At 69.7% G+C, this 111,470-nt stretch carries 111 protein-coding genes and 3 pseudogenes (2 of these 114 cut by a window edge); 60 read left to right on the top strand and 54 right to left on the bottom strand.

Translation table 11 applies throughout. The features are described from left to right. Both AB0J78_RS06935 and AB0J78_RS06930 read left to right on the top strand, forming a co-directional pair. On the top strand, window positions 1-1,076 hold the 3' portion of the coding sequence (locus AB0J78_RS06935) for an NADH:flavin oxidoreductase/NADH oxidase family protein (RefSeq protein ID WP_363787716.1). The gene continues 175 nt to the left of window position 1, outside the view; the window shows 1,076 of its 1,251 coding nt (coding positions 176-1,251); its start codon lies beyond the left edge, outside the window; its stop codon occupies window positions 1,074-1,076. 48 nt (window positions 1,077-1,124) lie between these two features. After that, a complete protein-coding gene (locus AB0J78_RS06930; protein WP_363787714.1) occupies window positions 1,125-1,985 on the top strand; it encodes an alpha/beta hydrolase in 861 nt (286 codons plus the stop codon). 10 nt (window positions 1,986-1,995) lie between these two features. On the opposite strand, the gene AB0J78_RS06925 is transcribed toward AB0J78_RS06930, so the two are convergent. Genes AB0J78_RS06925 through AB0J78_RS06915 form a run of 3 tightly spaced genes read right to left on the bottom strand, consistent with a single transcriptional unit; the run spans window position 1,996 to window position 3,588 of the window. Beyond that, window positions 1,996-2,847 carry a helix-turn-helix transcriptional regulator gene (locus AB0J78_RS06925; RefSeq protein ID WP_363787713.1) on the bottom strand — a complete coding sequence of 284 codons (852 nt, stop codon included), beginning with the start codon at window positions 2,845-2,847 and terminating at the stop codon, window positions 1,996-1,998. Window positions 2,848-2,863: 16 nt separating this feature from the next. Further along, window positions 2,864-3,382 (bottom strand): DUF6879 family protein, encoded by a 519-nt coding sequence (locus AB0J78_RS06920; RefSeq protein ID WP_363787712.1) that lies wholly within the window; start codon window positions 3,380-3,382, stop codon window positions 2,864-2,866. Beyond that, complete coding sequence (locus AB0J78_RS06915; protein ID WP_363787711.1) at window positions 3,382-3,588, bottom strand: hypothetical protein; 207 nt, start codon at window positions 3,586-3,588, stop codon at window positions 3,382-3,384. Before AB0J78_RS06915 ends, AB0J78_RS06920 begins: the two co-directional genes overlap by 1 nt. 9 nt (window positions 3,589-3,597) lie before the next feature. On the opposite strand from AB0J78_RS06915, the gene AB0J78_RS06910 reads away from it, so the two are divergent. Continuing rightward, on the top strand, window positions 3,598-4,029 hold the full coding sequence (locus AB0J78_RS06910) for a zinc finger protein (protein WP_363787710.1): 432 nt from the start codon (window positions 3,598-3,600) through the stop codon (window positions 4,027-4,029). Then, a complete protein-coding gene (locus AB0J78_RS06905) occupies window positions 4,026-4,301 on the top strand; it encodes a hypothetical protein (RefSeq protein ID WP_363787709.1) in 276 nt (91 codons plus the stop codon). Before AB0J78_RS06910 ends, AB0J78_RS06905 begins: the two co-directional genes overlap by 4 nt. An 82-nt stretch (window positions 4,302-4,383) precedes the next feature. Here the strand turns inward: AB0J78_RS06905 and AB0J78_RS06900 are convergent, their stop codons facing one another. The 5 genes from AB0J78_RS06900 to AB0J78_RS06880 form a co-directional block, all read right to left on the bottom strand. Beyond that, window positions 4,384-5,175: an acetoin reductase gene (locus AB0J78_RS06900; RefSeq protein WP_363787708.1), complete on the bottom strand. Its 792-nt coding sequence runs from the start codon at window positions 5,173-5,175 to the stop codon at window positions 4,384-4,386. A gap of 512 nt (window positions 5,176-5,687) precedes the next feature. Continuing rightward, a complete protein-coding gene (locus AB0J78_RS06895; protein ID WP_363787707.1) occupies window positions 5,688-6,152 on the bottom strand; it encodes a VOC family protein in 465 nt (154 codons plus the stop codon). Window positions 6,153-6,422: 270 nt separating this feature from the next. Next, window positions 6,423-7,223, bottom strand: coding sequence for an SDR family oxidoreductase (locus AB0J78_RS06890; protein ID WP_363787706.1), 801 nt, complete (start codon window positions 7,221-7,223; stop codon window positions 6,423-6,425). Continuing rightward, window positions 7,223-7,795, bottom strand: coding sequence for a carboxymuconolactone decarboxylase family protein (locus AB0J78_RS06885; RefSeq protein WP_363787705.1), 573 nt, complete (start codon window positions 7,793-7,795; stop codon window positions 7,223-7,225). The genes AB0J78_RS06890 and AB0J78_RS06885 overlap by 1 nt, the downstream gene beginning before the upstream one ends. 127 nt (window positions 7,796-7,922) lie before the next feature. Continuing rightward, a complete protein-coding gene (locus AB0J78_RS06880; protein WP_363787704.1) occupies window positions 7,923-8,624 on the bottom strand; it encodes a GntR family transcriptional regulator in 702 nt (233 codons plus the stop codon). A 165-nt stretch (window positions 8,625-8,789) separates the two neighbouring features. On the opposite strand from AB0J78_RS06880, the gene AB0J78_RS06875 reads away from it, so the two are divergent. The 6 genes and pseudogenes from AB0J78_RS06875 to AB0J78_RS06850 form a co-directional block, all read left to right on the top strand. Continuing rightward, a complete protein-coding gene (locus tag AB0J78_RS06875; RefSeq protein ID WP_363787703.1) occupies window positions 8,790-10,184 on the top strand; it encodes an MmgE/PrpD family protein in 1,395 nt (464 codons plus the stop codon). Between the two features lie 53 nt (window positions 10,185-10,237). Next, on the top strand, window positions 10,238-11,371 hold the full coding sequence (locus tag AB0J78_RS06870) for an ABC transporter ATP-binding protein (RefSeq protein ID WP_363787702.1): 1,134 nt from the start codon (window positions 10,238-10,240) through the stop codon (window positions 11,369-11,371). Beyond that, the gene (locus AB0J78_RS06865; protein ID WP_363787701.1) at window positions 11,368-13,131 is read left to right on the top strand and encodes an iron ABC transporter permease; all 1,764 of its coding nucleotides are present in this window, start codon (window positions 11,368-11,370) and stop codon (window positions 13,129-13,131) included. Before AB0J78_RS06870 ends, AB0J78_RS06865 begins: the two co-directional genes overlap by 4 nt. Further along, window positions 13,124-14,284 (top strand): extracellular solute-binding protein, encoded by a 1,161-nt coding sequence (locus tag AB0J78_RS06860; RefSeq protein ID WP_363787700.1) that lies wholly within the window; start codon window positions 13,124-13,126, stop codon window positions 14,282-14,284. The genes AB0J78_RS06865 and AB0J78_RS06860 overlap by 8 nt, the downstream gene beginning before the upstream one ends. A gap of 32 nt (window positions 14,285-14,316) precedes the next feature. Continuing rightward, window positions 14,317-15,486 carry an acyl-CoA dehydrogenase gene (locus tag AB0J78_RS06855; protein WP_363787699.1) on the top strand — a complete coding sequence of 390 codons (1,170 nt, stop codon included), beginning with the start codon at window positions 14,317-14,319 and terminating at the stop codon, window positions 15,484-15,486. Between the two features lie 3 nt (window positions 15,487-15,489). After that, window positions 15,490-15,693: pseudogene (locus tag AB0J78_RS06850) on the top strand (3-hydroxyacyl-CoA dehydrogenase NAD-binding domain-containing protein); the annotation flags it as partial. A 142-nt stretch (window positions 15,694-15,835) separates the two neighbouring features. On the opposite strand, the gene AB0J78_RS06845 reads toward AB0J78_RS06850, so the two are convergent. After that, window positions 15,836-16,741, bottom strand: coding sequence for an acyl-CoA thioesterase domain-containing protein (locus tag AB0J78_RS06845; protein WP_363787698.1), 906 nt, complete (start codon window positions 16,739-16,741; stop codon window positions 15,836-15,838). Window positions 16,742-16,841: 100 nt separating this feature from the next. On the opposite strand from AB0J78_RS06845, the gene AB0J78_RS06840 reads away from it, so the two are divergent. Both AB0J78_RS06840 and AB0J78_RS06835 read left to right on the top strand, forming a co-directional pair. Beyond that, entirely contained in the window at window positions 16,842-18,938 is a 2,097-nt protein-coding gene (locus tag AB0J78_RS06840; protein WP_363787697.1) for an acetate--CoA ligase family protein, read from the top strand. 39 nt (window positions 18,939-18,977) lie between these two features. After that, entirely contained in the window at window positions 18,978-20,135 is a 1,158-nt protein-coding gene (locus tag AB0J78_RS06835) for an MFS transporter (protein WP_363787696.1), read from the top strand. A gap of 35 nt (window positions 20,136-20,170) precedes the next feature. Here the strand turns inward: AB0J78_RS06835 and ilvD are convergent, their stop codons facing one another. Further along, window positions 20,171-21,844, bottom strand: a complete 1,674-nt coding sequence (ilvD, locus tag AB0J78_RS06830; RefSeq protein ID WP_363787695.1) for a dihydroxy-acid dehydratase — start codon at window positions 21,842-21,844, stop codon at window positions 20,171-20,173. 165 nt (window positions 21,845-22,009) lie between these two features. Further along, window positions 22,010-22,197, bottom strand: a pseudogene (locus tag AB0J78_RS06825) (3-isopropylmalate dehydratase small subunit); the annotation flags it as partial. Window positions 22,198-22,567: 370 nt separating this feature from the next. On the opposite strand from AB0J78_RS06825, the gene AB0J78_RS06820 reads away from it, so the two are divergent. Next, a complete protein-coding gene (locus AB0J78_RS06820) occupies window positions 22,568-23,758 on the top strand; it encodes an acyl-CoA dehydrogenase family protein (protein ID WP_363787694.1) in 1,191 nt (396 codons plus the stop codon). Between the two features lie 97 nt (window positions 23,759-23,855). On the opposite strand, the gene AB0J78_RS06815 is transcribed toward AB0J78_RS06820, so the two are convergent. The 11 genes from AB0J78_RS06815 to AB0J78_RS06765 all read right to left on the bottom strand — a co-directional run bounded on the left by AB0J78_RS06815 (window position 23,856) and on the right by AB0J78_RS06765 (window position 34,115). After that, entirely contained in the window at window positions 23,856-25,193 is a 1,338-nt protein-coding gene (locus AB0J78_RS06815) for an MFS transporter (RefSeq protein ID WP_363787693.1), read from the bottom strand. 222 nt (window positions 25,194-25,415) lie between these two features. Continuing rightward, a complete protein-coding gene (locus tag AB0J78_RS06810) occupies window positions 25,416-25,874 on the bottom strand; it encodes a MaoC family dehydratase (RefSeq protein ID WP_363787692.1) in 459 nt (152 codons plus the stop codon). Further along, window positions 25,874-27,097: an acetyl-CoA C-acetyltransferase gene (locus tag AB0J78_RS06805; RefSeq protein WP_363787691.1), complete on the bottom strand. Its 1,224-nt coding sequence runs from the start codon at window positions 27,095-27,097 to the stop codon at window positions 25,874-25,876. Before AB0J78_RS06805 ends, AB0J78_RS06810 begins: the two co-directional genes overlap by 1 nt. Further along, window positions 27,094-28,011, bottom strand: coding sequence for a MaoC family dehydratase N-terminal domain-containing protein (locus AB0J78_RS06800; protein WP_363787689.1), 918 nt, complete (start codon window positions 28,009-28,011; stop codon window positions 27,094-27,096). Before AB0J78_RS06800 ends, AB0J78_RS06805 begins: the two co-directional genes overlap by 4 nt. Next, the gene (gene fabG, locus AB0J78_RS06795) at window positions 28,008-28,745 is read right to left on the bottom strand and encodes a 3-oxoacyl-ACP reductase FabG (protein ID WP_363787688.1); all 738 of its coding nucleotides are present in this window, start codon (window positions 28,743-28,745) and stop codon (window positions 28,008-28,010) included. Before fabG ends, AB0J78_RS06800 begins: the two co-directional genes overlap by 4 nt. Then, complete coding sequence (locus AB0J78_RS06790) at window positions 28,745-28,876, bottom strand: hypothetical protein (protein WP_363787687.1); 132 nt, start codon at window positions 28,874-28,876, stop codon at window positions 28,745-28,747. Before AB0J78_RS06790 ends, fabG begins: the two co-directional genes overlap by 1 nt. After that, window positions 28,873-29,727: a CoA ester lyase gene (locus AB0J78_RS06785; RefSeq protein ID WP_363787686.1), complete on the bottom strand. Its 855-nt coding sequence runs from the start codon at window positions 29,725-29,727 to the stop codon at window positions 28,873-28,875. The genes AB0J78_RS06790 and AB0J78_RS06785 overlap by 4 nt, the downstream gene beginning before the upstream one ends. Further along, complete coding sequence (locus AB0J78_RS06780; RefSeq protein ID WP_363787685.1) at window positions 29,724-30,998, bottom strand: CoA transferase; 1,275 nt, start codon at window positions 30,996-30,998, stop codon at window positions 29,724-29,726. Before AB0J78_RS06780 ends, AB0J78_RS06785 begins: the two co-directional genes overlap by 4 nt. Next, window positions 30,995-32,380, bottom strand: coding sequence for an MFS transporter (locus tag AB0J78_RS06775; protein WP_363787684.1), 1,386 nt, complete (start codon window positions 32,378-32,380; stop codon window positions 30,995-30,997). The genes AB0J78_RS06780 and AB0J78_RS06775 overlap by 4 nt, the downstream gene beginning before the upstream one ends. Beyond that, window positions 32,377-33,186: a CoA-transferase gene (locus AB0J78_RS06770; RefSeq protein ID WP_363787683.1), complete on the bottom strand. Its 810-nt coding sequence runs from the start codon at window positions 33,184-33,186 to the stop codon at window positions 32,377-32,379. Before AB0J78_RS06770 ends, AB0J78_RS06775 begins: the two co-directional genes overlap by 4 nt. Then, a complete protein-coding gene (locus tag AB0J78_RS06765; RefSeq protein WP_363787682.1) occupies window positions 33,183-34,115 on the bottom strand; it encodes a CoA-transferase in 933 nt (310 codons plus the stop codon). Before AB0J78_RS06765 ends, AB0J78_RS06770 begins: the two co-directional genes overlap by 4 nt. 155 nt (window positions 34,116-34,270) lie before the next feature. Here AB0J78_RS06765 and AB0J78_RS06760 point away from each other — a divergent pair, with 155 nt between their 5' ends. Further along, window positions 34,271-35,173 (top strand): acyl-CoA thioesterase domain-containing protein, encoded by a 903-nt coding sequence (locus AB0J78_RS06760; protein ID WP_363787681.1) that lies wholly within the window; start codon window positions 34,271-34,273, stop codon window positions 35,171-35,173. 134 nt (window positions 35,174-35,307) lie between these two features. Here AB0J78_RS06760 and AB0J78_RS06755 read toward each other — a convergent pair whose 3' ends face one another. Beyond that, window positions 35,308-36,222, bottom strand: a complete 915-nt coding sequence (locus AB0J78_RS06755) for a LysR substrate-binding domain-containing protein (RefSeq protein WP_363787680.1) — start codon at window positions 36,220-36,222, stop codon at window positions 35,308-35,310. A gap of 85 nt (window positions 36,223-36,307) precedes the next feature. Between AB0J78_RS06755 and AB0J78_RS06750 the strand changes: the two genes are divergently transcribed. The 3 genes from AB0J78_RS06750 to AB0J78_RS06740 are packed head-to-tail and all read left to right on the top strand — an operon-like array spanning window position 36,308 to window position 39,479. Continuing rightward, entirely contained in the window at window positions 36,308-37,528 is a 1,221-nt protein-coding gene (locus AB0J78_RS06750; RefSeq protein ID WP_363787679.1) for a CaiB/BaiF CoA-transferase family protein, read from the top strand. 44 nt (window positions 37,529-37,572) lie between these two features. Continuing rightward, window positions 37,573-38,721, top strand: a complete 1,149-nt coding sequence (locus AB0J78_RS06745; RefSeq protein WP_363787678.1) for an acyl-CoA dehydrogenase family protein — start codon at window positions 37,573-37,575, stop codon at window positions 38,719-38,721. Continuing rightward, window positions 38,718-39,479, top strand: coding sequence for an enoyl-CoA hydratase-related protein (locus AB0J78_RS06740; RefSeq protein ID WP_363787677.1), 762 nt, complete (start codon window positions 38,718-38,720; stop codon window positions 39,477-39,479). Before AB0J78_RS06745 ends, AB0J78_RS06740 begins: the two co-directional genes overlap by 4 nt. Before the next feature lie 10 nt (window positions 39,480-39,489). Here the strand turns inward: AB0J78_RS06740 and AB0J78_RS06735 are convergent, their stop codons facing one another. Continuing rightward, window positions 39,490-41,163 carry an AMP-binding protein gene (locus tag AB0J78_RS06735; RefSeq protein ID WP_363787676.1) on the bottom strand — a complete coding sequence of 558 codons (1,674 nt, stop codon included), beginning with the start codon at window positions 41,161-41,163 and terminating at the stop codon, window positions 39,490-39,492. A gap of 220 nt (window positions 41,164-41,383) precedes the next feature. Between AB0J78_RS06735 and AB0J78_RS06730 the strand changes: the two genes are divergently transcribed. Next, entirely contained in the window at window positions 41,384-42,340 is a 957-nt protein-coding gene (locus AB0J78_RS06730) for a LysR family transcriptional regulator (RefSeq protein WP_363787675.1), read from the top strand. On the opposite strand, the gene AB0J78_RS06725 is transcribed toward AB0J78_RS06730, so the two are convergent. After that, complete coding sequence (locus AB0J78_RS06725) at window positions 42,243-43,130, bottom strand: LysR family transcriptional regulator (protein ID WP_363787674.1); 888 nt, start codon at window positions 43,128-43,130, stop codon at window positions 42,243-42,245. The two genes, AB0J78_RS06730 and AB0J78_RS06725, sit on opposite strands and share 98 nt — an antisense overlap. A 209-nt stretch (window positions 43,131-43,339) precedes the next feature. Here AB0J78_RS06725 and AB0J78_RS06720 point away from each other — a divergent pair, with 209 nt between their 5' ends. From AB0J78_RS06720 to AB0J78_RS06705, 4 genes are all read left to right on the top strand, one after another. Next, window positions 43,340-44,665: an MFS transporter gene (locus tag AB0J78_RS06720; protein WP_363787673.1), complete on the top strand. Its 1,326-nt coding sequence runs from the start codon at window positions 43,340-43,342 to the stop codon at window positions 44,663-44,665. Window positions 44,666-44,844: 179 nt separating this feature from the next. Then, a complete protein-coding gene (locus AB0J78_RS06715) occupies window positions 44,845-45,978 on the top strand; it encodes an acetyl-CoA C-acyltransferase (RefSeq protein WP_363787672.1) in 1,134 nt (377 codons plus the stop codon). A gap of 29 nt (window positions 45,979-46,007) precedes the next feature. Further along, entirely contained in the window at window positions 46,008-47,153 is a 1,146-nt protein-coding gene (locus AB0J78_RS06710) for an acyl-CoA dehydrogenase family protein (RefSeq protein ID WP_363787671.1), read from the top strand. A 26-nt stretch (window positions 47,154-47,179) separates the two neighbouring features. After that, window positions 47,180-47,944, top strand: coding sequence for an SDR family NAD(P)-dependent oxidoreductase (locus AB0J78_RS06705; RefSeq protein ID WP_363787670.1), 765 nt, complete (start codon window positions 47,180-47,182; stop codon window positions 47,942-47,944). 132 nt (window positions 47,945-48,076) lie between these two features. Here the strand turns inward: AB0J78_RS06705 and AB0J78_RS06700 are convergent, their stop codons facing one another. After that, entirely contained in the window at window positions 48,077-48,583 is a 507-nt protein-coding gene (locus AB0J78_RS06700) for an Lrp/AsnC family transcriptional regulator (protein ID WP_363787669.1), read from the bottom strand. A 131-nt stretch (window positions 48,584-48,714) separates the two neighbouring features. Between AB0J78_RS06700 and pdhA the strand changes: the two genes are divergently transcribed. The 3 genes from pdhA to AB0J78_RS06685 are packed head-to-tail and all read left to right on the top strand — an operon-like array spanning window position 48,715 to window position 52,090. After that, window positions 48,715-49,806 (top strand): pyruvate dehydrogenase (acetyl-transferring) E1 component subunit alpha, encoded by a 1,092-nt coding sequence (gene pdhA, locus AB0J78_RS06695; RefSeq protein WP_363787668.1) that lies wholly within the window; start codon window positions 48,715-48,717, stop codon window positions 49,804-49,806. Beyond that, entirely contained in the window at window positions 49,806-50,792 is a 987-nt protein-coding gene (locus AB0J78_RS06690; protein ID WP_363787667.1) for an alpha-ketoacid dehydrogenase subunit beta, read from the top strand. The genes pdhA and AB0J78_RS06690 overlap by 1 nt, the downstream gene beginning before the upstream one ends. Next, a complete protein-coding gene (locus AB0J78_RS06685; RefSeq protein WP_363787666.1) occupies window positions 50,789-52,090 on the top strand; it encodes a dihydrolipoamide acetyltransferase family protein in 1,302 nt (433 codons plus the stop codon). The genes AB0J78_RS06690 and AB0J78_RS06685 overlap by 4 nt, the downstream gene beginning before the upstream one ends. A 75-nt stretch (window positions 52,091-52,165) precedes the next feature. Here the strand turns inward: AB0J78_RS06685 and AB0J78_RS06680 are convergent, their stop codons facing one another. From AB0J78_RS06680 to AB0J78_RS06670, 3 genes are all read right to left on the bottom strand, one after another. Continuing rightward, window positions 52,166-52,657, bottom strand: a complete 492-nt coding sequence (locus tag AB0J78_RS06680; protein ID WP_363787665.1) for a helix-turn-helix domain-containing protein — start codon at window positions 52,655-52,657, stop codon at window positions 52,166-52,168. A 74-nt stretch (window positions 52,658-52,731) separates the two neighbouring features. Continuing rightward, window positions 52,732-54,186 (bottom strand): DHA2 family efflux MFS transporter permease subunit, encoded by a 1,455-nt coding sequence (locus tag AB0J78_RS06675; protein ID WP_363787664.1) that lies wholly within the window; start codon window positions 54,184-54,186, stop codon window positions 52,732-52,734. Between the two features lie 281 nt (window positions 54,187-54,467). Then, a complete protein-coding gene (locus AB0J78_RS06670; protein ID WP_363787663.1) occupies window positions 54,468-55,340 on the bottom strand; it encodes a LysR family transcriptional regulator in 873 nt (290 codons plus the stop codon). Between the two features lie 222 nt (window positions 55,341-55,562). On the opposite strand from AB0J78_RS06670, the gene AB0J78_RS06665 reads away from it, so the two are divergent. The 3 genes from AB0J78_RS06665 to AB0J78_RS06655 all read left to right on the top strand — a co-directional run bounded on the left by AB0J78_RS06665 (window position 55,563) and on the right by AB0J78_RS06655 (window position 60,501). After that, complete coding sequence (locus tag AB0J78_RS06665; RefSeq protein WP_363787662.1) at window positions 55,563-56,801, top strand: MFS transporter; 1,239 nt, start codon at window positions 55,563-55,565, stop codon at window positions 56,799-56,801. Window positions 56,802-56,817: 16 nt separating this feature from the next. Further along, window positions 56,818-58,059: an FAD-dependent oxidoreductase gene (locus AB0J78_RS06660; protein ID WP_363787661.1), complete on the top strand. Its 1,242-nt coding sequence runs from the start codon at window positions 56,818-56,820 to the stop codon at window positions 58,057-58,059. A gap of 822 nt (window positions 58,060-58,881) precedes the next feature. Beyond that, on the top strand, window positions 58,882-60,501 hold the full coding sequence (locus tag AB0J78_RS06655) for a BCCT family transporter (RefSeq protein ID WP_363787660.1): 1,620 nt from the start codon (window positions 58,882-58,884) through the stop codon (window positions 60,499-60,501). A gap of 157 nt (window positions 60,502-60,658) precedes the next feature. Here AB0J78_RS06655 and AB0J78_RS06650 read toward each other — a convergent pair whose 3' ends face one another. The 5 genes from AB0J78_RS06650 to AB0J78_RS06630 are packed head-to-tail and all read right to left on the bottom strand — an operon-like array spanning window position 60,659 to window position 65,985. Then, window positions 60,659-61,456, bottom strand: a complete 798-nt coding sequence (locus AB0J78_RS06650) for an SDR family NAD(P)-dependent oxidoreductase (protein ID WP_363787659.1) — start codon at window positions 61,454-61,456, stop codon at window positions 60,659-60,661. Further along, window positions 61,453-62,343: a DUF296 domain-containing protein gene (locus AB0J78_RS06645; protein ID WP_363787658.1), complete on the bottom strand. Its 891-nt coding sequence runs from the start codon at window positions 62,341-62,343 to the stop codon at window positions 61,453-61,455. The genes AB0J78_RS06650 and AB0J78_RS06645 overlap by 4 nt, the downstream gene beginning before the upstream one ends. Next, window positions 62,340-63,905, bottom strand: a complete 1,566-nt coding sequence (locus AB0J78_RS06640) for an acyl-CoA synthetase (protein ID WP_363787657.1) — start codon at window positions 63,903-63,905, stop codon at window positions 62,340-62,342. Before AB0J78_RS06640 ends, AB0J78_RS06645 begins: the two co-directional genes overlap by 4 nt. After that, window positions 63,902-65,074, bottom strand: coding sequence for an acetyl-CoA acetyltransferase (locus tag AB0J78_RS06635; RefSeq protein ID WP_363787656.1), 1,173 nt, complete (start codon window positions 65,072-65,074; stop codon window positions 63,902-63,904). The genes AB0J78_RS06640 and AB0J78_RS06635 overlap by 4 nt, the downstream gene beginning before the upstream one ends. Beyond that, window positions 65,071-65,985 (bottom strand): IclR family transcriptional regulator, encoded by a 915-nt coding sequence (locus AB0J78_RS06630; protein ID WP_363787655.1) that lies wholly within the window; start codon window positions 65,983-65,985, stop codon window positions 65,071-65,073. Before AB0J78_RS06630 ends, AB0J78_RS06635 begins: the two co-directional genes overlap by 4 nt. 141 nt (window positions 65,986-66,126) lie before the next feature. Here AB0J78_RS06630 and AB0J78_RS06625 point away from each other — a divergent pair, with 141 nt between their 5' ends. Genes AB0J78_RS06625 through AB0J78_RS06610 form a run of 4 tightly spaced genes read left to right on the top strand, consistent with a single transcriptional unit; the run spans window position 66,127 to window position 69,798 of the window. Beyond that, the gene (locus AB0J78_RS06625) at window positions 66,127-67,131 is read left to right on the top strand and encodes a DctP family TRAP transporter solute-binding subunit (protein ID WP_363787654.1); all 1,005 of its coding nucleotides are present in this window, start codon (window positions 66,127-66,129) and stop codon (window positions 67,129-67,131) included. Window positions 67,132-67,158: 27 nt separating this feature from the next. Beyond that, complete coding sequence (locus AB0J78_RS06620) at window positions 67,159-67,647, top strand: TRAP transporter small permease subunit (protein ID WP_363787653.1); 489 nt, start codon at window positions 67,159-67,161, stop codon at window positions 67,645-67,647. Then, the gene (locus tag AB0J78_RS06615) at window positions 67,644-69,023 is read left to right on the top strand and encodes a TRAP transporter large permease (protein ID WP_363787652.1); all 1,380 of its coding nucleotides are present in this window, start codon (window positions 67,644-67,646) and stop codon (window positions 69,021-69,023) included. The genes AB0J78_RS06620 and AB0J78_RS06615 overlap by 4 nt, the downstream gene beginning before the upstream one ends. A 13-nt stretch (window positions 69,024-69,036) precedes the next feature. Further along, entirely contained in the window at window positions 69,037-69,798 is a 762-nt protein-coding gene (locus tag AB0J78_RS06610; RefSeq protein ID WP_363787651.1) for an SDR family NAD(P)-dependent oxidoreductase, read from the top strand. 260 nt (window positions 69,799-70,058) lie between these two features. Here the strand turns inward: AB0J78_RS06610 and AB0J78_RS06605 are convergent, their stop codons facing one another. After that, the gene (locus AB0J78_RS06605; protein ID WP_363787650.1) at window positions 70,059-70,772 is read right to left on the bottom strand and encodes a cache domain-containing protein; all 714 of its coding nucleotides are present in this window, start codon (window positions 70,770-70,772) and stop codon (window positions 70,059-70,061) included. Between the two features lie 33 nt (window positions 70,773-70,805). Next, window positions 70,806-71,549 (bottom strand): GntR family transcriptional regulator, encoded by a 744-nt coding sequence (locus tag AB0J78_RS06600; protein WP_363787649.1) that lies wholly within the window; start codon window positions 71,547-71,549, stop codon window positions 70,806-70,808. Window positions 71,550-71,900: 351 nt separating this feature from the next. Between AB0J78_RS06600 and AB0J78_RS06595 the strand changes: the two genes are divergently transcribed. Together AB0J78_RS06595 and eutH are read left to right on the top strand one after the other, a co-directional pair. Further along, the gene (locus AB0J78_RS06595) at window positions 71,901-73,163 is read left to right on the top strand and encodes a D-arabinono-1,4-lactone oxidase (protein WP_363787647.1); all 1,263 of its coding nucleotides are present in this window, start codon (window positions 71,901-71,903) and stop codon (window positions 73,161-73,163) included. 29 nt (window positions 73,164-73,192) lie between these two features. Continuing rightward, window positions 73,193-74,425, top strand: coding sequence for an ethanolamine utilization protein EutH (eutH, locus tag AB0J78_RS06590; protein ID WP_363787646.1), 1,233 nt, complete (start codon window positions 73,193-73,195; stop codon window positions 74,423-74,425). A 118-nt stretch (window positions 74,426-74,543) separates the two neighbouring features. Here the strand turns inward: eutH and AB0J78_RS06585 are convergent, their stop codons facing one another. Further along, window positions 74,544-74,777, bottom strand: a complete 234-nt coding sequence (locus tag AB0J78_RS06585) for a hypothetical protein (RefSeq protein WP_363787645.1) — start codon at window positions 74,775-74,777, stop codon at window positions 74,544-74,546. A gap of 408 nt (window positions 74,778-75,185) precedes the next feature. On the opposite strand from AB0J78_RS06585, the gene AB0J78_RS06580 reads away from it, so the two are divergent. From AB0J78_RS06580 to AB0J78_RS06545, 8 genes are all read left to right on the top strand, one after another. Beyond that, complete coding sequence (locus AB0J78_RS06580) at window positions 75,186-76,139, top strand: NAD-dependent epimerase/dehydratase family protein (protein ID WP_363787644.1); 954 nt, start codon at window positions 75,186-75,188, stop codon at window positions 76,137-76,139. 145 nt (window positions 76,140-76,284) lie between these two features. Then, complete coding sequence (locus AB0J78_RS06575; protein WP_363787643.1) at window positions 76,285-77,919, top strand: carbamoyltransferase C-terminal domain-containing protein; 1,635 nt, start codon at window positions 76,285-76,287, stop codon at window positions 77,917-77,919. Continuing rightward, a complete protein-coding gene (locus tag AB0J78_RS06570; RefSeq protein WP_363787642.1) occupies window positions 77,916-79,457 on the top strand; it encodes an HAD-IIIA family hydrolase in 1,542 nt (513 codons plus the stop codon). Before AB0J78_RS06575 ends, AB0J78_RS06570 begins: the two co-directional genes overlap by 4 nt. Further along, window positions 79,454-80,686 (top strand): glycosyltransferase, encoded by a 1,233-nt coding sequence (locus AB0J78_RS06565; RefSeq protein ID WP_363787641.1) that lies wholly within the window; start codon window positions 79,454-79,456, stop codon window positions 80,684-80,686. The genes AB0J78_RS06570 and AB0J78_RS06565 overlap by 4 nt, the downstream gene beginning before the upstream one ends. After that, on the top strand, window positions 80,683-81,258 hold the full coding sequence (locus tag AB0J78_RS06560) for an SIS domain-containing protein (RefSeq protein WP_363787640.1): 576 nt from the start codon (window positions 80,683-80,685) through the stop codon (window positions 81,256-81,258). Before AB0J78_RS06565 ends, AB0J78_RS06560 begins: the two co-directional genes overlap by 4 nt. Next, the gene (locus tag AB0J78_RS06555; RefSeq protein WP_363787639.1) at window positions 81,255-82,181 is read left to right on the top strand and encodes a glycosyltransferase family 9 protein; all 927 of its coding nucleotides are present in this window, start codon (window positions 81,255-81,257) and stop codon (window positions 82,179-82,181) included. The genes AB0J78_RS06560 and AB0J78_RS06555 overlap by 4 nt, the downstream gene beginning before the upstream one ends. 89 nt (window positions 82,182-82,270) lie before the next feature. Further along, the gene (locus tag AB0J78_RS06550; RefSeq protein ID WP_363787638.1) at window positions 82,271-83,395 is read left to right on the top strand and encodes a hypothetical protein; all 1,125 of its coding nucleotides are present in this window, start codon (window positions 82,271-82,273) and stop codon (window positions 83,393-83,395) included. Window positions 83,396-83,537: 142 nt separating this feature from the next. Then, entirely contained in the window at window positions 83,538-83,927 is a 390-nt protein-coding gene (locus AB0J78_RS06545; protein WP_363787637.1) for a DUF2267 domain-containing protein, read from the top strand. 15 nt (window positions 83,928-83,942) lie between these two features. On the opposite strand, the gene AB0J78_RS06540 is transcribed toward AB0J78_RS06545, so the two are convergent. Together AB0J78_RS06540 and AB0J78_RS06535 are read right to left on the bottom strand one after the other, a co-directional pair. Beyond that, complete coding sequence (locus AB0J78_RS06540; RefSeq protein WP_363787636.1) at window positions 83,943-84,836, bottom strand: polysaccharide pyruvyl transferase family protein; 894 nt, start codon at window positions 84,834-84,836, stop codon at window positions 83,943-83,945. 255 nt (window positions 84,837-85,091) lie between these two features. Next, a complete protein-coding gene (locus AB0J78_RS06535; RefSeq protein ID WP_132673572.1) occupies window positions 85,092-85,322 on the bottom strand; it encodes a hypothetical protein in 231 nt (76 codons plus the stop codon). Between the two features lie 295 nt (window positions 85,323-85,617). Here AB0J78_RS06535 and AB0J78_RS06530 point away from each other — a divergent pair, with 295 nt between their 5' ends. Then, on the top strand, window positions 85,618-87,018 hold the full coding sequence (locus AB0J78_RS06530) for an MFS transporter (protein WP_363787635.1): 1,401 nt from the start codon (window positions 85,618-85,620) through the stop codon (window positions 87,016-87,018). Here AB0J78_RS06530 and AB0J78_RS06525 read toward each other — a convergent pair. The 3 genes from AB0J78_RS06525 to AB0J78_RS06515 are packed head-to-tail and all read right to left on the bottom strand — an operon-like array spanning window position 87,006 to window position 89,169. Next, the gene (locus AB0J78_RS06525) at window positions 87,006-87,896 is read right to left on the bottom strand and encodes a glycosyltransferase (protein WP_363787634.1); all 891 of its coding nucleotides are present in this window, start codon (window positions 87,894-87,896) and stop codon (window positions 87,006-87,008) included. The two genes, AB0J78_RS06530 and AB0J78_RS06525, sit on opposite strands and share 13 nt — an antisense overlap. 2 nt (window positions 87,897-87,898) lie before the next feature. Beyond that, a complete protein-coding gene (locus AB0J78_RS06520; protein ID WP_363787633.1) occupies window positions 87,899-88,315 on the bottom strand; it encodes a GAF domain-containing protein in 417 nt (138 codons plus the stop codon). Further along, window positions 88,312-89,169 (bottom strand): glycosyltransferase family 2 protein, encoded by an 858-nt coding sequence (locus AB0J78_RS06515; RefSeq protein ID WP_363787632.1) that lies wholly within the window; start codon window positions 89,167-89,169, stop codon window positions 88,312-88,314. Before AB0J78_RS06515 ends, AB0J78_RS06520 begins: the two co-directional genes overlap by 4 nt. A gap of 304 nt (window positions 89,170-89,473) precedes the next feature. On the opposite strand from AB0J78_RS06515, the gene AB0J78_RS06510 reads away from it, so the two are divergent. Genes AB0J78_RS06510 through AB0J78_RS06485 form a run of 6 tightly spaced genes read left to right on the top strand, consistent with a single transcriptional unit; the run spans window position 89,474 to window position 95,568 of the window. After that, window positions 89,474-90,481 (top strand): glycosyltransferase family 9 protein, encoded by a 1,008-nt coding sequence (locus AB0J78_RS06510; RefSeq protein ID WP_363787631.1) that lies wholly within the window; start codon window positions 89,474-89,476, stop codon window positions 90,479-90,481. Continuing rightward, window positions 90,478-91,485 (top strand): glycosyltransferase, encoded by a 1,008-nt coding sequence (locus tag AB0J78_RS06505; RefSeq protein ID WP_363787630.1) that lies wholly within the window; start codon window positions 90,478-90,480, stop codon window positions 91,483-91,485. Before AB0J78_RS06510 ends, AB0J78_RS06505 begins: the two co-directional genes overlap by 4 nt. A 15-nt stretch (window positions 91,486-91,500) precedes the next feature. Then, entirely contained in the window at window positions 91,501-92,862 is a 1,362-nt protein-coding gene (locus AB0J78_RS06500) for a PfkB family carbohydrate kinase (protein ID WP_363787629.1), read from the top strand. Next, a complete protein-coding gene (locus AB0J78_RS06495; RefSeq protein WP_363787628.1) occupies window positions 92,846-93,532 on the top strand; it encodes an SDR family oxidoreductase in 687 nt (228 codons plus the stop codon). Before AB0J78_RS06500 ends, AB0J78_RS06495 begins: the two co-directional genes overlap by 17 nt. After that, entirely contained in the window at window positions 93,523-94,251 is a 729-nt protein-coding gene (locus AB0J78_RS06490) for a hypothetical protein (RefSeq protein ID WP_363787627.1), read from the top strand. The genes AB0J78_RS06495 and AB0J78_RS06490 overlap by 10 nt, the downstream gene beginning before the upstream one ends. Window positions 94,252-94,278: 27 nt before the next feature. Next, on the top strand, window positions 94,279-95,568 hold the full coding sequence (locus tag AB0J78_RS06485) for a UDP-glucose/GDP-mannose dehydrogenase family protein (protein WP_363787626.1): 1,290 nt from the start codon (window positions 94,279-94,281) through the stop codon (window positions 95,566-95,568). 25 nt (window positions 95,569-95,593) lie between these two features. On the opposite strand, the gene AB0J78_RS06480 is transcribed toward AB0J78_RS06485, so the two are convergent. From AB0J78_RS06480 to AB0J78_RS06460, 5 genes are all read right to left on the bottom strand, one after another. Beyond that, window positions 95,594-96,055 (bottom strand): ATP-binding protein, encoded by a 462-nt coding sequence (locus tag AB0J78_RS06480; RefSeq protein ID WP_363787625.1) that lies wholly within the window; start codon window positions 96,053-96,055, stop codon window positions 95,594-95,596. Between the two features lie 575 nt (window positions 96,056-96,630). Further along, on the bottom strand, window positions 96,631-97,620 hold the full coding sequence (locus tag AB0J78_RS06475) for a patatin-like phospholipase family protein (protein WP_363787623.1): 990 nt from the start codon (window positions 97,618-97,620) through the stop codon (window positions 96,631-96,633). Window positions 97,621-98,005: 385 nt separating this feature from the next. After that, the gene (locus AB0J78_RS06470) at window positions 98,006-99,484 is read right to left on the bottom strand and encodes an FAD-dependent oxidoreductase (protein WP_363787622.1); all 1,479 of its coding nucleotides are present in this window, start codon (window positions 99,482-99,484) and stop codon (window positions 98,006-98,008) included. Window positions 99,485-99,671: 187 nt separating this feature from the next. Beyond that, window positions 99,672-100,202 carry a hypothetical protein gene (locus AB0J78_RS06465; RefSeq protein ID WP_363787621.1) on the bottom strand — a complete coding sequence of 177 codons (531 nt, stop codon included), beginning with the start codon at window positions 100,200-100,202 and terminating at the stop codon, window positions 99,672-99,674. A 52-nt stretch (window positions 100,203-100,254) separates the two neighbouring features. Next, window positions 100,255-101,076, bottom strand: a complete 822-nt coding sequence (locus tag AB0J78_RS06460; protein ID WP_363787620.1) for an SDR family NAD(P)-dependent oxidoreductase — start codon at window positions 101,074-101,076, stop codon at window positions 100,255-100,257. Between the two features lie 51 nt (window positions 101,077-101,127). Here AB0J78_RS06460 and AB0J78_RS06455 point away from each other — a divergent pair, with 51 nt between their 5' ends. From AB0J78_RS06455 to AB0J78_RS06445, 3 genes are all read left to right on the top strand, one after another. After that, window positions 101,128-101,556, top strand: coding sequence for a hypothetical protein (locus AB0J78_RS06455; RefSeq protein ID WP_363787619.1), 429 nt, complete (start codon window positions 101,128-101,130; stop codon window positions 101,554-101,556). A gap of 112 nt (window positions 101,557-101,668) precedes the next feature. Then, a complete protein-coding gene (locus AB0J78_RS06450) occupies window positions 101,669-102,043 on the top strand; it encodes a hypothetical protein (protein ID WP_363787618.1) in 375 nt (124 codons plus the stop codon). An 82-nt stretch (window positions 102,044-102,125) separates the two neighbouring features. After that, window positions 102,126-102,506, top strand: a complete 381-nt coding sequence (locus AB0J78_RS06445) for a hypothetical protein (protein ID WP_363787617.1) — start codon at window positions 102,126-102,128, stop codon at window positions 102,504-102,506. A gap of 179 nt (window positions 102,507-102,685) precedes the next feature. Here AB0J78_RS06445 and AB0J78_RS06440 read toward each other — a convergent pair whose 3' ends face one another. Both AB0J78_RS06440 and AB0J78_RS06435 read right to left on the bottom strand, forming a co-directional pair. Further along, entirely contained in the window at window positions 102,686-103,498 is an 813-nt protein-coding gene (locus AB0J78_RS06440) for a universal stress protein (RefSeq protein WP_363787616.1), read from the bottom strand. A 124-nt stretch (window positions 103,499-103,622) separates the two neighbouring features. Continuing rightward, on the bottom strand, window positions 103,623-104,498 hold the full coding sequence (locus AB0J78_RS06435) for a universal stress protein (RefSeq protein WP_363787615.1): 876 nt from the start codon (window positions 104,496-104,498) through the stop codon (window positions 103,623-103,625). A gap of 462 nt (window positions 104,499-104,960) precedes the next feature. On the opposite strand from AB0J78_RS06435, the gene AB0J78_RS06430 reads away from it, so the two are divergent. Together AB0J78_RS06430 and AB0J78_RS06425 are read left to right on the top strand one after the other, a co-directional pair. Continuing rightward, complete coding sequence (locus AB0J78_RS06430; protein ID WP_363787614.1) at window positions 104,961-105,230, top strand: DUF3040 domain-containing protein; 270 nt, start codon at window positions 104,961-104,963, stop codon at window positions 105,228-105,230. Between the two features lie 313 nt (window positions 105,231-105,543). Continuing rightward, window positions 105,544-106,017, top strand: a complete 474-nt coding sequence (locus AB0J78_RS06425) for a universal stress protein (RefSeq protein ID WP_363787613.1) — start codon at window positions 105,544-105,546, stop codon at window positions 106,015-106,017. 40 nt (window positions 106,018-106,057) lie between these two features. On the opposite strand, the gene AB0J78_RS06420 is transcribed toward AB0J78_RS06425, so the two are convergent. Next, window positions 106,058-106,252, bottom strand: coding sequence for a universal stress protein (locus AB0J78_RS06420; RefSeq protein ID WP_363787612.1), 195 nt, complete (start codon window positions 106,250-106,252; stop codon window positions 106,058-106,060). A 167-nt stretch (window positions 106,253-106,419) separates the two neighbouring features. On the opposite strand from AB0J78_RS06420, the gene AB0J78_RS06415 reads away from it, so the two are divergent. Next, window positions 106,420-107,400, top strand: coding sequence for a hypothetical protein (locus AB0J78_RS06415; protein ID WP_363787611.1), 981 nt, complete (start codon window positions 106,420-106,422; stop codon window positions 107,398-107,400). A gap of 102 nt (window positions 107,401-107,502) precedes the next feature. On the opposite strand, the gene AB0J78_RS06410 is transcribed toward AB0J78_RS06415, so the two are convergent. Next, window positions 107,503-107,631 (bottom strand): hypothetical protein, encoded by a 129-nt coding sequence (locus AB0J78_RS06410; RefSeq protein ID WP_363787610.1) that lies wholly within the window; start codon window positions 107,629-107,631, stop codon window positions 107,503-107,505. Further along, window positions 107,628-108,017: a DUF4010 domain-containing protein gene (locus tag AB0J78_RS06405; protein WP_363787609.1), complete on the bottom strand. Its 390-nt coding sequence runs from the start codon at window positions 108,015-108,017 to the stop codon at window positions 107,628-107,630. Before AB0J78_RS06405 ends, AB0J78_RS06410 begins: the two co-directional genes overlap by 4 nt. Before the next feature lie 186 nt (window positions 108,018-108,203). Between AB0J78_RS06405 and AB0J78_RS06400 the strand changes: the two genes are divergently transcribed. After that, window positions 108,204-108,512 carry a hypothetical protein gene (locus tag AB0J78_RS06400; RefSeq protein WP_363787608.1) on the top strand — a complete coding sequence of 103 codons (309 nt, stop codon included), beginning with the start codon at window positions 108,204-108,206 and terminating at the stop codon, window positions 108,510-108,512. A 277-nt stretch (window positions 108,513-108,789) separates the two neighbouring features. Here AB0J78_RS06400 and AB0J78_RS06395 read toward each other — a convergent pair whose 3' ends face one another. Together AB0J78_RS06395 and AB0J78_RS06390 are read right to left on the bottom strand one after the other, a co-directional pair. Next, a complete protein-coding gene (locus AB0J78_RS06395) occupies window positions 108,790-108,990 on the bottom strand; it encodes a DUF1918 domain-containing protein (protein WP_363787607.1) in 201 nt (66 codons plus the stop codon). Between the two features lie 194 nt (window positions 108,991-109,184). Then, the gene (locus tag AB0J78_RS06390; RefSeq protein WP_363787606.1) at window positions 109,185-109,538 is read right to left on the bottom strand and encodes an Hsp20/alpha crystallin family protein; all 354 of its coding nucleotides are present in this window, start codon (window positions 109,536-109,538) and stop codon (window positions 109,185-109,187) included. A 343-nt stretch (window positions 109,539-109,881) separates the two neighbouring features. On the opposite strand from AB0J78_RS06390, the pseudogene AB0J78_RS06385 reads away from it, so the two are divergent. The 4 genes and pseudogenes from AB0J78_RS06385 to AB0J78_RS06370 all read left to right on the top strand — a co-directional run. Further along, window positions 109,882-110,058: pseudogene (locus AB0J78_RS06385) on the top strand (universal stress protein); the annotation flags it as partial. Window positions 110,059-110,134: 76 nt separating this feature from the next. Then, a complete protein-coding gene (locus AB0J78_RS06380; protein ID WP_363787605.1) occupies window positions 110,135-110,320 on the top strand; it encodes a universal stress protein in 186 nt (61 codons plus the stop codon). A gap of 28 nt (window positions 110,321-110,348) precedes the next feature. Beyond that, the gene (ppk2, locus tag AB0J78_RS06375) at window positions 110,349-111,164 is read left to right on the top strand and encodes a polyphosphate kinase 2 (RefSeq protein ID WP_363787604.1); all 816 of its coding nucleotides are present in this window, start codon (window positions 110,349-110,351) and stop codon (window positions 111,162-111,164) included. Window positions 111,165-111,314: 150 nt separating this feature from the next. Next, window positions 111,315-111,470 carry the beginning of a Rieske 2Fe-2S domain-containing protein gene (locus AB0J78_RS06370; protein WP_363787603.1) on the top strand. Its footprint extends 720 nt past the window's final position, so the window shows 156 of its 876 coding nt (coding positions 1-156); it begins with the start codon at window positions 111,315-111,317; the stop codon falls past the right edge of the window.

Raw genomic sequence — 111,470 nt, 5'->3', positions numbered from 1 at the left:
ACGTCATGGTCGACCGGACTCAGCTGGGGGAGCCGGGCAACGTCGTGATCGAGGACGAACGCGATCTCGCCGCCCTGACCCGCTGGGCCAAGACCACCCACGATGCGGGTGTTCCGATCTGGGTGCAGCTCAACCACCCGGGTCGGCAGGCGAACCCGCTGGCACTCGGGCACACCCCGGTGGCGCCCAGTGCGATCCCGGTCAGCCTTCCTGGTGCGACCACGCCTCGTGAGCTGACGCCGGGGGAGATCGAGGAGATCATCGAGCGCTTCGCCAATTCCGCGGCGGTGTGCGAGGCGGCGGGGTTCGACGGTGTGCAGGTGCACGCGGCCCACGGTTACCTGGTCGCGCAGTTCCTGTCGCCGTTGTCGAACGAGCGCGACGACGACTGGGGTGGCGATCCGCAGCGGCGGATGCGCTTCGTGCTGGAGGTCGTGCGCCGGATCCGGTCTCGGGTGTCACCGGGTTTCGCGGTGGGGATCAAGCTCAACTCGGCGGACTTCCAGCGCGGTGGGTTCACCGAGGAGGAGTCCCGCGACGTCGTGGCCGCGTTGGCGGGGGAGGGCCTCGACCTGATCGAGATCAGCGGCGGGAGCTACGAGCAACCGGCCATGATGGGCACGGCAGCGGTCAGCACGCGGGCTCGCGAGGCCTACTTCCTGGAGTACGCCCGCACTGTTCGCGGACTCGCCGGTGACATCCCGCTGGCCGTCACCGGCGGTTTCCGGTCCCGGGAGGGAATGCAGACGGCGGTCCACACCGGAGAGTGCGATGTCGTCGGCCTCGGCCGCCCCACGGCGACCACACCTGACGCCGCAGACGTGATCCTCGCGGAACGAGCTGATGCGCTGAGCACGCGCAGCCTGCGCTTCGGCATGCGCGGTGTCCTGGGCAGGGTCGCTGATCTCAAGTCGCTCGACGGAATGCTGGACCTGGGCTGGCACGCCGACCAGCTTCACCGCATGGGCGCCGGTCGTGCGCCCGACCTCGATCGAGGTCGCCTCGCCACGGTGCTCGCCCTGGTCCGCCGCAACGGCCGCGCCTCGTTGCGCCCTCAGCGCAGAGGCGCCCGTTGATCGCGCACGAGAAGTGAGAACGTCCTACAGCGAACGAGGGAAGAACCCATGACCACTTCCGACGACGACTCGGTGATCACCTCCTACGCCGACGCCCCATCACGCACGATCACCACAGGGGATGTCACCTTCGCCTACCGCGAGCTCGGTCCGAAGGGCGGCGTTCCGGTCGTGCTCTTCGTCCACCTGGCCGCGACCCTGGACAATTGGGATCCCCGCGTGGTCGACGCCGTGGCGCGGGGCCACCACGTCATCGCCTTCGACCAGCGCGGCGTGGGAGCCTCCACCGGCACCGCGCCCACCACGGTCGAGGCGATGGCCGACGACGCCTACGCCTTCCTGACCGCCCTGGGCCTGGAGAGGATCGACGTCCTGTCGTTCTCCCTGGGCGGGTTCGTGGCCCAGGTGCTCGTCGAGCGGCATCCCGACCTCATCCGCAGGCTCATCCTGACCGGCACCGGACCGCGGGGCGGCAAGGGCATCGCCAAGGTCCCGGCGGTGACCTTCTACGACACGATCCGCGCCACCCTCACCCGGTCCGATCCCAAGGAGTTCCTGTTCTTCAACCGCAACACCGAAGGCAAGCGCGCCGGTCGGGCGTTCATCGAACGACTCGGGGAGCGCACGGTCGACCGCGATGACCCGATCTCGGTGCGGGCCTTCGTGAACCAGCTCAAGGCGATCACCCGCTGGGGGCTCGCAACACCGACCGACCTGTCGAAGATCACCCAGCCCACGCTGATCGCCAACGGCGACAACGACCGGATGGTCCCCTCGGTGCTGTCCCACGACCTCCAGCACCGGATCCCCGGGTCCGAGCTGATCATCTACCCGGATTCCGGGCACGGCGGGGTGTTCCAGCACCACGACGAATTCGCCCGCGCGGCCGTCGAATTTCTCGACCGGTAGTGCCCAGCGTCTAGTCCTGCTGGGGGAGTTGGGCGATCTCGGTGGAGACGCGGACGAGGAGGCGGCGGGCGTCATCACCTTGGAGCGCGGCGTTCCAGAGGCTGTCGGTGAGGCGGTTGTACAGGGCGACATCCTCGGGGTCGTCGGTGTTGATCTCGGTGTTGACGGTTTCGACCAAGGCGGTGTCGCCCACGATCCAGAATCCGCTCGCGGGTAGGTGGGGGAGTCGTGTGTTGAGCGGGATGATGCCGAAGTGGACGGTGGCCAGCCCGCAGAGGGCGATCAGTCGGTCGATCTGGGCGACCATGGTTTGAGGTGGGCACGGGAAGTAGCGGAGGGCTGATTCGGTGATCAGCAGCTCAACGTGCTTTGCCGAGTCGTAGAGGGCGTGTTGGCGCTCGAGACGGACTTGTACGGCCGCGGCGGTGTCGGTGGGCGTTTGCTGCAGTGCGGCCGCCGTGCTGAGGACGTGATGGGCGTAGTCGGCGGTCTGAACCAGGCCGGGTACGACCATGAGCTCGAAGGCGCGGATGGTGTCGGCGTCCGCTTCGGTGGACAGGCTCTGCTCTTGGCGCTGTCGGTGGCCGGTGCGGAGCTGGCGTTTCCAGTTGGCGGCTTCGAGTCGGATGGTGCGGAGCTCGTCCCGTAGCTCCGTGGCAGCGGGTTCGGGGACCTGTGCGAGCTTGACCCAGGTGAGCACGTCGGCGTCGGTGGCGAGCTGCTTGCCGTTTTCGATCTTGGAGATCTTTGAGGCCTGCCAGCCGGCGGCGGTGGCGAATTCCCGGCCGGAGTAGCCGGCCCGCTCGCGGAGTTCGCGCAGCCGGTCGCCGAATTCGAGCTTGTGCCGTTCGGGTGTGCTCACGTGCTCATCTCGTCGGTCAGGGGGTCGGGACGCCTGTAAAGGGTGCCGCATGGCCCCACGCGATGTCGCGCCACCTGCGGTGCTGGGCGAGCGTGTCGTGGTCGTCGAGCAGTTCGGCCGCGATCATGCCGTCGTCGTCGAAGTGCATGATCGCCACCAACGCATCATCGAAGAGCCAGAAATCGTGACCGGGCAGGTTCAGCCTGTGCCTGTCCTTGGTGGACAGAACGCGGATGTCTTCCCCGGCCTCAGCGTTGGCGGGTGCAGCCCACATCTCGAACCGCAGGTAATCGCTGAGCGGATCGGTGAGGGCGCGCACGCGTGCGAAGCGTCGGCCATCGTCGGTTGCGCGGCGGACGTTTGCCAGCCAGTCGGTGGTGAAGGACATGTCCGGTTCCTCGCCCGCGAGGAATTGCCGGAACGCTTCGGCTTCATGCGGTTCGCGGTATTCGGCCTGGCACTCCCATCGCCAGGCAACCTCGTGGAACGTCTCGAAGAGGCGCCCGAAATCACGGCCGCGGACTAGTTGTGTCATTAGGAGTCTTTCGGCGCGAACGACAGCAGGGCGGCGGGGATCTCCACCGCGGTCTCGGTGTCGGGCATGCCGCGGTCGTGCAGCGCGACCAGCGCCTCAGGATCGGTGATCTTGTAGCCCTGCACGACGTAGGTGCCGCGGTCGGTTGCGTAGAGATTCGGGCACGAGCCGTTGATGCTCGTGGACCCCAGGAAGGTGAGCTTCATCGTTCCTCCATGATCGCCGGCACAGTGAGCATCATGCAAGCAATTCAAGCAATGGTCAACGCGCCATCTGGGGATCCGGCAGGTTATTCGCCCGGATGGGTGCGCCTGGTTCCCTCGACAGGCTGCCGCACGGTCGGAAATTGCTTGAATTGCTTGAGATTGCTCGCCAAGGGCGGGATCGTGAACCGCATGGAAGAGAGTGATGAGTACGCGTACCGTCCGCATCCGTTCAGCTGGATCCCGGCAGAGGGGTATCGGCACGCCACCGCGGGTAAGCGTCCGGCCGGGGGTTGGCGCAACGGTGAGGTGGTCGGCACGTTGTGCGGTGTTGAGGGTCTGGCAGCGTCGCTGGGTACGGCAGCGTGGTTGTGGGAGACCTGCTCGGAGTGCGATGTCCGGGCTCACGAACTCGCGGCGAAGCCCGTGGTGGGGGCAACGTGACCGGCGAGCATGTGCGGCTCGCTGCGCAGATGCAGTTGGCGATCGCGATGTTGGTGACAGCGGTCGACGACGTTGACGCAGGGCACTACACAGTCGGCGAGCTGGGAAATCTTGCCGATGGCCTCGACCATCTCGTAGCAGCGTTGCGCAACGGCAATGCTCGCTCTGCGGCCAATCACGAAAGGCCTGTGGTCCTCGACGGTGAGCGGGTTGACGCCACTTCGAGGGTTGGCGCCGAGATTGATGCCTCAGCTGCGTCCCGACGTGGCTGAGGTGGCAAATCCACGCGGCGCAGGTGTCCCATCGGACCGGGAGGGTTGCCGGTCCGATGGGACGGAGTCCTGCGCGTCTCGGTCAGGAGAACTGGATGCCGCCGTCGATCATCACCGACTGGCCCGTCATGTAGTCCGAATCGCTGGAGGCGAGGTAGGACACGAACGACGCGACGTCCTCGGGGACGGAGACGCGGCCGAGGTGGATCAGTTCCGAGTACTTGTCGATGGCCGCGCCCTTGCGGAGGCCTTCGTGCTCGGCGAGCTTCTCGTCGATGTGGTCCCACATCGCGGTTCCCACGATGCCCGGGCAGTAGGCGTTGACGGTGATGCCGTACTGCGCCCACTCCATCGCGGCGGCCTGGGTCAGCCCGCGCACCGCCCACTTCGAGGCGGAGTAGTGCGCCAGCAGCGGGAACGGGCGGTAACCGACGATCGAGGCCGCACCGATGATCTTGCCGCCGCCGCCCTGCTTGATCATCTGCTTGGCCGCGGCGTTGTAGCAGAGGTAGACACCGCGCAGGTTGATCGACATGAGCTCGTCGAACTCCTCCGGCGTCACCTCCAGCAGCGGCTTGACCTGGGCGACGCCGGCGTTGGCGATCATCACGTCGAGCCGGCCGAGCTCGTCGGCCACGCCGTCCACCATGCGCTGCACGGCCTCAGGGTCGGCCACGTCGGCGATCGCGACGGCCGAGCGCCTGCCCAGACCGGTGATCTCGTCCGCGACGGCCTTGAGCTGGTCGCTGTTGGCCTCGATGTCGTTGACGGCGACGTCGTGGCCGTCGGCGGCGAGCCGCAGCGCGATCCCCTTGCCGATGCCCCGGGCGGCACCGGTGACGAGCACGACGCGCGACTTGTTGTGAGCAGCCATGGAGTTCTCCACTTCCTCGTGGCGGTTCATGCCCGAGCGCCGTCGTGGGGCGGTGTCCGGGCGTGAGACTTGCCGGAACCGATGTCGGGCTCGCGAGCCCGGCGTGTGGTCCCGTTCACATCACCAGCGAGGCTAGGCAGGCAGGCTCGCCCGGGTCAGGCGTCGGTTGTCTCAGTTTGAGACAGCCGAGGCCGAAGCGGATTTCGTCTGTCCACCTCAGGCTTGGGCGGGGTGATGCGCGCGCACCCGCGATTGGGAGGCGCCTGTTCTTGGACGTGTTTTGGATGCTTCTCAGGGCTTCGCGGTCGCCGATCCTGACGACCTCGCTGAGCAATACTGGGGCATGTGCACCGCACGCGACCGGATCGAGCAGCTCCACCCGCAACCCGAGAGCGCGTAGCCGTGCATCGTCGGGTCGCTGGTCGTGGTCTCGCCGTGGATCAGCGGTGAGTCGATCGTCTTCTTGACACCGGGGCCACTTGACCGCGGTGGGTAGCTCAGGGTGGATCGGCTCAGCCGCTCATGGCTTGAGCCATGCGTCGAGACATCTCCTCGTCGGACACGTCCTCGACGTGCGTGGCGATGCTCCAGCAGTGCCCGAAGGGATCTTCGAACTCGCCGCTTCGATCGCCGTAGAACTTGTCCTCCACCGAGTTGAGCACCGTGGAGCCGGACTGGACGGCCTCGTTGAACACCCGGTCGACGTCTTCGACGTACACGTAGAGCATCACGGGCGACCCGCCGATGGATTTCGGACTGCGGGCGCCCATGTCAGGTGCTTCATCGGCGAGCATGATCACCGCGTCGCCGATGGTGATCTCAGCGTGCGCGATCTTGCCGTTCTGCATCGGCATTCGCATGCGCTCGGTCGCGCCGAGCACCCGGCAGTAGAAATCGATCGCGGCTTTGGCGTCGTCGACGCACAGGTACGGTGTGACCCGCGGAAAGTTCTGCGGGATCGACTGAACATCCGTCATGGTTCCCCCTCGTGTGAGCGGCGCGGCCCCGCGCTGGGCGCTTCGGGGGCGCCGAGTGCGAGGCTACGCGGCTCCTGCGAGGTCCGCTTTCCGGCCGCCGTGAGCGGGCGATCGTCGGTTGACGGGCGGAAACCCTGTTGCACCTGGACTTCTCGATCGATGTTGGGCTGACCGCGTGCGGCCGAATCGGTCGCGAACACCTCTTTCCACTCGCCGGCCCGAAATGGTGCGCGCTGGTGCGGCTCTCGTCGGCCGACGACTTTCGGCCGCTCAGTCGCAGCGCGCGGTCATGCCGCCGTCGACGACGATCTCGGTGCCGGTGACGAACCTGGACTCGTCGGAGGCCAGGAACAGCGCGGCGTGCGCGGTGTCGAGGCCGTCGCCCATGAATCCGAGCGGGATCCGGGACAGTCGCTGGGCCAAGAGCTCGTCGACGTTTCCACCGGTGCGTTGCCCGGCCAAACGGGTCTCGACCATCGGGGTGTGCAGCTGGCCCGGAACCACCGTGTTGACGCGAATTCGGTCCGGTGCGTGTTCGACGGCGGTGACCTTGGACAGCTGGATCACCGCTGCCTTGGAGGACGCGTAGGCGACTTGTGGAGACCCCGTGAACCGCAGCCCTGAGGTCGATGCGACGTTCACGATCGCCGCGGAGCCGCGTTCGCGCATCACCGGGATCGCGTGCCGGCAGCCGAGGTAGGCACTGGTCAGGTTCAACTCCAGCTGTGCACGCCAGCCCTCCTCGTCGAGATCGGTCGGGCCTCCGTGCTTCGAGCCGCCGACGTTGTTGACCAGTACGTCGAGTCCTCCGAACGTGTCGACCGCTGCGCGCACCATGCCTGCCACCTGATCGGAATCGGTGACATCGCAGGCGTGTCCCTGCGCGATGCCACCTTCCTCGGCGATGAGTTCCAACGTCGCCCCCAGCGCCTCCGGGTCGCGATCAACCGCGAGCACCTGGGCACCTTCGCGGGCGAAGACGTAGGCGGTCGCACGCCCGTTTCCCCATCCATCACCCACGCTGCCCGCACCGGTGACGATCGCGATCTTGCCGTCCAACCTGCCGCCCATCACGCCCGCTCCTGATCTTCTCCGCCGGTGTTCGGGCTGCTCGGGGGTTCCTCCTGTCCCACTTCGAGCGCCACGAGGACCCGCGACACGAGGTTGTAGGCGCCGACGGTGACGGTGAGCTCCACGACCTCGCGCTCGTTGAAGTGCCGGCGGAGGGAATCGAAAACGTCCTCCGGAACCGAGACTTCAGCCGTCATCGCATCGGTGTAGGCGAGCGCGGCGGCCAGTCGCGGTTCCAGCCGGTCCGAGCGCGGTTCGCCGCGCAGCACTGCGAGGTCGGAATCGGTGAGACCACCGGCCTGGCCGAGCGGCTCGTGGGCGTCCCACTCGTACTGCGCGTCGTTGAGCGCGGCGACCCGCAGGATCGCGAGCTCGCGCACGTCGTCTGCCAGAATCGTGCCGGACCGGACGGCGCCGAGGAAGTCGTTCCAGCCGTCGGCCAGCGGTGGGCTGTGGAGCAGCATCAAGTCCAGGGGCCGCAGCGTGCCACCACGGCGAGTGCGGATCCGATCGATGATGGGCCCGTCCGGGCCTGCCGGGGTGTCGGAACTGGCGTAGTCCAGGCGGGCCATGGGGCTCCTAGTCCTCGTCGTCTTCACGTTCGGTGTTAGAGACAGGGGTGCCGCCGAGAACCGTCATCTCCGAGGCGCTGTGCGCGATGAGCGGCGGAGAACCAGTAGGACGATGTGCGAGCCGCGGTCAGATGTTGGTGACGTCTTCACGATCCTGCCCGCCGGCGGCACGCAGCTCCGGGTTCGCCGCGCGAATGGCGGCGGCGTGCTCGACGTGTTCGGCGGCCAGCCTGGCGGCCGAGGCGGCATCGCCTTCCCGCAAGGCTTTCAGGATCGCGTCGTGGTCGCGTTGCAGCGCCTCGGCGGCGTCCTTGCTTCCCCAGATGGTGGCAGGCGGGGTGAAGCGGACCCACAGCGTCTCGACGTATTGCAGGACCAGCGGCGATGCCTGCTCGTAGATCGTGAAGTGGAACTGCTTGTTGAGGCGTGACAGCTCGGCGGGAGCGGCTCCGTCACGGAGCGCGCGGTCGATCTCGGCGTGCTGTTGCTCGATCTCCTGCAGCTTCTCCGGAGTCATCCGCTCGACCGCCATCTCCGAGGCCACGGATTCCACGGCCGCACGCAGCCGGTAGAGGTCCGCCGCGGTGTCCGGGGTCATCTCGCGGACCGAGGCGCCCTTGTGGGTGGAGTAGACGATCATGCCGTCGGCTTCCAGGATGCGCAGCGCTTCGCGGACCGGTGTGGGGCTGACTCCGTACCGCTTGGCCAGGACCGTCTGCTTGATGAGCTCACCGGGCCGGAGCGTGCCGGCCGCGACGTCCTCGCGGATCCGGTCGGCGACCCAGGCGGTGCGGCTCTGAGGAGGGGAGTCCGCGTTGCCGAAGCTCATGTGTCGCCCTTCCGTTCGTGCACCCGTGACCAAGCGGTCAACAGTCTATTGCCTATCGACTTACCCACGGTAACCGAGTCTAATCCATGGACAACACTCTATAGAGTATGTAGCTTCTTGGCTGCCGCCAACGAGGGCGGCCCGATCACCTAGCGGGAGAAGTCCATGGACGCACAGACGGGACTGACCAGGCACGTCGCGCAGTGGATCGTCGAGCAACAGGCGCAGCCGCTGCCGGCAGACCTGGACCGTCACCTGCGCCGGTTGACCCTCGATGCCGTCGCCGGCATGGTCGCCAGCTCGGTGAGGCCGGTGTCCGTCGCGGTCGCACGCCACGCTGCGGCCCTGTATCCCGGCGACGTGGCGACCTCGATCGGGCACGGGAGCTCATCGGTGCTCGGTGCGGCGCTGGTCAACGGCACCAGTGGCCACGGCATCGAGTCCGATGAGGGGTACACACCGGGCAGCATGCACCCCACCTCGGTGGTGCTGCCCACGGTGTTCGGCCTCGGGCAGAGCATTGGCGCCGATGCGGAGCGCGTGCGGATGGCTGCTGCCATCGGCATGGAGCTGGCGTGCCGGATCGCCGCTGCCGGCCACCCCGCCACCCGCAACCGGCACTTCCACAACACCCCGCTGGCAGGCGTTTTCGGTGCGACCGCTGCGGCATCCGTGCTCCGCGGACTGTCGGAGGACGAGACCGCGAACGCGCTCGGCATCGCCGGTTCGCACGCTGGCGGGTTGTTCGAGTTCCTCAGTGGCTCGGCCGAGGTGAAGCGCTTCCACCCCGGGAAGGCGGCGCGCGATGGCATCGCCGCGGCGGATCTCGCCGCCGCGGGACTGACCGGGCCGACCACTGTCTTGGAAGGGACCGACGGCTACTTCGCGGCCTATGCTGGTGCGGTCGGCGAGGCGTGGTTCCCAGAGCGCATCACCGACGGGCTCGGTCAGGAGTGGGTCCTGCTGAAGACCTACGTCAAGCCCTACCCCTGCTGCCGCCACCTCCACGGTGCCATCGACGGTGCGCTGCAGCTGCGGCGCGAGCACGCGATCGATCCCGCTGACATCACCGCGGTGAAGGTCGAGACGTTCCCGATCGCCGCTCGGCACGCCGGAACTGACATGAGCACCACGCTGCAGGCGCAGCTGAGCCTGCCTTACACGGTCGCCACCGCTCTCCTCCGCGGCGCGGTGACCCTGACTGATTTCGATCCCGCAGCGCGCGCCGACAGCGCTGTGCGGGACCTGATGGAGCGCATCTCGGTGACTGTTGATCCAGATGCCGATGCCGCTTACCCCCGGTCGGGCCGCCCCGCCCGGGCGACCCTCGAGCTCGGCGACGGGCGCACGCACACCACCTGGGTGCAGCACCCGTACGGAGAACCGGCGAACCCGCTGTCCGATGAAGCGCTCGAGGACAAGGTGCGCGGATTGTGCGAACCGGTGGTGGGTCCGGCGGCGACCACCGACCTCATCACCGCTGTCCAGGCCTTCGGCGATCTGGGCTTCCTGGCCGACATCGACCGGGCGATCCGGTCCAGCGCACTCGTCGTCGGCTGACCAGCGCGCCCCCACCACGACCGACCACCGGACCACTTGCGAGGAGCCATCCAATGAAGGTTGGTGTCGAAGCGCTGGAGCTCACCTACGGGGAGCACCGAGCGGTGAAGAACTTGGACCTGACGATCCCCGACGGCAGTTCCGTCGTCCTCTTGGGCCAGTCCGGGTGCGGGAAGACGAGCACCATGCGGTGCATCGCCGGTCTCGAATCCCCATCCGGCGGTCGGATCACCATCGGCGACCGGACCGTGTACGACGGCACGAGAGGCACGTCGATCCCGTCGCACAAGCGCAACGTCGGCATGGTCTTCCAGTCCTACGCCGTGTGGCCGCACATGACGGTCCTCGACAACGTCGCGTTCCCCTTGAAGATGAAGGGTGTTGGCAGAGCCGAAGCCCGCCGCCAAGCGATCCGCGTGCTCGAGGTCGTCGGCCTGGAGCACCTGGGCGAACGCGGAGCGAGCATGTTGTCCGGCGGCCAGATGCAGCGGGTCGCGCTGGCGCGCTCGATGGCCATGGAGCCCGCGGTGCTGCTGCTGGACGAACCGTTGTCCAACCTCGATGCGCGGTTGCGCGACGAGCTGCGGGTCGAACTGCGCAGGATCCAGCTCGAGCGCGGGCTGACCAGCCTCTACGTGACCCACGACCAGCAGGAGGCCCTCGCGTTGGCCGACCGCATCGCCATCATGCAGGGCGGTCGGATCACCCAGCTCGGGACGCCCGAGGAGATCTACGCGGCTCCGTCCAGCGCGTCGATCGCGAGCTTCCTCGGCGTCACCAACGTCTTCGAGGTCGCCAGCCTCAACGGGAACAGCGCGGAACTATCAGGTCAGGGCGGCCGGCTCGTGGTCGACGAGGCCGAGGCCGGTCAGGCGGGCACGCGCTTCGCCTGCATCAGACCCGAGCACGTCCGCGTCACTCCGGCGGCCACGGCCGAGGAGGGCAGTGCACGTCCGTCGAACCGGATGAGCGGGACCGTGGAAGTCGCTGTGTTCCAAGGCTCTTCGATCCGCTGCACCGTGCGCACCGGCTCAGGCCTGGCGATCGAGGCGATCTGCCCTCCGCCGGCCACCGGGACGCTCACCACCGGATCCGCGGTGTCGATCGATGTCGACCCGCGTGCTGTCCGGCTGCTGCCCGAAGACGTGACCGAGGTCCAGCAGGCGCAGGAGGTCGTCGCGGTATGACCACCACACCGACCAGACCCGCGCGCCCTGAAGCCCCGATGGGTCGCAGACGCCGCAGTCCTGTGCCGCTGCGTACCCGAGTCCTCGGGCTGCCGTTGCTGGCCTTCGTGTCCTTCCTGGTCCTCGTTCCGGCCCTGCTGATCGTGGTGGCCGCCTTCGCCACCGACGTGCCGCGGCCGGGAAGTGCCGACCTGTCGTTCACGCTGGCGAACCTGCGGGTCCTCGCAGCTGAAGGGGTGCTCACCGCAGCGCTGAACTCGCTGCTCATCGCGGCCGGCGCGACGGTGCTCGCGCTGCTGATCGGCGGTTCGCTGGCCTTCCTGGCGGCGCGGACCAACGTCCGAGCTCGCGGGTTCCTCTACTTGATCGGCCTGATGCCGCTGTTCCTGCCGTCCTACGTGGGCGCGTTGGCCTGGTCGATCCTGGCCAGCCCGGGGGCCGGCCTGATCAACGTGGCGGTCCGCGACTTAGGTGGGACCGGGCCGGTCGTCAACGTCTACACGATCGTCGGAGTCGTCGTCGTGATGGCGATGTACTACGCGCCCTACGCCTTCCTGATGATCCACAGCTCGATGTCGCTGATGAACCCGGACCTCGAAGACGCCGCCGGCGTGCACGGCAGCGCGCCCTGGCGGACGATCCGTTCGGTCACCGTGCCGCTGTCGCTGCCCGCGATCATGGGCTCCGGGTTGCTGATCTTCGTGCTGGTCTTCGAGAACTTCCCGGTCTCCCAGGTGTTGGCGACGCCAGGTGGGATCGACACGCTGCCGACCTTCATCTACAAGCTGATGAACTCCACTCCGTCGCGGGGCAACGAGGCGGCGGTGATCGCGATCGTGCTCGTCGCGGTGGTGCTGGCGGTGACGTGGATGCAGCGCCGCTACCTGGCCAAGAGGTCCTTCACGACGGTGTCGGGCAAGGGCGTGAAAGCTCGGAAGATCGCGCTCGGCCGGTGGCGCACTCCGGCCCTGGTCGCCGCTGTCGTCTACTTCGTTCTGTCGATCGTGCTGCCGTTGTCGGCTCTGCTGTTGTCGGCGGTTCGAAGTTCCCCGTACATGAGCTCGTTCGTCTCGTTGACCGAGCCGGGTGCTGTCGATGTCAGCTCGTTCTCCGAGGCGGTGTCGTCCGAAGGTTTCCTCGGCGCGGCCACCAACAGCGTCGTGGTCTCGCTCGCCGCCGCCTCCGCCGGCACGGCATTGGCCTTCGTCGTCGGCTACGTGGTCTACCGGACGAAATCGTGGGGTCGCGGTGCGCTGGAGAACGTGTCGATGGTCCCGCTGGCCATTCCCCACGTCGTGCTCGGGATCGGTTTGCTCTGGACCTGGCTGGTCATGCCGTTGCCGGTCTACGGCACGCTCTGGGTGCTGATCATCGGGTTCGTCGCTGTTCAGATGCCCCAGGGATTCCGGGGGATCGCCGCCTCGATCCGCGCCACCGACCGCGACCTCGAGGACAGCGCCGTGATGCTCGGTGCTCACCGCAGCCGGGCGATCGCCGTGATCACCGTGCCGCTGCTTCGGGTGTCCGTGCTGTCGACGTTCCTCCTGCTGCTCATGCTGAGCATGCGCGAGCTGACCGTGCCGTTGTTCCTCTACACCACCGACACCGAAATCCTGTCGATCGCCATCTACGACCAGTTCGAGAACGGCGGTGCGCTCAACGAAGCCTCCGCTACCGCGCTCATCTACTGCGCGATCATGTTCCTGCTCAGCTACCTGCCCCGCCGGTTCGGTGCGGGCTCGGGAGGCCACGGTGCCTGAGACGACCCAGTTTTCCCACGTCTGCTCCGGTCAGCGGCGCGGCACCGCGATGTTGGCCTTGATCACCGCCGCGATCCTGCTCGTCTCGGCTTGCGGGGGCTCGGTGCACAACACACCGACCGCTCGTGCGGCCAAGCTGCTCGCACCGGCGCAGGTGGACACCAGCAACGGTTTGACCATCGATGGTGAGCAGATCGCCGACAAGGCGCTCTACGACGCCGCGAAGGGCAAGAAGGTCGTGCTGTACTCGGCAGCGGGCAAGGAGGCCGAGGACCTCACCGTGGCGCGGTTCACCGCTGAGACCGGCATCCCGGTCGAATTGACCCGCTTGCCGAACAACAAGCTCGCCGAGCGGGCGTTGTCCGAGCACGGGGCAGGTCGTCTCGGAGCCGACGTGATCCGGCTGACCGACCCCCGAACGGCGCGGAACTTCGGTGAGGCGGGGCTCTACGTGCCGTACCGGACGCCCTTCCACGACAAGCTGGCAGCAGCCTGGGCCACGGTCGATGCCAACTGGTTCCCGGGCTACTACTTCGTGAACGCGATGGCCTACAACTCGGCCATCCACACCGAGAACCCGCCGAACGGTTGGGAAGACCTCACCGATCCGAAGTACCAGGGCGAGCTCGGCATCGTGGCGATCACCACGGGTGGCACGTTGAGCGCGCTCACGCGGTTCCAGATCGAGCAGTTCGGGGTCGGATTCCTCGACCGCTTGGCCGCGCAGGATCCTCGGGTGTTCAACTCCACCTCGACGGAGGTGGATGCCCTCGCGCGCGGCGAGATCTCCATCGCGACCGTCAGTTTCAACAACGCGTTCGGGGCGCAGACCAACGGTGCGCCGATCCGGCTGGTCGTCCCGAAGGAAGGCGTGTCGGCCTCGGAAGGTCCGCTGGGCTTGACCCCGAAGGGGGTGGACAACCCGGCCGCCCAGGTCTTCGCCAACTGGTCGTTGTCCAAGTCCGGTCAGCGGTTCGTCGGTTCTCAGGGTTTCGTCCCGGTCCGCACCGACGTGGGCCCGGTTCGCGCCGGGGAGTACGAGCTGCCGACCGCCGACTCACCACGCTTCCACTTGCTCGACGAGGAGGGCTTCGCCCGCCACGCGAAGGCCGACCAGGCGCTGTGGAAGCAGAAGTTCAACTTCATCGGTTGAAGTACCGTTCGAAGAGACAAGGAAACTCCCGCATGACTTCGACCCTCGACCGCTCGGCCGATGACGACCTCGCACGCAACGAACTGCTCGAATCGGTCAACGCGTTCGCCGCACGACACCTGGCTCCAGGCGCGCTGGAACGGGCACACGACCCGAGCTACCCCTGGGACATCGCAGCCCAGCTGGGGGAGCAGGGCCTGTTGGGACTGACGATCTCCGAGCACGACGGCGGGCAGGGAGCCGGGTTGGCCACCGCGGTGGCGGTGATCCAAGCGGTGGCCCAGCACTGCCCGAAGAGCGCGGACATCCTGCAGGCGGGCAACTTCGGCGCCATCCGCACCTTCGCCCAGTTCGGTACCCCGGAGCAGAAGGCGGCGTACCTCCCGGACCTTCTCGCCGGTCGAGGTCTCCTCTCACTCGGCATGAGCGAGCCCGAAGCCGGCTCGGCGGCGACCGAGCTGATCACCAGTGCCGTCGAGGACGGTGACGACCTCATCGTCAACGGCACCAAGATCTGGGGCACCCACAGCGTGGATGCGACGTTGTACCTGGTCTACGTGCGCTTCGGACCCGGCACGCGCAACATCGGTTCGGTGCTGGTGGAACGCGGCGATCCCGGTCTCGAGGTCGGTACGCCGTCGGCTTACATGAGCGGCGAGACCTGGGCCCAGCTCTACTTCGAGGACTGCCGGATCCCGAAGTCGCGGATCCTGCTGGGCCCGGGTGGTTTCAAGAAGCAGATGAGCGGCTTCAACGTCGAGCGAATCGGCAACGCCTCCCGATCGCTGGCGTTGGGCAGGCTCGCGTTCAACCTCGCCCGCGAGCACGTCTCCCAGCGCACCCAGTTCGGCCGCACGCTCAACGAGTTCCAAGGTGTGCAGTGGGCTTTCGCAGAAGCCGCGGTTGCTTTGGACTCGGCCGACGCGCTGCTCGCCCGGGCGGTGGCCAATGCTGAGGACGGGATGCCCTCCGCGTACGAGACCACCGTCGCGAAGTACGCCGCCAACACCGCCGGTTTCAAGGCGGCCGATGCGGCGATGCAGATGATGGGGGCGCTCGGCTACAGCACCGAGTCGCTCGTGGAGTACTGCCAGCGCCGGACCCGCGGTTGGATGATCGCGGGCGGGTCGTTGGAGATGATGAAGAACCGCATCGCGGAGGAGATCTTCGGTCGGCGGTTCCCGCAGCGGGCGACGTCGTGACCGATGAATCGGGACGGGTTGCGCACCGGGTCCGCGGTCGGATCGTTCGCCGACGTGGACCTGGTGGTGGAGGCGGTCTTCGAGTATCCCGACGTCAAGATCGCCGTGCTCGAGGCCGCCGGTGTCGTTCGGCCGGACGTGCCGTTGACGACCAACACCTCCTACCACGACATCGACGAACTGGCCGCGGCCGCACCCGATCCGGAGAGGGTGCTCACGGCGGCGGCGAACGAGGCGGCCCTCGTGCTCGCGGAGGGGATCGCGGCCAGACCCGGGGACATCGATGCCCTGATGACGTTGGGCTACGGCTTCCCGGAAAGCCTCGGAGGACGTGCCAGGTGCCCGGCCGTCAGAGCAGCACCGCGTGCTGGGCGACCGAGGCCACGATTCGGCCGTCTCGATCGAACAGCGATCCCCGGGCCAGCCCGCTGCGCTCGCCGGCGGCCGGGCAGTCCTGCACGTAGAGGATCCAGGCGCCTGGTTCGAGGTCGGCGTGGAACCACATCGCGTGGTCCGCGCTGACCGCGGGCCGGTGCAGGTCGGCCCGTTCACCGCGGGCGCGGGCGATCACCGGCACCAGTGAGCGGTCCGAGGCGAACGCGAGCACCGCGCGCTGCAGGTTGTCGTCGGCGTCCGGCACCGCTTCGGCGCGCAGCCACAAGCAGCGCGGCGCGCTCGCGTCGTCGGAAGGGTCGTTCACCGGGCGCACGTCCAGTGGGCGGGAGGCGGTGCGCCAATCGCCGTGCGGAGGAAGCCGCACGCCGTCCGCGGGCAGACCGGCCGCCCTGCGCTGCGGCAGCGAGGGAAGGGATTCGGGGTCGGGCACCTGCGGCGGCCGGATCGAACCGGTGGGAGGACTCGGTTCGCCAGGACCCATCGAGACGAATCCGGTGACGAGCTCGCGCCCGGCCTGCTCGGCGCTGACTGCGAGCACCGTGCGGCTGCGGCCTGTGCGGATCGTTCGGACCGGATAGGAGATCGGCTCGCGGGGACGTCCCGGGCGGAGGAACTGGACGTGCAGGGATTCGACGTGCCGGTCTGCGGACGCTTGCGCGGCGGCGAGCACGAGTTGGGCGAGCAGATGACCGCCGAAGACGCGTTGGTCGAACCCGGCGGTGGGGAGACCGACGAATCGCGCGCCCTCCGAGCGGAGCTTGATCCGATCGGCGAGCGGGGTCCGGTTGACCACGCCGGGCAGAGAGGTCTCGTCACCGTGGCGGGGCCCGTCGGCGAATTCGGTGTTGATGTGGTCCACGACGCAGACACTACAGGGAATACTCTATAGAGTATCGAGTAGGTCAGAAGTGAAGTTGACCCGTCCGGTTGGAACGTTCCGCATTCAGTCAGGAGAGCCGATGCCTCAGAACCCGAACGTGACGGCGCTGGCCGCACCGCTGCTGCACCCCGAATCGGTCGCGATCGTGGGGGCCTCCGACGACCCGAGGAAGACCACTGGCCGTCCCCAGCGCTTCCTCGCCGCGGCGGGGTTCACGGGAACCGCCTGGTTCATCAACCCCAGCCGGGAGACGGTGCAGGGCGAGAAGGCATACCCGAGCCTGTCCGCGCTGCCCGGCGTGCCCGACCACGTCTACGTGATGACCGGTGCCGAGGCGGCTGTGGACGCCGTGGCCGAGGCATCTCGTCTCGGTGTGCCGGTCGTGACCGTGTTGTCGTCCGGGTTCGCCGAGGAAGGGGAGCAGGGCCAGGCCCGTGAGGATCGTTTGCGCGCTGCCGCGGCGCAGGGCCCGACCCGGGTGGTCGGCCCGTCCAGCCTCGGCGTGGTCAATCCGCGCAGCGGGGTGATGCTCACCGGAAACGCCGCGTTCGGCGAGCCGGACACGCCCACCGGCGGGATCTTCGTCGCCTCGCAGTCCGGCAGCCTGATCGGCGCGCTCGTGTCCCGGGCGCGCGAACGCGGGATCGGATTCGCCGGCCTGGTCTCCACCGGAGGAGAGGCAGACCTGTCCCTGGGGGAGATCTGCTCGGCAACGCTGGACGACCCGGCGATCACCTCCTACGCGCTATTCCTGGAATCCCTGCGGCACGCCGGGGACCTCGCCGAATTCGCGGCCGCAGCGCACCGCGCGGGCAAGCCCGTCGCTGTCTACAAGCTCGGCCGCTCCGACGAGGCGCGCGCCCTCACGGTCTCGCACACCGGAGCTTTGGCAGGTGAGGACAGCGAGGCCGAAGCATTCTTCCGCGCATGCGGTTTCGCCCGGGTCTCGACCTTCGAAGGACTCTGCGAGGCACCCGCCCTGCTCGAACGGGTCCCGGCCGACGGTCCGGCCAGGCCCCGGGTCGGCGTCGTCACGACCACGGGTGGTGGTGCCGCGATCATGGTGGATCAACTCGCGTTGCGCGGTCTGTCCGTGCGCGGTCCCAGCCACGAGCTGGTCGAGCGCATGGCTGATGCCGGAGCACCGATCCCGCACAGCCTGATCGCCGATCTCGGCCTCGCCGGCGCCAGGCACGACGTGGTTTCGGCCGCGCTGCGGGAGTTGCAGGACTCCGGCGAGTTCGACCTCGTGCTGTTCGTGATCGGTTCTTCCGCGCGGCTGAACCCTGAGCTGGCGGTGCAGGCGCTCGCCGAGCGCGGTGGGCACGCGGTCCCGGTTGTCGGGTTCGCCCTGCCCGAGGCCCCGGAGGCCGCCACCATCCTCGCTTCCTCCGGGGTGCCGGCGTTTCGCACCCCGGAATCCTGCGCGGACGCGATCGCAGCCGCGTTCTCGCGGCAGTCGGCGAGGATCGTGCCGGAGTCGGTCAGCGGGCTACCGGGCGGCACGCCCGAGCTGCTCGACGAGCAGGATTCCGCCGAGCTCCTGGCCTCCATCGGCATGCCGACGCTGCCCGCGATGGCGCTGAAAACCGCCTCGCTGGGCGAGGACGTCGCGCTGCCGTTCGCCTACCCGGTCGTGGTCAAGGCTCTGTCCGACCAGCTCGCGCACAAGACCGACGCCGGCGGAGTCGTGCTCGGCGTGACCGACGCCGAGGGGCTGCGCGACGCGGCCCGCACGATCGTCGAGGAAGTCGCGCAGAAGGCCGGCATCAACGTCGACCGCGTGCTGGTGCAGCCGATGGCCGACCCCGGCGTCGGTGAGGTGCTGATCGGGTATCGCCGCAGCGCCGACGTCGGCCCTGTCGTGGTGCTGTCGACCGGCGGAGTCACAGCGGAGATCTACGACGACAGCGCCGTGCGGCTCGCTCCCGTCGATCGCGAGACCGCGCACGCGATGATCGGCGAAGTGACCGGCTTGAAGGTCCTCACCGGGTACCGGGGCGCGAGTCCAGGCGATCTGGACGCGCTCGCCGACGCCATCGTCGCCTTGTCCCGGCTCGCCGTCGAGCAGCCGTCCGTGATCGAGGCCGAGGCCAACCCGGTGCGCGTGCGCACCGACGGCGTCGTCGCCCTCGACGCCCTCGTCCGCTGCGTCAAGGGAACCGACCGTGCGTGAGGCGTTGCGGACGCCCGTGGGCGGGTTCGAGCTCCGCTCGTGACCGCCTGGCCCGTCGCACTCGTCGTGCAGGCGACGTGCGGGCAGGCGTTCTGGCTCGGCATCCGGGTCGTCGTCGGCTACCGCGCGCTGGAGGCCGGTGGCGGCCCGGAGTTCCTGGGCCTGCTCGCGACGGCGTTCGCGGCGCCCGCGTTGGTGGCTTCGATCCCGGCGGGGAAGATGACGGACCGCCTCGGCGGCGCCGGCGTCGCAGCCGTCGGGCTGCTGCTGAGCGGGACCGGAGCGATCGTGGCCCTGCTCGATGACGGGCTGGCGACGCTGCTGGCCGGTGCGGTCGTGATGGGCCTGGGCCAGCAACTACTCATGGTGGGGCAGCAGACGTTCATCGCCCACGTCGGCGCCGGTAGCGACGCCGCGTTCGGAACCTTGACGGCTGCGTCCTCGATCGGGCAGATGATCGGGCCACCGGTGGTGACGGCGGTGCTGACCGTGGAAACCGGTGCGGCCACCGGAACCGGCGGCGGGCTGGTGGCGTGTCTGCTGTTCCTCGTGCTGGCGCTGCCGTTGACGCCGCAGCTCCTGCGCACCGACCGCGCACTGCGGTCGCAGCGTCCCTCTTCGGCGGGCGAGCGACCCGGGACGAGGGGGCTGCTGCTCCTCCCGGGCATGTGGCGGTCGCTCGTGGTGAGCGGCGCGGTGCTGGTCACGCTCGACCTGCTCTACGCGTTCATCCCGGTCTGGGCGGTCGAGCAGGGCGTGGATCCCCGGGCCGTTGGGTTGCTCCTCGCTCTGCGCGCGGCGGTCTCGCTCGTCACCCGGATAGGTCTGTCCCGGCTGGTGGTCCGCTTCGGGCGGCTGCCGCTGATCGCCGCTTCGGTACTCGCCGGCGCCGCCGCACTGGGTGGCCTGCCGCTGGTGGGGGCGTGGGGTGCGGTTCCGGTGATGGTCGGTCTGGGTATCGCGCTGGGCCTGCCGCAACCGCTGACGATGGCGTGGGTGACGTCGCTGACCCCGCCGTCGTCACACGGTGCGGCTCTCGGGCTGCGCCTGACCTTCAACCGGTTGGCGCAGGTGACGCTGCCGTTGCTGGTCGGTGCCGTTCTCGGCCCGGTCGGCGTGGTCGGTGTCTTCTGGGCGAACGCGGCACTCCTGCTCGGAGCGGCGGGCAGCGTCATGGCCCGGCGACCACGCGACTGACGCCACTCCGATGGCATGTCGTTGCGGACTACTGCTCAGGTGCAGATCGCTCCGTTTGCCGCGGAGCCGACCAGCTTCGAGTACTTCGCCAGCACCCCCGTGCGGTGGGGCGGGGTGCGCGGGGTCCAGTCGTTGCGCCGCTTTTCCAGTTCTTCCTGCGGGACGTCGAGGTCGAGGGTCTTGGTGGCCATGTTGAGCACGATCGGGTCGCCGTCCTGCACCAGCGCGATGGTGCCGCCGTCGGCCGCTTCCGGCGCGACGTGGCCGATGCACAAGCCGGTTGTCGCTCCGGAGAAGCGGCCGTCGGTGATCAGCAGCACGTCTTTGCCCAGCCCGGCGCCCTTGATCATCCCGGTCACGGCGAGCATCTCCCGCATTCCGGGTCCACCGCGCGGGCCCTCGTACCGGATCACCACGACGTCGCCGGCGACGATGGTCTCGTTGGTGACGGCGTCGAGGGCCCCTTGCTCGCCATCGAACACCCTGGCGCGGCCGCGGAATTCGGCGGCGTCGAAGCCCGCGGACTTGACCACGGCGCCCTCCGGGGCCAGTGAGCCGCGCAGGATGGTGATGCCGCCGGTCGGGTGGATGGGGTCGTTCATCGCGTGGATCACGGTCCCGTCGAGGTCTGGCGGGTCGATCTCGGCGAGGTTGTCGGCGACGGTGCGGCCGGTGCAGGTGAGGGCGTCGCCGTGCAGGAGGCCTGCGTCGAGCAGGGCCTTCATCACCACGGGCACGCCGCCGACCTGGTCGACGGTGCTCATCACGTGCGCGCCGAAGGGCTTGACGTCGGCCAGGTGCGGGACGCGCTCGCCGATGCGGTTGAAGTCGTCGAGGGTCAGCGGCACCTGCGCCTCGTTGGCGATCGCGAGCAGGTGCAGGACGGCGTTGGTCGACCCGCCGAAGGCCAGGACGACGGCGATCGCGTTCTCGAACGCCTCGCGGGTCAGGATCTGCCGCGCGGTGATCCGCTTTTCCAGCATCCCGATCACCGCCTCGCCCGAGGCGCGAGCGATGCCGTCGCGCCGCCGGTCGACGGCGGGCGGGCTGGCCGAACCCGGCAGGGCCATGCCCAGCGCCTCGGCGGCGCTGGCCATCGTGTTCGCCGTGTACATGCCGGCGCAGGCGCCCTCGCCCGGGCAGATGGCGCGCTCGATCTCGGTGAGCTCCTCGCGGGTGATCAGCCCGCGGTTGCAGGCCCCGACGGCCTCGAACGCATCGGCGATGTTGACCTCGCGGCCGTCGACGTGCCCGGGCAGGATCGTTCCGGCGTAGACGAAGACTCCGGCCAGGTCGAGTCGGGCCGCGGCCATGAGCATGCCGGGCAGGGACTTGTCGCAGCCGGCGAGCAGGATGGTGCCGTCGAGCCGTTCGGCCTCGACGACCGTCTCCACCGAGTCGGCGATGATTTCGCGGCTGACCAGCGAGTAGTGCATGCCGACGTGGCCCATGGAGATGCCGTCGGAGACCGAGATCGTGCCGAACTCCATCGGGAATCCGCCCGCGTGGTGCACGCCCTCCTTCGCCGCCTGCGCCAAGCGCTGCAGGGACAGGTTGCAGGGGGTGATCTCGTTCCAGCTCGACGCGATACCGATCTGCGGCTTGACCAGGTCGTCGTCGCGCATCCCGACGGCGCGGAGCATGCCGCGGGCGGCGGTGCGTTCGATGCCGTCGGTGACCTGGCGGGAGCGACGCTCGATATCGGACATCATGCCTCCTCGGCTGGGGAGAACGGGACCACAAGGCTCACGATGTCAGTCCTCAGGCGTGCAGGCACGTCTCCCGCGCCGATTTCGCCCCTGAATGTCCGTCGCGTTCTCGGAGGTGCATGGCCGGGCCTGGAGCGGGCTTCCTCGGATGGTGCGGCTCACGACGCCCGGCGCGCGCTCCACGAGCTCCCACAGGGCCTCGACGGACTCCATCGGCAGCGCGACCGCCAGCAGTCCGCGCTGCAGCGCGTTGCCGCGGAAGATGTCGCCGAAGCGCGGAGGATCACAGCCCGGAACCCGTAGCACTGCAACGCCCAGACCGCGGCCTCGCGGGATGAGCCGGTCCCGAAGTCCTCGCACCGCGACAACTGCACATCAGTTGCTGATTACCGCTGCTGTGACGGCCTGATGACGTTGGCCCAACGCCTTTAGTGCTGAATGATGTGTGTCAGCATCAGTGGAGTCCACAGTGGTCGTTGGTCGATTCGCGGGTGCGGCCCGGAATTGTTCCTGGGTATTTGGCACGACTTCCTCCGGTCATCCTCAACTGATCGATGCCCTCGGGGTCTGCGGGCGACTATTGCGCGACGGGTCATCAATGCTGTCGGGATCAGGTATTGGACGGTGGAGAAGGGCCAGGTGATGCTGGGGGATGACCGGTCGGCCTCAGGTGCGATGAGTGAAGCCCGGGGATTCCAAGGCCGGACCAGAGGAAGGATGGCTATGAGTCGGCTGTGCGAGACCGAGGGCTTGAGCGAGGAGCAGAGCGAGATCCTCAAGGCGGTGCGCAGGTTCGTGGAGGAGAAGATCCTCCCGGTCGCCACTGAGCTCGAGCACGCCGACGAGTACCCGACCGAGATCGTCGAGGGGCTCAAGGAGTTGGGCGTCTTCGGTCTGACGATCCCCGAGGAGTACGACGGGCTGGGTGAATCGCTGCTGACTTACGCGTTGTGCGTGGAGGAGATCGCGCGCGGCTGGATGAGCGTCTCCGGCGTCATCAACACCCATTTCATCGTGGCCCACATGCTGATGAAGCATGGCACCGAGGAGCAGAAGCGCAGGTACCTGCCCCGGATGGCGGTAGGCGAGCTGCGCGGCGCGTTCTCGATGTCGGAGCCGGGACTGGGCTCGGACGTCTCCGCGGTCAAGACCAAGGCCACCCGCAGCTCTGCCGGGTACGAGATCACCGGCCAGAAGATGTGGTTGACCAATGGCGGCTCGTCCAGCCTGGTCGCGGTGCTGTGCAAGACCGACGAGGGGGCCGAGTCGGTCTACAGGAACATGACGACCTTCCTGGTCGAGAAGGAGCCCGGTTTCGGCGAGGTGGCGCAGGGCATCACGGTGCCCGGCAAGATCGACAAGATGGGCTACAAGGGCATCGACACCACCGAGATGGTGTTCGAGGGCCACCAGATCTCGGCCGAGCGGATCCTCGGCGGAGAGCCCGGCAACGGCTTCTACCAGATGATGGACGGCGTCGAGGTCGGTCGCGTCAACGTCGCGGCTCGCGCGTGCGGCATCGCCCACCGGGCATTCGAGCTCGGGATCGCCTACTCGCAGCAGCGCGAGACGTTCGGCAAGCCGATCGCTGCGCACCAGGCCGTGCTCTTCCGCCTGGCCGAGATGGCCACCAAGGTCGAGGCTGCCCACACCATGATGGTGCGCGCGGCTCGGATGAAGGACTCCGGCCGGCGGATGGATGTCGAGGCCGGCATGGCGAAGATGCTCGCCTCGGAGTACTGCAACGAGGTCGTCGAGGCGTCGTTCCGGATCCACGGCGGTTACGGCTACGCCAAGGAGTACGAGATCGAGCGCCTCTACCGCGAGTCCGCGTTCATGCTGATCGGTGAGGGGACCTCGGACATCCAGAAGATGATCATCGGTCGGCGCTTGCTGGAGGAGTACGAGCAGTGAGAGCCGGGCCCGGGCGGCGGTCACCTGCCGGGTGGCCGCCGCCCGAGCGCTCGAGGAACCTCGCCCGGCACCGCGAGCAGGTGCCGGGCGAGGCGGATCAGCGGGTGGGAGTGGTGGTGTCCCCGGGAACAGCCGCCTGATCGGAGGTCGGCGTCTGCTCGGCCGCGGGTCGACCGAGCAGGGCGCGGGAGCACACCAACGAGATCGCGGTGGTCACGATGCCGAAGGCCACCGGGAGCACCATGCTGCCGGAGCCGCTGTGCAGCCACTGCAGGATCAGCGGGGTGGTGCCGCACAGGGCGCCCGAGAGGCCGTAGGTCAGCGAGATGCCGGTGTAGCGGACCCGGGCGGGGAAGCTCTGGGCCAACATGCCCGCCATGATCGCGTAGAACATCACGTCGGGGATCGTCGCCAGGACGGCGCCGATCATCGCGAGCGTCCAGTTGCCGGTGCCGATCAGAACGAACATCAGGGCGAGTGCCGGGATTTCGAGGCCGAGCAGCAGTGTGACCAGCGCGCGAGGGCTCCAGCGGGTGGTGAGGATGGCGCCGAAGGGCTGGACGAAGAACTGCACCACGCTGGCGATCAGGATGATGCTGAGGAAGGAGTCCTTGGAGAAGTCGAGGGACTTCGTGGCCCACGCGAGGGCGAAGGTGTCTCGGGCGTAGACGACCACGAAGACGCACAGGATGCCGAAGATGCCGAGCACGAGCTCGCGGAAGTTGCTGCGGAAGACCTCGACGACCGGGACCTTGACGACCTCGTTGCGCTCGTGCAGCTGTTTGATCGCGGGCGATTCCTCGAGCTTGAGCCGGATGATCAGGCCGACGACGACCAGCAGCGCGGAGGCGAGGAAGGGCAGGCGCCACGCCCATTCCAGCAGCGCGTCCTCCGGCAGCAGGCCGGTCACCGCCAGGAATCCCAGGGTGGCGAGGATCCGCCCGGCCGGTGAACCCTGCTGCGCGAAGGCGCCGAAGAGGAATCCGCGATCGGATCGGGTGTGCTCGGTGGCGATCAGCACGGCGCCACCCCACTCGCCGCCGACGGCCAGGCCTTGCAGCATGCGGAGCGCGATCAGCAGGACGGGCGCCGCGGCGCCGAGGGTGGCGTAGGTCGGGAGCAGGCCCACCCCGACGGTGGTGATGCCCATGAGCAGGAGGGTGGAGATCAGCGCGCGCTTGCGGCCGATGCGGTCGCCGAGGTGTCCGAACACGGCGCCACCGAGGGGCCGGGTCAGGAAGCCGACGGCGAAGGTGCCGAACGAGAGCAGCACCGCGACGGCGGGGTCGGCGTTGCTGAAGAACAGCGGACCGAACACGAGAGCGGAGGCCGTGCCGTAGATGTAGAAGTCGTACCACTCGATGGTGGTGCCGACGAAGGCGGCGATACCGGCTTTTCGCGCCATCCGCTCGTCGAGCTGGGGTGCTGTGGACATGGGGACTGCTCCTCAGGATGGATCAGGGGGAATGCCTCTGCGCGGCGTGGGCGGCCTGTGACCGCACTCACGCTAAAGGCGCCCTTGTTGCCTGTCCAAGACCGAATGTGGACGTGATTGATATCCGAACCGGCAATAGTCGGTGCTGCCTGAGGGCAGCCGAAAAGGCGCCGCCGAGCGGTTGTTTCGCGTCGGCGGCGCCGAGGTCGGACGGTTCTCCGGTCAGGGAACGATGAGCGTGATGCTTTCGGCCACGCAGACCGGCCGCTCGACGCCGTCGGCTTCGACGGTCCACCTCACGATCACCTGGCTCCCGGCTGGCACGTGCCGGACCTCTTGGATGCGGGGCGTGGCGCGGACCTTCGACCCCACGGGCACGGGGGCGGGGAACCGCACCTTGCCGAGCCCGTAGTTCAGGCGGGCGGAGCCGGTCTCGATCGCGTAGAGCCGGGCGGCGAACGCGGGCAGCATGGCCAGCGTGAGGTAGCCGTGGGCGATGGTGCCGCCGAACGCAGACGTCGCCGCTTTCTCGACGTCGACGTGGATCCACTGGTGGTCCCCGGTGACGTCTGCGAACAGATCCACAGTGGACTGAGTGATCTCCGTCCATTCCGTGGTGCCCAGGTCTTCCCCGATGGCCGCCTCGATCGCGGCGACGTCGGCGAACACGCGCGGCGGCATCAGGCGATCCGCTCGAAGACGGCGGCCAGCCCCTGACCGCCTCCGATGCACATGGTCTCGAGGCCGTAGCGCGCCTCGCGGCGGTGGAGCTCACGCGCGAGGGTTCCGAGCATCCGCGCGCCCGTGGCGCCCACGGGGTGGCCGAGCGAGATTCCGGAGCCGTGCACGTTGGTGCGTTCGTGGTCGGCGTCGGTGAACTTCCACTCCCGCATCACGGCCAGGGCCTGGACGGCGAACGCCTCGTTGAGCTCGATCACCCCCATGTCGGCCAGGGAGAGCCCGGCGCGGGCCAGAGCCGCCTCGGTCGCCGGGACCGGTCCGATCCCCATGACGTCCGGGCGCACACCGGCGGACGACCAGCTCACCAGCCGCACCAGCGGTCGCAGCCCCAATTCCTCGGCCGTGTCCGCGGTCGTGACCAGGCACATCGCCGCGGCGTCGTTCTGGCCGCTGGCGTTGCCCGCGGTGACCGTGGCCTCGGGGTCGTCTGCGGACAGGATCGGGCGCAACCGCGCCAGCGACTCCAGCGAGGTGTCGGCGCGGGGGTGCTCGTCGGTGTCGACGACCACCTCGCCCTTCCTGGAAGGCACGGTCACCGGGACGATCTCCTCGGCGAGGATGCCCGATTCCTGGGCGGCCACCGCGCGCTGGTGGGAGCTGACCGCGAGGCGGTCCTGGTCCTCGCGGCTGATCGCGTGCTCCCTGCGCAGGTTCTCCGCGGTCTCCAGCATGCCGCCGGGAACCGGGTGGAAGCGGCCGCCGGGGGTCTGCCGGCCGCGGGTCAGGCCGTCGTGGATCCGCACTCCGGTCCGGGCACCGCCCCACCGCATGTCGAGGGAGTAGAAGGGCACGTTGCTCATCGACTCGGCGCCACCGGCGACGACGACCTCGCTCGCGCCGCCGGCGACCTGCATGACGGCGTTGATGACGGCCTGGAGACCGGAGCCGCAGCGGCGGTCCACCTGCTGACCGCCGACGGTCACCGGGAGCCCGGCGTCGAGGCCGACGACGCGTCCGATGGCGGGTGCCTCGGCGGTGGGGTAGCAGTGCCCCAGGATGACGTCGTCGATGCGGTCGGGTTCGACGCCGGTGCGCGACAGCAGCCCCTTCAGCGCGGCCACGCCCAGGTCCACTGGGCTGACGTCCTTGAACATGCCGCCGTAGCGTCCGATCGGGGTTCGGACGGGCTCGCAGATCACGACTTCGCGCGCGTTGTGGTTCATCGTCGGGTGCCTTTCGGGGTGTCGAGTGCGAGGTCGGCCGAGAGGACGAGGAGCGTGCTGTCGCCCTTGCCCAGGCGGACCTCGGCGCGGTCATCGGCGGCGAGCGCCACGTTCGCGTGGGCGTTCTCGCCGCAGAACAACGGAGCTGTGTTGCGGTGGGCCAGGTGCCGCACCGAGCGGTCCGGGTGCTCCAGGCGGAGGCACTCGGCGAGCACGAGGGTCGAGAGCGGGCCGTGCACGACGAGTCCGGGATAGCCCTCGACGCGGGTGGTGTAGGGCCAGTCGTAGTGGATCCGGTGCGGGTTGGCGGTTGCGGCGCTGAACCGCATCAGCAGGGTCGGGTCGGTCCGGAAGCGCCAGTCCCCGTCTTCGGGGACGAGCGGTGCGCCGACCGGCACTCCGGTGGCCGGGACGGTGGGATCGGGAAGGTCCTCCGGCGCGTGTGCGGGGGCGGCCTCGCGGTAAACGAGGTTCTGCCGTTCCTCGAGCAGCAGCTCGCCGTCGGGATCGCGGAGGCGGATTCCGACCCGGACGATCACCAGGGGCCCGCTCTTGCCGGTTTTTTTCTCGACCGAGTCGACTCGTGCCTCCCGGATCACCTGCGTGCCCACTCGCAGGTCGCCGTGCAGCGTGACCTCTCCGCCGGCGAACATCCGGCGTGGGAGGTCGACCGGTGGCAGGAAATCTCCGCGCAGCGGGTGCCCGTCCGCGCCGATGGTCGACGAGGAGGGCCATCGCGGGAGCGCCACCCAGTGCCACAGCGGAGGGAGCACATCACCGGTACCGGGCACGGGTGCGTCGCTGTTCAGCAGCGCCCCGAGAGCGGCGACCGGTGACGGGTCCAGCGTTTCAACCGCGGTCGTCTCGTGCGCGGTCCAGCCCCGGTAGACCGCGGGCTCGTGCTCCTCGCTCACATGAACCGCCCGCCGGTCACCTCGGCCACGGTGCCGGTCATGTAGGACGACAGCGACGAGGCGTAGAAGAGAGCCACGTTCGCCACTTCGGCCGGTTCACCAGGGCGGGCCATCGGGATCTCGGCCATCTTCTGGTCCCACGCCTTCGCGGGCATGGCCTCGGTCATCGCCGAGCGGATCAGGCCGGGCTGGATGGCGTTGACGCGGACGCCGTGGTGGGCCATCTCCTTGGCGGCCGCCTTGGTCATGCCGACGATCCCCGCCTTGGCGGCCGAGTAGTTGGTCTGACCGACCATGCCGACCTTGCCGGACAGGGACGAGATGTTGACGATCGCGCCGGACTTCTGCTCCCGCATCCGGGCCGAGGCCAGCCGGGTGCCGTTCCAGCAACCCTTCAGGTGCACGGCGATCACCTGGTCGAACTGCTCCTCGCTCATCGTGCGCATGGTCGCGTCGCGCGTGATGCCCGCGTTGTTGACGACGACGTCCAAGGAGCCGAAGGTGCTGCGGGCCGTTTCCAGCGCCCGTTCCACGTCGGCGGCCGACACCACGTCGCACGCCACGCCGAGGACGTTGTCCGGGTCGAGTCCCTTGGCCGCCGCGTCGGCGGCGCCCCCGTCCAGGTCGGCGATCACGACGCGGGCGCCCTCGGCCGCGAAGCGCTCCGCGATGGCCAGGCCGATGCCCTGGGCTCCGCCGGTGATCAATGCCGTCTTGTCGTCGAGAAGTGCCATCAGCTGCTCCGCTCGTTGCTCGTCGCGGTCCGGTCGCGGGCCACCATCTGACTTGCGATCACGTTCTTCTGGATTTCGTTGGTGCCCTCGCCGACGACCGCATCCTGTTCATCGGGCGCGAGGCTGTTCATGGGGTGCTCCTGAGACTCGCGGACGCGCAAGACGTGATTCGTCGGGCGCGGGCGATGACGGGTGCGTCGACCATGCGGCCGTCCACGAGGACGACTCCTTCGCCGGCCGCATCCGCCTCGGCTGCGGCGGCGAGGACCCGGTGCGACCAGTCGATCTCGGTGGGCGTGGGCGCCAGAGCCGCTGCCGCGGGCACGACCTGGGCGGGATGGATGCAGAGCTTGCCGGTGAAGCCGACAGCGGCCGCTGCCGTCACGTCGTCGGACAACCGCTGCGCGTCGTGGACATCGCCGGTGACGCCGTCCACCGGACCGGGCAGCCCCGCGGCCGCCGAGGCCAGCACCAGCGACGCGCGCGCCGCGGCCAGCGCCGGCGCGTGATCGGGGTCCACACCGAGCTGGGCCGCGAGATCGTAGGTGCCGAGGGCGAGCCGCACGACGCCGTCGATCTCGGCGAGGTCCTGAGCGCGGTTGACGCCGAGAGCCGACTCGATGAGCGCGACGACGGCCGACCCGACCGGCAGTGCGCCGACGAGTTCGGTCGTGGCTCCGGTGTTCTCGGACTTGGGTGCCATGACGACGACCGGCCGGGCTTCGGCGAGGGCCGCGACGTCGTCCTCGTACCAGGGTGTGCCGACCGCGTTGACCCGGACGGCACAAGGTGCGTCGTGACCGGACAACCAGTCGACGACGTTGCGGCGTGCTTCCGGCTTGCGGGTGGGTGCGACGGCGTCCTCGAGGTCGAGCACGACCAGGTCGGCTCGGGCGGCAGCGGCCTTGGAGAAGCGCTCCGGGCGGTCCCCGGGAGCGAAGAGCCAGGTTCCCGCTGTTTCGGCGGTCGCGAGCGCGCTCATCGTTGCACCGCCCGTTCGTCGGTGGTGGCGATCACGCCGCGTTCGGCGAGGTCGGTGAGCGCGTCCGCGTCGAGGCCGAGAGCGTCGGCGAGCACTGAGCCGGTGTCCTGCCCGACGAGGGGTGCCGGTTCCGGGGTGGTCCGCCGACCGTCGACGACCAGGGGCGATCCGGGTGCGACGAGGCGGCCGACCCCCGGCTGGTCCACAGCGGAGAAGAGCGGGTGCTCGCGCAGCAACCGGGCGTCGTCGGCGGCCAGGTCGTTGAAGGTGCGGTACGGCGACCACAGGATGCGGGTGTCGGCGAGGGCCTCGGTCACGTGCGCCGTCGGATGCTGCTCGAACCACGCGGCGACCAGGCCCGCGAGCACGGTGCGGTGCCGGTAGCGCTGCCCTTCGTCGGAGAAGTCCGCCCCCAGCGCCCGGGCGAGCGCTGACACGGCGTCTTCGAGACCGGTGATCCGGAGCAGGTCGTGCCACTGGCGCCGGGTCAGGGCCACGATCATGAACCGGTCGCCGTCGGCGGTGGTGAAGTCGCGGCCGAACGTGCCGTAGACGTAGTTGCCGGTCGGCTCGCGCCGCACGGACGGCTGGAGCTGCGCCTCGGCGAGGTAGCCCAGGTTCCCCGCGCCTGCGAGGGCGACGTCTTCGAGGGCGACTCGGACCTCGGAGCCCGCACCGGTGAGCATCCGCCGTCGTTCGGCGGCGAGCAGTCCCGTGGCGAGGTGGAAACCGGCGGTGAGATCCCAGGCGGGGACCAGGCTGTTGACCGGGCCGTCGTGGTCCTCGGGACCGGTGACCAGGGGGAAACCGCTGGCCGCCTGGACGGTGTAATCGACGGCGGTGCCGCCGTCGTGCCGTCCGGTGAGCAGCGCGTGGATGACGTCGGAGCGACGCGTCCGCAACGCCTGGTACCCGAACTCCGGCCAGCGCTCGCTGTTGGTGACGAGGATGCCGCCCGAAGAGCCGCCCGAGACGACCAGGTCGGACACGAGTTCGCGCCCCTCGGGCCGGGTGAGGTCGACGGCGATCGCCTTCTTGCCCGGGTTGAGGCCGTTCCAGTAGAGGCTGACGCCCTCGTCGGTGAGCGGCCAACGGGTCCGGTCCGGAGCGCCTTCGACGGGCTCGACGCGGATGACCTCGGCGCCCAGCTGCGCCAGCACGGTGCCGCACAGGGGAGTGGCGACGAAGCTCGAAACCTCGACCACCCGGAGCCCGGCCAGCGGGCCGGCCCCCGGCGCGGTCGACGGCGAGGACGTCTCAGAGGGGGTCATTGGATCAGCCTTTCGGAAGTGGGCGAAACGGGTTCGGCGGACGCGGCCCGAATGCGGTTGCGGGCCAAGAGCGAGGTCCCGGCGACGAGGACGACCGGCACGCCGTAGACGAGGGCGAGCAGCCCGGTCGGGTAGGCGATCGCCACCCAGGAGTAGCCGACGGCCAGGCCGGCGAACCGGAGCGTGTTGTGCAGGCCGAGCGCGACGCCGCTCCCGGCGGCGGGGGAGGTCATCAGGCCGTGCCCGGCCGCCGCCTGCACGACTCCGATCGCCGAGCCGGTCAGGGCCAGCGCGACGACCGCGGCCGGTACGGCGAGGTCGTGCGGCACCGCTTCGACGACGAGGAGGAGGGCGACGAAACCGGCTCCGAGGAGCAGCAATCCGCCGAGCAGGCTGCGCTCGGCCGAGAACCGCTCGGTGATCCGGGAGGACAGGGGCGCGGCCAGGGTCATGGCCAGGGCGAGCGTCAGCATGACCGCACCGATCGCGCCCGGCCCCAGACCCAGGTCGCGGCCGAGGTGCAGCGGAGTGGCCACGATGGCCACGCCCAGACAGCTCATGACCGCGCAGGCGGCGGCGGTGCTGGCGACGTACCGGCGCTCGGCGACCAGACCGGCGGGGATGAACGGACCGGCCTCGGTGCGGCCGAGTCGGCGGTGCCACACCAGCGCGAGCACGCCCACGGCGGCGAAACCGACCGCCGCCCAGGGGGATCCGTGCTGGCCGAGCCAGCTCACGGCGCCCACGAGGGAGCCGATGCCGATCGTCAAGGTGGCCATCCCGGACGCGTGCAGCGGTGCCGAAGCGCCGGCGACCGCCGGCACGACCGTCAGGCAGAGCACCAGCAGCACGAGGCTGAGCGCCGCGTGGGTGAGGAAGACCCACCGCCACCCGAGCGCGTCGGCGACCAGCCCGCCGAGCGGCGGGCCGAGGGACTGGCCCACCCCCATGGCGGCGGCCCAGCCCGCCATCGCCCGGGCCCGGTGCCGAGCCCAGTGGCGACCGAGCACCTGCTGCACCGCGGGCGGGACGGCGGAGCAGGCGACGCCCTGCAGGGCGCGCATCACGACGAGGAACGCCAAGTCCTGGCTGAACGCCGCGCCCGCCTGGGCGGCCACCATCAGCAACAGCGACCAGCCCAGCACCTGCCGCGAGCCGAACCGCTGGCACATCCACCCCGACAGCGGTGCGCAGAGCACCATCGCGAGCGTGAATGCGCTGACCGCGAGGACGATCCCGCGCGGCGAGGCACCGATCGCGTGGGCGATGACGTTGATCGGTGCGCTGATGATCGTGCTCGCCAACGTGCCCAGCGTCGTGCAGGCGAGCAGCGCGGCGTACGCCGCGCGCGGCGGGTCGGGAGCAGCAGCGACGTGGTTCATCGCAGGTAGAGCCGGACCGTGTCGATCTCTTCCCGCAGGAGCCGGACCTCTTCGGCCGTGGGGCGCCGGGTCTCCCGCACGTCGTCGGCGACCGGGATGTTCCAGCCGGTGGCCTCGCGCACTTCCTCCGCGGTGTGGCCGGGGTGGACCTCGCTGATGACCAGTTCGCCGAGCTTGTCGGGGCGGTGCAGCACGGCCATCGGAGTGATGACCGTCGAGACGCCGTGCCCCGGCGGCACCATCCGAGGATCCTCGGCGTGCGCTCGGGCGGGGCTGGGGGACGTGCAGAAGTCCAGCTGCGCCGGGAGCGAGCCGGGGTCGTGGCGGCGGAGCACCACGATGCACTCGGCGGCGTTGGGCATGATCTCGGCGGCTCCGCCGGCTCCGGGCAGCCGCACGGTGGGCTGGTCCCAGTCGCCGATGAAGCTGGTGTTGAGGCTGCCCCACCGGTCGACCTGCGCCGCGCCGAGGAAGCCGACGTCGACGTGGCCGCCCTGGAGGACGTAGCCGAACAGCGCCGGCATGCCGAGCGCGGCCGCCGCCCCGGAGACGAGCACCGAATCGGCGATGCCCTCGGCCAGGCCCTCCGGCTGGGCGCCGCAGATGCCGGATTCGTAGACCAGCTCGACGTCCGGGTTGGTGGTCCGGCGGGCCAGCTCGACCGCGAGCGTCGGCAGGCCGACCCCGGCGAAGACGCGGTGCCTGCCGACGAGTTGCCGCGCCGCGACGGCGGCGAGGAACTCGGTGGTGGAGGGAGCGACGTCCGACAGCACCTCGCCGGGAACGGATTCGGCGCGACTGCTCATGCGATCACCCGCCGGCGGCCGAAGTCCACGGGCTGCGAGGGTCGGGGGGCGACGCGCACGCTCTCCCACCGCTCGGAGCCCAGCTTCGCCAGGTACGCCGCCCGGTCGGGCACCCGGTGCACCCACTCGTCGAGCCACTGCACAAGTGCGTCGCGGTCCCTGCTGATCGGCGTCCACTCGCGGTAGAAGGCGTTGTCGCGGTCGTAGTGGCCCTGCGCGTACGACGGGTGGGCACCACCGGGGCACTCGACCACGGCCGACACGGCGTGCGAGGGCAGGACGGTGCGGTTGGGGTCGGAGCGGACCACCTCCTCGTCGACGATCTCCTCGACCGTGGCGATCACCGCTCGCGCGGCGTAGGCGGCCTCCTGCTGCGCCCCGGTGATGCCCCACATCTGGACGTTGCCGGAGCGGTCGGCGCGCTGGGCGTGCACGATCGTCACGTCCGGCCGCAGGGCGGGGACGACGTAGATGTCGGGGCCGCCGTACGGGTCGGCGACCTTGCGGATCATCGGGTTGAGCCGGGGGAGGTCGCTGCCCGCGTAGGAGCGGAGCGGGAGGAACGGCAGCCCGGCCGCGCCGGCCTGGTAGCGGCACACCATGCCGTAGTGGCTGTACTCCTCGACCTCGAGCGGCGCCGGGTCGGAGCGCTCGACGCGTCGGCGCACCTCGTGCAACGACCCGGCCGAACCGCTCGCGAAGAACGACGCGATCAGCCGGCGGACGCATCCGGCGGCGATCATCTGGTCGGCCAGCAGGTCCGGGGTCATCCGGCAGAAGGTGAGGTCCGCGATGCCCTGGCGGATGATCTCGTGGCCGGCCGCGAAGGGGATGAGGTGCCCGAAGCCCTCCAACGCGACGGTCATCCCGTTCTCGACGTGCACGGCCACGGCCGCCGGCAGGTCGGTGACCTTGTCTGGGGCTGGCATCGGGGCTCCTCGCGTCGCAGGGTCGGACGGCCCCAATCTGCCGCCGTTCGTGCGAGGAACTCCAATACTTCTTGCGCCACCCATTGTTGACGACTGCGCATCAATGGGATGCGACAGATATCGAGAACGAGGAGGAGTCGCGGCATGATGCCCGGGTGGACACCGATCTCACCGCCCCCGCGCACGCCGCCTCGCTGACGTTGCCCGACCTCATCGACCTGTTCGAGCTCGCCTGCTCCGACGACCCGCGGAACCGGGTGAGCACCTGGATCGGCCGGCCCCAGCCACTACCCGAGGACCGGCTCTTCGGCGGCCTGCTGCTGGCGCAGTCGCTGATGGCGGCCGGACGCACCGCCGACCCCGAGCAGCGGGTGGTGAGCCTGCAAGCCGACTTCGTGGCCGGTGTCCCCACCGGAGGAGAGCTGCGGTGGGAGGTGGAGCGGGTTTCCGAGGCGCCGTCGCTGTGCACGCGCCGGTCGCGCCTGGTCGACGACTCGGGCAACGAGCTCTTCGGCGCGGTGTCCAGGTGGGCGCGCATCCGCGAGGACCAGCCGTCGTACTCCTCGGCGCGGCCGGTCGAAGCCCCCGACCCCGAGGGGCTGCCGGACCTCGCCGACCGCTTCGCCGACGACGAGCGCGTCCCGCCGTGGTGGCGGATGGCGCGGCCGGTGCACTTGCGCCACGTCGTGGAGCCGCCGTACCTCGCCCCGACCGGGGAGGGCGACCGGCGGACCACGTTCCTGCGCGCCACGGGACCGCTGCCGGAGGACCACGTCCTGCGCGCGGCGCTGGTGGCCTACGTGACCGACATGAGCGTGCTCGAGCCCGCGTTCGTGGCACTCCGCGCGGCTCGCCACGCCCCCGGCGCCCGGATCCTCAGCCTGACGCACGCGCTGACCTTCCACGCCCAGCCCGACCTGGGCGCGTGGCACCAGTTCGACTGCCGGGTGGAGTCGGTGGCGAACGGGCGGGCGCACGGCGTCGGCGAACTCTTCGACCCGTCGGGCCGCCACGTCGCCACGGCCGCGCAGGTCGGCCTGCTCAAGGTCGTCCGCTGACGACCTCCGCCCGGCGCGCTTCCGTTCAAATTTCGCGCGAAATTTGAATCCGGACGCCATGTCGCATCGGGAGTGGGGCTGGTCGCAGAGGCTTGCGGGGTTTTCGGTACCCGCACCGCCACGCGAACGAGGGCTCAGGTCGCGTTCGGCGGGAGGCTCGGTGTCGGGAGCGCTTCCTCGGAGGCCTCCAGGACCGCTTTGAGGGCCGGGTTGGTGTCGCCGTGGCGCCAGATGAGCCGGGAGTAGGTGGCCGCCATCCCCTCCTCGAGCGGGATTGCGCGGATGCCTTCCTGGACCACGTTGTTGACCGCCACGTCGATCGAGAAGGTGATGCCGACCCCGGCGGCGACCAGTGCCATCGCCGTCCACGAGTCCGGCGCGGTCTGGACGATGTTGGGTGCGTAGCCGGCGGCGTGGGCTTTCCGGATGAACCCGTCGCGCACGCTCGAACCCGGGTCCGCCGGCAGCATCACGAAGGGTTCGTAGCGCAGGTCGGCCATGCTGACCCGCTCGCGACCCGCCAGCGGGTGCTCCGCGGGGACCACGATCACGTGGTGCTCGACCGTCAGGATCCGGTGATCGATGCCCGGTGGCTCGACCGTCCACCGCACGATCGCGAGGTCGAGGTCGCCGTCCATGACCGCGCGCAGGGCCGCGTCGTTGAAGGTCCTGCTGCGCAGGCTGAGTTCGATGCCGGGGTGCTTCTCCCGCACGCTGCGGCCGAGCTGCCCGACGAGCAGGTACGACGACGGGCCGGCGAAGCCCATCCGCACGCGGCCGGTCTTGCCCCGGCCCGCCGACTGCACCGCCCGCCGGGCCACCCGGAAGCCGTCGACGATCTGGCGGGCCGGCTCGACGAGCGCCTCTCCGGCGCTGGTCAACCGGACGCTGCGGGTGGTGCGGTCGAACAGCTGCGCACCGAGGTCCCGCTCGAGCTGCTTGATAGTGCGGCTCAGCGGCGGCTGGGCGATGTGCAGCCGATCGGCGGCGCGGCCGAAGTGCAGCTCCTCGGCGACGGCGAGGAACGCCTGGAGGTGGTGCAGGTCCATGGCGAGCACTTTTGCGCACGAGGCAACAATGTCGCAAGCATTAGGTATTGGACGGGCATAAGCGGCCGAGGCCATGCTTGCGGTCATGAGCACCGACCTCCTCCCGCTCGAGGGCATCACCGTGGTCGCCCTGGAGCAGGCCGTCGCGGCGCCGCTCGCGACCCGCCACCTCGCCGACCTCGGAGCGCGGGTCATCAAGCTGGAACGGGTCGGGGAGGGCGACTTCGCCCGCAACTACGACCACGCCGTGCACGGCCTGGCGTCGCACTTCGTGTGGCTCAACCGCGGCAAGGAGTCCGTGGCCCTGGACCTCAAGTCCGCGGAGGGCGCCGACATCGCGCGCCGTCTGGTGGCGGAGGCGGACGTGTTCCTGCAGAACGCGGCACCCGGCGCGGCCGAGCGCCTCGGCCTGGGCGCCGACGAGCTCGCGGCCCGGCACCCGCGCCTGGTGATCGCGGGAATCTCCGGCTACGGCACCCACGGACCGCTGAGCGACCGGAAGGCCTACGACATGCTGATCCAGGCCGAGTCCGGCCTGATCTCGGTCACGGGCACGCCGGAAACCGCGACCAAGACAGGTGTTCCCTCCGCTGACATCGCGGCGGGTCTCTACACCGCTCAGGCCGTCGTAGCGGCGCTGTTGCGGCGCGAGCGCACCGGAAGCGGTGGCGTGGTCGACATCTCCATGTTCGACGCCACCGTCGAGTGGCTCGGCCACCCGATGTACATGCAGATGTACGGCGGTCGGCAGATCCCGCGGATGGGGGTCAGCCACGCCTCGATCGCGCCGTACGACGCGTACCCGACCAGCGACGGGGAGATCCTGATCGGCGTTCAGAACGACCGGGGTTGGCGGGCGCTGGTCGCCGAGGTCTTCGAGCGGCCGGACCTCGCCGAACATCCTCGGCTGGCCACCAACCCGCTGCGGGTCCGGCACCGGCAGGAGTGCGACGCCGTCGTGGCGGAGCTGACCCGGCGCTTCACCACGGCCGAGCTCGACACCCGGCTCGCCGCGGCCGGCGTCCCGGCCGCCCAGGTCAACGACATGGCCGGGTTGGTCGACCACGCCCAGCTCGCGGCCCGCGACCGGTGGCGCGAGGTGGCGACGCCGGCGGGTCCGGTGCGAGCCGTGCTGCCCCCGATGACTTTTCGCGACGTCGAGCTGAAGATGGGTGACATCCCCGAGCTCGGCGCGCACACCGACGGGGTGCTCGGCGAGCTCGGCATCGACCTCGACACCCGCGACCGGCTCGCCGCCTCCGGCGTGGTCGGCCGTCCGGCCGCCGCACCCGACCCCACCTCCTGACCTCGCCGATCCGCCGACCACCCGCCGCCCTAGGAGCTTCTGCCATGGAACCCGACGAGTTCACCTCGGTCCTCGAGGCCGTTCGCGCGTTCGTCCGCAAGGAGGTCGTCGCCGCGGAGGACGAGATCGAGGAGACCGACGAGATCCCGGAACGGCTGCGCCGGAAGGCAGCGGAGATGGGGCTGTTCGGCTACGCCATCCCCGAGGAGTACGGCGGACTCGGCTTCAGCATGTCGGAGGAGGTGCGGCTGGCGATGGAGCTGGGGTGGACGACGCCCTCGTTCCGCTCGATGTTCGGCACCAACAACGGCATCGCGGGTCAGGTGCTGGTCAACTGCGGTACGGAGCGCCAGAAGGACGCCTACCTGCCGGCACTGGCCAGCGGCGAGCGGATCGCGTCGTTCGCCCTCACCGAACCGGAGGCCGGCTCGGACCCGAGCGGGCTGACCACCCGCGCCGCGCGCGATGGTGACGACTACGTGATCAACGGCCAGAAGCGGTTCATCACCAACGCGATCTGGGCCGACCTGCTGATGGTCTTCGCCCGCACCGGCGACGTGAGCGAGGGGGCTCGCAACATCTCGGTCTTCGTCGTGCCGACCGGTGCCGACGGAGTCAGGATCGGCCCGAAGGACCACAAGATGGGGCAGCGCGGTGCCGTGACGTCCGAGATCTTCTTCGACGACGTCCGGGTCCCGGCCGAGAACCTCATCGGCGAGGTCGAGGGCGAGGGCTTTTCGGCCGCGATGCGCTCCCTGGCGAAGGGACGGCTGCACATCGCCGCTCTCACCGTCGGTCTGGCGGACCGGCTCATCGATGAGAGCCTGCGCCACGCCACGACGAACGGCCAGGGCGGGCAGAAGCTCGCCGAGTTCCAGCTGGTCCAGGCGATGCTCGCGGAGAGCCGCACCGAGGCCTACGCGGGGCGGGCGATGGTGCTCGAGGCGGCCCGCAGCTGGGACGACGGCAGCGATCGCCGGCTGGCTCCCTCGATGTGCAAGCTCTTCTGCGCCGAGGCGGTCGACCGGATCGCCGATCGCGCCGTGCAGGTCCACGGCGGCCTCGGCTACATGCGCGAGGTGCCGGTCGAGCGGTTCTACCGCGACGCACGGTTGTTCCGCCTCTACGAGGGGACCAGCGAGATCCAGAAGCTGATCATCGCCAAGCAGATGATCAAGGGGTTCGAGGCGTGAGCGCCGTCGTCGTCGAGGACCGCGGGCCCGTCCGCGTCCTCACCATCGACCGGCCCGCGCGCCGCAACGCGCTCGACCTCGACGACCGGCTCGAACTGCTCGACGCGCTCGAAGCCGCCGACCGCGAGGCCCGGGCCATCGTGCTCACCGGCGCGGGCACCGTCTTCTGCGCCGGCGGCGACATCCGGTCGATGTCCCAGGACCGGGAGGTCGCACGCAGGCGGCTCGACGTCGTCAACGCCGTGGCGCGCCAGATGGTCACCGGCGAGCGTCCCATCGTCGCCGCAGTCGAGGGCGGTGCCTTCGGCCTCGGCCTGGCCCTGGCGGCGGCGTGCGACGTGGTCGTCGCGGGCCGCTCGGCGACCTTCTCGACGTCCTTCGCGAAGATCGGGCTGGCCCCCGACACCGGGCTGTCCTACACGCTGCCGCTGCGAGTGGGGCGGGGCAGGACCCGGGAACTGCTGCTGACCGCGCGCACCTTCGACGCGGCGGAAGCCGAGCGCATCGGCTTGGTGGAGACCCTCGTCGACGACGGTGCCGCGCTCGAAGCGGCGACCGCCACCGCGACCGCGCTGGCGGAGTCGTCGGCGCCCATGATCGCCGGGGTGCGCCACCTGCTGGCGCAGCCCGACCAGAGCCTCGAAGGCCTGCTGGCGGCCGAAGCGGACACGCAGGTCGACCTGCTGGGCGGACCGCAGTTCGCCGAAGGGCGAGCGGCCTTCCTGGAACGCCGCCGCCCGGACTTCCGGAACACCTGAGGTCGTGGCGTCATGTCAGCAGCTTGCGCAGCTCCGCCTTCTTGATCTTCCCCGCGGCGGAGGTGGGCAGCGCGTCGACGACTTCGATGTCGCGGATCTTCTTGTAGGGGAGGACTCGTTCGGCGACGAACGCCTTGACCTGATCGGTGTCGAGAACCGCGCCGTTTCGCGGGACGACGAAGGCGACGGGTTCCTCGCCGACCGAGGGATCTGATCGACCCACGACCGCGGCCGCGCTGATGTCGGGATGGGTGTGCAGCAGTTCTTCGAGTTCGCGGGGGTAGATGTTGTAGCCCTTGTAGATCAGCATCTCCTTGGCCCGGCCGGCGATGAAGACGAACCCGTCCTCGTCCCAGTAGCCGAGATCACCGGTGCGGAGCCATCCGCCGACGAACTGCTCGGCGGTCGCCTCGGGGTTGTCGAGGTAGCCGCCGGTCACCTGCGGTCCGCGCACCCACAGCTCGCCGACCTCGTTCGGTGGCAGCACGCCGGTGCCCTCACCGGGAGCGCGCACCTCCACCTCCGTGTCCGCCACGGGCAGGCCGACGCTGCCGAGCTTGCGCTCGGCGCCGCGCAGCAGCGGGGACGCGGTGACCAAGCAGGTCGCCTCGGTGAGGCCGTACCCCGCCGAGACCACAGCGGAGGGGAACGCGGCTTGCAGACCTTCCAGCGTGGCCTGATCGATCGGTGCGGCCCCGGATGAGAGCGCCGCGGTGGAGGACAGGTCGTAGTTCTCCAGAGCGGGGCAGTCCAGGATCTGGTGCCACATCGCGGGGCTGCCGGTGATGTAGGTGGCGCGGTGCCGCTCGATGGACTCGAGCAGCCGCTCCGGTGAGAAGCGTCCGGTCAGCACGAGGGTGGTGCCGCACAGGAGCAGGAAGTTCATGTTGATCAGGGCGTGCGCGTGGAAAAGCGGTGACACCACGATGGAAACACCCTCGCCTGGTCGCACGCCGCCCTCGGGAACGCCGTCGATCGCGCGCAGTTCGCACTCCCGGCCATCGGCGGTGATCAGGTGCGCTGCGCGCCAGGCGGTCATCTGGGCGGCGTTGGCCACGACGTTGCGGTGCAGCACGCGGACGCCCTTGGCGACGCCGGTCGTGCCGCCGGTGTAGGCGAGGTGGGCGACGTCTTCGCCGGTCACCGCGATCGCGGGCGGTGCCGCGGAGTGCCCGGCCACGAACTCCGGTACCGGAACGATCCCTTCTCCCGCCGGCATCGGCTCGTCCGAGGGGGCGCAAGCGCTCGGTGGTGCCACCAGGACCGTCCGGACGGAAGTGCCGGTTCGGGCCTCGCGCAGGACGGCCGCGTGCGCCGGGTGGGTCACCACGGCCGTGGCGCCGGTGTCGCGAAGCTGCTTGCGCAGGCCCGGAGCCGGCTCCAGCGGGTTCGAGAGGGACACGGCCGCGCCGGCGAGCAGCGCACCGAAGTAGCCGATGGGGAACCAGACGCTGTTCGCCAGGTGCAGCTGGACCACGTCGCCTTCGGCGACGCCCGCGGCTCGCAGGGCGTTGGCGAGCGCGGCCGCCCGCTCGTGCAGCTGCGTGAACGTGAGCCGTTCATCCCCGTCGATCACGGCGACCCGGTCGCCGTAGAGCTTCGCCGCGGCGGCGTTGAGGTCCGGCAGCGTCAGGTCCGGGTAGTCGATCGAGGTCGGCATTCCCTCCGGCCAGTACGCGTTCATCGGTGATCCCCTCTGCGGCCCACGTGTCGATGCCGACTGATTTCTGCCTGCGAATGACCAGTTCTCCGAGTCGGGCGCCTCGGTTCGGTTCTGGCGCAGCAAGAATCGGATTCCACCACCGCGACTCGGCCAGGGGCAAAGACAAAGCCCCGCACGGTTCCATCATCGAAACCTATATGCGCAGGTGACAAGCCCGTTGAGCGAGCGTATCGTCCGTCGAGTGGATCTGCGCCTCGTCAGGTACTTCCTCGCCGTGGTCGACCACGGCGGGATCACCAGGGCCGCTCAGGCGCTGTACATCGCGCAGCCTTCGCTGTCCCAGGCGATCCGCACGCTCGAACGGGAGCTCGGTGTGGAGCTCTTCGACCGATCCGGCCGCCAGCTCACCTTGAGCTCGGACGGGGAGGCTTTCGCGGGGCCCGCGCGCAACATCCTGATCGCTGCGGAGGGCGCCAAGGCCAAAGTGCGGTCCGTGCACGACCTCGCCGCCGGCCGGTTGGAGATCGCCACCGTCTCGACGCTGGCGGTGGACCCGTTGGCGGAGCTGACCAGCGGGCTGCTGAGCCGTCATCCCGACGTCCTGGTCAACGTCCTGGATCCCGGGAGCCCTGCCGGGGTCGTGGGCCAGGTCCGGCGGGGGAAGGCCGAGTTCGGCCTGGTGGAGCTTCCGGTGAAGGGCGATGAGGCGCTGCGCTCCCGCGAACTGCGGGAGCAGGAGATCACCCTCGTTCTCCCGCCCGCGCTGGCAGCCGACCTTCCCGATCCGGTGCCGATCGAAGCGATCGCCGCGATCCCGCTGGTGCTCGAGGTGTCCGACGCGGGCGGCGTTCCGCTCATCGATCACCGGTTGGCGCAGGCGGTCGGCAACGTCGCGGTCGAATGCGCGCATCGGCAGGCGATCTGGGATCTGGTCATGCGCGGAGCCGGCGCGACGTTTCTTCCCCGGCAGATCGCTGAAACCCAGCTGCACGGCGTGGTGGTGCGCTCTTTGACGCCGTCGATCGAGCGCACCATCGGGTTGCTGTTCCGCCGAGGTCCGCTCTCCCCGGCCGCCGCGGCCTTCCTCGACGTCGCCGAGATCATCCGAGCGGAGCGTTCTCGCGAGCGAGTTCCACGAACGCCCGGCCGGCTGGAGACAGGCCCGAAGGTTCGTACGCGAGACCGTAAGCGCGGCTGAGGCCCGGTTCGGTCTGACGCACGACAGCGCCCCGTCGCGCTGCTTCTTCGGCCATCGATCGTTCGAGGAAAGTCGCCCCCACCCCGTTGAAGACGAGCGGAAGCCGCGCCTCCCGATGCTGGATGATCACCGTCGGCCGGATCACTCCGCCCGCTCGGGCGACCGCGGATTCGATGTGCCGGGTGTGGGAGCCGCCGCGCGGAACGATCACGTGGGGGACGTCGGGCAGCGCTGACAGCGGCAGCGGGTCATCGGGCGGTAGGTCGGAGCCGGGCGGGCAGACCAGCCACCAGTCCTGCACACCGAGTTCATCCACGGTGAGATCAGCGTCGTCGAGGACCGGCAGGTGGGTCACCACGATCTCGCAGTGGCCGTCTCGGACCAGCGACGGCGCCGAGGTCTCGTCGTGCAGAGTTCCGATGCGCACCGAGACCCCGGGGAACCTCTGCCGGAACGAAGCGACCAGCGTTGCCACGGGTTCTACCGAGAGGGCGGCCAGCGCGAGGATGTCCAGCCGCCCGCGCGGCTTCCCGGAGGAGTCGGCCAGCGATCCTTCCGCGGTGACGACGGTGCGCAGCATCCTGCGCGCCGGCCCGACCAGGGCGTGGCCCGCTGAGGTCAGCACCATGCCGCGACCGATCCGGTGGAACAGGTCGACGTCGAGCTCGCGCTCGAGCCCGCGGATGGCCTGCGAAACCGTGGGCTGAGCCACGCCGAGCGAGGTCGAAGCGGCGTTGAGGCCGTCGTTGTCCACGACCGCGAGGAAGTACTCGACCTGTTGCAGGTGCACGATCTCACCCTAACCGCGACGGTGTTCGTGCGACCGACCTGCGGATATAGGCAGTGCCACTCCGACGGTTCCACCTCCGGTCTTTGACCTGGTGACCCAGGTCACTCAGCGTGCTGCACAGGACAACGGGCGTTTCGCCGAAAACACGCACCCCCCGGGTGCGCAATCCTCCGCCACCTGCGAGATCGCTGCCTCGAAGGGACCGAGACATGTCAACACCCAGCACATCAGCTCTGACCGCCGAGGTGTCGGACCCAGGTGGAGGAACCAGGGGAAAGGCGTGGAGACTCACGGGGCTCCTGGTCCTGCTCTACGTCGTCAACTGGGCGGACAAGGCGGTGCTGGGCATCGTCGCGCAGCCGCTGGCCAAGGAACTCGGACTGTCGGCGTCGCAGATCGGCCTGGTCGGCAGCGCGTTCTTCCTGACCTTCACCGTCGGCGGGTTCTTCGCGGGAATGCTGGACAAGTACACGACCCTCAAGTGGTCGATGGTGCTGCTCTCCATCGGCTGGGCTGCGGCGATGCTCCCGACGGTCTTCGCAGCGACCTTCGCCGTGCTGCTGTTCAGCCGCATGTTCCTCGGCTTCACCGAGGGGCCGTCCTCGGCGCTGATCCACACCGGCACGTACTCGTGGCACCCCCGTGAGAAGCGCGGGCTGCCCTCGGCCTGCATCACCGGCGCGTCCTCCATCGCGAAGATCGTGGTGGCACCCGTCCTGGCCCTCGTGGTCGCCCAATTCGGCTGGCGGGCGGCGTTCCTCGTCCTGGCCGTGGCCGGCGTTGCGTGGTGCGCGATCTGGCTGCCGTCCTGGGAGGTCGGCCCGTACGGCGAGGAGAAGGCGAGCAGGCAGCCCGGCGGTGCGGTGCCCGACGTCCCCTGGCGGCGAATCATCCTGACCCCGAGCTTCCTCGGTGGGGCTGCTGCGATCTTCGCGATGTACGCGCTGGTGACCGTCGTGCTGACCTGGCTCCCGTCCTACTTCGAGGTCGGTCTCGGCTACTCAGCGGTGCAGGCCGGGTCGATGTTCGGCTTTCCCAGCATCGCGAGCCTGGTGCTGATGTTCGCGCTGTCGTTCACCAGTGATCGGCTGATCGCCCGCGGTGCGACCTCGCGGGTGCTGCGCGGCCTGCTCCCGTCGGCCGGTCTGGTGATCTGCGGTGCGGCGATGACCACGTTGCCCCTCCTCGACACCCCCTGGGTCGCCGTAGCGGTCGTGTCGGTCGGATACGCGTTCGGCGCCAGCATCTTCCCGTTGTTCAACTCGGCGATCTCGGAAATCGTCCCGCCGCAGCAGCTCGCGGGCACCCTCGGCGTCTTCATGGCGATCATGTCGACGGGCGGGCTGCTCGGTCCCTACCTGACCGGGCTGATCGTCGACGGCGCCGCGTCCGCTGCGGACGGCTACGCGCTCGCCTTCCAGATCTTCGGGATCATCGCTCTCGTCGGCGGAACGATCGCGCTGCTGGCGGTCAACCCGGAGCGGGACAAGGCCCGCCTGATGGGTGCGCGGGCCGCTGCGACGAACGCTGACTGACCACGGGACCGGAGGGACGCCTCGGCGCGGTTCGCCGCGTGGTGCCGGGCGTTCAGCGCCCGCGACACGTTCCCGGACCGGGCACCCATAGGTCGCGGCTATCGGGCCGTTCCGCACTCGGTCTTTGTGCGGATGGTGAGCGGCGAGAAGGATTCACTGGGAGCGAAGGAGGCACTCGCATGAGGGATGCGGTCATCGTCGATGCTGTTCGCACACCGGTCGGCAAGCGCAACGGAGCGCTCGCGGACATTCATCCGGTCGACCTGTCGGCCCAGGTGCTCACCTCGCTCGTCGAGCGCACCGAGGTGGAGCCGGCCGAGATCGACGACGTCATCTGGGGTTGCGTCAGCCAGGTCGGTGACCAGGCCGGCAGCGTCGGCCGTCTCGCCGTGCTCGCCGCGGGGTGGCCCGAAGCCGTTCCCAGCACGGTGGTCGACCGCCGCTGCGGCTCCAGCCAGCAGGCCGTGCACTTCGCCGCCGCGGGGATCGCCGCCGGGCACTACGAGTTCGCGATCGCCGGCGGCGTGGAATCGATGAGCCGGGTGCCGATGGGATCCGCAGCGCAAGGCGGCGAACCACATCCGGCCTCCGTCCTCGAGCGCTACGGCGTGGGTGGCTTCAACCAGGGCATCGGCGCGGAGATGATGGCCGCCAAGTGGGGGTTGTCGCGGCAGCAGCTCGACGAGTACGCGTGCCGGTCGCACGCGAGAGCGGCCGCGGCGGTCGACTCCGGGGTGCTCGACGGGCAGCTGGTGCCCGTCGCCGGTGGGCTTCGGAGCGATGAGGGGATCCGGCGCGGCTCGTCGGTCGAAACGCTGGCCGGGCTGCGGACCGCCTTCCGCGAGGACGGCGTGATCACGGCGGGCAACTCGTCCCAGATCTCCGACGGCGCGGGCGCCCTGCTGATCACCTCATCGGAGACGGCCGCATCCCGCGGACTTCGGCCGATCGCGCGGGTGCACACCGTCGCGCTGGCCGGCGACGACCCGGTCATGATGCTCACCGCACCGATCGCGGCCACCGCCAAAGCGCTGAAGAAGTCCGGCCTGAGCATCGACGACATCGGCGCGTTCGAGGTGAACGAAGCCTTCGCGCCCGTTCCCCTGGCTTGGCGTGCGGAAACCGGGGCACCTGCCGAACGGCTCAACCCGCTCGGCGGTGCCATCGCGGTGGGGCATCCGCTGGGTGGCTCGGGTGCGGTGCTGATGACCCGGCTGCTGCACCACATGAACAACCAGGGCATGCGGTACGGCCTGCAGACGATGTGCGAAGCGGGTGGTATGGCCAACGCCACAGTTCTCGAACTGCTCTGAACCTCCGGTCATCCACGAGGGGCTCCACCATGAGAAGGACGATCTACGGCGCGGAGCACGACGCCTTCCGCGAGACGGCGCGCGAGTTCCTCACCAAGGAGGTCGTGCCGCAATTCCCCGACTGGGAAGAGGCCGGCCTCGTGCCGCGGGAGATCTTCACCAGGATCGGCGAGCTCGGCGTTCTGGGGATCCAGGTGCCGGAGGAGTACGGCGGGGCCGGGATCGACAGCTTCCTGTACTCCGCGGTGTGGGCGGAGGAAACCGCAAGGGCCTACGTCAACCTCGGCGGTCTGAGCGTGCACTTGAACGTCGTGCTGCCGTACTTCCTCGCCTACTGCGACGAGCAGCAGAAGCGGCGCTGGCTTCCCGGCCTGGCCGGCGGCGAGCTGATGGCCTCGATCGCGATGACCGAGCCCGGCACCGGATCCGACCTGGCGGCGATGGCGACCACTGCCGAGAAGGACGGCGACCACTTCGTGCTGAACGGAGCGAAGACCTTCATCACCGGCGGCATCAACGCCGATCTGGTGATCGTCGTCGCCCGCACGAGTACCGCGGAGAACCGCCGGGGTGGCCTTTCGCTGCTCGTCGTCGAACGTGACATGGCCGGGTTCGCGCGGGGTCGCAACCTCGACAAGATCGGGCTGAGAACGCAGGACACGGCGGAACTGTTCTTCGACGACGTCCGCGTTCCGGTGGGCAACCTGCTCGGTGAGGAGGGCAAGGCCTTCGACTACCTCACGGGCAACCTCCCCCAGGAGCGCCTGGGCATCGCGGTGGGCGCCCAAGCAGCGGCCGAGGCCGCGCTGACGACGACGCTGGAGTACGTGCAGGAGCGCTCGGCGTTCGGCACCACCGTGTCCTCCTTCCAGAACACCAAGTTCGAACTCGCCTCCTGCGCAACGGACATCGAGGCCGGACGTTCGATGCTGGACCGGGCGCTGGCCGAGCACGACGCAGGGGAGCTGTCGGGCGCCGACGCGGCGAAGGTGAAGATCTTCTGCACCGAACTGCAGGGACGGGTGATCGACCGGTGCCTGCAACTGCACGGCGGCTACGGATACATCCGGGAGTACCCGATCGGCCGGCTGTACGCCGACGCCCGGGTCAGCCGGATCTACGGCGGAACGACCGAGGTGCTCAAGACGATCATCAGCAAGTCGTTGGGGCTGTGAGCAGCGCACGAGAAGGGGATTTCCGCATGCGCCTGGAAGGAACGTCCACCGCCATCACGGGCGGCGCGTCGGGGCTGGGGCTGGCCACGGCTCGCCGGTTGGTCGAAGCCGGTGGCAAGGTGACGATCATCGACCTGCCGACCTCCGACGGACCGGAGATCGCGAAGGAACTCGGGGAGGCGGCCCGGTTCGTCGCGGCGGACGTCACCGACACCGAGCAGTTCGCCGCCGCGCTCGACGCCGCCGACGAGCACGGTGCGCTGCGCGGGATCGTGCACTGCGCCGGTGCGAGCCGCAAGGTCCGACTGCTGGACCGGGACGGAAACCCCGGATCGCTGGAGGACTTCGAGTGGGTGATCAAGCTCAACCTGATCGGTTCGTTCAACGCCTTGCGCCTCGGGGCCGCGCGGATGGCCCGCCATGACGTGGTCGACGGCGAACGCGGCGCCATCGTGTTGACCGCGTCAGTGGCCGCCTACGAGGGGCAGATCGGTCAGATCCCGTACACGGCGTCGAAGGCGGGGATCGTGGGCATGACCCTGACCGCAGCGCGCGATCTCGCGAGCAAGTCGATCCGCGTGTGCACCATCGCGCCGGGGGTGATGGACACCCCGCTGCTGGCCCGGTTGCGCGATGACGTGCGCGCGTCGCTCGAGAGCACCGTGCCCAACCCGTCCCGCCTCGGCCGCACCGACGAGTTCGGCCACCTCGCCTGCAGCATCCTCGAGAACGGCTACCTCAACGGCGAAACCATCCGCCTCGACGGGGCCATCCGGATGACCCCGCGCTAGGCGTGCTGCACGGGGAGGTGGAACGGGGACACGGGCTCGGTGTGGATCACCACAGTCTGAACCGGTCATTGGGGTGCAGCGGCGTGCGCGGTGCCTTTTCGCCGACTGACGAGCACTTTCGGAATCTGGTGCTCAGGGATACGGGGGCCCGCCGGTCCAGCGCGGAGCCGTTGCCTCCCGCAGTCCGCTGAATTCGCGGCTCTCGGTGTTGGCGGCGTCGTCGAAGATCAGCCAGGTTCGCGTGGACAGGACGCCGGGGATTTCCTGCAGGCGTTCGAGGACGAGGGTGCGCAGGGCGTCGTTGTCGGCGGCGCGGACCAGCAGCAGGACGTCGAATTCGGCGGCCAGCAGCGCCATGTGCCAGACCTCGGGGATTCGGCGCAGGTGCTCGCGGATGGTGCGCCACGAGTTCTGGCGGATGGACAGCGCGACGTAGGCCGAGGTGCTCAGGCCGATCCGCGTCGGCTCCACGGTGATGGTGAACCCGGTGATGGTGCCGGACTCGGTGAGTTGCTGCAGGCGCTTGTAGGCGTTCGCGCGGGAGATGTTGACCTGCTCGGCCAGGGCTCGGATGGAGAGCCTGCTGTCTCGTTCCAGAGCGGCCACGATGCGACCGTCCACGTCGTCGAACTTGGCCATTCGTCTCCTTCCCGCTGCGAGAGGGCGGCCGGCCTGACCACATGTCCGGCTTCTCGTCCGATCTGGGCCGGACGTCTCCGATCCACGCTGAAAACTACCCGACCGTTCGGTTGGTTGGAAGACTTCTGCGCATGTCGTCCATCGCTGACACAGATCTCCTCTCGGGCCCGGTCGACGAGGTGTTCCGGGTCCTCGACGAGCGTGGTGAGCCGATCGTCCCGGGCGTGCTGCCGACCGCTGACGAGCTGCTCACCGGCTACCGCGCGCTGGTGCTCGCGCGTCGGCTCAACGAGCAGGCGAGCGCGCTCGTTCGCCAGGGTGCGCTGGCGGTGTACCCGTCCTCGCGCGGCCAAGAGGCCTCCCAGGTCGCCTGCGCCTCGGTGCTGGCCGAACAGGATTGGTTGTTCCCGACCTATCGGGACACGGCGGCCATCGCGGCGCGCGGTGTGGACCCGGTCGAGGTCCTGACGATGCTGCGCGGTGACTGGCACTGCGGGTACGACCCGGTCGAGACCCGGGTGGCCCCGCAGGCCACGCCGCTGGCCACGCAGCTGCTGCACGCGGTGGGCGTGGGCCACGCCGCCCGGTTCAAGGGCGAGGACACCGTGGTGATGGCCCTGTGCGGGGACGGGGCGACCAGCGAGGGCGACTTCCACGAGGCGTGCAACTTCGCCGCCGTGTTCCGCGCACCGGTCGTGTTCTTCGTGCAGAACAACAAGTACGCGATCTCCGTGCCGCTCGCCCGGCAGTCGGTGGCGCCCTCGCTGGCGGCCAAGGCGGTCGGCTACGGCATGCCGGGTGTGCGGGTGGACGGCAACGATCTCCCCGCGGTGATGGCGGTGCTGCGCGCTGCCGTGCGCCGGGCCCGGGCAGGGGAGGGGCCGGTGCTGGTCGAAGCCGACACCTACCGGATGGATCCGCACACCAACGCCGATGACGCGACCCGGTACCGCAGCGACGACGAGGTGTCGGACTGGGAGCGTCGTGACCCCCTGACGAGGCTTCGCGACCACCTGGTCGGGACCGGAGCGCTGGACGAGGTGCGGGAGACCGAGATCGCCGAGGCCGCCGAGGAGATGGCCGCGCTGGTCCGGTCTGGTGTCTCGGCGGAGTCGGAGGTGGATCCTGGCGAGCTGTTCGCTCACGTCTACGCGACCCCGACGCCTCAGCTGCGGGAGCAGCACGCGCTGCTGCGCGCCGAACTCGACGGACAGGAGGCGTGATGGCCGACAAGATCACGATGGCCGCGGCCATCAACACCGCGTTGCGGGACGCGATGAGTTCCGACGAGTCGGTGGTCGTGTTCGGCGAGGACGTCGGCACGCTCGGCGGCGTCTTCCGCGTCACCGACGGGCTCACGCGGGATTTCGGCGAGCAGCGGTGCTTCGACACCCCGCTGGCCGAGTCGGGCATCGTCGGCACGGCGGTCGGGATGGCCATGAACGGGCTGCGGCCCGTGGTGGAGATGCAGTTCGACGCCTTCGCCTATCCCGCCTTCGAGCAGATCGTCAGCCACGTGGCCAAGCTCGGGAACCGAACGAAGGGCAGGCTGCGGCTGCCGATGGTGATCCGCGTTCCCTACGCGGGCGGCATCGGCGGGGTCGAGCACCACTGCGATTCCTCGGAGGCCTACTACGCGCACACGGCGGGTCTCACGGTCGTCGCCCCGGCGACCAACGCCGATGCCTACGGCCTGCTGCGCGCGGCGATCGAGAGCCCGGATCCGGTGGTGTTCCTGGAACCGAAGAAGCACTACTTCAGCAAGGAGGAGGTCGACTTCACCGCGGCGGTGCCGCCGATCGGGCGAGCGGTCGTTCGCCGTCCCGGTCGTCACGCCACGCTGATCTCCTACGGACCCTCGGTGCCGGTCGCGCTCGCCGCTGCCGAGCAGGCCAGGGCAGAGGGGTTCGACCTGGGCGTGGTCGATCTGCGTTCGATCGTGCCGTTCGACGACGAGACCGTGTGCGCCGAGGTGCGTCGCACCGGACGTGCCGTCGTCATCGCCGAAGCCGCGGGATTCGCCTCGGTGGCCTCGGAGATCGCCGCCCGCGTCGGGGAACGGTGCTTCCACCACCTGGAGGCGCCGGTGCGCCGGGTGACCGGTTTCGACATCCCGTACCCGGCGCCGAAGCTCGAGCAGCACCACCTGCCCGGCGTCGACCGCGTCCTCGATGCCGTCGAGGACCTGCAGTGGGAGGAGACCGCGTGAGCGAGAACGTCTTCAACCTGCCCGATCTGGGTGAAGGGCTCACCGAAGCCGCGCTGCTGCGCTGGCTGGTGAAGGTCGGCGACGTGATCGCCGTCGACGCACCCGTGGCCGAGGTGGAAACCGCCAAGGCCGGCGTCGAGGTCCCGTCCCCGCACGCCGGCGTCGTCGCGGCCCTGCACGGCTCCGAAGGCGACGTCGTGAACGTGGGCGAACCGCTGATCACCGTGCGCTCCGACGACGGTGGGGGAATCGGCGCGCGAACTTCACCGGAGGCCGAGGCCTACGTGGACGAGGAGCGTGCGGGCTCGGGCAACGTGCTCATCGGTTACGGCACCACCGGGGACCGGCCTTCCGGCCGCCGTCGTCGGCGCAAACCCGCACCGGCCCCTGCCGCGCAGGGGCCGCACCGTCCGGCCGTGCAGTCTCCGATCGTCCGGCGGCTGGCACGCCAGCGCGGCGTGAACCTCGCTGAGCTGACCGGTACCGGACCCGGCGGTCTCATCACCCGCCGGGACGTCGAATCCGCCGCGCAGGAATCTGCCGCCCAGGCTGAGACGGTGGCTGCCGCTCCTGCGCACAGCACCGGAAGTGACCCGCGCACGGGACTGACGATCGGGAATCGGGTGCCGCTGACGGGAGTGCGCAAGTCGGTGGCCGACACGCTCACCCGCAGCCGCACCGAGATCCCCGAAGCCACGACGTGGGTCGACGTCGACGCCACCACCCTGCTGGAGCTGCGATCCTCGCTCGGCGAATCCGGCGGAGCTCCGGGCGTCCTGGCGATGGTGGCGCGATTCGTCGTCGCCGGTCTGACCCGCTTCCCCGAGCTGAACGCCCGGGTGGACACCGACCGCGGCGAGATCGTGCACATCGAGGGGGTCAACCTGGGGATCGCGGCGCAGACCGAGCGCGGTCTGGTCGTCCCCGCGGTGCGTCGGGCCCACCTCCTCGGCATGCGCGGCCTGGACGGCGAGATCCGCCGGATCACCGCGGCGGCCCGGGACGGGTCGGCCACGCCGACCGAGCTGACCTGTGGCTCGTTCACGTTGAACAACTACGGGGTGCTCGGCGTGGACGGCAGCGCGGCGATCATCAACCACCCCGAGGTCGCGATCCTGGGCATGGGACGCATCCTGCCGCGGCCGTGGGTGGTGAACGGGGAGCTCGTCCCGCGGCAGATCGTCCAGCTCTCACTCGTCTTCGACCACCGGGTCTGCGACGGCGGAACCGCAGGAGGTTTCCTCCGCTTCGTCGCCGACGCGATCGAAGACCCGATCTCCGCACTGGCCGACCTCTGAGAGCTGCCGGTCGGGGAGGTCATCGCGTGAGCCGGTCGGCTCCGCCGGGGGCGAGCTTCAGCAGCAACGGACGGGCTATTGCGTGCGGCTGCGGGAACTTCGGTTCGGCAGGACGCACAGGTCCTCGGGCGGGACCTCAGAACCGTCCGGGCCGCACACCTGGACGCGCACGGGTGCGCCGGTGCTCTCCTCGACCACCCGCAGCGGACCTCCGTCGTCCTGCAGGTAGGCATCGCCCCACTGCATCAGCGCCAGCAGGGTGGGCAGCATCGCCCGTCCCATGTCGGTGAGGAGGTACTCGTAGCGGGTGCGCTGACCTTCCTCGCGGTAGGGCCGCTTCTCGAACACGCCGATGTCGGCCAGCTCCTTGAGCCTGCCGGCCGCCGCCGCGTCGGTGATGCCGACCCGGTTGGCGAAGTCGTGGAACCGGGTGGTGCCGTAGAAGGCCTCGCGCAGCAGCAGCATGGCCGTACGGGTGCCGACCACGGACAGGGCGAGGTCGACCGAACAGTGCGTGGCCCGCCACTCGTCGCGGTCCGCGAGCGGCCCTCCCAACTTCATCGCCATGTCTCCAGGTTACCGCTGGCTCTGCGACGGTAGAGCCAGCCGACGTGCGCACGACGCCTCCCGGCATTGCAGGGTCATCGTTGCGTGGGGGAGCGAGTGTCCGCGGAGGTGGTCGGCACGTGTTCCTCGGAGGGCTCGTAGGTGTCGTGGGAGTTCCGGCGGGCGGCGATCGCGCATCCTGCCAGAGCGCTGGCCAGCGTCGCGGCGATGAGGAAGAGCCAGCCGCGGCGGAAGGCGTCGAGGTCTGGGGTCGCGTCGTAGAGGGCGACCAGCACGGCGGTGCCGAGCACCGCGCCGATCTGCCGCGCTGTGTTGATCATCGAGGAACCCGCGCCCCACCGTTCCGGCGCCAGCACCTGCCCCACCACGCCGGAAAGGCTGGGCATGACCAGCCCGACCCCCGCACCGGTGAACAACTGCCCGGGCAGCAAGCCGCCTGCGTAGTCCGGCGACGGGCCGAGTCTGGACAGCCAGATCGCGGCGCCGATGGCGAACAGCAGGCTGCCGAGCGCTGCCGTCGCCCCCGTCCCCAGTCGGCTGGTGAGGCGACCGCCGAGGGTCAGCGACACCAGCACCATCATCACGGGGCCGGGGGAGAGCCAGAGCCCGGCGACGATCGCCGGTTCTCCCCACAGTCCGGTCAGGAACAGCACGTTGCCGAACAGCATGCTGGCGAACGCCGCCGTGAAGAGCAGCATTGCCAGGCACGCCAACCACAGGGTCGGCACGCGCAGCGAGGGCAGGTCCAGAACCGGAACGGGGTGGCGCTTCGACCTCAGCGTCACCGACAGCAGGCTGAGCACCGCCACCGCGAAACCGATGATCACGCTGGGGTTGTTCCAACCGTGGTCGGTGCCCGAGACCAGAGCCCACGCCAAGGCGCCCACGCCGACCGCCAGGCCGACCGCGCCGAGCAGGTCGGGCACCCCGGAGCCGGTGTCGCGGCGCTCCTTGAGCACGCGGGGCCCGATGAGCAGGGCGAGCAGCCCGACCGGGATGTTGACCAGGAACACCCAGCGCCAGGACAGCTCCAGGAGCAGACCGCCCAGCGGTGGCCCCAGCGCTGCGGCCACGCCGCCGACCGCGGCCCAGGTGCTCACCGCGGCGGCGCGGCGTGCCGGTGGGAACGCGGACAGCAGCAGCGCCAGCGAGGTCGGTATGACCAGCGCCGCGCCCACGGCCTGCAGCACCCGGAAGGTCACGAGCAGCGGGATCGAGGGAGCGAAGGCGCAGGCGGCGGAGCCGACGGTGAACACCGCGAGACCGACGAGGAAGACCAGCCGGCGGCCGTAACGGTCGGCCAGGCGACCCGCCGGTGCGAGCAGGGCGGCGAACGCGACGGTGTAGCCGTTGAGGACCCAGGACAAGGTGGCCAGGCTGCTGCCGGGAAACGCCAGTCGGATGTCCGGGAACGCGATGTTGACGATGAACAGGTCCAGGCTCGCCAGGAACGCCGCCGCGGACACCACGAACAGGACCACTCCGGGGCGCCCCGCGACTCGCGACGACGTGCCGGTGCTGGCGGTCATGACGCCTCGTCTCACAGTTCCAGGGGATGTGGGCAAGGCTGACTATAGAGCACTATAGTCAGTACGTGGTCTGTGCGGGGCCTCGAGATGCCGGGCACCGTTCTCCGCGCGCGTCCTGGTCTGGTGTGGATCTGGAGTAGGAGTGAAGCGCGGGCTTCCGCAACGGCGACGAAATGCAACTCCGAGAACGCGACACGTTGCAGGTGCTGGTGTTTCACGCCCGAGCGTCTCTTGTGGACGAATCTGGGGCTCAAAGGGGCGTGGGTTCGAACAGCGGGCGTTCAAGTCCGCTGAGGGATGACGCGGGCGATGTCGCGGACGACGGCGCGGGTCTCGGCGGGCCAGGCCAGCCACGTGACCAGGGGCAGCTCCGGCTCGGTCAGCGGTAGCCAGGGCCAGTCCGGCAGCAGCCGGTGCGCGGAGTGCTCGACCAGCAGCACCGCATCGGCCTTCACCGCTTCGGCGCAGGCCAGGGCGTGTTCGGAGAACTGGGTGAACTGCCAGAGCGGCACCGCGCCCGCGGCGTGCGCCGCCATGACGAGGCGGTCGTCGACGACGGGGACCTGCTGCCGGCCGTGGGCGAGGACGCGCAGGTTGTCCAAGTCCTGCATCCGGCAGGTCGTTCCCGAGGCGAGCGGGTGCCCGGGGCGTGCGGCGACGCCGAAGGGCACCTCGAACAGCACTGTGCCGCGCAGTTTGCCGGCCGGTTGTTCGCGGACCATCCCGATGTCGAGGTGGCCCTCGCGGATCATGCGCAGCTGCTCGGAGCTGCCGGCCTCGATCAACGTGATCGAGGCGTGCGGGACCTCGGTCTCCAGCGCGGCCAGGACGTCGAGCAGCCACCCCTCCGGCAAGCCCGGTGGGACGCCGATGTGCACGACCTCGCGGGTGTGGCTCGTCGCGGAACGCGCCATGTCGGGCGCGGCGTCGGCGAGGCGCAGCAGCAGCAACGCGTGCCGGTGCAGCGCCACCCCGGCTGGGGTCAGCGACGTGCCTGCCGCGTTGCGCTCGAACAAGGCCGCGCCGATGTCGCTCTCGAGCTGGCGGATCTGCCGGCTCAGCGACGGCTGGGTCAGGTGCAGCCGCTCCGCCGCCTGGGTGAGGGACCCTTCCGCCGCGACCGCGACGAAGTACCGGAGGTGGCGCAGCTCCATCGGTCTCCTCACTTCCCCATGTCATGCCTGGCAGGCATGACATGTCTTGACAACGGGTATTGGACGGCTCCGCGCGAACGCGGTCTACTCATCTGCAGTCGGAGTTCTACCTCGATCTTACGCAGTCCCGGAGTGCGGACGGGCCGCGTGACCAATCGCCGTACGCTGCACCGGGCATGTCTGACAGGCAGGTGCCGCAGTGTCGCAGAAGGGGCCTCAACGATGAGTCTCACCTCGGAGCCGGTCATCGACCGGCGGCCGTACCGCTGGGTGGTGCTGGCCCTGTCCTGGGCGGCGTTCACCATGACCGCGGTGGATCGGTCGACCTGGGGACCGGCCTCGGTGTCGGTAGGCGAACACCTGGGTGTCTCCCTCGCCGGGCTCGGTGTCTTCGCCACCGGGTACTACGTCGGCTACGTCATCTCCAACGCCGCGGGCGGGGTGCTGACCGACTGGCTCGGGCCCCGCGTGGTGATCGGCTGCTCGCTGTTCGCCGCAGGCGGTTTCATGGTCCTGTTCGGTGAAACCGATTCGATGGCCACGGGTATCGCCTTCCAAGCCGCGGTCGGCGTGTTCGCGGGATGCGACTACTCGGCCGGGGTCAAGCTGATCTCGCAGTGGTTCCCGTCCCAGGACCGCGGATTCGCCATGGGCGTGTTCATGACGGCCACCTCGCTGGGTGCCGTGATCGCCAACGCGGTCGTGCCGAGCCTCATCGCCGCCTCCGGGTGGCGCACCTCCTACCACGTGTTCGGCGCCGCATCGATGACCGTCGCGGTTCTGTGCTTCGCGCTGCTCCGCAACGGCACGCAGTCCACCAGCGCACCGCGGGAGGTGCCGAACTTGCGTCCGCTGGTCCGCAACCGCGACCTGTGGTTGCTCGGACTGGCCGGTTTCGGTGGCCTGTGGGGCACGTACGGGTTCATCACGTGGTCCAACGCGTTGATGGTCAAGGGAAGTCACATCTCCGCGGTGCAGGCCGGAATCGTGGTCGTGATCTTCGGAATCGCGGCGAGCGTCGCCAAACCCCTCATGGGCCTGGTCTCCGACGTCTTCGGCGACAGACGCAGAATCCCCACCGCCATCGTGCTCGGCGCCTTCGTCGTGGCGCTGCTGGGCTTCGGAACCCGAGACAGCCTGACCGGATTCCTCTGGATGGCACCGCTGCTCGGAGTCGCGGCCTACGGCTACAGCCCGCTGATGGTCGCGCTGATCCCCAAGCTCGCCGGAGTGCGGCTCGCGGGCTCCGCCGCCGGTGCCACGAACGCGTTCTGGCAGCTGGGTAGCACGATCGTCCCGGTCGTGCTCGGCGCGGTGTTCCAGGCGACGCAGTCGTTCTTCCTGGCCTTCGCCACCCTCGCCGCCGGTCCGCTGCTCGGCATGGTGCTCATGCTCGGCGTCCGGGAAAACCGTTCGGCCGAGCCGATGTCCGTGGTCAAGACCGAAGCCACCGCCCGGTAGGAAAGGAAATCCAAGGGTGATCGAGAACTACGACGTCATCGTCGCAGGAGGCGGTTCCGCGGGAATCGCGGCCGCGATCGGGGCCTCCCGCGCGGGGTCGCGCACGCTGCTGATCGACCGCGGCCCCTGCCTCGGCGGAGCGGCCACGCTGCGGAACGTGGTGACCTACTGCGGACTGCACACCGAAGACCGCAGGCAGGTCGCGTTCGGTGTGGCCGAGGAGATGCTCGCCGGACTGAGGGAACTGGGGGCGGTGACCGAGCCGCAGCGGTTCAAGGCGGTCGCGGTCGTCTTCGACCCGGAAGCCGTCAAGCGCGTCGCGGACCAGCTGTGCCACGACGCGGGCGTGGACGTGCTGCTGCACTCCCACCTTCTCGAAGCCGAGCGGGAGGACGACCGGATCACCGCGGTGCGGGTGGCCGACCACTCCGGGGTGCACGAGCACGCGGCCGCGGCGTTCGTCGACGCCACCGGCGAGGCGGACCTGGCCCACCACGGCGGCGCGGAGGTCCGCTACGGCAACGACGGGTGGGTGCTCAACGGCACGCTCGGCGTTCGCTTCGGCGGCATTCCCGCCGATGCGCCGGTCACGCGCGACGCGCTCGCCGCGGCGGTGCGGGCGGCCAAGGAAGATGGCGCCCAGGACCTCACCGGTGAGACGGGCCTCATCGCGCGAATGCCGGTGTCCGGGGACCTGATCACCTATCTCGCCGATGAGGGGTATGACGCGCGCGATGCCGCTGAGACGAGTCGCGCGGAGCGCAGCGCCCGGCAGCAGGCGCAGGCGTATCTCGCGGTCGTCCGTGGTCTGCCGGGCTGCGGCAACGCCTACATCGTCAGCACCGGGCCCGAACTGGGCACCCGGGAGTCCCGCCACCTCGTGGGCCGGGAGCAGCTGACCGAGAAGGACGTCCTGCGGCCCGGGCCGGTGGACGAGGCGGTGGCGGTGGGCGCCTGGCCGATCGAGTCCCACCCTGGTCCGGGACTGCCCGTGGAGTGGAACTACATCGCCGACCCGGGCTACTACGGGATCCCGCTCGACGTGCTGCGCAGCCGCAACACGCGGAACCTGGTCGCCGGTGGGCGCACCGTCGACGGTGACCGCGGCGCCGGAGCGTCCCTGCGAGTCATGGGAACCGCTTTCGCCACCGGGCAGGCCGCCGGCGTCGCCGCGGCCTTCATCGCCCGCGACGGTGACGTCGAGACCACCTCAGTGCGACGCGAACTCGACCGCCAGGGCGCCCGGCTGCCGTGCTGAATCACCGAAACCCCGCCACTTCTCCGCCATCGGGCGCATCATGGAAGGGTTCCGGGTCGAAAGAACTGCTCTTTTCTTTCTACCGAACGGAATTCAGTCGCTCCGCGAAACCGCGAAGGGTCCACCTGCTCGACGACTACGTCGTAAAGCAGGTGGACCCTTCGGTCGGACGGGTTCACGCCCTTCTCGGCCCATGCAGGACCCGGCTCGGGCCGCGTGAGCGTCGAACTTCCACGACCACCGTACCGAAGTCACCGGTCGAATATCCATTGAGGACGACCTAGCCGAAAGGTCCTGACCACCGGATGAAGCGAACTCACCAGCAAATCGCGTTCGCCGGTGAACGGCAACTCTCGGAAGCGGTTGCGCCCGTCACCGCGCGCTCGTCGCTCGCGCTGGGGTGCGGGGGACGGTTCTGCGCGGCGGCCGCGCGGTGCCTGAAATCGGCATGGGACCGCCGACTCGCAGCGCTGATAGAGGCTCTTTATCGGAGCCTTTCAAAATTCGTCTAGCCAGATTTCCCCGATCTGTTTGATCGAACGGTGCACAGCTGAGAACCTCTGCGGAAGCACACAACGAAAAAGGTCCTGCTGCCACGGTGCAGGATGTGTCACATCGCTTCCGGCGCGGGCCGCGCCGAGCTTGAGTCAGCGGCGCAGGATGAAATCGTGATGCCGGCGCATCGACGGCCGGCGACGCCCCGTGCGGGCGTCCTGTGAGGAGGTTCATCACACCCGTCGAAACTCGTCGTTCCCCACGCGGGAGTGGCGATGCATTCCGCTCGTGCCGAAGTTCTCCAAGCTGGTGAATCAGGGTTTCAAAATGAAAACATCGCAAAACAATCGTGCGACGAATCATACCGTTTTCGCGGTATCGATCGCCGTTTCGGCGCTGGTCGTCCTGTGGGGAGCGGTGGACCCCAACGGGTTCGGGACCGTCACAACACAGCTCTTCGACTACGTCGTATCGGATTTGAGCTGGTTCTTCCTGCTCACCGCGAACATTTTCCTCGTTTTCGTCATCTACCTCGGACTGAGCGGCTACGGGCGGATCAAGCTCGGAGCGGATCGGGACAAGCCGGAATTCGGCCGGTTGTCCTGGTTCGCCATGATGTTCCAGGCGGGGATGGGTCCCGCGATCATCTTCTGGGGCCTGGCCGAACCGCTGTCGCACTACGTCGACGTTCCCTTCGGACTCGCTCCGCCCGACAGCGACGAAGCCGCCGGGGTAGCGATCCAGTACTCGTTCTTCCACTGGGCGCTGCACCCGTGGGCGATCTACGCGGTCGCCGGCCTGGCCGTGGCCTACTTCACCCACCGCAAGAACGAGCGGGGGCTGCTCAGCGCGATCTTCCGGCCGCTGCTCGGCGATCGCGTCGACGGACCGCTGGGCAAGGTCATCGACGTGCTGGCGGTGCTGGCGGTGGTGTTCGGCATCGCCGTGGCGCTGGGGCAGGCAGGCCTGCAGATGACCGCGGGACTGGGCGAGACCTTCGGGCTGCCCACCGGCATCGTCGTGCAGCTGATCGTGCTGGCCCTGACCACGGCCGCGTTCATGGGCTCGGCGACGACGCGGATCGAGCACGGCATCAAGTGGCTGTCGAACATCAGCATGCTCATCGCCCCGATCCTGCTGATCTTCTACGTCGTCGTGGGCCCGAGCGTCACCCAGATCAACGCCTTCACCGAGGGCCTCGGCGACTACCTGGGCAACATCCTGCCGATGAGCTTCCGGCTGGACGCCTTCAGCCCGGACAACGGGTGGATGGGCAGCTGGACCGTCTTCTACTGGTCCTGGTGGATCGCCTGGGCCCCGTACGTGGGTCTGTTCATGGCGCGCATCTCGCGCGGTCGCACGATCCGCGAGTTCGTCGCGGCCACCGTGCTGGTGCCCAGCCTGGTCAGCATGGTCTGGATCGCGGTGTTCGGCGGTGCCGCGCTGCAGCTGGCGCGCAGCGGCCTGGCCGGTGACATCGCGCGGACCGTTCAGGAGAGCCCCGCGGCCGGGATGTTCGTGTTCATCCAGCAGTACCCGATGGCCGGAATCATGTCGGTGATCACGCTGATCGTGCTGTGGGTGTTCTTCGTAGCGGGCGCCGACGCGGGCACCGTGGTGCTGGGCGAGTTGTCCACGGGCGGCGAGCCGAACCCCAAGACCTGGGTGCGGCTGCTGTGGGGCGTGCTGCTCGCCGGGGTCGCGGCGGTGCTGCTGGTCTCCGGTGGCCTCGACGGGCTGCAGAAGGCCTCGGTGCTCACCGGGACGCCCTTCGCGATCATCCTGGTCGGCATCTGCGCGGCCTTCTACAAAACCCTCCGGGACGAGCACGGCCCCACCAGTGCCGGGGCACCGGTCTCCGGTGCCCACGCAGCGCCGGAAGAACCCCCGCAGGACGCCGAGGTCGCCGCGGTGAGCGCGGAGCCCACCTCGAGCGAGGGCCGATGATCTCACCGGTTGTCCTGCGTTAGGAGCAGTTCGAGGATGCGGCGGTGGCGGCCGGTACCGCCACCGCCGCATCCTCGCGGCATGTCTCAGCGGTTTCCGGCACAACGAAAACGTCGTTCTCGTCACGTCGGCCGGTGGTCGGGGTGCCGGTAGCGGGTCAGGAGCAGGACATCGCCAAGCCGCCGTCGACCGGCAGGCACACCCCGTTGACGTACGCGGCCTCCGGCGAGGCGAGGAACAGGCTCGCGTTGGCGACATCCCACGGCGTGCCCATGCGGCCCGTCGGGCTCGCCGCGTTGCGGGCGGCCAGCAGTTCGTCGATCGAACCCGCCTGCGTTGAGAGCTGTTCGCGCACCAGCGGGGTGTCGATGAAACCGGGAGCGACCGAGTTCGCCCGGATGCCCCGGGCCGCGTAGGTCAGGGCGAGAGACACCGTCACCTGGTTGACCGCCGCTTTCGCCGACATGTAGGCCGGGTAGTCGTACCCGACGTGCCGCAGCGCCGCCAGCGACGACACGTTGACGATCGCTCCTCCACCGCGCTCCAGCATTGAGGGCAGCACGTGCTTGCACGCCAGGAACACGCCGTCGACGTTGAGGGCGAACGCCCGTCGCCACTCCTCGAGGCTCAGCTCGATCGGTCCGCCGAGCACCGTGACGCCCACGTTGTTGTGCAGCACGTCGGGCGGGCCCAGCGCGTCGGTCGCCGTGCGAACCGCCGTCTCGACCTGGTCGGAGTCGGTGACGTCAGCGTTGATCGCCACCGCGATTCCGCCCTCGCCGCGCACCGCGTCGGCTGTGCGCTGGGCAGCCTCGGGAGAGACGTCCGCCACGCCGACCGACGCGCCGTGGCGGGCGTACGTCATCGCCGCTGCCTGTCCGTTGTTGACGCCGCCCGGGCCGCCGCCGCCCCCGAAAACGAGCGCCACCTGCCCTGCCAGTCGTTTCTCGCTCATGCGTGCGTTCCGTTCGTCGCGTCCTCAACGTAGAGCTCGAACGTGACCGCGACCGGGTTCTCCCCGGGGACCAGCACGCCGGAGTGGACGGCGCCGTGACGGTCCACCAGCGATCCCGCGAGCACGACGTCGTCGCCGCGGACCGTGCCCGTCAACTTCGTGAACTCCGTTGCGGGCCAATCGACCTCGACGACGTCGTTCGATCCGGACCACAGGCGAGCGCCGACGACGCTGCCGAGACTCGCTCGCACGGTGGCCACCCCGAACCCGGCCGCCCGTGCGATTGACGCCGCGGCGGCGTGCAGATCCTCGCCGGGCCGAACCCGGGCGGCGACCGCACGCGGATTCGTCGCCTCCGCGCGGGGATGCGGGGTGAACGCGGGCATCTGTGTTTCCGAATCGGTGTGGCTGACGAAGGTCACGTCGTGGAGGAGGCGGACGGTCGCCTCGACGGGCAGGTCCCCGACGGTCGTGCCGGGGAGCAGATGACCGCCGCGGACCTTGCCGGAGCGGTCGAGCCATGTCGCGTGGACGTGCGCGAATCCCGCGCCGTCCCGGAGTCCGACCGTCGCCGAACCGCCGAGCACGAAGCACGGTCCCGCCGGTTCGACCGTTTCGCTGAAGTAGGCGGGGTGCTCGGTGCCGATGGCCGGGTGCACGTATCGGAGGACACCGAACGAGCCGTTCGCCAGCTCGACGCTCGCCGCTGCAGCACCGGCGCCCTCGGTCAACCGCCACAGCGCCTCGGCCACGCCCGCGCCGCGGGGAAGCGCAGCACGCAGCACCGAGACGTCCGTGGGCACCGACACGATCCGCTCGGGAGCACGCGGGCCCGGATGCCGCAACGGGGTTCCGGCCCGGCGTTCGTGCTCGCGCAGTTCGGTCACGACGCCTCCAGCAGTTGTCGGATCGTGCGCTTGACGACTTTGCCGTAACCGGACTTGGGGATGTCGTCCCACCAGACGAACCGCTTCGGGATCTTGTACCGGGCGAGCGATTCGCCGAGCCATGATCGGAGCTCGTCGGTGTCCGCGGCTCGCCCGTCGGCTGCGACGCACACCGCCACACCGATCTCGCCCCACTTGGGGTCCGGCACCCCCACGACCGCGACCTCGGCGATCGCCGGGTGGTGGAGCAGACGTTCTTCGATCTCGCGCGGGTAGACGTTGGATCCACCGGAGATGAACATGTCCGACGCTCTTCCGGTGACGTAGACGTAGCCCTCGTCGTCAACCATGCCCAGATCGCCGGTCCGGAACCAGCCGTCGCGGAAGGACTTGGAGTTCGCCTCGTCGTTGCGCAGGTAACCGGGGAAGACCGCGGGGCCCGCGACGCAGATCTCGCCTTGCTCACCGGACGCCACTGGGGTGCCGTCGGCGTTCTGGATGCTGACCTGCATGCCGGTGCGTGGATGGCCGCACGTGCCGAACTCGACTCCGTCTGGGGACGGACGGCCATGTTGCTCCGGGGGCAGGACCGTGATGTTCCCGGTGACCTCGCCGAGGCCGTAGTACTGCACGAGCACGTTCCCCAGCACCTCGCGGGCGCGCTCCTGGTCGGCCCGGTACATGGGGGCACCGGCGTAGATGACGTAGCGCAGCGAGCTCAGGTCGTGCTCGGTCGCCTCGGACGACTGGGTCAGCGTCGTCAGGATCGTCGGCACGGTGAACGCGTTCGTCACGCGCTCACGCTCGACCAGCCGCCAGATCTCGCCCGCGTCGAGACTGGCCGACGTCGGCAGCACCGTCTTGGCGCCCCGTGCCACTTGCGGCAGCAGGTGCACTCCGGCTCCGTGCGACAGCGGCGCCACCACGATCTGCGCGTCGTCGGCCGCGAGCCCGGGCATGAGGTCGCAGATGTGGTTGTTGACGACGAAACCCAACCGGTCGTGGGTGAGCACGACGGCCTTCGGTCTGCCGCTCGTGCCCGAGGTGAAGAAGTACCACGCGTGGTCGCCGTTCCACACCGGCTCGTCCGGTTCGCGGTCGGGCACATCGGGCAGTCCGGAGATGGAGTCCGGTGCGGCCGGCTCGGCGCCGATCCAGAGGGTTCCCGAGGTCAGGTCCGCTGCGCGGGACACCGCGTCGGCGTGATCGCGGTAGTCGGCGTGGCAGATCAGGGCCGACGGCGTCGTCAGCTCGGCGAGACCCGCGACCTCCGGTGGTGTCAGCCGGAAGTTGGCGGGTGCGAACACCGCGCCCGCTCGCCACACGCCGAACATGACCGCGATCAGTTCGGTGTGGTTGGGGGAGTGGACGAGTACCGCGTCTCCACGTCGGATACCTCGCTGGCGCAACTCCGCGGCCACGGCGGAGGCGCGGGCGTCGAGCTGCCGCCACGTGAGTCGGTCCTGACCGGACACGACGGCGTCGCGGTCGGGCATGCGGGCGGACGTGCCGGTGAGCAGATGGGCCAGGTTGACCGCGCGGAGCGTCGTGGGAGCGCTCACCGGATGCGCTCCAGCACCGAACAGTAATTGGCGACGGCGACGCCGCCCATGTTGAACACGGCGGCCAGCTCGGCCCCGGGGACCTGCATGTCGCCTGCTTCGCCGGTGAGCTGCAGCGAGGCCATGATGTGCTGCGAGATGCCCGTAGCTCCGATGGGATGGCCCTTCGACTTGAGACCCCCGGAGGGATTGACGGGGAGGTCGCCGCCGCGCTCGGTGCCGCCCTCCTCGAGCAGGGCGGCGCCCTTGCCGGGAGCGGCGAGCTCGAAAGCCTCGTATTGCAGCAGCTCGGCGATGGTGAAGCAATCGTGCGTCTCAAGCAGGTCCAGCGCCGGCAGATCGGCGCCCGCGTCGGACATCGCGCGGGTGAACGCCGCCCTGGCTCCGGCGAAGGCGAGGACGTCGTCGCGGCGGCTCAGCGGAAGGTGATCGTTCGCGTGGGCGCGGCCGCGCCAACCGATCGCGCGCGGTGCGGTCGCCGCAACCTCCGGTGCAGCGACGACCAGTGCTGCCGCTCCGTCCGACACGAGCGAGCAGTCGGTGCGCCGCAAGGGATCCGCGACCAGCGGGTTGCGATCGGAGACCTCCGCGCAGAACTCGAAACCGAGGTCCTTGCGCAGATGGGCGTACGGGTTGCCGACGCCGTTGCGATGGTTCTTCGCCGCGATGCGGGCGAGGGCGTCGGAGTGGTCGCCGTAGCGTTCGAAGTAGGTGCGCGCGATGTCGCCGAACACCCCGGCGAAGCTGCCCGCTTGCTCCTCTTCCTCCCGGTACGAGGCAGTGAGCAGGACATCGTTCACGACCTCCGGCTCTGCCGCGGTCATCTTCTCGGCGCCGGCGACGAGCGCGATCCGCCCGCGACCGGACTGCACGAAGTCGAGCGCCGCGAACAGTGCCGATGACCCGGTGGCACAGGCGTTCTCGGTGCGCACCGCTGGGATCGACGCCAGTGCCGGCTCACCTGCGCCGACGAGCCCGGCTTCGAACCCCTGGCGCGAGAACCCTCCGTTGAAGACACCGACGAACACGCCGTCGACGTCACCGGGTGCGACGCCCGCGTGCTGGAGCGCCGGGCCGGTGACGTTCGAGAGCAAGGCCTGGACGTCCGGCTCCGTGGTCTTGCCGAACGCGGAATGGGACCAGCCGATGATGGCGGGACTGTCTGTCATGGTCGTCCTCTCGTCCGTCGGGATTCCTCGGAACGAATCAGCGCGGTGTGGACCGCTTCCGCTTCGTGGCGGAGGAGTTCGGCGAGTTCTTCTCGCCGGTGCGGTTCGAAGCGTTCGGCGATGCTGGCCACGCTCAGCGCTGCGACCGGCCGGCCCGCGGAGTCGCGGACGGCGACACCGATCGCCCACGATCCTGCGATCACGCGACCGTCGTTGAGGGCGTAGCCGGCTTCCTGAGAACGCCGGACCAGGTCGCGCACCGCGTCGTCATCGAACCGCGGGTAGTGCCGGCGAGTGGCCGCCGTTGAAGCCAGCACGGATTCAACGTCCTCATCGGACAACGCGCTGAGTATGGCGAGGCTTCCAGCGCCCACTCCGAGCGGGTGCCTATCGCCGACGGCGAGTGCGTTGTTGCGGATCGGTCCGGGACCTTCCTGGCGGCGTGCGCACACCGCGTAGCTCCCGTGCCGCACCGTGAGGAAGGTCGTGTCGGTGGAGGCGTCGGCGAGTCGGATCAGGCTGTCGGTGCTCGCCGCACCGAGGTCGTCGCCGTCCTGGCCTGCGAGGTCACCCAGGACCCGCGCCTGGATGCCGAGGCGGTACAGCGTCGATTCCGGCTCTTGTTCGACGTAGCCCTCACTCGCCAGCGCCACGAGCGTGCGTCGCACGCTCGCCTTGGGCCTGCCGCTGACTCGGGTGAGTTCGGCGAGGGAAACGCCTTCGGGGCGGTCGCGGGCCAGCACGCCGACGAGGTTCAGCAGGACCAGCGCTCGCTGGATGCTCTGCGATCCAGCGGGTGCGCCGGCGTCGTCAGCGGCGTGCGCGATGGTCCAAGATGCGGAACGTCTCGCCGCTTGACCTCGCTCAGCGTGGTACGAGGGCGTGCTTTTCGCGTCGGCATTGGCGCTCACGGCGCAATGATGCGTTCAGGAACACCGGATGGCAATGGTCCATCATGTGGACCGGCAATACCGCCGAACTGATTGACACGATCTGTCGAGTTCTCTCAAGATCGGTGTGCCTTTCCGGGCGGACGAGGAGAACTGACAATGATGTCGAAGCGTCTTCGCTGCGCCGTGGCGCTGCTGGCCTGCCTGGTGCTCGGCGGCTGCGGCTCGGTGAACGCACAGCCGGTCGGCCCCGTCTACACCTGGGACATGACCGTGACCGTGGGCGAATCCTCCACGTGGTACCAGGCGGCCGAGCGGTTCGCGGACACGCTCGAAAGGGAGTCCGGCGGCCGGATGCACCTGCGCGTGTTCACCGGTGAACAGCTCTCGGCCGGTGATCCTGCCGCCGGTGTCGAGCAGTTGATGAACGGGGACAAGGAGTTCTCCTACAACTCCACGATCATCTACGCCGGTATCGATCCCCGATTCGGCGCGATCAACGCGCCTTTCCTCTACAGCGGCTACGACGAGGCCGATCGAGCGCTGCGTGGCGGGGCGGTCCCGGCCTACGAGAAGCTCAGCGCGGAGATCGGCGTGAAGATGCTCGGTTTCGGCGAGAGCGGATTCCGGCAGCTCACCAACAACGTGCGTCCGGTGAGCGAGCCCGCCGACCTCGAAGGCATCAAGACGAGGATCCCGGGCATGGGCATGCTCACCGACTTCTTCCGGGGCCTCGGCGCGAATCCGACGACGATGAACTTCTCCGAGGTGTTCACCGCGCTGCAGCAGGGCACGATCGAAGGCCAGGAGAACCCGATGGACGTGATCTCCTCCTCCGGCCTCGCCGAGGTTCAGCGGTACATGACGGTGTGGAACTACGTCTACGACCCGCTGGTGCTCGGGATGAACCAGGAGCTGTTCGACTCGCTCGACCCCGGGGACCAGAAGATCGTGCAGGACGCGGCCATGGACGCGAACGCGTTCCAAGTCCGGACCAACCGAGGACTCGAGCAGGAGCAGATCGCCGAGCAGGCAGCGCTGATCGAGACCACGGAGCTCTCCGACGTCCAGCTGGAGCGCTTCCGCTGGGCCGTCCGACCGTTGTACGAGGAATACGAACAGGTGTGGGGGCCCGACATGATCCGCGCCGTGAGCTCGGAGAGCTGAGCCGTGCAGAAATCCACAGTGGACCGCGTGCTCACATCTGTTGAGAACGTCCTGGCCGCAGTGCCGTTCGCGGTGGTCGCGGTGGTGGCGTTCGTGAACGTCGTCAGCCGCTACTTCCTCAACGCATCGCTGGCCTTCACCGCCGAGCTGACAGTGAGCCTCGCTGCGTGGATGGTGATGATGGGTGCCGTCATCGCGCTGCGCGAAGGCGGGCACCTCGGTTTCAGCGCACTGCACGAAGCGGCTACCGGCGCGCTGAGAGGTGCGATGACGGTGCTGATCACCGCAGCGGTGCTCGTCTTCCTCGCGGTGCTGCTGTTCTTCGGCATCGACATGGTGGTCCTCCAGGCTTGGAGCGGCCGGACGACGCCATCCCTCGGTATCCCCCAATGGCTGTTCACCGCCGCGCTTCCGGTGGGCGCCGTGCTCGGCGGCTACCGGACGGTCCAGGCGAGCAGAGTCGGATTCCGGCGCGCGACGGTCGACGCGCTGCCCAGTGAGGAGGCCGACCGGTGATCGGTGCCGTGTTGTTCGGAAGCTTCTTCGTGCTGTTGCTGGTGGGCGTGCCCGTGGCCTTCGCGCTCGGCGTCGCGGCGTGCTGCGCGCTGGTGGCGATGGGTGGGTTCGCTGAGCTGTCGATCATCCCGAACGTGTTCACCGCGTCGGTGTCGTCGGAGACGCTGCTTGCGATCCCGTTCTTCATCCTGGCCGGGGTGATCATGGAGTACGCCGGCATTTCGCGGAGGCTCGTCGACTTCGCGCACGCGTGCGTCGGCGGGCGGAAGCACGGGCTGTCGATCGTCGTGGTGATCGCCGCGTTCTTCTTCTCGGCCATCTCCGGTTCCGGGCCGGCGACGGTCGCGGCGATCGGTTCCATCCTCATCCCAGCGCTCATCCGGCAGGGGTATCAGCCACGGCACGCCACATCGTTGCTCGCGACCGCAGGGTCGATGGGCATCATCGTGCCGCCCAGCGTGGCGTTTATCATCTTCGCGGTCGTCGTCAGCGACTACGAGGGCGTGTCGATCGTCCGGCTGTTCGTGGCCGGAATCGTGCCGGGGATCCTGCTGGCGGCCGCGCTGATGATCGCGAGCCTGTTCCTCCCCCGCGCGACGGTCGGCCGCCCGGCGACGGTCGGGGCCGGTGCGGCGGAGGGGGCCGGTGGTTCCGACGTCCTGGACCGCGCCGAGGTAGCGGACGCCCCTGGCGGAGGTGACGCGCGGGTGCCCACGCGGCGATTCGCGGCGCTGGGCAGGGCGATCCCAGGTCTGCTCGTGCCGCTGATCATCCTCGGTGGCATCTACGGAGGCATCGTGACACCGACGGAGTCGGCGGTGGTCGCGGCGGCCTACGCGCTGGTGGTCGGCCTGTTCGTGTACCGCGAGATCAAGCCGGCGCAGCTGTACCGCATGCTGATCGCGGCCTCCGCGCAGTCGGCCGTGGTGATGCTCATCGTCGGCGCGGCCTCGGTGTTCGCCTACGTCGTGACCGTCAACGAGGTCGCGGAGAAGATCTCCGAGCTGTTGCTCCACCTGACCGGGAACCGGCCGCTGATCGTACTGCTCGCCGTCGTCATCCTGCTGGTGGTCGGTGCGTTCATCGACGCGGTGTCGGCGCTGTACCTGTTCGTGCCGATCATCGCGCCCGTCCTGCTGGAGGCCGGGGTCGACGTCACGACGATCGGCGTGCTGATGGTGGTCAACCTGGCGCTCGGGCTGGTCACCCCGCCGGTCGGGGTCAACCTGTTCGTCGCGGCCGGGATCGCGAAGATCCCGCTCACCGAGGTGCTCAAGGGTATGCGCCCGTTCTTCATCGCAGGTCTGGCCGTGGTGCTGCTGGTGGCCTACGTGCCCGCGCTGTCGAACTGGCTGCCGGACCTGTTGGGCTTCTAGAAGGGAGTACGTGGTGAATCCGTTCGACCTCACCGGTCGGGTCGCTCTGGTGACGGGCGGCGCGCGCGGTATCGGACTGTCCACCGCGCGGGTTCTCGCGGGGCAGGGCGCACGGGTCGTGGTCGTCGACCTGGAGGAGCAGGCCACCGAGGTGGCCGCGCTCGCCGACGAGTACCCGGAGCGGGTGCTCTACCGGCGGGTCGACGTGCGTGACGAGGACGCCGTCCGCGCGTCCGTCGACGGCGTCGTCGACGAGCTGGACGCTCTGGACATTCTGGTCAACAACGCGGGCACTGCCAGCAGGAACGGCCTGGCCGCCATCACCGGCGACGAGTGGTACCGCGACTTGGACACGAACCTGCGCGGCATGTTCCTGTACTGCCGCGCGGCGGAGCCGCACATGCGAGCCGCGGGGAGCGGCCGGATCATCAACATCAGTTCGATCTCGGGCATCATGGGCGGCCCCCGTTCGGGCGGTGCGGGCGGCGGCCGGTCGGGACCGGCGTACGCCGCCTCCAAGGGCGGCGTGATCGCGCTGACCAAGTGGCTGGCCAAGGAACTCGGCGAGCACGGCATCACCTGCAACTCGGTGGCCCCCGGCCCGATCGCGACAGCGCTGACGAGCAACGTCACCTACGCGCTCGACGACCAGGTGATCAAGCGCATGGGGGAGCCGGAGGAGGTCGCCGCCGCCGTCGCCTACCTGGCCGGCCCGGGAGCCGGGTTCGTCACCGGTCAGGTGCTCACGGTGTGCGGTGGAGCCGCCATCGGCTGAGCACCCGCGCAGCGACGCGCGCCTGCCGGTCGCCCGCTCGGCCCCGGGTACGCCGACGTGCACCTCCCGTGCCGGGACAAACCGCTCAACCAGCTGGGTCTTCGGCGTTGGGTTCGCGACCGTTGCGTGACGCCCCGGTTCGTTCTCCGGGATCTGCGGGGTTGTGACACGTGTCGTCCACAGTGGACGCTCGCGCCAGGCCTGTCGGCGTTCACCGTGCCGTTCCGAGGGAACCGGGCGAGCGTGCGCGGATGACGCCGTCATCGTTGTGCGGTGACCAGGCGCCAGCGCAGGTCACCACCTAGCTCGACCTCCGCTGACCAGTTCGTGCCGGGTTCGCGGCGCAGCAGGGTCCCGCTCCACCACTGCGCGCTGGTCGATGCCACGACGCGGTCGTGCTCGTTGAGCAGCACGATTTCCGGAGTCCGGGACCGCAGAGAACCGAGCAGCAACCGCTCGACGCCCTCGACCGCGACGTCGGCGCCGAGAACGTCGACGAACCCGTCGTCGTGGACCACCGGGACGGCCAGGGTGATGGTGTGTTCGTTGGTGCCGGCGAAGTCGACGAACGGGCCGGTGACCGCCGATCGCCCGGTTCGCCGTGGCAGTGCGAACCACTCGTCGGTGGGGTAGTCGTAGAAATGGCTGTGGCCCGGGTCGAGGTGGTGGCGAACGAAGCGGGCCGGCTCGTCGTTCTCACTGCGCCACCACTCCATCCAGCGAGGTGCGTCGCTCAGGTGGCCGTCGTCGAGCGCGAGGCCGACTCCCTGAACGAAGCCGCGATGCTCGTCGAGCACCTTCCACAGGGTCGGCTGGGTCCGCGTGAGCTCGGCTCGGCGCAGCGGACGTCGAGCCGACGCGAGCATCCCGACGACCTCGGTCTGCGCCGAACCGAGATCATCGAGCACCCGGTCGACCTGTGCTCTGATGCGTTCCGCGCAGCGGCGCAGCGACGCGAGATCTCCGTCGTTCAAGATCCTTCACCTTCTGGTTGCGCGATACCGCCATCATGGTTGACCGCGTGCCACTAGGTCCAGGTGCAGATCGATCAGATGCTGCACCCGGCTCTCCACGTCCCGCATCACCACGTCACGCGCGGTGCTGGCGTCAGCGCTGTCGATCGCTTCGATGAGCGCGGCGTGCGAGGACTCGGTCACCGGGTGGTGCTCAGCCTCGCCGTCGACCATCCAGAACAAGGCCGCCAGCTCGTCGTGCAGGTGGACGATGGACTGCGTGAGGCGGGGCGAGTGAGCGATCACGCCGATCTCGATGTGGAATCGGCTGTCCGCTCGGCGCCGCTCGTCGGCGGTCTCGGAGGAGCGGAAGTGCTCGGCGAGTCGGCTCAGCCGTTCCACGTCGTCGCGTACCGCCCGCTGCGCGGCCAGGTGGGCGGCCCCGCCGATCACGGCGGCGCAGGCGTCGCCGAGGTCGCGCAGCGAGTCGGCGCTGCGCTCGCGCAGCTGGTTCAGCACTGTCTCGGGAGGCAGTTTCGACGCGTTTCGCACGAAGCTGCCGCCGCCGCGACCGCGGCGGGTTTCGATGGCCCCGCGCTGTCTCAGGGTCTCCAAGGCCTGCCGGAGCGTTCCGTTGGAAACCCCCAGTTCGGCCGCGAGTTCGGATTCCGGGGGCAATCGCTCGCCGTGGCTGAGCAGACCGACGGCGATCGCGGTCTCCAGTTGTCGCGCCACGTTGTGGGGCAGGCCCGGACCTTCGGTGGCGTCCAACCGCAGGTACGCAGCAAAACTCGACACCGTTGTCTTTCCTCTGCTCACCAGCTGATCCGGGCGGGTTCGACGCGCGGACGGGATCGATTCGGTCGTCCGTCACGGTAGGACATCGACCGACCATACCGCCGCAACGGGGCTCCGAAGGGCTTGTCATTTAAAATTGAGTGTTTTATGTTTCCAGCGCCGCTGTCCACCCGGAGGCGCCGCCGGCGCCGCACACCGCCCGCGCGCTCGACGACCACTCGGCGAGTGCGAAGCAGGTCGACGCGTCCTGATCGGTCTGGCGTCGCCCGGTGATCCCACGCGCCATCCAGTCCGCGCTTGGGGTTGTGCCTCCGAGGACTGATCGAGATCGCGCAAGATCGGAGCACTCACTTGACCGAGCCCTCGCTGTCCGCGCCCACCAGCTACGACCGAGTCTGGACCAACTGGGCCGGCAACCACACCGTCACCGCCGCGATGTACGCCCAGCCCCGCGACGAAGCCGAAGCCGTCGACGCCGTCCGCTACGCGATCCGGCAGGGGATGAACGTGCGCGTCGCCGGGACGGGACACTCGTTCACGCCGATCGTTCCCACCGGCGGGCTCATGCTCGACCTGACGCACCTGAGCGGGGTGACCGCGACCGATCCGCAGCGATCGCGGGCCACCGCGCTGGCGGGCACCACGGTCGGCCGGCTCGGCGAACCGCTGTGGGAAGCCGGGCTGTCTCTGTCCAATCAGGGCGACATCGACAAGCAGGTCATCGCCGGTGCTCTTTCGACCGCCACGCACGGTTCCGGCATCGAGCTGCCGAACATGTCAGCGGCGATGCGCCGAGTGCGTTTGGTCAACGGGCACGGCGAGGTGGTCGAGATCGATGAGGGCCAGATGCGGGAGCTGCGCGCGGCGCAGGTCGCGATCGGTTCGCTCGGAGTAATGCTGGAGATCGAACTGGCCGTCTCTCCCGCGTACTACATCAAGGAAGAGATCAGCTACCGGCCGTGGCAGGAGGTCGAGGACTCCTGGGATGAGTTGATCGCCGATCACCGGCACTTCTCGTTCTTCTGGTGTCCCGCGGACCACTCCGTGGACCTCTACCAGCTCCCGGCGCCACCTGACCAGCCGATGAGCGACCACTGCTACGTCAAGATCTACGACGAGGTCGAGGTCACCGAACCGGAAGGGCTCGTCTCCGACGAGGTGGGCAACCGGACCGATCGCGCCTACCGGGTCTACCCCGGCGGGTACGACGAGCCCTTCCACGAGATGGAGTACATGGTTCCGGCCGAGCACGGGCTGGAGGCGCTCAACGGGATCCGCCGGTTGATGCTCGACGATTTCCCCGACCAGCTGTATCCGATCGAAGTGCGGTGGACTGCGGCTGACGACGCCTTCTTGTCGCCGAACTACCAGCGCGACACGATGGTGATCTCGGTGTCCGGTGCGCCCGGTACCGACTACTGGCCGTTCCTGCGCGCTGTGGACCAGCGGCTGCAGCAGTACCAGGCCCGCCCGCACTGGGGCAAGATCCACTTCATGACGCGGGACCGGTTGGACGAGCTGTTCCCCGAGTTCGACACTTTCCTCGCCGTGCGCCGGGAGTTCGACCCGCGCGGCACGTTCCTCAACGACCACCTGCGCCCGCTCTTGAGCTGAATCGTCCGCCACCGAAAGGAGGAGGGCGCGTGGAGTCCTTCGGGAACTTGATCATCTACCTCATGATGGCGTTCGTCGTGATCGGGGCCGTGGCGTCGATCCGCGACGACGAGAACGGACTCGGCCGGGAGTTCAAGGAAGGCCTGCATTCGATTGGCCCGATCTTCGTCCCCGTCGCAGGGATCATGGCCGCCATCCCGTACCTGTCGGCGCTCGTCGAGTCGGTCGCCGGACCGCTGTTCGGTGCGATCGGTGCGGACCCGGCGATCGCTGCGACGAGCTTAATCGCGGTGGACATGGGCGGTTACCAGTTGGCCCAGGAAACCGCGGGCAGCACCGGTGGCTGGATCATGGCAACCGTGGTCGGCTACATGGCCGGGGCGACCATCATCTTCACCATCCCGGTCGGATTGGCCATGTTGGACCGCCGCGATCACCGCTACATGGCGCTGGGCGTGATGTGCGGCGTGATCGCGATCCCCATCGGTGTGCTGGTGACCACCGGAATCCTGCTTGCCTCCTCGACGACGGTGCGCGGCGAGGTGTCCGCCGACAGCCCATCGAGCGCTCCGCTGTCCGGGTTGGACACCGTCTCGATGCTGCTCAACCTGTTCCCGCTGGCCGTGTTCGTCGCGCTGCTCGCGTTGGCTCTGTGCTTCGTTCCGAAAATCATGATCAGCGGTTTCATCTGGTTCGGGCGGATCCTGGACGCCGCGCTGAAGTTGGTGCTGGCGTTGAGCATCGTCGAGCACTTCACGGGTGCGTTCTCCACCGTGCTCGGTGGCTGGGGTTTCGACCCGATCATGGCCGACGCCGAGGACCAGTACCGAGCTTTGGAAGTCGCCGGCAACATCGGTGTCATGCTTGCCGGGGCGTTCCCCATGGTCTACGTGCTGCGGAAATGGCTCTCCCGTCCCTTGGGCGCGCTCGGCCGCCGGGTCGGGATGAGTTCCGAAGGCACGGCCGGCCTGCTGGCCGCCGCGGCCAACGTGCTGGCCCTCTTCCGCCTCGTTCGCCACATGCCGCCGAAGGACAAGGTGCTGTGCATCGCCTTCGCGGTCTGCTCCGCATTCCTCGTGGGTGATCATCTCGCGTTCACGGCGAACTTCCAGCCGAACCTCATCCTGCCGCTGGTGCTTGGCAAGCTCACGGGTGGTGTGCTTGCCATCGGGATCGCCGTGCTCATCGCGATGCCCGCGGTCCGGGCCCTCGCGGCTGAGGAAAGCGCTGTCGAGAACGGAACCACAACGGCGAAGGCGTGAGCGCCGACGACCTCGAATCGTGATTCGAGGTCGTACGGGCTCTCGGCACCCGTGAATTCTCCGGGAACGCGCCGATCGGCTCGTGACGAGCTCGTCCGGTTCTCGGCGAACCTGGAGCTCAGCGCAGCTGCGGGGGCGTGCGGTCCTCTTCAGGGCCTTCGGGCGTGTCCGGAATTTCCGGAGCGTCCGGTTGCTCCGGGTCGGGTGCCTGCGGTTTGTCCGGGCTCTCGGGTTTGTCCGGGAACTCGGGCTTGTGCGGTGCGGTCGGCTCGTCCGGGCTGGTGGGCTGCTCCGGTCGTTCGGGTTCTCCGGGGTCGCCTCGCCAACGGTCGAGCAGCGGCGTGCTGGTCATGGTCCCTCCGCCCTGGACTCTGGTCCCCACCGGGTTACCCCTGTTCGGCGGTCGGTCAATCTCACCCGTGCTCGATCGCGCGGCGCACCTGGGGCCGGTGCCGCGAGGGATAGATCAGAATGGCGGGCCCATCTGGACCGCTGAACCGCGGACCGGCCGCACGGCCGCCGGTGGCGTGGTCTCGGTTGTCCTCGATCGCGGGGTGCCCGACCGCGCTGCTGACCTCGCTCAGCTGGTTCCACGAGCGGAGCGCCCCAGGCAGTGCGGACGTGGATGCCCAGGCGCGAGACGCCGTCGCTGTCGATCGTGTTGGTCTCCCGCGCAGGCGAGCTGCCGGAAACGTTTGCCGACCGCGGAGGAGCGGGAACTCCGTTGAGCGATCCGGCGGAACGAGGGCAAGGGGGCGCCGTGTCGTGGGTGTTCGAACGCGCTGTGGTGACCGGCGGTGCAGGATTTCTCGGAGCGCCGGTGTGCGCGGAGCTCCTCCGTCGGGGAACGGTGGTGCACTGCCTGGACAACTTCAGCAGCAGCGGAGTCGAGAACGTCCGGGAGCTGCGGTCGGACCCCCGGTTCGAACTGGTCGAGCACGACATCTCCCGGGAACCGTGGCACGCTGAGGGCGTCGGACTCGTCCTGCACCTGGCCTCTCCCGCATCACCGGTGGATTACCTGCGGATGCCGGTGGAGACCCTGGAGGCGGGCAGTCACGGCACCGCGCACGCGCTGGAGCTCGCCGAGCGCACCGGCGCGCGGTTCCTGCTGGCCTCCACCAGCGAGGTCTACGGCGATCCGCTGCAACACCCGCAGCGGGAGGACTACTGGGGCAACGTCAACCCGGTCGGTCCGCGCGCGGTCTACGACGAGGCCAAGCGCTACGCCGAGGCGTTGACGTCCTGCTACCGCGCTCACCGGCAGGTCGACACCCGCATCGTGCGGCTGTTCAACAGCTACGGGCCGGGAATGCGTTCCACCGACGGGCGTTTGGTCTCCACCTTCGTCTCACAAGCGCTGGCAGGCGAGCCGATCACCGTCAACGGCGACGGCAGCCAGACGCGTTCGCTGTGCTATGTGGACGACACCGTGCGCGGGCTGCTCGCCGCGGCGGCAGGGGATCACACCGAACCGGTCAACATCGGCCGGCCCGACGAGATGACGGTGCTGGAGATCGCCGAGCTCGTGCGGTCGCTGACCGGGACTTCCTCGCCGATCAGCCATTCCGCCGCCGTGGCCGACGAACCGAGTCGCCGATGCCCGGACATCAGCATCGCGACGCAGCGGCTCGGCTGGCGGCCCCGGATCGACGTCGTTGAAGGGCTGCGCCGCACGATCGACTGGTTCGCCGCCCGTCCCGCTGCCGCGTGATCACCGTGGCCTGGCGAATTCTTCTTGCGCACCAAGGAGGAAGTCCTCCAGCCGTGTTTACGAGTCGCTGCACAGGGTAGCGGTAAAGGCAGGACGGACCAGGGCCTGCGCTCGGGTGGACACAGCGCACGACGGGAGGACGACCGTGCGAATCCTCGGGATCAACGCCGTTTTCCACGACCCGGCCGCCGCACTGGTGGTCGACGGCCGCACCGTGGCCGCGGCAGAGGAGGAGCGCTTCTCCCGCCGCAAGCACGGCAAGACGCCCGTCCCGTTCTCGGCGTGGGAGCAGCCCGAGCAGGCCGCGGCGTGGTGCTTGCGCCAGGGCGGGATCGAGGCGTCCGAGCTGGACGCGGTGGCTTTCTCCTACGACCCGGCGCTGGTGGACGAGACCGTGGAGGGCCTGGGTCCCGGGTGGGAGTGGTTGCGCACGACCTTCGCCGAACGGGCGCCGCACTTCCTGGCCACCGCGCTGCCCGGGCTCGATCCCGATGCGGTGGTGTTCGTGCCGCACCACGTGGCGCACGCCGCTTCCGCCGCGCTCGCCGCGCCCTTCGGCGACTGCGCCGTGCTCACCGCCGACGGCCGCGGTGAGAGCACCTCAGGACTTGCCGGACGGTGCACCGGCGGCCGGCTGACCACGTTGACCGAGCAGCGACTGCCGCACTCGCTCGGCCTGATGTACGAGGAGCTGACCGAGCACCTGGGCTTCCGCCGTTCCAGCGACGAGTACAAGGTGATGGCGCTGGCCTCCTACGCCGAACCCGCGTTCCTGCCGGACTTCAGGGAGTTGGTCCGCAGCGGCGACGGGCACTACGAGATCGAGCCGATCGACTGGCAGCGCTGGGCCCCCCGTCGCAGCGCGCAGGAACAATTGGGCGACAAGCACGCTCAGCTCGCCGCGAGCGTCCAGTCCAGGGTGGAGGAAGTGCTGCTCGACCTCGCGCGATGGCTGCACAGCGCGACCGGGGAACGTCGGCTGGCCATGGCCGGGGGAGTGGCGCTCAACTGCGTGGCCAACACCCGGATCGCTCGCGAAGGCCCGTTCGACGAGGTGTGGGTGCAACCCGCGGCGGGTGACTCGGGCACCGCGCTCGGCGCGGCGTTGCAGGTCGCGGCGCAGCACGACGAGCCCATCAGGCCGATGCCCGGCGCCGACCTCGGGCGCGGGTGGAGCGACGAGGAGATCGAGAACGCCCTCCGCACCGCGCAACTGGCCTACGAACGCCCGAGCGACGTCGCCGAGGTCGCAGCCGAAGCGCTGGCGCGCGACGCGTCGGTGGGCTGGTTCCAAGGGCGCAGCGAGTTCGGCCCGCGTGCGCTCGGACACCGTTCCCTGCTCGCCCACCCCGGCAACGCCGACAACGTCGAGCGCCTCAACGACATCAAGGGCCGCGAGCAGTTCCGCCCGGTCGCACCCATGGTCTTGGCAGAACGCGCCGGCGAGCTGTTCACCCGGGGGCCGGAGAGCAGCCCTCACATGCTGTTCGTGCACGACGTGAAGCCGGAGTGGCAGGACCGCATACCCGCCGCCGTGCACATCGACGGCACCGCGCGGCCGCAGACCGTCGACCGGGCCGCCGAACCGCTGGTGGCCAGGCTGCTCGACTCCTTCGCGGCTCGCACCGGCGTGCCGGCGCTGATCAACACCAGCTTCAACACCGCGGGACGCCCCATGGTCGACAGCCCGGTCGACGCCTTGGAGTGCTTCGGAGCGTCGCCGATCGACCTGCTCGTGATCGGGCCGTTCGTGGTCCACCGCGGGAGTGAGCGGTCATGACCGTCCGCGGCGACTACGCGGTGGTCATCCCGACGATGGGCCGGGACAGCCTCGCCGGAACCCTGGCCGCCCTCGACACCGGGCGCGGCCCCGGTCCCCGCGAGGTCGTGCTGGTCGACGACCGGCCCGGCCCGCGCGAACCGCTTCCGCTACCGCGCAGCGAGCTGCCGATCCGCGTCGTGCGTTCCGGCGGACGTGGTCCTGCCGCAGCGCGCAACATCGGTTGGCGCGAAGCGGACGCCGAGTGGGTCGTGTTCCTGGACGACGACGTCGTGCCCGCCGCGGACTGGCGCGAGCGGATCGAGGACGACCTCGACGTCGGTCCGGACGTGGGGGCCTGCCAGGCCGACATCGTCGTCCCGCTGCCGACCGAGCGGCGGCCCACCGATGGCGAACGCGACACCGCCGCGCTCGCCGACGCGCTGTGGATCACCGCGGACATGGCCTACCGCCGCGAGGTGCTGTCGGCCTGCGGCGGTTTCGACGAGGAGTTCCGGCGCGCCTTCCGGGAGGACGCCGACCTGGCGCTGCGGGTGCAGGCCGCGGGGTGGCGGTTGGTCAACGGCGCGCGTGTGACCAGCCACCCCGCGCGCCCCGCGGGCTTCCTCGCCAGCGTGCGCGCGCAACGGGGCAACGCCGACAACGCCATCATGTGCCGCAAGTACGGAAAGCGGTGGCGCAAGCGGATCGGTGAAGGCCCGGGCAGGATTCGTCGACACCTGGCGATCACGGTGGCGGGAGGGACCGCGCTCGTCGCCTCCGCGCTCGGCGCGCGTCGAACCGCGGCCTGGGGTGCCGTGGTGTGGATGGGTTTGACCGCCGAGTTCGCGGCCCGCCGGGTCGTTCCGGGCCCGGGCACGCCGAACGAGGTGGCCCGAATGCTGGTCACCAGCTGCCTAATCCCTCCCGCCGCGTGCCTGCACAGAGTGCGCGGTGAGGTGGAAGTGCGCGCGGGCGCGAGGGAAATGCCTGCGGCGGTGCTGTTCGACCGGGACGACACGCTCATCCACGACGTCCCCTACAACGGTGACCCTGCCCGCGTGCGACCGGTCAGCGGAGCGCGGGAAGCGCTGGACCGGCTCCGCGTGGCCGGCATTCCGATCGGGGTGGTGAGCAACCAGTCCGGAGTGGCGCGCGGGCTGCTGCGCGACGAGGACGTCGCCGCCGTCAACGGCGCGGTGCAGAGAGCGCTGGGGCCGTTCGACACCTGGCAGTGGTGCCCGCACGACGAGCACGACGGATGTGGTTGCCGCAAACCGAAACCCGGGATGATCGAGCAGGCCGCCGCCCGGTTGCGCGTGTTGCCGCGGAGCTGCGTGGTCATCGGCGACACCGGAGCCGACATCGCGGCAGCGCTGGCCGCGGGTGCCAGGGCGATCCTGGTGCCCACCGAGCGGACCAGGACCGAGGAGACGACCAGGGCGCTCGTCGAAGCCGAGGTCGCGCCGACCCTCGAGGCCGCTGTCTCCCGCGTGCTGCGGGACGGCCGGGTGCGCGCGGCGACGCGGCGCCCCGTCCGGCAGGAGGTGCCGCGATGAGGATCGACATGGTTTCCGAGCACGCCAGCCCGCTGGCGGCCCTCGGCGGAGCCGACGCCGGCGGGCAGAACGTGCAGGTGGCCGAACTGGCGACCGGGCTCGCCCGGCGCGGCCATGACGTCGTCGTGCACACCCGCCGCGATTCGCCGACGCTCCCGGAGCGGGTGCGTACCGATGAGGGCTTCACGGTTCGGCACGTGGCGGCCGGTCCGTCTGAACCGGTGCCCAAGGACGAACTGCTGCCGCACATGGACTCCTTCGCGGCGCGGCTCGCCGAGACCTGGCAGAGCAGCCGCCCGGACCTGGTGCACGCGCACTTCTGGATGAGCGGGCTCGCCGCGCAGCGCGGCGCCGCGGGGCTCGGCGTGCCGGTGCTGCAGACCTTCCACGCGTTGGGGCGCGTCAAGCGCCGCGAGCAGGGGGCCAAGGACACCAGCCCGCCGCAACGCGCCGAGTTGGAGGCCGAGATCGCCTGCGGCGCTGACCTCGTCATCGCCACGTGCACGGACGAGGTCGGTGAGCTCGCCGAGATGGGCGTGCCCCCAGAGCGCACCGCTGTGCTGCCCTGCGGCATCGACGTCGACCGGTTCTTCGCAGCCCCACCGCCCGAGCCGAAGCGCGGCGCGCCGCGCGTTCTGAGCATCGGCAGGCTGGTCGAGCGCAAGGGTGTGGACGTGATGATCCGGGCGATGCGCGATCTCCCCGACGCCCGTCTGCTCATCGCGGGCGGGCCGCCTGAGGCGGACTGGCCCGATGACCCGGAGGTCAACCGGTTGCAGGCGGTGGCCCGTCAAGCCGGTGTCGCCGACCGCACCGAGTTCCTCGGCCCGGTGCCCCACGAGGAGGCGCCCGATCTCTACCGGTCGGTCGACGTCGTCGTCAGCATCCCGTGGTACGAGCCGTTCGGAACGGTGCCGCCGGAGGCGATGGCCTGCGGTGTTCCCGTGGTCGTCAGCGCCGTCGGGGGTCATCTCGACACCGTCGTCGATCGCAGGACGGGACTGCACGTGCCACCGCACGATCCGGCGGCGACCGCAGGTGCCGTGCGTGAGCTGTTGGATCGGCCGGGCCTGCGCGCGGAGCTGGGAACCGCAGGCGCGCACCGCGTTCGGGCTCGCTACGGGTGGGATCGGCTCGTCGGCGAAGCCGAGGACATCTACCAGCAGGTGCGTTCGGCGCGGTCCGGGCGGACCGCGTTCGCCGCCGCGCCGGGAGGGGGAGCACCGTGATCGAGCAGCACTTCCAAGACCTGGGCGCAGCCGCGTGGCAGATCAGCTCCACAGCGCCGAAGCTGCGGAGCTGGGCGGGCACGCTCGCGGACCGCCTGACTGCCGGAGCGCGCTTACTGACCTGCGGAAACGGAGGAAGCGCTGCGGAAGCGCAGCACCTGTCGGGTGAGCTGACCGGTCGGTTCCTCCGCGATCGCAAGCCGTACTCGGCCATCGCGCTGCACGCCGACACCTCGGCGTTCACCGCCACGCTCAACGACTACGGCGAGCAGGAGGTCTTCGCTCGCGGTGTGCGGGCGCACGGGCGTCCCGGTGATGTGCTGGTCGCGTTGTCCACCAGCGGCCGCAGCCAGAACGTGCTCGCCGCGGCCAAGACCGCGCGGGAGCTGGGTGTGCTGACCTGGGCGCTGACCGGGCCTGCGCCCAACGACCTCGCCGCTGTCTGCGACGACGTCGTGGCCGTTGATGCCCCCGGTGTGGCCACGGTGCAGGAGATCCACCTGGCGCTGATCCACGCGCTGTGCGGCGAGTTCGACGCGCTGACCATCGACCGGGCACCGGGAAGCCGGTGACCGGAACCGTTCTCCTGCTCCGGGCACTCGGGCTGGGAGACCTGCTCACCGCGGTGCCCGCGCTGCGCGGCCTGCGGCGCGCTTTTCCGGACCACGTGGTGCTGCTGGCCGCACCCGAACCGCTGGCGGAGCTGCTGCCCCTGCTGCCCGAGGTGGACGAGTTGGTGCCCACTCCTGGGCTCGCGGACTTCCGCTGGCGGCGAGCGGCTCCGGACGTCGCGGTGAACCTGCACGGCAGCGGGCCGGAATCGGTGCGCGCGGTGTGCTCGACCGGAGCTCGCCAGGTCCTTTCCCACCGGCATCCGGCGGCTCCCCCGGTCGCCGGCCCGGACTGGGAGGCCGAGCAGCACGAGCGGCAGCGCTGGTGCCGACTCCTGCGGCACTACGACATCGACGCCGACCCGGACGACCTGCTGCTGCCGACGCCGCTGGACCGCCCCCGAACCGGCGTGGCGATCGTGCACCCGGGCGCCAGCCACGGCGCTCGGCTGTGGCCGGTGGAGCGCTACGCCGAGGTGGCGCGCTGGGCAGCGGACGCGGATTTCGACGTGGTGCTCACCGGTTCCGAATCCGAGCACGAGCGCGCTGCGCGGGTGGCCGAGCTCGCGGGACTGCCGGGGAACTCCGTGCTGGCCGGACGCACCGGGTTGCGCGAGCTGGCCGCTCTGGTCGCCCACGCCCGCCTGCTGATTTGCGGCGACACCGGCATCGCGCACCTGGCCAGCGCCTTCCGAACGCCGTCGGTGGTGCTGTTCGGACCGGTCTCGCCCCGCTACTGGGGCCCACCGGTCGACACCCGGCACATCGCGCTGTGGCACGGGCGTAGCGGCGACACCTTCGCCTCCGACCCAGATCCCGGACTGCTGGCGATCACGATCGGGCAGGTGATCGACGCCGCGCGCAGAGCGGTGCGGCGCGGATGAGCCGTGCCCACGCGTCGGCCGTAGCGGGTTTCGCCGTTTTCCGAGGTGGAAATTCCCCGTCGTGTCCGATGTGACGGGAGCGAGGTGCGATGGCTTCGCAAGTGGACCGACGGGTCACGGTCGGCATCATCGCCGATCCCGGCGTTCCGACCGAGATCGCCGAGCGGCTCGCGGAGGAGATCCCGGACGAACTCCGGTCCCGGGTCGCCGAGGAAGTGGACTGGCGAGTGGTGGCGAGCTCGGAGGAATTGCCGCTGGGCGACGACGGCGCGATCGACATCGCGGAGAAGGTCGAGGAGAAGCGAAGCAGCGAGCACTGGGACCTGCTGGTCTGCTTGACCGATCTCCCGAGGATCGAACCCGCGGGGGCGGTGGTCGCCGACGCGGACACCAGCAGCGGAGCGGCGATGGCGTCGGTGCCGGCGATCGGTTGGATCCGGTTGCTGCCGTACGCCCGCCGGGTCGTGGTGCACCTGGTCGGCCTGCTCGCCAGGCAAACGCTGGGGATCGCCGCGCATCGCGAGAGCGACGGGTACCACTCCGGCGCCTGGGGCGTGTTCGGCGTTCGAATCCGGCAGGTCCGGTCCAGCGACGAGAACATCGACTCGAACCTGGTGCTGCCGGGCCGGGTCGGCAGGATGCGCCTGCTGTTCGGCATGGTCCGCGACAACCGGCCCTGGTGGCTCGTGCCGGGGCTGTCCCGCGCGGTGGCGGCGGCTGCGGGGACGGCGGCCTTCGGCGTGTTCTTCCCCAGCATCTGGAGCCTGGCCGACAGCCTCGCACCGGTGCGCCTGGTCCTGATCAACCTCTTCGCCGTGGCGGTGATGGTCGGCTGGCTGATCGTGCACAACAGCCTGTGGGAGCGCGCCGGTGGCGGTGCGGCGGTGCACAAGACCCGGATGTACAACGCCGCGACGTTGCTGACGGTATCCATCGGTGTGCTGTGCATGTACGCGCTGCTGTTCGGGCTGACCGCACTGGGGTCGGCGACGGTCATCAGCCCTGAATACCTCAGCGGCCAGCTCGGGCACCCGGCGACCCCCCTGGATTACCTGGGTCTGTCCTGGTTGGCGAGCTCGATGGGCACCGTCGCGGGGGCCCTGGGGTCGAGCCTGGAGACCGAGTCAGCGGTGCGGCGGGCCACCTACAGCAAGCGCGAACGGGAACGCCGAGCCAGGCGCCGCCGCGAGCAGCGCAAGTCCGGGCAGACCTGAGCCATCGAATGTCCTCGGCCCGTGGTGGATCTCAGCCGGCGTCGAAAGCACGTCCTTCGCTTCTCCATCCGGCTGTTTTCACCTCGGCCGCCGGTGGAAACCCCCGAGGTGGCCGCGCACGACCGCGTCTGGGAGGTGCGTCATGAAGTACGACGAGTTCATCGCGACCGTCCGTCGGCTCGGTGAGTACGAGTCGAGGGAGCGAGCCGAGCACGTCACGCGCTGCGTGCTGGGTGTGCTCGGCGCCCGCATCACCGTTCAGGAGGCCGAGGACCTCGCCGCACAGCTGCCCGGCGACCTGGCCGGGGCTCTGCGCGCGGAGGAGCGGCCGATGCCGGACCTGTCCCCGGACGGGTTCGCAGGAGCTGTCGCCGCCCGCTTGGAGGGCGCGAGCACGGAGACGGCCCGCTGGGACGTCAGCGCTGTGCTCACCACGGTGACCGAGAGCATCGACGGCGGCGAGCTCAACCACGTGCTCAGCCAGCTGTCCAGTGGGTTCGCGACGTTCTTCGGCCATCCGGAACTGGCCTGACGCGCGCGCCTGTCGTCACTCCAGCGCGGCGGCGTGCAGGTGGCGTGCCAGCGCGTCCAGCAGACTCGAATCGGTGCCTGCCGAGCGGCGGGCCGCAGCGGCTCGGCAGGCTCCATCGTCGGACCTGCACCAGCGCCACCAGCGATCCAGCTCGGTTTTTGAGAGCTCGTCGGCGCCGATGACCGCGGGCCAGTCCTGCGCGCGCGCCTGCGCGGTGACCTTGCCCCCGCTGGAGATGGGATCGACGGCGAGCGCGGGAACGCCCGCGGACAGCGCGACAACGAGTCCGTGCAGACGAGTGGTGACCACGACGTCGGTGCGCTCGACGAGGGCGGCGAACGCTTCGGGCGTCGAGCACAATCGCCAGTCGCTGCGAGCCAGCCTTGTGTCCAGCGGGATTCGCGCTGCGTCCAGTTCGGCCAACCAGCGCTGCAGGATCTCGTGCGTCTCATAGTGCCTGGTGCGGTCGCCGTACTCCGGCTGCGCCGGTGCGAGCACGGCTCCCACCACCGGGGTACCGCGAGGGTCCAGACCGGCGGCGAGGTCCGGTGAGGCGCGTAGGCTCGGCCCGTCTCGCGGCAGGAGCGTGTGAAAGCCCTTGGTGGCGGTCGATTCCGGGTCGATCACGGAGACGCCCACGGCGATCCGAGTGCACCTCGAGTACCGGTGGTGCAGTTCTTCGACCTGCCAGCCGTACGCGGGCCCGCAGCAGAAGATGACGTGGGTGTAGTCGTTCGGTTCAGCGTCGTCGAAGTGCGTTGCGCCTGGGGCGAATGCGGGGCTGAGCACGATGTCGTGGTCGATGCCGTTGGTGGCCAGCCGTGCGGCCACCCGGTGCAGACTCGCGACGTCACCGGCGGTGGCTTCCCCGTGCAGGAAGCTCGCCCACCCCGTCACCAGCGCTCGCATCGGGCCCCCATCGTGAAAGAGGTGGTGCCCCGGCCTTCCGGGGCACCACCCATCAGCGCTTCTTGTGGGGTCCCGACTCCGGCGGGACGCGCGGACCGGTTTCGAGCAGCGAGTTCGCCCTGCCGGATCTATGCTTCTGCTGATCGGAGGAAGCGTTCTCGTCCTCGTACCTCGCGGGCGTGCGCTGTGCGAGCCCGTTGCGCACTCGCTCGGTCAACTGCCGGATCCGGTCACCAAGCATGGTGCTGATCCCTCTCAACCGTTCTCGTACTGCAGTCGCTTCAGCAGCATCTGCTTGCCCTGTTCACCGGCCTTCACGTTGTTGTCCTGAATCCGGTGCAGCCACTTGGCGAGTTCGTCATCGCCTTGCGACTCGGCATCCTTGACGTACTGGTCCAGCATCCACGCGTGGTGCAAGGACAACTGCAACACGGTGATGAGGTTGTAGTTCTTGTCCTTCACCGGGCTTTCGGGTTCGCCGGCCATGGGATTCCTCCTCGTCGCGGATTTCCGCTCGCACCTCTGGGGTTGGCAGCGGCGGAAGTGGTCAAACCCGGCGCGGGGGCGTTTCACCCTCGGTGAGGGCTCAATCGGCCAGTCATTGACTCTTCGTGCGCAGTCATTCGGCTGTGCGTGGGAATGTTCTTGATTTTCCCCGCAATTGCTGAGAGCCCGGGCACAAAACGTGTCGATCTCGGCGAATCGGGTGGCACCTTCGTGTCGGTTTCCGAGCAGAACTGCGCCGGAAATCGACCATTCGCCTTCCGGAAAGGAATTCCACGTGCGCGCAGCCGTGGCCCCGATGTTCCGCGCGCTCCGACATCCCAACTACCGCCGCTGGGCGGTCGCCGATCTCGTCTCCGTCACCGGTGCGTGGATGCAGAACCTCGCGTTGAACTGGTTCGTGCTCGTCAAGACCGGTTCGCCCGGACTGCTCGGGCTCTCCCTGCTGTTCCAACTGCTGCCCGGCGTGCTGCTGGGCTCGGTGGCCGGCTCCGTCGCCGACCGGTGGCCGACCAAGCGCGTGCTGCTGGTCACCCAATCACTGCACGGCGTGCTCGCCGTGGTGCTGGCGGGGGTGGCGTGGGTCGACGGCCCGCTGTCGGCCGTCTACGCGCTGGCGCTGGCTGGCGGGGTGGTGACGGTCTTCGACGGCCCCGCGCTCGGCCGCTTCGGTTCGCAGCTGGTGCCGCGCGAGGACTTGAGCAACGCGTTGGGCCTGGGGTCGATCCTGAGCTCGGGTGGCCGGATCCTCGGCATGGGGTTGGCCGGCGCGCTGGTGGCCGTCACCGGCGTGCCGCTGCTGTTCGTGATCAACGCGGTGAGCTTCGGCGCGGTGCTGCTGGCGATCGGCAAGGTCCGGGAGGAGGGGATGTTCCACCTCGCGACCAGCACGGCGGAGCGGACCGGCATCAAGGCGGGCGTCCGGTACGTGCTGGGCCACCGGCCGCTGGTGCTGATGTTCCTGCTCGGTTTCGTGCTGTCCTGCCTGGGCCGCAACTACCAGGTCACGATGGCGGCGATGAGCGAAGGCCCGCTCGCGGCCGGGCCCGAGGGCTACGGGATGCTGTCAGTGATCTTCTCCGCCGGGACGGTTCTCGGCGGCTTCGTGGCGGCGGCCTGCAAGAACTTGACGCTGCGGTTGGTGCTGTGGAGCGCGCTGGGCACCAGCGTCCTGCAGTTCTTCAGCGGCGCCACGCCCACCCTGTGGAGCTTCGCGACGCTGCTGGTGCCGATCGCGATCGGTGCGGTGGTGCTCGACACCGCCACCAGCACCCGCATCCAGCTCGACACCGATGAGGACATGCGCGGTCGAGTCCTGGCGGCCAAGGGAATCGTGACGGCCGCTTCCGGCGCCATCGGTGGCCCGTTGCTGGGCTGGCTGTCGGAGTTCGCCGGGCCCGGACCGGCGTTGGAGATCGCCGGCGCCGCCACCGTCGTGGCCACCGCCGTGGCCTGGTTGCTGTTCGCCCGTTCCCCGCAGCGCCGCGCCATGCCCGCCGAGCAGCGCTGGGCGCGGCTGGCCGGGGTGCACCCCACGCCACCGCAGCCCGTGCACCCACCGCTGCCCGGTAGAGCGACAGCGCGACCCGGCCGCGGGCCGCGGTGGACGCGACCGGGGCAGCGGATCACCGGCGGACGTCGTCGCGCCGCCCGCGAGCGTGCGCATCAGCCCACGTAGCGGCGCGCGGCGGAATGGTGCTGCGGCTCCTCCAGCAGGCGCAGACCGCGTTCGACCTCGGCGGGCACCACGTGGCGTTCCCGCAGCACCCAGGGGCACGACCGCAGCGCTTCCAGCACTGCGGTGGCCGTGCACCGGTCCTTCGGAGCCGAACGCAGGACCTGGGCGGTGCGCCGCAGAGCGCTACCAGCCGGTCGGCGCAGCCAGGCGGTCAGCAGCGTGTTGCGGATGCCGAGGCCCCTGCGCCGTCGGGGGTCCCGCGCGCGGGAGGGCGCGTGGTGGATCAACACGTCCGGCGACCAGCACAACCACCAGCCACGCGCTGCCAGGTCCAGGGCCAGCAGCTCCTCCTCGCCGCCGAGCCACAGCCGTTCGGAGAACCCCCCGGCTTCGCGGAAGGCGCTGGTGCGGAAGGTGGTGAGCCCGGCCATCACGCTCAGCAACGCCGGCCCGGGCAGCCAGTGCGGCGCGGGCACCGGTGAGGAGCGCAGCTCCGGGGTCAGCGGGTCCTCGACGAGATCGGGTTCGACCAGGCAGCGGCCCATGACCGCGCCGATCTCGGGGTGGCGGTCCAGCAGCTCGGCCGCCCGCCGCAGCGAACCCCGCTGCCAGCGCGTGTCGTCGTCGCAGAAGGTCACGTGCTGCGTGCGGACGCGGTCGACGGCGACGTTGCGGGCGCACGCGCCGAGGTTGCGGTCCTGCACCAGAAGCTCGACCTCGGGGAAGTGTCGCCGCACCGCCGAAGCCGTGCCGTCGCGGGAGGCGTTGTCGACCACGATGATCGGCGCCGCGTCGGGCAGCGCGGTCATGTGATCGAGGGTGCGCAGGAGCTCCTCGCGGCGTTCGTGCGTCGCGATGACCACAGTGGTCCCGTACATGCTCACCTCCGCGTCAACGTGGGCAGAGATCGGCGCACCAGGTCCTCGTCGTGGTCGTCGAACGCGTGCGAGCGGTGCGCGTAGAGGCTCAGCGCACCGGCGGGGAAGACGGGGTCCAGTGGCACGATGAGCAGGCTGTGCAGCCGCAGCTCGCGGGCGCGGCGGGCGAAGTCCGGCCAATAGGTCCTGATCTGGCTGAGATCGGCGAGCACCGCGCGCTGCGAGGTGGCCACCTCCACGCTCGGGCCCTTGCCGATCCGCAGCTGGTCGACCTCCAGGGACCGAGCACGCTCGTCGGTGTGGGCGAGGACCGCCGGTTCCGGGGCGGTCGTGCCGAGCACGGCCATGTCGGCGTGCGGGACGTACCGCAGCAGCTCGGAGAGCTGGGGGGCGTGGGACGGGATCTCGTAGGTCGTCATGACGTCTGGGACTCCACGGCGGTCAGCTCGTGCTCCACTCGCCGGGGGAGCCGCCGTCTGCGGCGCATCGCCATCGGGAACCGCCGCAGCGCACCGGCGACGGCAGGCCGGGAGCGGCGCAGGGCGCGCAGCGTCTCGGACGCCGCCGCCGACGGGGATCTGCGCATCCAGGAGATCAGCAGGTTGTTGCGCAGTTCCAGGGCTTCCCGCTCGGAAAGGCTCAACCGGGCGTCGGACGGGTGGTGGTGAGCGAGGACGTCCTCGGCGTAGATCAGTTCCCATCCCGCAGCCGCGAGATCGCACGCGAGTAGCTTCTCCTCGGCGCCGAAGAAGAGCATCGGGTCGAAGCCGCCGACCTCGTGGAAAGCTCGCCTCCGGACGACGGCTGCGCACGCCGTGAAACCCAGCACTCGCGGGCCTGGCAGCTCCGCCGAGCTCCGCAGCGGTGAGCGCGCCATGAGGTCGTTGACCGGATCGGTGCGCTCGAGCTCGCCGACCAGGGTCTTGCCCGCGATCAACCCCACGTCGGGGTGGGCGGCGAAGAGTTGTTCGGCGCGCGGCAGCGCGTCGTGCTCCCACCACGAGTCGTCATCGCTGAAGGCGACGTGCTCGGCCCGGCAGTTCAGCACACCGAGGTTGCGCGCGGCTGCCCCGAGGTTGTGCGGCGCGCGGATCAACTCCACGCGCGGGTGCAGCTCCGCGACCGCTTCGGCGGTGCCGTCGGTCGAGGCGTTGTCGACCACGACGATCCGCGGGCGCGGACGCAGGTCGAGGAGGTTGCGCACGGTGCGGAGCAGCTCGTCGCGCCGGTTGCGCGTCGCGATCACCACGTCGGTGTTGATTCGTCGATCCATTCTGCACTCCCGGAGAACGGCGGCGGGGAGCCACCTTCTCGCGGTTACCCGCACCGGGCGCGAAAAACCCGCAGTCGCTCGCGCAGCGTGCTCGAACGCCCCGGATGGCCTCCTGCGGAGGCGAAACTCGTGCGCACATGTGTAGGGGAGTCGCTTCGCTGGGTAGCGGTATGGACGGGCGTCGCCGATGCGGACGCCGATCGCACCGAGCAGGACGACACGCGGGAGGCGCAGCTGTGCTCGTTCCGGTTCCGCACGCAGCACCCGCTCTTCCCCGCCTGCGGCACCACGCCGAGGTGGGACGGTGAAGGGCCGGGTGCTGGTCGCGCGCCAGGACAACCTCGGCGACGTGCTGCTCGCGGGTCCGGCGGTGCGGGCCGTGGCGGCGCACGCCGAATCCGTGGTCATGCTAGCCGGACCGCGCGGTGCGGCGGCGGCGGAGATGCTGCCCGGCGTGGACGAGGTCGTGACCTGGTGCGCGCCGTGGATCGACCCGGAACCACCGCCGGTCACCGAATCGGCGATCCACGAGTTCTCCGAGGTGCTGCGCAAGATCGACGCCGATTCGGCGGTGGTGTTCACCTCGTTCCACCAGAGCGCGCTGCCGCTGGCGCTGCTGCTGCGGATGGCCGGTGTGGAGCGGATCGCGGCGATCAGCGAGGACTACCCGGGATCGCTGCTGGACGTGCGGCACGGGGTCGAGGGTGATCCGCCCGAGCCCGAACGCGCGCTGTCGCTGGCGCGCGCCGCCGGATTCGAACTGCCGGACGGCGATGACGGGAGGTTGGCGGTGCGCCGCCCGCTCCCCGACGTCGGTCACCTCGTCGGCCGGCGTCGTTACGTCGTGGTGCACCCCGCCGCTTCGGTCCCCGCGCGGGAGTGGCCGATGTTCCGCTGCCGAGGGGCGGTGCGCGAACTGGCCGCGGCCGGACGGGCGGTGGTGGTCACGGGCGCACCGGCCGATGGGGAGCTGACCGCACAAGTTGCCGGGAACGTCGGAGTTGACCTCGGCGGGCGCACGAACTTGTGGGAGCTGGCGGCGGTTCTCGACGGCGCGGACGCCGTCGTCGCGCCCAACACAGGGCCTGCGCACCTTGCCGCGGCCGTGGGAACACCCGTGGTCTCGTTGTTCGCACCCGTGGTCAGCGCGGCCCGCTGGGCTCCCTACGGCGTTCCGCGGGTCGTGCTCGGCGAGCAGTTCGCCCCGTGCCGCAACACCCGCGCGCGGTACTGCCCGGTGCCCGGCCACCCCTGCCTGACGCTGGTGACCCCGGAAGAGGTCGCCGCCGCGGTCGTGGAGGTGACGTCATGACGAGCTTCCGAACACCCGCCACCGCACCGATTTCGCAGGGAGGACTGCGAATCCTGGTGTGGCACAGGCACGGGTCGTGGACGACGTCGTTCGTGCACGGGCCGCACACCTACCTGGTGCCCGCCACCGCCGATCGCGGGCCCGACGGGAGAGGGCGCTCGCAGACCGTCACGTGGCCGGACAACGCCGTGGAGGTCGAACCCGGCCGGCTGCACGACGAGCGCATCGACGTCGTGGTGCTCCAACGCCCCGACGAGCTCGAACTCACCCGGCTGTGGACCGGCCGCCGACCGGGCGTCGACCTCCCGGCCGTCTACGTGGAGCACGACACACCGCGTGGTCCCGCGGGCCCCGACCGGCATCCCGTGGCCGACCGCGACGACATCCCGATCGCGCACGTCACCCACTTCAACCAGGTGTGGTGGGACAATGGGCGAGCGCCGAACACCGTCATCGAGCACGGGATCGTCGATCCCGGCCACCGCTGGACCGGAACCGTGCCGCGCGCCGGGGTGGTGGTCAACGAACCGGTGCGGCGCAGCCACATCGCCGGAACCGACCTGCTGCCCCGATTGAGCCGGGGCGCGCCGCTGGACGTGTTCGGCATGCAGGTGCGGGACCTCCCGCAGGTGCTGGGCTGCGATCGCATCACGCCCCACGACGATCTGCCGCAGCCGAAGATGCACGCCGAACTGGCCGCTCGCCGCGTGTACCTGCACCCCTACCGGTGGACCTCGCTCGGGCTGGCGCTGCTGGAGGCCATGCACCTGGGCATGCCGGTCGTGGCCGTCGCGGCCACCGAGGTCTCCGAGGCCGTGCCGCCGGAAGCGGGTGTCGTCTCCACGCGGATGGACGCGCTGATCGACGCGGTCGCCGCCTTCACCGCTGATCCGGACCGTGCCCGGGAAGCCGGTGAGGCGGCCCGGCGAGCGGTGCTGAGCAGGTACTCGCTGGAGAGGTTCTTGACCGACTGGACGGCGCTGCTGCACGAAGTGCGCCGGTGACCCGAGGAGGTCGACGTGAAGCTCGTCATCGTGGGCGACGCCCTGCTGGATCTGGATCTGACCGGGAGCGCCTCCCGCCTGTGCCCCGACGCGCCCGTGCCGGTGGTCGACGTCGAGTCGCGACGGGGCAGGCCCGGTGGAGCAGCGCTCGCCGCGGGGCTGGCCGCGGACCAGGGCATCGAGGTGACCTTGATCAGCGGCCGCGGTGCTGATCCCGCTGGTTACGAGATCGACCGCCTGCTGCCGGCCGGCGTCCGCTTGGTGGACCTGCCCTTCACCGGTGGGACGCCCAGCAAGACCCGGGTGCGCGCCGGCGGCCAATCGGTCGTGCGGCTGGACTCCGGCGCGGGAGTCGTGCCGGACGTGGTCCCGGGGCCGGCGGTCGTGCGGGAGCTGCGCAGCGCCGATGCCGTGCTCGTCGCCGATTACGGTCGCGGAGCCGCGAGCAACTCCCGGCTGCGCCACGAGCTCTCCCGCCTGCCGCCCGGCACACCGATGATCTGGGACCCGCACCCGCGAGGAGCCGCGCCGGTGGCCCGGGCGGACCTCGTGGTGCCCAACGAAGCCGAAGCGATGCGGTTCAGCGGCATGACCGCGCAACCGGCGGGCGCGATGGCGCTGTGGCGCGAGTGGGAGTGCGGAGCGGTGGCAGTGACCATGGGTGAGCGCGGCGCCGCGCTCGCACCGGCCGGTGAGCTGATCGCGGCACGAGAGTTGGACACCGCGACCGACACCTGCGGCGCCGGGGATGCTTTCGCCGTTGCCGCCGCCCTCGCGCTGGCGCGGGGGGAGTCCACATCGGACGCCGTCGCCGACGCGGTGCTGGCGGCCAGCCGGTTCGTGGCTTCCGGGGGCGCCGGTGCTTTGACCGCTGGTGATCGACCGGTGTCCGAGAACGGTCTGGACGTGGTCGAACGGGTCCGGGAGCGCGGCGGCCGGCTCGTCGCGGCAGGAGGCTGCTTCGACCTGCTCCACCCGGGCCACGTCGACCTGCTCGACCAGGCCAGGCGGCTCGGTGATGCTCTGGTCGTCTGCCTGAACTCGGATGCCTCGGTCCGCAGGCTCAAAGGAGCTCCGCGCCCGCTCGTGGGCGTGGAGGACCGAAAGTGCCTGTTGGAGGCGCTCGAATCCGTCGACGCCGTCGCGGTCTTCGAGGAGACCACCCCATGCGAGCTGCTGGCCACCATCAGACCGGACGTGTGGGTCAAGGGCGGCGACTACGAACCGTCGCGGCTGCCCGAGGCGAAGGTGGTCGAGCAGTACGGCGGCGAAATCGTCCGGGTCCCGCTCGTCGGCGGGTACTCGACCACTCGAATGTTGCGGAACCTGCTGGAACTGGACGTCAATCGGGAGGAACTCCATGAACAGGCCGGGTAATGTCGTGATCACCGGAGGCGCTTCGGGCCTCGGTGCGGCGGTCGTCGATGCGGTGATCGCAGCCGGTGGGACCCCGCTGGTCCTCGACCGCGAGGAGCCCTCGGCACCGGTGAAGCACGCCCAGGTCGACCTGGCCGACAGGCGAGCGGCGGAGCGCGCGGTGCGCGACATGGCCGACACCGCCGGTGGTCTCGACGGCGTATTCACCGCCGCAGGCACCGATGCCTGCGGTTCGCTGCAGTCGGTCCCCGCCGAGGACTGGGAACGCGTGGTGGAGGTCAACCTGCTGGGCACCGCCGCCGTCGTGCGCGCCGCCTTGCCCTACCTGGAGGAAAGCCGCGGCACGGTGGTCACCTGCTCGTCCACGCTCGGGCTCAAGGGCTTGCCGGATGCATCCGCCTACTGCGCCTCGAAGTTCGGCGTCGTCGGCCTCTCCCGGGCGCTGGCCGCCGAGCTCAGCGGCCGGGTCGGGGTGACGATGCTGGTGCCGGGCGGTATGCGCACCGCGTTCTTCGACGGCAGGCCCGAGCAGTACAAACCACCGCAGGACGCCAAGCTCAACCGGCCCGAGCACGTGGCCGAGGCGGTGCTGTTCGCACTGCGGCAGCCGGCCGGCTGCGAGGTCCGCGAGCTCGTCGTGTGCCACTCGGAGGAGTCGTCATGGCCGTGAGAGAACTGCGCGCCCGAGTGCTGGGACAGGGGCTGACCGCCATCGCGGTCGCTGCGGGCCTGGCCTGGAGCGGGGTCCGGGTGAGCTGCGCGCGCCCGGACCATGCGGCGATGGCGAGCGACCCGGGGCTGCAGGAGCTGATGTGGAGCCTGCACCGCAGCGGTGCTCTGAGTTTCGATGAGTTGCCCGATCCCGACGCGGTGTTCGTCTGCGGTGCCGAGGAGGTCGTCGCTCCACCGGGCAGCTCCGTGATCAACTGCGCGCTGCCGCCGTGGGAGTCCACTCGGGACCTCCAGGAAGCGCTGGGTAGGCCGGTGGTCAGCAACCCGCAGCTGCTGCGAGAGGGTTCTGCGCTGGAGGACTTCCTGAGCGCGGACGTCGCAGTCCTCGGAGCCGACGACGCCGAGGCGCTGGTGCGTGCCGACGTGGTCCTGGCGGGTGTGCCCGTCCTGCCGCTGCACTGCGACGTCGACAGCGCCGACCTCGTGCTGCGCGCGACCAACGGGCTCCTCCGAGTGGAGCGCGAGTACTTCGACGAGCTGGCCGAGCTGTGCCGCGCGGTCGGAGCGGACGTCGACGGGGTGATCGAATGCGTCCGCACTGACCCGCGCATCGGCGCGGGTTCCGGGCAGCGTTGTGCTCCGCCGCGGTGCGGTCCTGGGCCGAGGGCGGGAGAAGCCCAGCCGCCACCGGTGCTCGCGGAGCTCGAGACCTCGTGACGGCGAAAGGTTTTCGCAGGAGGGCCGATGGACGCAGGGCGGATCGTCGTGGTCGGTTGCGGTTACGTGGGCCTCACCACGGGCGCTTGCCTGGCCAGGCTCGGCCACGACGTGACCTGCTGCGACGTCGACGGCGAGAAGATCGCGCGGCTGCGCCGGGGCGAGGTGGACATCCGCGAGCCCGACCTCGGCGAGCTCGTCGCGGCGGGTGCGGCGGCAGGTTCCCTTCGCTTCACCCAGGACGGAGCACGGGCGGTGACCGAGGCCGAGTTCGTGTTCCTGTGCCTGCCGACGCCGATGGGCACCGACGGGGCCGCCGACCTCAGCGCCGTGGAAACCGTCGCCGGCGAGATCCGCGAGTCGCTGCCGCGCGGAGCTGTGGTGGTCACCAAATCGACGGTGCCGGTGGGGACCGCGAAGCGCCTCACCCGGTTGCTGGGCCGCGAGGACGTCGCGGTGGTCAGCAATCCGGAGTTCCTGCGCGAGGGCTTCGCGGTCCAGGACTTCCTCCACCCGGCGCGCGTCGTCGTCGGTGCGCAGGACCAGCGGGCGGCCGAGCGCATCGCCGCGCTTTACGACCCGCTGGAGGCACACGCGGTCCTGATGGATCCGGTCAGCGCCGAGCTCGTCAAGTACGCCGCCAACGGCTTCCTGGCCACCAAGCTCTCCTACGTCAACGACCTCGCGGAGCTCTGCGAGCGCACCGGTGGAGACATCGAGGCCATCACGGAGGGGATGAAGCGCGATCGTCGGGTCGCACCGTCATTCCTGAGCGCCGGGCCGGGGTGGGGAGGTTCCTGCCTGCCCAAGGACACCGCGGCGCTGCTGCACACCGCCGATTCCGTCGGCGTGGCGTTGCCGCTGCTCGGTGCCGCGGTCCGCGCCAACGCGCACCACCAGGCCCGGGTGGTGCAGAAGGTGGTGGACTGCTGCGGTGGTGACGTGTCGGGTGCCCGGGTCGGTCTGCTGGGCCTGACGTTCAAGGCGGGCACCGACGACCTGCGCGACTCACCAGCCCTCGCGGTCGCGCGGATGCTGTCGGATCGAGGCGCGCGGCTGCGCGGCTACGACCCCGCGTGCGCGCAGGGGACCGAAGTGGAGCGCATCCGGTGCGTGGCCGATGCGTACCTGGCCGCTGAGGAGGCCGACGTTCTGGTGCTGCTGACGAACTGGGCCGAGTTCGCGGTGCTGGACTGGGCGAAGGTCGTCGAAGTGATGCGAACGCCGGTTCTTATCGATGCCCGAAACCAGCTCGATCCGCGCGAACTCACGCGCGAGGGGATCACCTGGCGAGGTACCGGCCGAACGCTGCGGTGATGCGATCGGAGTCCCTCGGACTCATTCAGGTGTCCGCTGCCGCCATGTCGTCGCCGGGCCGCACCGAGGTGTTCCAGCGCATCTGCACCCGGGTGCCGCGAGCGCCGGAGGCCACCACCGACTCGTCCGCGAGCCGTTCGACCAGCGGCAGGCCGCGGTTGCGCTGCCCGTCGCCCTCGTCCGGCGCGGGCCAGGTTCCGTGGTCGGTTACTGCGACCTCCACCCCGGACTCGCTGCGGACGGCGTCCAAGTCGAGGACACCGGGAGCGTCTGCGTAGGCGTGCTCGACGGCATTGGCCATCGCCTCGTCGGTGGCCAGCGCCAAAGACTCGACGATCGTGTCGCGGAGGTCCGCGGCGCGGGCCCACTCACCCACTTCGTCGCGTAGCACCGGCAGGGTGCCGGCCGTTGCGCGCACGCCATGACGCCGCAGGACCTCGACGCCCGGGGAGGCCGACTCGGGCTCGCCTGGCTGAGCGCGTGCCATAGATGCGTCCTCAGTCCGGCTCCGTTGCAGCTCTCAGGGTAGGCGAGTTCATCCGCTCACAAACCCAACGCGCCGGCGAGTGGCCCCTTCCTGTCTGCGTGGAACTCGAACTCCTGGTTCAGCGCCATGAGTTGGACCGGTCGCAGGGCGGCGGAATTGGCGTTGCGGCCAGTTCGACCTCACCGGTCGCGGTGACGGACAGAGGACGGTCCGATCGACATCGGGCTGAAAGCCCTGGACGGGATCGCGCGCCGCGGGTTGCGAACCCGCACTGACGCCGACCGCGTCGTGAAGGCAACGCCGAACACCTCGGAGTGTTGTGCACCTGGCGGCCGATCGCGGCGCTGGTAGCTCAGTTGCCGTCTGCGCTCGCCGAACACATGTCCGGCTTCCCGAGCCGCAGCAGAGTGGACCTGTGCGGTTTCCTCCAGCCTGTCAGCCAACTGATCAGAGCTGGAGATCCCGCAGAGCACCTGCGAAAGCCCTGTGGTCTTCGAGCTGGTGCACGAGAGCCAGGCCCGGTGCGCTGGCCGCGGTTGTTGCCCGACCTTCCCACCGTCTCAGATCGAGGGCCTCTAGGAGATTCGCACGCGGGGTGGCTGGGCTTCCAGCTGCTGAGTGGTCGTGCGCAGCGCGGTGTCCATGACCGACAACCTGCGGGTGCAGTTGAACGCGTTGACCCCGATCGCGGCGAGGTCCTCGGCGGTCGGGGCGAGCACCGTGGTGCTGATCCCGGCTTCCTCCAGCTCGGTGACCTCGGCGGTGAGGCGGTCGGTGATGCGTCGGCGGACCAGCCGCTCGGCGTGCGTCAGGGGGGAGAGCGGACGGTCGAGCGAATTCGCCGCCATCGGTGCCACCACGATGGCGGTGTCCACGTCCTCGTCGAGAAGCGCGTCGGCGTTCGTGCTGGAGCCGACCGCGCCGTCGACATAGCGTCGTCCCTCGATGGTCACCGGCGGGAAAAGACCGGGAACCGAGCAGGAGGCGACCACTGCTTCGGCGAGCGGTAGTTCCTCATCGGCGCCCAGGTGGAAGACCTCGCGCCGACCGCTGTCGTAGTCCGTGGCGACCACGCTCAGGGGCGAGCCAGCGCTGTGCGGGCCCGCGATGTGCTTCACGAGTTCACGCAGGGATTCCAGCGAGCCGCGACCGCACGGGGCTAACGCGGCGCACCAGTGCATGAGGGGAGCGCCGAGAGGATTGGTCAGGCATTGTGCCAGCAGTCTGGGCGAGGCCAGACCCGGAAAGCTCCGCGGGCTGCGCAAGAGCAAGGGGTTGGCGCAGTTGAACCCGTGTTCGGCTAGGTCGCCCTCGTTTGGATGACGCTGGTTGGCGTCGAGTTCGCGCGCGCTGATGCCGCAGGAGAGCATCGCGGATATCACGGCGCCTGACGAAGTGCCGACGATCGCGTCGCACAGGCGGGGGTCCCACCGGCCGACTGTTTCCAGGGCGCGCAGCGCGCCGATGCTCCAGCAGGCTCCGAGCACACCTCCGGCTCCTAGCACCAGCCCGATACCGGGCCCGGGGTTCGTCGAAGCGGGACGTGCTTCATTTTGCGTGGACATGGGGCCTCCGTAGGGTCGGACCATCCCGTCCTCCCATACCGGTTACCCGTGATCGGTCCGATGAACGCGTACTTCGGTGAACGTGCCTGCAGCGGGTGACCGGAGTGAGAGGCGCCCCGGCGTGAGAAGTGGTGTGTGCTGTTCGGCCGCGGCGGTGAAGACCTCGCGGTCCACCGGGGACTCCTCGTGATGCGATAGTCCCCGCCCGGCAAGGTGGTAGTGCGCTTCGGCCGAAGTCAACTCGCCCGCTGCGGGACAGTCCCGCTGCGGGCGCGGAACTGTCAGAACCGCAATCTGTGGTATCCCCAGCCCTCTGGCCGTCGGGCTCCGCCCGGCACACGCCACCGGAACAGGACCCGCGAGAACGGGTAAGGCCGGCGCCTGCTCATCCGCACGACTGGGGTGGCGGTTTGACCGGTAGCGGGTTGACCGCAGGTCCTTCCAGGACTGTGCCGTCCACCGTGAACCGGGAGCCGTGGCAAGGGCAGTCCCAGGTGGTCTCCGCCTCGTTGAAGCGCACCAGGCATCCCAGGTGCGTGCAGCGCATCGAGACGCAGTGCAGCAGGCCACCGTGGTCGCAATAGACCCCGGTGCGTTCCGCGCCCTCCCGGATGACGGCCGCGGTGCCGGGCTTCAGCTCTCGCACATCGGTGGCCGTCGCGGGGGAGACCCGGTCGGCGACGAAGTACGCGCCGGCGCGGAGGTTGTGCCACGCCAGGCGCGGCCACGACCCGGGCGACAGCCGTGCGGGGGAGAGGGCTTCCGCCCACGGGTTCTCCTCGCCGTTCAGCAGGTCGGCGAGCAGCTTACCGGCGAAGGTACCACCGGTGAGCCCCCACTTCATGAAGCCCGTCGCCACGAAAAGCCGCGACGAACTCGGCAAGTACGGACCGACCATCGGGAACCGGTCGGTCGGGACCAGGTCCTGCGCCGACCACCGGTGCGTGATCTCGGCGATCGGCCAGTGCTCCCGGGCGAAGGCTTCCAACCGGGAGAAGGGCTGGTCCTCGCTGGTGAGCTTGCCGGTTTGGTGTCCTTCGCCGCAGACCACGAGCTGGTCGCCGCGTGAGCGCAGCGACCGGGTCGGCTCCCCTGCGGTGATCGACAACCCGCGCGGAGGTTCTTCTCGCAGACGTGCTGCGACGCAGTAGGACCGCTGCGCCTCCAGCATCGCGAAGTACAGCCCGCGATCCCAGACGGGAGCGTGCGTGGTCACCACGACGCGGTCGGCCGTCAGCGTGGCACCGTCGGTGGCGATCTGGCACGGCGACCCCTCGGTCAGCCGAAGCGCCCTTGTGCGTTCGTAGATCGCGCACCCGCCGCCGTGGAGCTGGCTTGCCAGGTGGCGGGTGTGGCCCACGGGGTCGAACGCGATCTGGTCGTCAAGCCTGGCGGCAGCGGTGACCGGGAACGGGAGTTCGGACAGCTCGTCGGCGACCACCGGCAGACCTGCTTCCCGCGCTGCGTCGATCTCCTGCTCCACCGCCTGTGAACCGCTCTCGTCGACCGCGAAGGTGTAGGCGGGTCGGCGCTGGATCTCGGACGGGACACCCAGCCTCGCGATCTCCTCGACCGCCGCGGCGCTCGCGGCGGCGTAGACCTGAGCGGCCTCGACACCCCGGTTTCGCCGGATCGTGGAATAGATCGTCGACTGCAACGCGGTCGCTTTCGCCGTGTTGTTGCCCGTGGCGCCGGAGGCGACGTGGTCGGCCTCGATCACGGCGACCGTCGCCCCGGAGCGTTTGAGCAGCACCGCCGTGGTCATCCCGGCGATGCCGCCGCCGATCACCGCGACGTCGAACGAAGCCGGATCGCGCAGCGGGGCGTGTTCGGCGTGCGGCGGCTCCAGCCATGGCGAACTCACGTGTCACAGCACCTTTCGTCAGCACCAGTTCCCCAGGAGTTGATTTCCCCGTCGCATCGCCCGCGAAACCACTCGGTGCTTCGCCTCGATGCCTCGCGGTGGTCGATGGTTCCCCGATGAGGAGTGCGGGGAGGACGCAGGTCCGCAGTGGACAGCACCCGCCACGAGGCCGAGCGGGTCCGTCGTGTTAAGACGGCCGGTGTCCGCGCGCGCCGCAGACCTGCGCGGCGATCTCGTGGTGCAAGTCCTGGAGCTCGGCGAGCTGCTGCTGGGCGCGTTCGAGCAGCGTTCGCAGGCGTTGCGCGTCGAGGTCGGGTTCCTGCTCGGCAGCCGCGAGGAGGGTCCGCCAACAGGACGCTTTCCCCTGCACTCCCAAGTAGAGGGCTTCGATCTCGATCAAGGCGCTGAGCGGCGAACGCCGGAACACCCCTGCGTTCGGTTTGAACCGACCGGCCTTTTCGCCCAACCACGCCGCGAGGATCTTGTAGTGCGCGGTCCTGGTGCCGAGCACGGCCATGATGTTCCGCAGGCTTCGGCGATCGGCGCGGATCTCCTCGCACAACGCCCTGACTCGCGCCGAGATGCCGGGTGTTCGGCCCAGATTGGCACGCGCGGCGCGGGCGGCCAGCTCCACGCCACCGGTGGCGCCGGCGAGGTGGTCGTTGAGGTAGATCGACAGCAACTTCCGCCGTGAGATGCTCGTCGGTGGTGTTTCCACGATCGTGCCCTTTCTCGGCCGGTGCGTGCGTGACCTCGAACCACGGCTGCCGCTACCACGAGCTGATGCGCTCGCGTCGAGACCGGGCGGTACCGGGCTCGCTCATCCGGCGGTGGACCGCTGCCACGAGCCGCTCGGGCATCACTCGTGAGATCGCGACCTGCACCCGGTTGCCGCGCGAGCCGGCGATCACGGAGTCGCGCCCGGCAACCATCGCGGCGTATCCCTGACGAGCGACGGTCACGGCGCTGTCTTTGGGCCCGGATCCGATCTTCGTGTCCCGCATCCGGGCTCGGTCGAAGAACTCGGTATCGGTGGGCCCGGGCAGCAACGAGGTGACGGTCACTCCGGTTCCGCGCAGCTCCTCGCGCAACGCCTGTGCGAAGGACTGCACGAATGCCTTCGAGGCGTTGTAGACGGCCAAGAAGGGCCCTGGCGCGGTCGCCGCGATCGAGGAGGTGAACAGCACCCGGCCGTGGCCTCGCTCGACCATCCCAGGAACGAGCAGCTTCGCCAGGTGCACCGTGGAGCGCACGTTGACGTCGACCACTCGCAGTTGGTCGGTGAGAGCGGTGTCGCCTGCGAAGGATCCGCCGGCGCCGACGCCCGCGTTGAGCACGAGCGCGTCGATCGGTCGCCCGGTCGCGGTGGCCCGCCCGGCGAGTTCGTCGACGCGATCGGGCTCGGTGAGGTCGACCTGCACGGTCTCCACGCTCACGCCGAGCTGCTCCATCTCGCGAGCGGTGTCGTGCACCTGCGAGTTCTCCGCGGTGAGCAGGAGATCGTGGCCGTCCTGCGCGAGGCACCGCGCCAACTCCCGGCCGATCCCGGTCGATGCGCCCGTCACCAGGGCCATCGGAGTCCGCGTGTCCACGACTTTCCTCCCAAGCGTTCAGCGACAGGGGCCGTTTTCGGGTTGCCGGGCGTGTTGCGGCTCAAACACCCGCAGTCCGAGCGGGTGACCGGAGGTTGCCGGCTGGGTCCGACGAGCGGGTCGCTCGACGTCGGGGTCCTTCTCGGCGGAGGCGCGAGCGTACGCGCCGATGCCGGGTGGACCGGCCACGACGGTCACCCGCGCGCTGCGCGCACCGAGGTGCCCTCCAGCATCCACGTCGGCAGTCATGTGCCGATGTGGGTCGACGGTGCCGACCGCGTGGCACCGAGCCCACCGACGGAGGCCAACAGCATCGCGTCAGCGACCGGCACGGCGGTCGGCGTGCTCGTTCTGGGCCTCCTCGGCTGCGCCGGGGCCATGAAGACCGCGCGCGCGGTCTCCGACCGTTGGGCTCGGCGTCGCTGGGAGTGGGAGTGGGCGCGCGTGGAGGCCGATTGGGCCGGGCCTGGGCGAGGGTGACGTTGCCGTGCGCCTGCTGCCGAACAGCGGATCGGGTGTGCGCGCCTTCGATGGGGTAACCCGGGGTCGCGGGTCATGTGAGACGTCCAGCGGGAAGGACTGAGCGAGCGACATGGACGACATCGAGCGCGTCGACGACCGGCCGTGGTCGCCGGAAGAGGTCGCGACCATCGCCAGCGCCGTCAACCGCGCGCCGTCGGTGTACAACACGCAACCGTGGTCGCTGTTGATGCGCGACCGGGTGGTCGAGTTGTACGAGCGGGACAGCCCCGCCGAGCTCCGGCACGACACGGAGGGCAGGGACCGCTTGATCTCGTGCGGAGCCGCGCTGATGAACCTCGTGCTCGCGGTGCGCAAGCTGGGGTGGCGGGCTGAACTCCCGTCCGGGCACGACTTCAGACTCACTGGTCTCCGTCACGGGCAGCAGTCGGTCCTCGCCCACCGAGACCGAGCTCCACCGGTACGAGGCGATCGCGCACCGCACTAGCCACCGTCGGCCCTTCGGCTCCCACCCGGTCTCCGATGCTGACGAGCAAGCGCTGCTCAGCGCGGCCAAGAGCGTGCCGTCGGTGCGCGCCCAGTGGATCAGCGGCACCGAGGAAGCGCTGCACGTGGCCCGGTTGCTGACCTACGCCGCCCGCGTCCAGCACGCTGATGCGTCCTATCAGCGGGAATTGGCGGGCTGGATCGTTCAGCGCACCGAATCGGAGCGCAGCGGGGCGCCCTCCGAAGCGTTGGGCGCGCAGGGCCTCGGTGCCGTCGGGTTGGTCAGCGGAGCGACCCGCGTGCCGGATGAGGCCTGGCTGGCAGCGCGCGTCGAAGCGGAATCGGTGTTGGTGCTGAGCACGCCCGACGACGGGCTCCGTGCCCAAATTGACGCGGGCCGGCTTGGAGAACGCATGGTTGGAAGCCACCCACAGCCACCCACCGCGCGTTGGGCGCCTCCGTGATGACCCAATGCCTGCAGCTCAGCGAGGTCCGAGACGGACTCGCGCAGCGTGGTGGCGGCGGTGCCGACGTGGTTCAGGCGCTGATGCGCTTCGGCCACCCGAAATCAACGGCTGCGCGCAGTGCCCGGCGTCCGTTGGAGGAGATCTTCACCGACAACCCGCGATGAGCTCCGGCCCCTCTAGTGGACGACGACCACCGGGCACGGGGCGTGGTGCAGGATCCCCGACGCGACGGAACCCAGGAAGAGGCCCTCGAACCCGCCGCCACCACGATGTCCCACGACGACGAGACGAGCATCGCGCGCAGCGTCGACCAACCCGGCGACCGGGTGGCCTCGGTGGACGACCTCCTGGATGCGAACTTCGGGGTGCTCCTCCCGCAACGGCTTCGTCTGCGCGGTGAGCGAGCGCTCGACTTCGTGCTGCACCCGCTCACGATCCGGCGGAGTGAGCGGCAGGGCCAGCAGCCCTTCTTCGTGCCACGCGCGCAGCACGAGCAGGTCCGCACCCACCCGAGTCGCTGCCGCGAGGGCGTAGTCGACGGCGTCCTGCCCGCACTGGGAGTCATCGGAACCGACCACCACCGGGCCGGAATCGGGGGTGCTCTCGCCCACGACGGCGACCGGGCATCGGGCGTGGACGGCCACGGTCGAACTGACGCCACCCAGCAAGGCGTCGGCGAAGGCACCGCGTCCGCGCGCTCCGAGGACCAGGAGCTGAGCCTTCTCGCTCCGTCGCAGCAGTTCCTGAACCGGTTGCCCGGTCGCGGTCTCCGAGGTGACTGCGACCCCGGGGGTGCGAGCACGGCACTGCTCGGCGATCTCGTGCACGGCCCGCTCGCTCTGCGTTGCGCGTGCCGGGTCATCGTTGACGAGGACCAGGTGCAGCGCGGCGCCCCTGCGGTCGGCTTCCGCTGTCGCCCAGTGGGCGGCCCTGACGGAGCCTTCCGAACCGTCCACTCCGACTGCCACCGGCTGGTTCGGTGTCGTCATGTCGATCTCCTCGCGCCCTGAGAAGCCCCGCGTGCGTTGCGGGTCGCGCCGCTCGTGGTTTCCCGAGGCGAACGCTCACCAAACACGCACTCGCCCAGCGGGAGCCGATTTCACGCCGGTGCGCTCACGAGGTGCGAGCGCGCGTGCGAACGACGACGACCGGGCTCCTGGCGTGGTGCAGGAGCGACTGGCTCGTCGAGCCGAGCAGCATGCCGCGGAATCCACCTCTCCCGCGGGTGCCCACCACGACGAGCTGAGCGCGGTCGCTCCAGTCGAGGAGGACGCTCGGTGGACTGCCCTCGACCCCGACGCGCTCGACGTCGACATCGGGGTAGTTCTCAGCGCGGCCCGCGAGGCTTTCGGCCAGAATTCGCTCCACGTCGCCGGGTCTCTCGTGAGCTCGGCCGACACCGACCTCTCGGATCGAAGGGGCCTCGCCGGCGTGCACTGCCACCAGGGGAGCCTTGCGCCAGGACGCCTCGTCGAACGCGGCTTCGAGTGCGGCCGTGCTGGTTTCGCTGCCATCGACGCCGACGACCACCGGCCCATCGGGGGTGTTCGGATTGCGCACGATGGCCACCGGGCTGGATGCGTGGGAGGCTACGGAGCTGGCCGTCGAACCCAGCAGCATCCCGCTGAACCCACCACGCCCGGACGCGCCGAGCGCGATCATGCGAGCGGTCTTCGACATCTCGAGCAAGCGCGGGATCGGCGGTTCGCGCACGAATTCGGTGCGCACGGAAACCTCGGGGTCGATGGTGCCGGCGCGGTGCACCCCGTCGCGCAGGTGCGCACGGGCCAGCTGGTCGATCTCCTCGAACACCTCGGGCAGGTACGGCAGTCCTGGCCCGTAGAAGCCGCTGGTGTAGGGCTCGGTGGACGAGACCAGCAACAGTGACAGGTTCCGCGACGACGCTTCCTCCGCCGACCAGGCGACCGCGTCGAGCGCCTGCTCGGAACCGTCGACTCCGACGACGATCGTGTTGTTCAGATCGGTCATCCGCTTTCCCTCCAGCGCGTGCTGCGAAGCAGCAACCGTGGTGAGCCGGCCCGCAGCGGCACGGCGCTTGTTCCCGCTTCCTGTTCGGAGTGCCCCGCGACGGTCTTCGAACTCGAAATCGACGTCTCGGGGCCGGTGAGTCACCTGTGGCTTCCCCGTGCTCAGCGCGCGGCAAACTCGAACGCGAGGCGGAAGCGGTGCTCACCGCGTACCCGACCACGGCCGGCGCATGAGCGGCTTGATCGACGTCGTGCGGCAGAGCGCTTCGCGAGACGAATGATGACGAAAGGCCCTGGAGGAGGATCGGCTGTTCGTCGAACGTGGTAGCGAGCGGCCACTTGCGCGCATCGGATCTCGGTTTCACGTTCGTGGTGATCGTCGTCGGCGGGGTGCTGCAGGGCCGAACACCGCGGGAGCGGGAAGCCGTTGGTCCCTGGTGGACGTGGTAGGAGTGCGGGAGGAATGGTGACACAACCCCATGAGCGACGTCTTCTCGACCAGATCGAGCGGGAACTGCGAGCGCAAGATCCGGGGTTCGCTGAGAGGATGAGCCGCACGCGGCCACTCACGAGGGCGCGGGTGTGGATGAGTTTTCCCAGGGCAATCGGTGTGGTCGCAGCTTGCCTCGCGCTGTTGTGCCTGGTGCTCAACGAAGGTGCGGGGTTCATCACCTCTGCTCTCCTGGCCGTCGTGCTGCTGGTCTGCACGAGGTGGACGGTTCGTACCGAGTGACGGGGGCGCAGGAGCATTGGGGCGGAACCCCGTTCGGTCCAGGATTTCACACCGCATCGAGGCGTGGCGCGTGAATACCGTTTGGCCGCACGGGTATTGGCGCGCGGCGTCGTTCGGCTGGGCGTGGGCGGAGAATCAAGCACCAGCAGGAGCGATGACCGGGTTCTCAGGATAGGTCATCTTCGGTGCGGTGCACGAGTTCTGGAGTCGGAAACGTCACAGTCCGCGCTGCCGCAGACCGAATGGCGTAGGAGACTCGGCTCGTGGTCAAGCGGTAGTCCGGGATCGAGCAGTTCGCGCAACGGGCGGGACCATGACTGAGGATCAACCGCGAATCGTCGTCGGTGTGGACGGATCGCCCGGTTCGCGGGCGGCATTGCGGTGGGCGCTGCGCTACGCCGAGCCGTCCGGTGGGGAGATCATCGGAGTGCTGGCGTGGGCGCCGCCGAGCTTCACCGAGCCCGCGCCCATGCCACCGCTGCTCTTCGATGATGAGTTGAGAAACCGTGCGGAGAAGGCTCTCCGGGAGATCGTGGATGAGGTCACGGCGCCGTTGGCGACGTCGGTGCGCGTCCGAGGAGAGGTCGTCCGCGGGCACGCGGCACGTGCTCTGCTGGACCAGGCCGAGGATGCGGAGCTCCTGGTCGTCGGCAGTCGTGGGCACGGCGGGTTCGTGGGCGCTCTGCTGGGGTCGGTGAGTCGGCATTGCGTCACCCACGCACCCTGCACCGTCGTCGTTGGTCGCCCGCCGTCTGACGAGCCTGATCGCGGGCCGACGCCAACTTGACACCTTCCGCCACCCGCCGCTGCTCTACGGCTGCGCAGGTTCACCGGATGACTGCCGCGTGGTGCTCCACGGCGTGGCTCACCGAACCGAGCAGGGTGGAGCGCAGGGCTCCGCGGCCGCGGGTGCCGACCACGAGGAGATCGGTATCGTCCGCGGCGGTGAGCAGCGCGTCGGTGGGGCCTTCGGTGGTGATCAGTTCGTGGTGCGCGACGACGTCCGGTACCGCTCGGCGCATCCCGCCAGGGCAGAGGTACGCGCCCTGAGGTCCTGGTCCGCCCGCCACCAGATAGCCGTCCGGCGCGGGGGTCTGCCGCCTCCGCGTGTTCCTGCTCGACCAGGTCGGTTGGCCCTGTCGTGAGCCCAGGATCGGGCGAGATGGTGACGGGAGAGCGAAGGAGGGCCATGTCGGGCGTGTGGGCTAGTGAGCAGGAGATGCGGGAGGTGCGTGTCCTGTCCGGAAGCGCACCTTCGTTGTTCAACCTGCAGCCGTGGATGTTCCGCGAGGGCGCTGGTTGGTTGGAGCTGTTCCTGGACAGGTCGGTGGCTTTGCCCGAGACGGATCCCGACAACCGCGAGTTGGTGATCAGCTGCGGGGCTGCGCTGCACCACGCGTTGCTGTCGTTGCGCGCGCGCGGATGGCAGGCGGAGGTGCGACGCCTGCCGAGCGAGCAGGACGCCGATCTGCTGGCGCGAATAGGTGTGCTGGGCTGCGAGGAGCCTGTGCCGTCCGATCGCACGCTCGCACGTGCGGCACGGCGGCGGCACGTCGACCGTCGCCGGTACGCACCCATAGCGGTGCCGCAGGACGTGCTCCTCGACCTCGCTTCAGCGGCCTCGGGGGCGGGCATTTCGGTGATCACCGGTGATCAGCGGTACGCGGTCGCGCGGGCGTTCACCAAGGCGGCGGTGATCCATGCCGGATCCGAGTCCTACCGCGCCGAGCTGGCGAGGTGGTCAGGGCTGCCGCCGGAGGCCGCGCGAGGTGTGCCGGAGGCGAGTGCGCCGTGGCACGGGCAGCGGTACGGCGACGTCGTCGTGCGTGACTTCGGCTACGCCGAGACGGTGATCGGTGAGAGCGGTTCTGCCTTGACAGCGGGGAGTTTGCTGCTGATCAGCACTGAAACCGATGATCGCGAAGCTCATCTGCGCGCGGGGGAGGCGCTGGGAGCGGTGCTGTGCCGAGCGGAGTTGGGAGGGTTGTCGACCTGCCCGCTCAGCGAGGCGTTCGAGGTTTCGCGCACGCGCGCGGACGTGCGGCGCGAGGTGTTGGCGGATGGCGGGTATCCGCAGATGCTGGTTCGGGTCGGTTGGCCGCGGTCGACCGACCGGCCGGTGGCAACACCGCGCCGGGGCGCCGACGAGATGCTCCTGCCGGAGCGATGATCCCGGGACGGTCCGGCTCTCGGGGTCGAGTTGACGCGGCAGGTGCAACGGGTGCGTCCGGCGGCCAGATGGCCGCCTCCCGGGTTCGCGCAGCCCCTGCGGTCACATCATCAGCGCGATGCCGCCCGCGACCGCGGTGGAGGGGAGGACCAGCAACAGAGCCAGGCGCAGCGCGAAGCGCGCTCCGCCGGCCACTGCGGCGAGCACGATCTTGATCAGGGTGTTGCTCAACAGCGCCATTCCCACACTGCTGCGGAGTGCGCGTCGGCGAGACCGCCCACGAACGCGGCCGCGAGAACACCTCGTGCACCGAGCAACGCTGCCGCGGCGCGAGTCCCTGTCAGCAGCAGCACCGTCAGCGAGAACGTGACCCGAAGGGAGAGGGGCCGTTGGAAGGCCGAAGGTGCTTCGGTGCGGTTCGTCCCTTCCGCTTCGGGACCACCACCGTTGCGCCAGGCGAGCCATCCGGCTTCGAGCAGCAGTGCCATCGTACGAGCGGCCGCGGCGGGCAGCAGCCGGAGTGCGATGGCCGGCTTGGCGACGGCGGTAAGCGCGATGAGCTGGGCCAGGGTCGCAACGCTCGCCGCGAGCACTGCGGGCAGGACCGCATCCCGCACGCCCCGCCGGATCGGCGTGCCAGCACGACGGTGGTCGCCGAAGCGGAGACGAATCCTCCGAGGAAGCCGATGAGGGTGATCGCGATGACCAGCAACCAGATTCGGGAAGGGTTGAGCACTCCGTAAGGGCCTAGCGGACGGTCCGGCAACAGCGGGAAGATCACGAAGGCCACCACGAACAGCCTGATGGCGTTGGCGATGTCCTCGTCGGTGACCAGACGGGTCGCGAACCGGTGCAGAGGTCGCTTCGCGGCCAGCAGCGCCACCACGGCGACGGCGATGGGCACCGCCCACGTCGGTTGCGACCAGGACAGCGCACCCAGCAGCACGGCGGCGATCGCAGCGATCTCGGTGGTGGCGCCCAGGTCCGCTTCCTGCGAGATCCGCGAGCTGATCACGTACCAGGCGACCACGAGCACTCCGGCTGCGCTGACTGCGACGATCAGCAGAGCGGGGGGAGAGGGCGGCGGTGATCGCTCCGACGAGGCTCAGTAGGGAGAACGTCCGGGACCCTGCCGGCCGCACGGGCTGTCCGGCCGTGCTGTGCTCTCGCTCCAGGCCCAGCAGCAGCCCGATCGCCAGCGCGGTGGCGAACGAGCGCTGTCGTGGTCTCCACGCGTGTTTCCTCGGCCTAGGACCTCGCACTCGGCGCGAGCCGCACAGGGCCCACGCGTGCGCTTGCTGGGAACCTTGGTCCAGGTGGGAGGTGGCGCATCTTCGGCCCACCGCGCCGAGCGCGGACTGCACGCCTCACGTGCACGGTGACGGGAGGTCAGCCGACCGCCGGGCCGCCGCGAGCACGAGTCGCGAGCGACAACCTGCCCCGTCGGTGCCGCGCGGGAGCCGGGCCCCGCGTGCGGTGGTGCGGGAGGCCGTGCTCGCGGTGTGCGTCCGGACCGGGGTAGAACGGGCTCGGGTAATCGTCGGCGAGCCACCGCACGAGGAAGGGCGGCTCGCCGTTCGGGCCGCGCACTTCGATGATCTGCCCCTCGCAGCGGGGTCGCCCAGGTGCGTGCCTTCGACGACCAGCCGCTCACCACTTCGGCGCGCATGATCGAACCCCCGGCTCCCGTTCCGCTACCGCTTCTGGGTCTTGGGGTCGTGTTCGGCGGAAGGCGGAGTCTAGGGCCCATCGCCCTGCGGGAGCGGGGGCAGGGGGCTTGGGGACTACTCGCCCTTGCGCGCTACGGGGATCTCCTTGGCCGCCGGCGTTTCTCGTCGAGGCATGCGGACGGTCACGATGCCGTTCTCGTAGTCGGCTTTGATGTTCTCGACGTCGCAGCCCGAGGGCAGCAGCATGGCACGGCTGTAGGAGCCGTAGTAGAACTCGCTGTGCGCCTCCTCCCGGTCTTCCTGCTTGCGTTCGGCGTCGATGCGGAGCTGGTCGCCCTCGACGTGGACGTGGACGTCATCAGGATCGACTCCGGGAAGCTCGCACCGCACCACGAAGTCGCCTTCATCGGTGAACGCCTCAACCCGCATCGAATGCCGTTCGCCGAACGGCCAATCGCTCTCCAACATGCGCAACAGTTCCGGCATTCCCGTGCCCGGCCGAGGTAGCAAACTGGCCATGGTTGCCTCCAAGCGTTGGTGTCAACAGTCAGGGTGGGGGGTGTGAGCTCACCGCCGGTAGGGCCGAGAGTCCCTTTCCGCGCACGCAGCACCACCGCGGTCCCATTCCTCTCATGCGTCTCTGCGGTTTCGGGCGTCGTCGCTGCCGGCACGACCGGGCGCTCGCGGGCTTCGGAAGGCGGTCGGCGGGTTCTCTCGGCCAGAACGGACCGCGTCGGGCTGCGATCAAGCATCACCGCGTACACGGTGAGGACGACGAGAGCTCGCAGCGAGCGTTTCCCCGGGGGCGACCATGCATGCAAGGAATCCGCGGATCGTCGTGGGTGTGGATGGATCGCCTGGGTCGCGCGCGGCGCTGCGGTGGGCGTTGCGCTGTGCGGAGCGCAGCGGCGAACGCGTTGTCGCGGTGTTCGCGTGTGGCATTCCGGCGCTGATCGACGTGGCGTTGATGATGCCGCGGGACGAGCAGATCATCTCCGTCGCCGAGCGCGAGTTGCGGCGTGCGGTCGACGAGACGTGCGCGGAAGCTGGACACCGGAGTTCCAGTGGAGAAGCGGGTCGTGCGGCAGGACCCCGTTCGGGCGCTGCTGGACGAGGCGAAGAACGCGGACCTGCTCGTGGTGGGGCGTCGCGGACGCGGAGGGTTCGCGGAAATGCTCCTCGGATCGGTGAGCCGGCACTGCGTCGACCACGCACCGTGTCCGGTGGTCGTCGTCCGGGGTTCGAGCTGAGCAGCGCGTGATCGGGGAGGTGGTGCGCGTGGTTGGTGGTGACCAGGGCGACGGTCCGCAGCGGTTGCCTCGTGCGATCTACGAGAAGGAGCTGTTCCGCCTGCAAGCGGAGTTGGTCGAGCTGCAGGAATGGATCCGGCAGGAGCGAGCCCGGCTGGTCGTCGTGTTCGAAGGGCGGGACGCGGCGGGCAAGGGGAGCACGATCAAACGAGTTGCCGAGCACCTCAATCCGCGCGTGGCGCGCATCGTCGCGCTGCCGACTCCGACGGAGCGGGAGCGCGGGGAGTGGTACTTCCAGCGCTACGTCGCGCACCTGCCCGCTGCGGGCGAGATCGCGCTGTTCGACCGCAGTTGGTACAACCGCGCGGGTGTGGAGCACGTCATGGGCTTCTGCACGGATGAGGAACATCGGCGCTTCCTGCGGCAGTGCCCGGTGTTCGAGCAACTGCTGATCGAGGACGGCATCCTGCTGCGGAAGTACTGGTTCTCCGTGAGCAGGACCGAACAGCAACGACGTCTGCGCAAGCGCAACGAGGACCCGATGCGACGGTGGAAGCTGTCCCGGATGGACCTGGAGTCGATGACTCGCTGGGAGCAGTACTCCGAAGCTCGGGACGAGATGCTCGAAGCAACCGATACTCCACGATCCCCTTGGTACCTGGTCGAGAGCGAGGACAAGCGCCGCGCTCGGCTCAACGTGATCGCGCACCTGCTGTCGACCGTGCCCTACAGCGAGGTACCGCGTCCTCGGTTCGAGCTGCCCGCTCTGCCGCCGCTGTCCGGGCGTCGGCGGCCGTCTCGCGAGCACTACACCTACGTGCCGGACCACGCCGCAACGCTCTGAAGGGTGTTGCAGCGTCGATCGCACCGGTTCTTCGAGTGCGGCGCAGCGCCCTACGACCCACCATAGGTGGGCGCCCGCTCCGCAGCGCCTGCGCCGGCAGAGCCCTCGATGTGATGAGTCCCGGAGCGGATGTCGAACAAGGAGATGCCGATGCCTCAGCAGGAGATGGTCGGACGACGCTTGGCGCGACGACTGACCTGGTTGGACCCGGTCGAGGACAAGCTCCAGCCGCTGGTGCGCGACGCGCTTCGCAAGACCATGCCGCTGAGGAACCTCCTGGATGGGACCTGTCTGGGCGCTCCGCTG

It is taken from the genome of Saccharopolyspora sp. NPDC049426 (assembly GCF_040676935.1).
Lineage (GTDB): Bacteria > Actinomycetota > Actinomycetes > Mycobacteriales > Pseudonocardiaceae > Saccharopolyspora.
This window is presented reverse-complemented; position numbering and strand designations above follow the sequence as displayed.

Bases quoted from the DNA above. Each gene is read 5' to 3' on its own strand.
- AB0J78_RS06700 (WP_363787669.1), bottom strand. From the start codon at position 48,583: ATGGCCAAGTTCGACGACGTGGACGGTCGCATCGTGGCCGCTCTGGAA.
- AB0J78_RS06505 (WP_363787630.1), top strand. From the start codon at position 90,478: ATGACGAGCTTCCGAACACCCGCCACCGCACCGATTTCGCAGGGAGGA.
- AB0J78_RS06790 (WP_363787687.1), bottom strand. From the start codon at position 28,876: ATGAACAGCCTCGCGCCCGATGAACAGGATGCGGTCGTCGGCGAGGGC.
- AB0J78_RS06540 (WP_363787636.1), bottom strand. From the start codon at position 84,836: ATGCGAGCGCTGGTGACGGGGTGGGCGAGCTTCCTGCACGGGGAAGCC.
- AB0J78_RS06635 (WP_363787656.1), bottom strand. From the start codon at position 65,074: ATGACAGACAGTCCCGCCATCATCGGCTGGTCCCATTCCGCGTTCGGC.
- AB0J78_RS06755 (WP_363787680.1), bottom strand. From the start codon at position 36,222: ATGGACCTGCACCACCTCCAGGCGTTCCTCGCCGTCGCCGAGGAGCTG.
- AB0J78_RS06765 (WP_363787682.1), bottom strand. From the start codon at position 34,115: ATGCCAGCCCCAGACAAGGTCACCGACCTGCCGGCGGCCGTGGCCGTG.
- AB0J78_RS06785 (WP_363787686.1), bottom strand. From the start codon at position 29,727: ATGAGCGCGCTCGCGACCGCCGAAACAGCGGGAACCTGGCTCTTCGCT.
- AB0J78_RS06420 (WP_363787612.1), bottom strand. From the start codon at position 106,252: ATGCGCCGAGCGGTACCGGACGTCGTCGCGCACCACGAACTGATCACC.
- AB0J78_RS06910 (WP_363787710.1), top strand. From the start codon at position 3,598: ATGATCGCCGGCACAGTGAGCATCATGCAAGCAATTCAAGCAATGGTC.
- AB0J78_RS06415 (WP_363787611.1), top strand. From the start codon at position 106,420: ATGTCGGGCGTGTGGGCTAGTGAGCAGGAGATGCGGGAGGTGCGTGTC.
- AB0J78_RS06870 (WP_363787702.1), top strand. From the start codon at position 10,238: ATGAAGGTTGGTGTCGAAGCGCTGGAGCTCACCTACGGGGAGCACCGA.
- AB0J78_RS06430 (WP_363787614.1), top strand. From the start codon at position 104,961: ATGGTGACACAACCCCATGAGCGACGTCTTCTCGACCAGATCGAGCGG.
- AB0J78_RS06840 (WP_363787697.1), top strand. From the start codon at position 16,842: ATGCCTCAGAACCCGAACGTGACGGCGCTGGCCGCACCGCTGCTGCAC.
- AB0J78_RS06875 (WP_363787703.1), top strand. From the start codon at position 8,790: ATGGACGCACAGACGGGACTGACCAGGCACGTCGCGCAGTGGATCGTC.
- AB0J78_RS06770 (WP_363787683.1), bottom strand. From the start codon at position 33,186: ATGAGCAGTCGCGCCGAATCCGTTCCCGGCGAGGTGCTGTCGGACGTC.
- AB0J78_RS06475 (WP_363787623.1), bottom strand. From the start codon at position 97,620: ATGTCCACGCAAAATGAAGCACGTCCCGCTTCGACGAACCCCGGGCCC.
- AB0J78_RS06705 (WP_363787670.1), top strand. From the start codon at position 47,180: ATGCGCCTGGAAGGAACGTCCACCGCCATCACGGGCGGCGCGTCGGGG.
- AB0J78_RS06775 (WP_363787684.1), bottom strand. From the start codon at position 32,380: ATGAACCACGTCGCTGCTGCTCCCGACCCGCCGCGCGCGGCGTACGCC.
- AB0J78_RS06665 (WP_363787662.1), top strand. From the start codon at position 55,563: ATGAGTCTCACCTCGGAGCCGGTCATCGACCGGCGGCCGTACCGCTGG.
- AB0J78_RS06585 (WP_363787645.1), bottom strand. From the start codon at position 74,777: ATGACCAGCACGCCGCTGCTCGACCGTTGGCGAGGCGACCCCGGAGAA.
- AB0J78_RS06485 (WP_363787626.1), top strand. From the start codon at position 94,279: ATGGACGCAGGGCGGATCGTCGTGGTCGGTTGCGGTTACGTGGGCCTC.
- AB0J78_RS06675 (WP_363787664.1), bottom strand. From the start codon at position 54,186: ATGACCGCCAGCACCGGCACGTCGTCGCGAGTCGCGGGGCGCCCCGGA.
- AB0J78_RS06390 (WP_363787606.1), bottom strand. From the start codon at position 109,538: ATGTTGGAGAGCGATTGGCCGTTCGGCGAACGGCATTCGATGCGGGTT.
- AB0J78_RS06815 (WP_363787693.1), bottom strand. From the start codon at position 25,193: ATGTCCACAGCACCCCAGCTCGACGAGCGGATGGCGCGAAAAGCCGGT.
- AB0J78_RS06780 (WP_363787685.1), bottom strand. From the start codon at position 30,998: ATGACCCCCTCTGAGACGTCCTCGCCGTCGACCGCGCCGGGGGCCGGC.
- fabG (WP_363787688.1), bottom strand. From the start codon at position 28,745: ATGGCACTTCTCGACGACAAGACGGCATTGATCACCGGCGGAGCCCAG.
- AB0J78_RS06805 (WP_363787691.1), bottom strand. From the start codon at position 27,097: ATGAACCACAACGCGCGCGAAGTCGTGATCTGCGAGCCCGTCCGAACC.
- AB0J78_RS06855 (WP_363787699.1), top strand. From the start codon at position 14,317: ATGACTTCGACCCTCGACCGCTCGGCCGATGACGACCTCGCACGCAAC.
- AB0J78_RS06440 (WP_363787616.1), bottom strand. From the start codon at position 103,498: ATGACGACACCGAACCAGCCGGTGGCAGTCGGAGTGGACGGTTCGGAA.
- AB0J78_RS06915 (WP_363787711.1), bottom strand. From the start codon at position 3,588: ATGAAGCTCACCTTCCTGGGGTCCACGAGCATCAACGGCTCGTGCCCG.
- AB0J78_RS06535 (WP_132673572.1), bottom strand. From the start codon at position 85,322: ATGGCCGGCGAACCCGAAAGCCCGGTGAAGGACAAGAACTACAACCTC.
- AB0J78_RS06450 (WP_363787618.1), top strand. From the start codon at position 101,669: ATGGACGACATCGAGCGCGTCGACGACCGGCCGTGGTCGCCGGAAGAG.
- pdhA (WP_363787668.1), top strand. From the start codon at position 48,715: ATGTCGTCCATCGCTGACACAGATCTCCTCTCGGGCCCGGTCGACGAG.
- AB0J78_RS06720 (WP_363787673.1), top strand. From the start codon at position 43,340: ATGTCAACACCCAGCACATCAGCTCTGACCGCCGAGGTGTCGGACCCA.
- AB0J78_RS06715 (WP_363787672.1), top strand. From the start codon at position 44,845: ATGAGGGATGCGGTCATCGTCGATGCTGTTCGCACACCGGTCGGCAAG.
- AB0J78_RS06745 (WP_363787678.1), top strand. From the start codon at position 37,573: ATGGAACCCGACGAGTTCACCTCGGTCCTCGAGGCCGTTCGCGCGTTC.
- AB0J78_RS06400 (WP_363787608.1), top strand. From the start codon at position 108,204: ATGGCGTTGGCGATGTCCTCGTCGGTGACCAGACGGGTCGCGAACCGG.
- AB0J78_RS06680 (WP_363787665.1), bottom strand. From the start codon at position 52,657: ATGGCGATGAAGTTGGGAGGGCCGCTCGCGGACCGCGACGAGTGGCGG.
- AB0J78_RS06650 (WP_363787659.1), bottom strand. From the start codon at position 61,456: ATGAGCGAGAAACGACTGGCAGGGCAGGTGGCGCTCGTTTTCGGGGGC.
- AB0J78_RS06920 (WP_363787712.1), bottom strand. From the start codon at position 3,382: ATGACACAACTAGTCCGCGGCCGTGATTTCGGGCGCCTCTTCGAGACG.
- AB0J78_RS06670 (WP_363787663.1), bottom strand. From the start codon at position 55,340: ATGGAGCTGCGCCACCTCCGGTACTTCGTCGCGGTCGCGGCGGAAGGG.
- AB0J78_RS06885 (WP_363787705.1), bottom strand. From the start codon at position 7,795: ATGGCCCGCCTGGACTACGCCAGTTCCGACACCCCGGCAGGCCCGGAC.
- AB0J78_RS06425 (WP_363787613.1), top strand. From the start codon at position 105,544: ATGACTGAGGATCAACCGCGAATCGTCGTCGGTGTGGACGGATCGCCC.
- AB0J78_RS06820 (WP_363787694.1), top strand. From the start codon at position 22,568: ATGAGTCGGCTGTGCGAGACCGAGGGCTTGAGCGAGGAGCAGAGCGAG.
- AB0J78_RS06570 (WP_363787642.1), top strand. From the start codon at position 77,916: ATGACCGTCCGCGGCGACTACGCGGTGGTCATCCCGACGATGGGCCGG.
- AB0J78_RS06750 (WP_363787679.1), top strand. From the start codon at position 36,308: ATGAGCACCGACCTCCTCCCGCTCGAGGGCATCACCGTGGTCGCCCTG.
- AB0J78_RS06435 (WP_363787615.1), bottom strand. From the start codon at position 104,498: ATGACCGATCTGAACAACACGATCGTCGTCGGAGTCGACGGTTCCGAG.
- AB0J78_RS06515 (WP_363787632.1), bottom strand. From the start codon at position 89,169: ATGGATCGACGAATCAACACCGACGTGGTGATCGCGACGCGCAACCGG.
- AB0J78_RS06655 (WP_363787660.1), top strand. From the start codon at position 58,882: ATGAAAACATCGCAAAACAATCGTGCGACGAATCATACCGTTTTCGCG.
- AB0J78_RS06520 (WP_363787633.1), bottom strand. From the start codon at position 88,315: ATGACGACCTACGAGATCCCGTCCCACGCCCCCCAGCTCTCCGAGCTG.
- AB0J78_RS06545 (WP_363787637.1), top strand. From the start codon at position 83,538: ATGAAGTACGACGAGTTCATCGCGACCGTCCGTCGGCTCGGTGAGTAC.
- AB0J78_RS06710 (WP_363787671.1), top strand. From the start codon at position 46,008: ATGAGAAGGACGATCTACGGCGCGGAGCACGACGCCTTCCGCGAGACG.
- AB0J78_RS06550 (WP_363787638.1), top strand. From the start codon at position 82,271: ATGGCTTCGCAAGTGGACCGACGGGTCACGGTCGGCATCATCGCCGAT.
- AB0J78_RS06900 (WP_363787708.1), bottom strand. From the start codon at position 5,175: ATGGCTGCTCACAACAAGTCGCGCGTCGTGCTCGTCACCGGTGCCGCC.
- AB0J78_RS06690 (WP_363787667.1), top strand. From the start codon at position 49,806: ATGGCCGACAAGATCACGATGGCCGCGGCCATCAACACCGCGTTGCGG.
- AB0J78_RS06495 (WP_363787628.1), top strand. From the start codon at position 92,846: ATGAACAGGCCGGGTAATGTCGTGATCACCGGAGGCGCTTCGGGCCTC.
- AB0J78_RS06735 (WP_363787676.1), bottom strand. From the start codon at position 41,163: ATGAACGCGTACTGGCCGGAGGGAATGCCGACCTCGATCGACTACCCG.
- ilvD (WP_363787695.1), bottom strand. From the start codon at position 21,844: ATGTCCGATATCGAGCGTCGCTCCCGCCAGGTCACCGACGGCATCGAA.
- AB0J78_RS06895 (WP_363787707.1), bottom strand. From the start codon at position 6,152: ATGACGGATGTTCAGTCGATCCCGCAGAACTTTCCGCGGGTCACACCG.
- AB0J78_RS06480 (WP_363787625.1), bottom strand. From the start codon at position 96,055: ATGGCACGCGCTCAGCCAGGCGAGCCCGAGTCGGCCTCCCCGGGCGTC.
- AB0J78_RS06490 (WP_363787627.1), top strand. From the start codon at position 93,523: ATGGCCGTGAGAGAACTGCGCGCCCGAGTGCTGGGACAGGGGCTGACC.
- AB0J78_RS06625 (WP_363787654.1), top strand. From the start codon at position 66,127: ATGTCGAAGCGTCTTCGCTGCGCCGTGGCGCTGCTGGCCTGCCTGGTG.
- AB0J78_RS06525 (WP_363787634.1), bottom strand. From the start codon at position 87,896: ATGTACGGGACCACTGTGGTCATCGCGACGCACGAACGCCGCGAGGAG.
- AB0J78_RS06810 (WP_363787692.1), bottom strand. From the start codon at position 25,874: ATGCCGCCGCGCGTGTTCGCCGACGTCGCCGCGATCGAGGCGGCCATC.
- AB0J78_RS06865 (WP_363787701.1), top strand. From the start codon at position 11,368: ATGACCACCACACCGACCAGACCCGCGCGCCCTGAAGCCCCGATGGGT.
- AB0J78_RS06890 (WP_363787706.1), bottom strand. From the start codon at position 7,223: ATGGGCGGCAGGTTGGACGGCAAGATCGCGATCGTCACCGGTGCGGGC.
- AB0J78_RS06565 (WP_363787641.1), top strand. From the start codon at position 79,454: ATGAGGATCGACATGGTTTCCGAGCACGCCAGCCCGCTGGCGGCCCTC.
- AB0J78_RS06930 (WP_363787714.1), top strand. From the start codon at position 1,125: ATGACCACTTCCGACGACGACTCGGTGATCACCTCCTACGCCGACGCC.
- AB0J78_RS06880 (WP_363787704.1), bottom strand. From the start codon at position 8,624: ATGAGCTTCGGCAACGCGGACTCCCCTCCTCAGAGCCGCACCGCCTGG.